The 115,343-nt window shown below is 63.3% G+C and carries 97 protein-coding genes (2 of these 97 cut by a window edge); 26 read left to right on the top strand and 71 right to left on the bottom strand.

Annotated features, from left to right (window positions below; all coding sequences use genetic code 11):
- The 3 genes from EKO19_RS27275 to gltX all read right to left on the bottom strand — a co-directional run.
- Positions 1 to 1,513: the 5' portion of an MOSC and FAD-binding oxidoreductase domain-containing protein gene (locus tag EKO19_RS27275; RefSeq protein ID WP_129780559.1), read on the bottom strand. The gene continues 239 nt to the left of window position 1, outside the view; 1,513 of the gene's 1,752 nt are visible here — the first part of the coding sequence; its start codon is at positions 1,511 to 1,513; the stop codon falls past the left edge of the window.
- A 104-nt stretch (positions 1,514 to 1,617) separates the two neighbouring features.
- A complete protein-coding gene (gene cysS / locus EKO19_RS27270; protein ID WP_129780558.1) occupies positions 1,618 to 3,012 on the bottom strand; it encodes a cysteine--tRNA ligase in 1,395 nt (464 codons plus the stop codon).
- 12 nt (positions 3,013 to 3,024) lie between these two features.
- On the bottom strand, positions 3,025 to 4,467 hold the full coding sequence (gltX, locus tag EKO19_RS27265; RefSeq protein ID WP_217705629.1) for a glutamate--tRNA ligase: 1,443 nt from the start codon (positions 4,465 to 4,467) through the stop codon (positions 3,025 to 3,027).
- A gap of 139 nt (positions 4,468 to 4,606) precedes the next feature.
- Here gltX and EKO19_RS27260 point away from each other — a divergent pair, with 139 nt between their 5' ends.
- Together EKO19_RS27260 and lpxH are read left to right on the top strand one after the other, a co-directional pair.
- A complete protein-coding gene (locus tag EKO19_RS27260; RefSeq protein WP_129780557.1) occupies positions 4,607 to 5,188 on the top strand; it encodes a peptidylprolyl isomerase in 582 nt (193 codons plus the stop codon).
- Complete coding sequence (gene lpxH / locus EKO19_RS27255; RefSeq protein WP_129780556.1) at positions 5,185 to 5,928, top strand: UDP-2,3-diacylglucosamine diphosphatase; 744 nt, start codon at positions 5,185 to 5,187, stop codon at positions 5,926 to 5,928. Before EKO19_RS27260 ends, lpxH begins: the two co-directional genes overlap by 4 nt.
- A 5-nt stretch (positions 5,929 to 5,933) precedes the next feature.
- Here lpxH and miaE read toward each other — a convergent pair whose 3' ends face one another.
- The 13 genes from miaE to prmB form a co-directional block, all read right to left on the bottom strand.
- On the bottom strand, positions 5,934 to 6,638 hold the full coding sequence (miaE, locus tag EKO19_RS27250) for a MiaE family protein (RefSeq protein ID WP_129780555.1): 705 nt from the start codon (positions 6,636 to 6,638) through the stop codon (positions 5,934 to 5,936).
- Positions 6,635 to 7,933: a serine/threonine-protein kinase gene (locus tag EKO19_RS27245; RefSeq protein WP_129780554.1), complete on the bottom strand. Its 1,299-nt coding sequence runs from the start codon at positions 7,931 to 7,933 to the stop codon at positions 6,635 to 6,637. Before EKO19_RS27245 ends, miaE begins: the two co-directional genes overlap by 4 nt.
- Positions 7,934 to 7,963: 30 nt before the next feature.
- Entirely contained in the window at positions 7,964 to 9,469 is a 1,506-nt protein-coding gene (gene purF, locus EKO19_RS27240; protein WP_129780553.1) for an amidophosphoribosyltransferase, read from the bottom strand.
- Between the two features lie 2 nt (positions 9,470 to 9,471).
- On the bottom strand, positions 9,472 to 9,996 hold the full coding sequence (locus EKO19_RS27235; protein WP_129780552.1) for a CvpA family protein: 525 nt from the start codon (positions 9,994 to 9,996) through the stop codon (positions 9,472 to 9,474).
- A gap of 83 nt (positions 9,997 to 10,079) precedes the next feature.
- Positions 10,080 to 10,841, bottom strand: coding sequence for an SPOR domain-containing protein (locus EKO19_RS27230; protein WP_129780551.1), 762 nt, complete (start codon positions 10,839 to 10,841; stop codon positions 10,080 to 10,082).
- Positions 10,842 to 10,897: 56 nt separating this feature from the next.
- The gene (folC, locus tag EKO19_RS27225; protein WP_129780550.1) at positions 10,898 to 12,172 is read right to left on the bottom strand and encodes a bifunctional tetrahydrofolate synthase/dihydrofolate synthase; all 1,275 of its coding nucleotides are present in this window, start codon (positions 12,170 to 12,172) and stop codon (positions 10,898 to 10,900) included.
- Positions 12,173 to 12,388: 216 nt separating this feature from the next.
- Positions 12,389 to 13,264: an acetyl-CoA carboxylase, carboxyltransferase subunit beta gene (gene accD, locus EKO19_RS27220; RefSeq protein ID WP_129780549.1), complete on the bottom strand. Its 876-nt coding sequence runs from the start codon at positions 13,262 to 13,264 to the stop codon at positions 12,389 to 12,391.
- 168 nt (positions 13,265 to 13,432) lie between these two features.
- The gene (truA, locus tag EKO19_RS27215) at positions 13,433 to 14,224 is read right to left on the bottom strand and encodes a tRNA pseudouridine(38-40) synthase TruA (protein ID WP_129780548.1); all 792 of its coding nucleotides are present in this window, start codon (positions 14,222 to 14,224) and stop codon (positions 13,433 to 13,435) included.
- A 100-nt stretch (positions 14,225 to 14,324) separates the two neighbouring features.
- On the bottom strand, positions 14,325 to 17,363 hold the full coding sequence (locus tag EKO19_RS27210; protein WP_129780547.1) for a FimV/HubP family polar landmark protein: 3,039 nt from the start codon (positions 17,361 to 17,363) through the stop codon (positions 14,325 to 14,327).
- A gap of 175 nt (positions 17,364 to 17,538) precedes the next feature.
- Positions 17,539 to 18,561: an aspartate-semialdehyde dehydrogenase gene (locus EKO19_RS27205; protein ID WP_129780546.1), complete on the bottom strand. Its 1,023-nt coding sequence runs from the start codon at positions 18,559 to 18,561 to the stop codon at positions 17,539 to 17,541.
- Positions 18,562 to 18,653: 92 nt separating this feature from the next.
- Entirely contained in the window at positions 18,654 to 19,772 is a 1,119-nt protein-coding gene (gene aroC, locus EKO19_RS27200) for a chorismate synthase (protein ID WP_129780545.1), read from the bottom strand.
- A gap of 98 nt (positions 19,773 to 19,870) precedes the next feature.
- Entirely contained in the window at positions 19,871 to 20,536 is a 666-nt protein-coding gene (locus EKO19_RS27195; RefSeq protein ID WP_129780544.1) for a carboxypeptidase-like regulatory domain-containing protein, read from the bottom strand.
- A gap of 15 nt (positions 20,537 to 20,551) precedes the next feature.
- Positions 20,552 to 21,589, bottom strand: a complete 1,038-nt coding sequence (prmB, locus tag EKO19_RS27190; protein WP_217705628.1) for a 50S ribosomal protein L3 N(5)-glutamine methyltransferase — start codon at positions 21,587 to 21,589, stop codon at positions 20,552 to 20,554.
- A 27-nt stretch (positions 21,590 to 21,616) separates the two neighbouring features.
- Between prmB and EKO19_RS27185 the strand changes: the two genes are divergently transcribed.
- Genes EKO19_RS27185 through epmA form a run of 3 tightly spaced genes read left to right on the top strand, consistent with a single transcriptional unit; the run spans position 21,617 to position 24,086 of the window.
- Positions 21,617 to 22,255 carry an SCO family protein gene (locus EKO19_RS27185; RefSeq protein ID WP_129780543.1) on the top strand — a complete coding sequence of 213 codons (639 nt, stop codon included), beginning with the start codon at positions 21,617 to 21,619 and terminating at the stop codon, positions 22,253 to 22,255.
- Positions 22,252 to 23,133, top strand: coding sequence for an archaetidylserine decarboxylase (gene asd / locus EKO19_RS27180; RefSeq protein WP_129780542.1), 882 nt, complete (start codon positions 22,252 to 22,254; stop codon positions 23,131 to 23,133). Before EKO19_RS27185 ends, asd begins: the two co-directional genes overlap by 4 nt.
- Positions 23,130 to 24,086 carry an EF-P lysine aminoacylase EpmA gene (gene epmA / locus EKO19_RS27175; RefSeq protein WP_129780541.1) on the top strand — a complete coding sequence of 319 codons (957 nt, stop codon included), beginning with the start codon at positions 23,130 to 23,132 and terminating at the stop codon, positions 24,084 to 24,086. The genes asd and epmA overlap by 4 nt, the downstream gene beginning before the upstream one ends.
- A gap of 44 nt (positions 24,087 to 24,130) precedes the next feature.
- On the opposite strand, the gene EKO19_RS27170 is transcribed toward epmA, so the two are convergent.
- Positions 24,131 to 25,114: an aldo/keto reductase gene (locus EKO19_RS27170; RefSeq protein WP_129780540.1), complete on the bottom strand. Its 984-nt coding sequence runs from the start codon at positions 25,112 to 25,114 to the stop codon at positions 24,131 to 24,133.
- Positions 25,115 to 25,246: 132 nt separating this feature from the next.
- Complete coding sequence (locus EKO19_RS27165; RefSeq protein WP_175597212.1) at positions 25,247 to 27,790, bottom strand: serine/threonine-protein kinase; 2,544 nt, start codon at positions 27,788 to 27,790, stop codon at positions 25,247 to 25,249.
- Positions 27,791 to 27,970: 180 nt separating this feature from the next.
- Between EKO19_RS27165 and EKO19_RS27160 the strand changes: the two genes are divergently transcribed.
- Positions 27,971 to 28,450, top strand: coding sequence for a GAF domain-containing protein (locus EKO19_RS27160; RefSeq protein WP_129780538.1), 480 nt, complete (start codon positions 27,971 to 27,973; stop codon positions 28,448 to 28,450).
- A 64-nt stretch (positions 28,451 to 28,514) separates the two neighbouring features.
- Here EKO19_RS27160 and efp read toward each other — a convergent pair whose 3' ends face one another.
- Positions 28,515 to 29,090, bottom strand: coding sequence for an elongation factor P (efp, locus tag EKO19_RS27155; RefSeq protein ID WP_129780537.1), 576 nt, complete (start codon positions 29,088 to 29,090; stop codon positions 28,515 to 28,517).
- Positions 29,091 to 29,163: 73 nt separating this feature from the next.
- Between efp and epmB the strand changes: the two genes are divergently transcribed.
- Together epmB and EKO19_RS27145 are read left to right on the top strand one after the other, a co-directional pair.
- The gene (gene epmB / locus EKO19_RS27150; protein WP_129780536.1) at positions 29,164 to 30,213 is read left to right on the top strand and encodes an EF-P beta-lysylation protein EpmB; all 1,050 of its coding nucleotides are present in this window, start codon (positions 29,164 to 29,166) and stop codon (positions 30,211 to 30,213) included.
- 27 nt (positions 30,214 to 30,240) lie between these two features.
- Positions 30,241 to 32,292 (top strand): EAL domain-containing protein, encoded by a 2,052-nt coding sequence (locus EKO19_RS27145; RefSeq protein ID WP_129780535.1) that lies wholly within the window; start codon positions 30,241 to 30,243, stop codon positions 32,290 to 32,292.
- Between the two features lie 78 nt (positions 32,293 to 32,370).
- On the opposite strand, the gene cofH is transcribed toward EKO19_RS27145, so the two are convergent.
- Genes cofH through EKO19_RS27120 form a run of 5 tightly spaced genes read right to left on the bottom strand, consistent with a single transcriptional unit; the run spans position 32,371 to position 39,369 of the window.
- Positions 32,371 to 34,686: a 5-amino-6-(D-ribitylamino)uracil--L-tyrosine 4-hydroxyphenyl transferase CofH gene (cofH, locus tag EKO19_RS27140; RefSeq protein WP_217705627.1), complete on the bottom strand. Its 2,316-nt coding sequence runs from the start codon at positions 34,684 to 34,686 to the stop codon at positions 32,371 to 32,373.
- A complete protein-coding gene (gene cofC / locus EKO19_RS27135; protein ID WP_129780534.1) occupies positions 34,683 to 35,288 on the bottom strand; it encodes a 2-phospho-L-lactate guanylyltransferase in 606 nt (201 codons plus the stop codon). Before cofC ends, cofH begins: the two co-directional genes overlap by 4 nt.
- A complete protein-coding gene (gene npdG / locus EKO19_RS27130) occupies positions 35,288 to 35,971 on the bottom strand; it encodes an NADPH-dependent F420 reductase (RefSeq protein WP_129780533.1) in 684 nt (227 codons plus the stop codon). The genes cofC and npdG overlap by 1 nt, the downstream gene beginning before the upstream one ends.
- Before the next feature lie 3 nt (positions 35,972 to 35,974).
- Complete coding sequence (locus tag EKO19_RS27125; protein ID WP_129780532.1) at positions 35,975 to 36,973, bottom strand: LLM class flavin-dependent oxidoreductase; 999 nt, start codon at positions 36,971 to 36,973, stop codon at positions 35,975 to 35,977.
- On the bottom strand, positions 36,973 to 39,369 hold the full coding sequence (locus tag EKO19_RS27120) for a TonB-dependent receptor (RefSeq protein WP_217705626.1): 2,397 nt from the start codon (positions 39,367 to 39,369) through the stop codon (positions 36,973 to 36,975). The genes EKO19_RS27125 and EKO19_RS27120 overlap by 1 nt, the downstream gene beginning before the upstream one ends.
- A gap of 283 nt (positions 39,370 to 39,652) precedes the next feature.
- Here EKO19_RS27120 and EKO19_RS27115 point away from each other — a divergent pair, with 283 nt between their 5' ends.
- From EKO19_RS27115 to EKO19_RS27105, 3 genes are all read left to right on the top strand, one after another.
- The gene (locus EKO19_RS27115; protein ID WP_157995458.1) at positions 39,653 to 40,870 is read left to right on the top strand and encodes an MFS transporter; all 1,218 of its coding nucleotides are present in this window, start codon (positions 39,653 to 39,655) and stop codon (positions 40,868 to 40,870) included.
- Positions 40,867 to 41,298, top strand: a complete 432-nt coding sequence (locus EKO19_RS27110) for an ester cyclase (RefSeq protein WP_129780530.1) — start codon at positions 40,867 to 40,869, stop codon at positions 41,296 to 41,298. Before EKO19_RS27115 ends, EKO19_RS27110 begins: the two co-directional genes overlap by 4 nt.
- Before the next feature lie 78 nt (positions 41,299 to 41,376).
- Positions 41,377 to 42,408 (top strand): AraC family transcriptional regulator, encoded by a 1,032-nt coding sequence (locus tag EKO19_RS27105; RefSeq protein WP_129780529.1) that lies wholly within the window; start codon positions 41,377 to 41,379, stop codon positions 42,406 to 42,408.
- Positions 42,409 to 42,424: 16 nt separating this feature from the next.
- On the opposite strand, the gene parC is transcribed toward EKO19_RS27105, so the two are convergent.
- The 5 genes from parC to EKO19_RS27080 all read right to left on the bottom strand — a co-directional run bounded on the left by parC (position 42,425) and on the right by EKO19_RS27080 (position 49,253).
- The gene (gene parC, locus EKO19_RS27100) at positions 42,425 to 44,668 is read right to left on the bottom strand and encodes a DNA topoisomerase IV subunit A (RefSeq protein WP_129780528.1); all 2,244 of its coding nucleotides are present in this window, start codon (positions 44,666 to 44,668) and stop codon (positions 42,425 to 42,427) included.
- Between the two features lie 43 nt (positions 44,669 to 44,711).
- Positions 44,712 to 46,601: a DNA topoisomerase IV subunit B gene (parE, locus tag EKO19_RS27095; protein WP_129780527.1), complete on the bottom strand. Its 1,890-nt coding sequence runs from the start codon at positions 46,599 to 46,601 to the stop codon at positions 44,712 to 44,714.
- 122 nt (positions 46,602 to 46,723) lie between these two features.
- Positions 46,724 to 47,326, bottom strand: coding sequence for a DUF3501 family protein (locus EKO19_RS27090; protein ID WP_129780526.1), 603 nt, complete (start codon positions 47,324 to 47,326; stop codon positions 46,724 to 46,726).
- Complete coding sequence (locus EKO19_RS27085) at positions 47,316 to 48,689, bottom strand: heterodisulfide reductase-related iron-sulfur binding cluster (RefSeq protein WP_217705625.1); 1,374 nt, start codon at positions 48,687 to 48,689, stop codon at positions 47,316 to 47,318. Before EKO19_RS27085 ends, EKO19_RS27090 begins: the two co-directional genes overlap by 11 nt.
- A gap of 147 nt (positions 48,690 to 48,836) precedes the next feature.
- On the bottom strand, positions 48,837 to 49,253 hold the full coding sequence (locus EKO19_RS27080; RefSeq protein ID WP_129780524.1) for a rubrerythrin family protein: 417 nt from the start codon (positions 49,251 to 49,253) through the stop codon (positions 48,837 to 48,839).
- A 172-nt stretch (positions 49,254 to 49,425) separates the two neighbouring features.
- On the opposite strand from EKO19_RS27080, the gene EKO19_RS27075 reads away from it, so the two are divergent.
- The 5 genes from EKO19_RS27075 (at position 49,426) to EKO19_RS27055 (ending at position 54,270) form a co-directional block, all read left to right on the top strand.
- Positions 49,426 to 49,722 carry an exodeoxyribonuclease VII small subunit gene (locus EKO19_RS27075; RefSeq protein ID WP_129780523.1) on the top strand — a complete coding sequence of 99 codons (297 nt, stop codon included), beginning with the start codon at positions 49,426 to 49,428 and terminating at the stop codon, positions 49,720 to 49,722.
- A gap of 4 nt (positions 49,723 to 49,726) precedes the next feature.
- Positions 49,727 to 50,677 carry a polyprenyl synthetase family protein gene (locus tag EKO19_RS27070; protein ID WP_129780522.1) on the top strand — a complete coding sequence of 317 codons (951 nt, stop codon included), beginning with the start codon at positions 49,727 to 49,729 and terminating at the stop codon, positions 50,675 to 50,677.
- Positions 50,678 to 50,759: 82 nt separating this feature from the next.
- Positions 50,760 to 52,649, top strand: a complete 1,890-nt coding sequence (gene dxs, locus EKO19_RS27065; RefSeq protein ID WP_129780521.1) for a 1-deoxy-D-xylulose-5-phosphate synthase — start codon at positions 50,760 to 50,762, stop codon at positions 52,647 to 52,649.
- Between the two features lie 184 nt (positions 52,650 to 52,833).
- Positions 52,834 to 53,664, top strand: coding sequence for a GTP cyclohydrolase FolE2 (folE2, locus tag EKO19_RS27060; RefSeq protein ID WP_129780520.1), 831 nt, complete (start codon positions 52,834 to 52,836; stop codon positions 53,662 to 53,664).
- Positions 53,665 to 53,727: 63 nt separating this feature from the next.
- On the top strand, positions 53,728 to 54,270 hold the full coding sequence (locus EKO19_RS27055) for a hypothetical protein (RefSeq protein WP_129780519.1): 543 nt from the start codon (positions 53,728 to 53,730) through the stop codon (positions 54,268 to 54,270).
- A gap of 72 nt (positions 54,271 to 54,342) precedes the next feature.
- On the opposite strand, the gene EKO19_RS27050 is transcribed toward EKO19_RS27055, so the two are convergent.
- From EKO19_RS27050 to EKO19_RS26970, 17 genes are all read right to left on the bottom strand, one after another.
- Positions 54,343 to 55,656 carry a serine/threonine-protein kinase gene (locus tag EKO19_RS27050; RefSeq protein ID WP_129780518.1) on the bottom strand — a complete coding sequence of 438 codons (1,314 nt, stop codon included), beginning with the start codon at positions 55,654 to 55,656 and terminating at the stop codon, positions 54,343 to 54,345.
- A 20-nt stretch (positions 55,657 to 55,676) separates the two neighbouring features.
- Complete coding sequence (locus EKO19_RS27045) at positions 55,677 to 56,165, bottom strand: phosphatidylglycerophosphatase A family protein (protein WP_217705624.1); 489 nt, start codon at positions 56,163 to 56,165, stop codon at positions 55,677 to 55,679.
- Between the two features lies 1 nt (position 56,166).
- Positions 56,167 to 57,132: a thiamine-phosphate kinase gene (gene thiL / locus EKO19_RS27040; protein ID WP_129780517.1), complete on the bottom strand. Its 966-nt coding sequence runs from the start codon at positions 57,130 to 57,132 to the stop codon at positions 56,167 to 56,169.
- Between the two features lie 79 nt (positions 57,133 to 57,211).
- The gene (nusB, locus tag EKO19_RS27035; protein WP_129780516.1) at positions 57,212 to 57,670 is read right to left on the bottom strand and encodes a transcription antitermination factor NusB; all 459 of its coding nucleotides are present in this window, start codon (positions 57,668 to 57,670) and stop codon (positions 57,212 to 57,214) included.
- On the bottom strand, positions 57,670 to 58,146 hold the full coding sequence (gene ribH, locus EKO19_RS27030) for a 6,7-dimethyl-8-ribityllumazine synthase (RefSeq protein ID WP_129780515.1): 477 nt from the start codon (positions 58,144 to 58,146) through the stop codon (positions 57,670 to 57,672). The genes nusB and ribH overlap by 1 nt, the downstream gene beginning before the upstream one ends.
- A 117-nt stretch (positions 58,147 to 58,263) precedes the next feature.
- Positions 58,264 to 59,370 (bottom strand): bifunctional 3,4-dihydroxy-2-butanone-4-phosphate synthase/GTP cyclohydrolase II, encoded by a 1,107-nt coding sequence (ribBA, locus tag EKO19_RS27025; protein WP_129780514.1) that lies wholly within the window; start codon positions 59,368 to 59,370, stop codon positions 58,264 to 58,266.
- 7 nt (positions 59,371 to 59,377) lie between these two features.
- Entirely contained in the window at positions 59,378 to 59,971 is a 594-nt protein-coding gene (locus tag EKO19_RS27020) for a riboflavin synthase (RefSeq protein ID WP_129780513.1), read from the bottom strand.
- 141 nt (positions 59,972 to 60,112) lie between these two features.
- Entirely contained in the window at positions 60,113 to 61,333 is a 1,221-nt protein-coding gene (ribD, locus tag EKO19_RS27015) for a bifunctional diaminohydroxyphosphoribosylaminopyrimidine deaminase/5-amino-6-(5-phosphoribosylamino)uracil reductase RibD (protein ID WP_246038978.1), read from the bottom strand.
- A 2-nt stretch (positions 61,334 to 61,335) separates the two neighbouring features.
- Positions 61,336 to 61,845 carry a transcriptional regulator NrdR gene (gene nrdR / locus EKO19_RS27010; RefSeq protein ID WP_129780512.1) on the bottom strand — a complete coding sequence of 170 codons (510 nt, stop codon included), beginning with the start codon at positions 61,843 to 61,845 and terminating at the stop codon, positions 61,336 to 61,338.
- Positions 61,846 to 61,989: 144 nt separating this feature from the next.
- Positions 61,990 to 63,246: a serine hydroxymethyltransferase gene (glyA, locus tag EKO19_RS27005; RefSeq protein WP_129780511.1), complete on the bottom strand. Its 1,257-nt coding sequence runs from the start codon at positions 63,244 to 63,246 to the stop codon at positions 61,990 to 61,992.
- Positions 63,247 to 63,336: 90 nt separating this feature from the next.
- On the bottom strand, positions 63,337 to 64,329 hold the full coding sequence (locus tag EKO19_RS27000; RefSeq protein ID WP_129780510.1) for an acetoin utilization protein AcuC: 993 nt from the start codon (positions 64,327 to 64,329) through the stop codon (positions 63,337 to 63,339).
- 76 nt (positions 64,330 to 64,405) lie between these two features.
- Positions 64,406 to 64,723 carry a monovalent cation/H(+) antiporter subunit G gene (mnhG, locus tag EKO19_RS26995; protein WP_129780509.1) on the bottom strand — a complete coding sequence of 106 codons (318 nt, stop codon included), beginning with the start codon at positions 64,721 to 64,723 and terminating at the stop codon, positions 64,406 to 64,408.
- Positions 64,720 to 65,001 carry a K+/H+ antiporter subunit F gene (locus EKO19_RS26990; protein WP_129780508.1) on the bottom strand — a complete coding sequence of 94 codons (282 nt, stop codon included), beginning with the start codon at positions 64,999 to 65,001 and terminating at the stop codon, positions 64,720 to 64,722. The genes mnhG and EKO19_RS26990 overlap by 4 nt, the downstream gene beginning before the upstream one ends.
- Positions 64,998 to 65,480, bottom strand: a complete 483-nt coding sequence (locus tag EKO19_RS26985; protein ID WP_456107276.1) for a Na+/H+ antiporter subunit E — start codon at positions 65,478 to 65,480, stop codon at positions 64,998 to 65,000. The genes EKO19_RS26990 and EKO19_RS26985 overlap by 4 nt, the downstream gene beginning before the upstream one ends.
- Positions 65,480 to 67,105 (bottom strand): monovalent cation/H+ antiporter subunit D, encoded by a 1,626-nt coding sequence (locus EKO19_RS26980; protein ID WP_129780506.1) that lies wholly within the window; start codon positions 67,103 to 67,105, stop codon positions 65,480 to 65,482. The genes EKO19_RS26985 and EKO19_RS26980 overlap by 1 nt, the downstream gene beginning before the upstream one ends.
- Entirely contained in the window at positions 67,102 to 67,446 is a 345-nt protein-coding gene (locus EKO19_RS26975; RefSeq protein WP_129780505.1) for a Na+/H+ antiporter subunit C, read from the bottom strand. The genes EKO19_RS26980 and EKO19_RS26975 overlap by 4 nt, the downstream gene beginning before the upstream one ends.
- Positions 67,446 to 70,346, bottom strand: coding sequence for a monovalent cation/H+ antiporter subunit A (locus EKO19_RS26970; RefSeq protein WP_129780504.1), 2,901 nt, complete (start codon positions 70,344 to 70,346; stop codon positions 67,446 to 67,448). The genes EKO19_RS26975 and EKO19_RS26970 overlap by 1 nt, the downstream gene beginning before the upstream one ends.
- A 206-nt stretch (positions 70,347 to 70,552) precedes the next feature.
- Between EKO19_RS26970 and ettA the strand changes: the two genes are divergently transcribed.
- Both ettA and EKO19_RS26960 read left to right on the top strand, forming a co-directional pair.
- Positions 70,553 to 72,229 carry an energy-dependent translational throttle protein EttA gene (gene ettA, locus EKO19_RS26965; protein WP_129780502.1) on the top strand — a complete coding sequence of 559 codons (1,677 nt, stop codon included), beginning with the start codon at positions 70,553 to 70,555 and terminating at the stop codon, positions 72,227 to 72,229.
- A gap of 39 nt (positions 72,230 to 72,268) precedes the next feature.
- The gene (locus EKO19_RS26960; protein ID WP_129780500.1) at positions 72,269 to 72,922 is read left to right on the top strand and encodes a hypothetical protein; all 654 of its coding nucleotides are present in this window, start codon (positions 72,269 to 72,271) and stop codon (positions 72,920 to 72,922) included.
- A gap of 5 nt (positions 72,923 to 72,927) precedes the next feature.
- On the opposite strand, the gene EKO19_RS26955 is transcribed toward EKO19_RS26960, so the two are convergent.
- From EKO19_RS26955 to EKO19_RS26920, 8 genes are all read right to left on the bottom strand, one after another.
- Positions 72,928 to 73,353, bottom strand: a complete 426-nt coding sequence (locus EKO19_RS26955) for a YidB family protein (RefSeq protein ID WP_129780498.1) — start codon at positions 73,351 to 73,353, stop codon at positions 72,928 to 72,930.
- 129 nt (positions 73,354 to 73,482) lie between these two features.
- Positions 73,483 to 75,192, bottom strand: a complete 1,710-nt coding sequence (gene dld / locus EKO19_RS26950; protein ID WP_246038977.1) for a D-lactate dehydrogenase — start codon at positions 75,190 to 75,192, stop codon at positions 73,483 to 73,485.
- Positions 75,189 to 76,670, bottom strand: a complete 1,482-nt coding sequence (locus tag EKO19_RS26945) for a M81 family metallopeptidase (RefSeq protein ID WP_129780494.1) — start codon at positions 76,668 to 76,670, stop codon at positions 75,189 to 75,191. The genes dld and EKO19_RS26945 overlap by 4 nt, the downstream gene beginning before the upstream one ends.
- Positions 76,667 to 77,746 carry an ABC transporter ATP-binding protein gene (locus EKO19_RS26940; RefSeq protein ID WP_129780492.1) on the bottom strand — a complete coding sequence of 360 codons (1,080 nt, stop codon included), beginning with the start codon at positions 77,744 to 77,746 and terminating at the stop codon, positions 76,667 to 76,669. The genes EKO19_RS26945 and EKO19_RS26940 overlap by 4 nt, the downstream gene beginning before the upstream one ends.
- Positions 77,747 to 77,771: 25 nt before the next feature.
- Positions 77,772 to 78,653, bottom strand: a complete 882-nt coding sequence (locus tag EKO19_RS26935) for a carbohydrate ABC transporter permease (RefSeq protein WP_129780490.1) — start codon at positions 78,651 to 78,653, stop codon at positions 77,772 to 77,774.
- Positions 78,646 to 79,569 carry a carbohydrate ABC transporter permease gene (locus EKO19_RS26930; protein WP_129780488.1) on the bottom strand — a complete coding sequence of 308 codons (924 nt, stop codon included), beginning with the start codon at positions 79,567 to 79,569 and terminating at the stop codon, positions 78,646 to 78,648. Before EKO19_RS26930 ends, EKO19_RS26935 begins: the two co-directional genes overlap by 8 nt.
- Entirely contained in the window at positions 79,566 to 80,858 is a 1,293-nt protein-coding gene (locus tag EKO19_RS26925) for an extracellular solute-binding protein (RefSeq protein WP_129780486.1), read from the bottom strand. The genes EKO19_RS26930 and EKO19_RS26925 overlap by 4 nt, the downstream gene beginning before the upstream one ends.
- Positions 80,858 to 83,203 (bottom strand): TonB-dependent receptor, encoded by a 2,346-nt coding sequence (locus tag EKO19_RS26920; RefSeq protein WP_175597211.1) that lies wholly within the window; start codon positions 83,201 to 83,203, stop codon positions 80,858 to 80,860. Before EKO19_RS26920 ends, EKO19_RS26925 begins: the two co-directional genes overlap by 1 nt.
- A 177-nt stretch (positions 83,204 to 83,380) precedes the next feature.
- On the opposite strand from EKO19_RS26920, the gene EKO19_RS26915 reads away from it, so the two are divergent.
- A complete protein-coding gene (locus EKO19_RS26915) occupies positions 83,381 to 84,793 on the top strand; it encodes a GH39 family glycosyl hydrolase (RefSeq protein ID WP_157995457.1) in 1,413 nt (470 codons plus the stop codon).
- Between the two features lie 18 nt (positions 84,794 to 84,811).
- Positions 84,812 to 85,660, top strand: coding sequence for a fumarylacetoacetate hydrolase family protein (locus EKO19_RS26910; protein ID WP_129780480.1), 849 nt, complete (start codon positions 84,812 to 84,814; stop codon positions 85,658 to 85,660).
- A 13-nt stretch (positions 85,661 to 85,673) separates the two neighbouring features.
- On the opposite strand, the gene EKO19_RS26905 is transcribed toward EKO19_RS26910, so the two are convergent.
- The 6 genes from EKO19_RS26905 to EKO19_RS26880 form a co-directional block, all read right to left on the bottom strand.
- Positions 85,674 to 87,398, bottom strand: a complete 1,725-nt coding sequence (locus EKO19_RS26905; RefSeq protein ID WP_129780478.1) for an IlvD/Edd family dehydratase — start codon at positions 87,396 to 87,398, stop codon at positions 85,674 to 85,676.
- A complete protein-coding gene (locus EKO19_RS26900; protein ID WP_129780476.1) occupies positions 87,398 to 88,159 on the bottom strand; it encodes an SDR family NAD(P)-dependent oxidoreductase in 762 nt (253 codons plus the stop codon). Before EKO19_RS26900 ends, EKO19_RS26905 begins: the two co-directional genes overlap by 1 nt.
- On the bottom strand, positions 88,156 to 89,454 hold the full coding sequence (locus EKO19_RS26895; RefSeq protein WP_217705622.1) for an aspartate aminotransferase family protein: 1,299 nt from the start codon (positions 89,452 to 89,454) through the stop codon (positions 88,156 to 88,158). Before EKO19_RS26895 ends, EKO19_RS26900 begins: the two co-directional genes overlap by 4 nt.
- Before the next feature lie 103 nt (positions 89,455 to 89,557).
- A complete protein-coding gene (locus EKO19_RS26890) occupies positions 89,558 to 90,322 on the bottom strand; it encodes an IclR family transcriptional regulator (RefSeq protein WP_129780472.1) in 765 nt (254 codons plus the stop codon).
- Between the two features lie 73 nt (positions 90,323 to 90,395).
- Positions 90,396 to 94,298: a phosphoribosylformylglycinamidine synthase gene (gene purL, locus EKO19_RS26885; RefSeq protein WP_129780470.1), complete on the bottom strand. Its 3,903-nt coding sequence runs from the start codon at positions 94,296 to 94,298 to the stop codon at positions 90,396 to 90,398.
- A gap of 153 nt (positions 94,299 to 94,451) precedes the next feature.
- A complete protein-coding gene (locus tag EKO19_RS26880) occupies positions 94,452 to 94,781 on the bottom strand; it encodes a DUF1820 family protein (RefSeq protein ID WP_129780468.1) in 330 nt (109 codons plus the stop codon).
- Positions 94,782 to 94,897: 116 nt separating this feature from the next.
- Here EKO19_RS26880 and tagH point away from each other — a divergent pair, with 116 nt between their 5' ends.
- Positions 94,898 to 96,319 carry a type VI secretion system-associated FHA domain protein TagH gene (gene tagH / locus EKO19_RS26875; protein WP_129780466.1) on the top strand — a complete coding sequence of 474 codons (1,422 nt, stop codon included), beginning with the start codon at positions 94,898 to 94,900 and terminating at the stop codon, positions 96,317 to 96,319.
- 71 nt (positions 96,320 to 96,390) lie between these two features.
- Here the strand turns inward: tagH and mltF are convergent, their stop codons facing one another.
- The 11 genes from mltF to EKO19_RS26820 form a co-directional block, all read right to left on the bottom strand.
- Positions 96,391 to 97,821 carry a membrane-bound lytic murein transglycosylase MltF gene (gene mltF, locus EKO19_RS26870; protein WP_157995456.1) on the bottom strand — a complete coding sequence of 477 codons (1,431 nt, stop codon included), beginning with the start codon at positions 97,819 to 97,821 and terminating at the stop codon, positions 96,391 to 96,393.
- Between the two features lie 119 nt (positions 97,822 to 97,940).
- Positions 97,941 to 99,224, bottom strand: coding sequence for an alpha/beta hydrolase-fold protein (locus tag EKO19_RS26865; protein ID WP_129780462.1), 1,284 nt, complete (start codon positions 99,222 to 99,224; stop codon positions 97,941 to 97,943).
- Positions 99,221 to 100,726, bottom strand: coding sequence for a serine hydrolase domain-containing protein (locus tag EKO19_RS26860; RefSeq protein ID WP_129780460.1), 1,506 nt, complete (start codon positions 100,724 to 100,726; stop codon positions 99,221 to 99,223). The genes EKO19_RS26865 and EKO19_RS26860 overlap by 4 nt, the downstream gene beginning before the upstream one ends.
- A gap of 6 nt (positions 100,727 to 100,732) precedes the next feature.
- The gene (locus EKO19_RS26855) at positions 100,733 to 102,520 is read right to left on the bottom strand and encodes an amidohydrolase family protein (protein WP_157995455.1); all 1,788 of its coding nucleotides are present in this window, start codon (positions 102,518 to 102,520) and stop codon (positions 100,733 to 100,735) included.
- 19 nt (positions 102,521 to 102,539) lie between these two features.
- Complete coding sequence (locus tag EKO19_RS26850) at positions 102,540 to 105,071, bottom strand: TonB-dependent siderophore receptor (protein ID WP_129780458.1); 2,532 nt, start codon at positions 105,069 to 105,071, stop codon at positions 102,540 to 102,542.
- A gap of 92 nt (positions 105,072 to 105,163) precedes the next feature.
- Positions 105,164 to 106,126: a FecR family protein gene (locus tag EKO19_RS26845; RefSeq protein ID WP_129780456.1), complete on the bottom strand. Its 963-nt coding sequence runs from the start codon at positions 106,124 to 106,126 to the stop codon at positions 105,164 to 105,166.
- Between the two features lie 3 nt (positions 106,127 to 106,129).
- Complete coding sequence (locus EKO19_RS26840) at positions 106,130 to 106,678, bottom strand: RNA polymerase sigma factor (protein WP_157995454.1); 549 nt, start codon at positions 106,676 to 106,678, stop codon at positions 106,130 to 106,132.
- A 123-nt stretch (positions 106,679 to 106,801) separates the two neighbouring features.
- On the bottom strand, positions 106,802 to 107,866 hold the full coding sequence (locus EKO19_RS26835; RefSeq protein WP_129780452.1) for a DUF2817 domain-containing protein: 1,065 nt from the start codon (positions 107,864 to 107,866) through the stop codon (positions 106,802 to 106,804).
- Positions 107,867 to 107,868: 2 nt separating this feature from the next.
- Complete coding sequence (locus EKO19_RS26830) at positions 107,869 to 108,999, bottom strand: serine hydrolase domain-containing protein (protein ID WP_129780450.1); 1,131 nt, start codon at positions 108,997 to 108,999, stop codon at positions 107,869 to 107,871.
- 75 nt (positions 109,000 to 109,074) lie between these two features.
- Positions 109,075 to 109,869: an SDR family NAD(P)-dependent oxidoreductase gene (locus tag EKO19_RS26825; protein ID WP_129780448.1), complete on the bottom strand. Its 795-nt coding sequence runs from the start codon at positions 109,867 to 109,869 to the stop codon at positions 109,075 to 109,077.
- A gap of 7 nt (positions 109,870 to 109,876) precedes the next feature.
- Entirely contained in the window at positions 109,877 to 110,872 is a 996-nt protein-coding gene (locus tag EKO19_RS26820) for an aromatic ring-hydroxylating oxygenase subunit alpha (RefSeq protein WP_157995453.1), read from the bottom strand.
- 179 nt (positions 110,873 to 111,051) lie between these two features.
- Here EKO19_RS26820 and EKO19_RS26815 point away from each other — a divergent pair, with 179 nt between their 5' ends.
- The 5 genes in view from EKO19_RS26815 to EKO19_RS26795 are tightly spaced (at most 13 nt apart) and all read left to right on the top strand, a layout consistent with a single transcriptional unit that may run on beyond the window.
- Positions 111,052 to 111,609 (top strand): flavin reductase family protein, encoded by a 558-nt coding sequence (locus EKO19_RS26815; RefSeq protein WP_217705621.1) that lies wholly within the window; start codon positions 111,052 to 111,054, stop codon positions 111,607 to 111,609.
- Positions 111,610 to 111,622: 13 nt separating this feature from the next.
- A complete protein-coding gene (locus EKO19_RS26810; protein ID WP_129780442.1) occupies positions 111,623 to 113,125 on the top strand; it encodes a 4-hydroxyphenylacetate 3-hydroxylase family protein in 1,503 nt (500 codons plus the stop codon).
- Complete coding sequence (locus tag EKO19_RS26805) at positions 113,112 to 113,498, top strand: cupin domain-containing protein (RefSeq protein WP_129780440.1); 387 nt, start codon at positions 113,112 to 113,114, stop codon at positions 113,496 to 113,498. The genes EKO19_RS26810 and EKO19_RS26805 overlap by 14 nt, the downstream gene beginning before the upstream one ends.
- Positions 113,495 to 114,199 (top strand): DUF2848 domain-containing protein, encoded by a 705-nt coding sequence (locus tag EKO19_RS26800; RefSeq protein WP_217705620.1) that lies wholly within the window; start codon positions 113,495 to 113,497, stop codon positions 114,197 to 114,199. Before EKO19_RS26805 ends, EKO19_RS26800 begins: the two co-directional genes overlap by 4 nt.
- A gap of 4 nt (positions 114,200 to 114,203) precedes the next feature.
- Positions 114,204 to 115,343, top strand: partial view of an amidase gene (locus EKO19_RS26795; RefSeq protein WP_129780438.1) — the 5' portion only. It continues 207 nt past the right edge of the window; only the first 1,140 of its 1,347 coding nucleotides appear in the window; it begins with the start codon at positions 114,204 to 114,206; its stop codon lies off the right edge, out of view.

The following is a 115,343-nucleotide window of genomic DNA, read 5'->3' as shown; positions in this document are numbered from 1 at the left end:
CGAATGAAACCAACGCCCCCGTCTCAGTATCGTTCGCAGGCCGGTGCGGCACGCGCGGCGCCGAACCGACCACGCCCGGCATCATCGATTCACTGCCGTTGAAAATCTCGACATGCACCTGACTCGGGGAGAATCCCAGGGTCGCGAGTATTTCTTTCATGTCGGCCATGAACGGATTCGGCCCGCACAAATAAACATCGGCATCGCGGGGCAAACCGACGGCGTCCAGCGTGGCGCGGGAGAGGCGACCGGCCCCGTCGAAGTCTTGACCGAGCCGATCGTTGGCACCGGGTCGGCTATAACAAACATAACTGCGCCCCTGACCAAGCGTGAGCATCAGACGGCGAACTTCGGCAGCGAACGGATCGTGCGCGCCATCGCGCGCCGAATGCAGCCACCAGACTCGTCTCTTCGCTTGCGCGGCCGACATGGCGGACAACATCGCCAGCACCGGCGTCGCCCCGATCCCCGCGCTGAGCAGCACAACCGGCCGCTCTCCCGACTGCAGAACGAAGCTACCTCGGGGCGAACTGACATCGACTGTGTCGTGCAACCGCAGCTGCTGCTGCAGATACGCGCCAGCGCGGCCGTTCGGCTCGATCTTCACACTGATTCGGTAACGCTGCGTCGACTGCGGCCCCGAGAGCGAATAACTGCGAAACAGCGGCGCGCCGCCCTGAGCCAGTGGCAGACGAACGACCACGTATTGACCCGGCATCGCCGGCACCAGCGGCTGATCGGTCGTGCTCTGCAGGCTCAGCGAGATCACATCCGTCGACTCTTGATCGATGGCGGTGACCCTCAGAGAACGAAAGCCCGGTGCCGCTGGATGCGCCGCCGCTTCGGGCGCGAGCCCCGCGTTACCGTTGCGTGGGTTCCTCAGTAATGCTTCGAACGACGAGCGCCACCCGGGCGAGAGCGCCTCGATCCGCAGCGCTCGCTCCAGCGATTCGCGTGCGTGGCCTGGGGAGTAGAGAAGCGCGTTGATCTCGGCGACCGTCATGCGCTCGTTCGCTTCGCCCACTTTGACGATCCCATCGCCCGCGCCAACGTCGCCTTCGCGCAGAACACGGCAATAGAATCCGGGCTTGTTGCTCGATGTGAGCAGGGCAGGCATGCGCGGCTCGTTCAAGCGAATGCCGACGCGATAACAAGTGACGCGAGGCTGGGTGACCTCGAACAACGCCCCGCCGATCTGGTAGCGGTCGCCGATGCAGACCTGGTCGTCGGCCAATCCTTCGACCGTAAAGTTCTCACCGAATTGTCCGTAGACGAAGTCGGACCTGAGCAGCCGTTCCTGCCAGTGACGATAGGATTCGATTTGATACACGAAGACGGCGCGCTGCTCGCCCCCGTGCCCAGCCAGGTCGCCTTGACCATCGCCGTCGAGATTCAAGCGACGGGCCTGGCAGCGTCCCGGCACGGCTTGCTTCCAGATGCCCGTGTGCACGGTCCGCCCCTGCCACTGGATATCGCGCGGCAGGCCGACATTCACCGACAACAATCGAGCCATGGCTGTCAATCTCCAGCATCGGCCATCCATCCATGACAGCACGAAGCCAGGAGCGTCTCAACCGCAGGATGGGCATCCTGCCTGCAGCGCCGCTCGCAGGCGCCTCAGCTCCGACGCCAGGTCGTCGTGCCGTCCGGCTTGTCTTCGAGAACGATGCCAGCATCCGACAATTGTTGCCGGACCCGATCCGCCTCTTTGAAATTACGCCCGGCGCGCGCCGCTTTACGCTCACCGATGAGCCGCTCGATATCCGCATCGCTCAGCGACGAAGCGCCAACTCCCTTCTGCAAGAACGCCTCGGGCGAAAGCTTCAACAGCCCCAGCACATCCGCAAGCTTCTTGAGCTCCGCCGCCAGGGCGCCCGCGGCAGCGGTGTCGCCTGCGCTCTTCGCGCGATTGATCTCGGTCGCCAATGTTTGTAGTGCAGCGATCGCATCCGGCGTGTTGAAGTCATCATCCATCGCCGCTTCGAACCGCCGCGTCGCCTCGCCAGGCTCGAAGCTGCTCGACGGCGTCACATCACGAAGCGCCGTGTAGAGCCGCCCCAACGCCGCATCCGCCTGCTCGATCTGAACGAGCGAATAATTGATCGGCCCGCGGTACTGACTCGACACGAGGAAGAACCGCAGCACTTCCGGGTCGCGCAGCTTCCCCGAATCGAGCACATCTCGAATCCGGAAGAAATTGTTCAGCGACTTCGACATCTTCTCGTCGTCGACATTCACGAAGCCGTTGTGCATCCAGACCTGCGCGAATGTATCGTCCGTCGCCGCGCACGACTGCGCGATTTCGTTCTCGTGGTGCGGGAACTTCAGGTCCATGCCGCCGCCGTGGATGTCGAAGCGCGAGCCGAGCAGATCGAGCGACATCGCGGAGCATTCGATGTGCCAGCCCGGCCGGCCATCCCCCCAAGGCGAGGGCCAGAATGGCTCGCCCGGCTTCGCCCGCTTCCACAGCACGAAGTCCGCAGGGTCGTGCTTCGCCTCATCGACCGCCACACGCGCACCGGCACGCATGTCTTCCAGATTCCGGCCCGACAGTTTGCCGTACGGCGCGAACTTCGACACCGAGTACAACACGTCGCCATTGCTCGCGACGTAGGCGTAGCCCTTGTCGATGAGCTGCCGGGTCATCTTGATGATGCCGGCAATGTGCTCGGTGGCCTTGGGCTCGTGGGTCGGGCGCAGGATGCCGAGGCGGTCGTAGTCCTCGTGCATGAATTTGATGAAGCGCTCGGTCAGCGAGTGGATGGACTCGCCGTTCTCGTTGGCCCGATGGATGATCTTGTCGTCGATGTCCGTGATGTTTCGGACGAACACCACTTTGTTACCTCGGTACTCGAGGTATCGACGGACCACGTCGAACGCGACTTTCGAGCGCGCATGACCGATGTGGCAGAAGTCATAAACCGTATCGCCGCACACATACATGCGGACCACGCCGTCCTGCAACGAGCGGAACGCTTCCTTGCGACCGGTCAGTGAATTGAATATCTGCATAAACCGATTGTGTCAGACCGCGAGCCGGCGGGCATGCTCGAGCCGCGCCTGCACCTCGGCGAATGGCAGCAACGCGAGCATGGGCGCCAGTTCCGGCCCGTGGGTAAAGCCGGTCAGCGCGGCGCGCAGAGGCATGAACAACGCCGGGCCTTTCTTGCCCGCGGCCTGCCCCAGCGCCTTCACGGCCTGTTTGAATTCCGAGCCCGGGTGACCGATGACTTTCAGTGCCTCGGTGAAAAAGCCCTCGCCCGCCTCGCGAATCGCCGCGAGCGCCGCAGGCTCGAACTCATCGAGCTTGCCGAACACGACCTTCGCCCAGGCCTTCGCATCGGACGGCAGCTCGATATTCGCGCGCACGACGTTGACGAACTGCACCTGCTGCTGCGGATCGAGACCGGCCGGCAGCCCGGCAGCGATCCATTTCACGAACTGGTCCGTCGACAGATGCGCGACGGCTTCTTTCTGCCAGTGACGCAGCTGCGCTTCGTCGAACTTGGCGGCGGCGCGGCCCAGGCGATTCAAGTCGAACTCCGCGATCAGAGCGGCGTCGTCCAGCCAGCCATCGCTGACGCAAGAGTGACCGAGTCGCACCAAATGATTGCGCAACGCGCCCGGCAAATAACCGCGCTCGCGCAGGTCTCGCAAACTCGTATCGCCATGACGCTTGGACAGCGGCGCGCCGTCCATGCCGAGCAGCAGCGCCACGTGCGCGTACTGAGGAATTCGCAGCCCCAGCGCCTGCAGAATCAGGATCTGACGCGGCGTGTTCGTCATGTGGTCGTCGCCACGCAGGACCAGTGTCACGCCCATCAACGCATCGTCCACCGCATTCGAGAAAAAGAACGCGGTGCTGCCGTCGGTGCGACGGATGATGAAATCGCCGATGTCGCTGCTGTTGAAACGCTGCTCGCCGTGAACCACATCCACGAACGACACGACCTGCCCCTCCGGCACGCGGAATCGCAGAGCCGCGGGCAGGCCGCGAACCAGTCGGTCGGCGCGCTCTTCCGTCGTGAGATTCCGGCAGGTGCCGGCATAGCGCGGCGGCTGACCGGCGGCGAGCTGGCGCTTGCGAGAAATGTTCAGCTCGGCGGGCGTGCAGAAGCAGGGATAGGTCAGCCCCGCCGAGTCCAGGCGCGCCAGCCACTCTTCATAAATGGCGCGGCGCTGCTGCTGGCGGTAGATCCTGTGCGGGCCGCCGATGTCCGGGCCTTCGTCCCAATCGATACCCAGCCATTTCAGGTCCGCGAACAGGGCGGTCATGAAATCGTCGTTGGAGCGCTCCTCGTCGGTGTCCTCGACACGCAGGATGAAGCGCCCGCCGCCCTTGCGGGCGGCGAGGAAACTGAGCAGCGCGGTGCGCGCGTTGCCCAAATGCAGGTACCCGGTGGGGCTGGGGGCAAAGCGCGTAACGAGCGGGGCGGCGGCTTCTGGCGGCATCGAATCTGAGGACATTGAAGGGCTTGCGTCCGTGTAGCCGTGCATTCTATACGGCCGGGGCGGTCGGCGCTGTAAGACCGGGGGCAGACCGGTTGGCGGGCGGTCGGCAGCCCTTTTGATAAGATCGCCGGCCTTATTCCTACGGCGGTCACTCATGCGCATTCCCGGATTCGCTCGCCTCCTCGCCCTGTCGGCGGCCCTGGTGCTCGGTGTCGTGTCGCTGGTCTCGGCCCAGTCGTCGGCGCCCCGCGTTCGGGTGGACACGTCCCTGGGCAGTTTCACCGTTGAGCTGGACCCACAGCGCGCGCCGCTGACCGTCGCCTCGTTTCTCGAATACGCGAAGGCCGGCTTCTACACCGACACCGTGTTCCATCGCGTGATCGGCAACTTCGTGGTCCAGGGCGGCGGCTTCGACACCAAATACGTCGAAAAGCCCACCCGCCCCGCCACGCCCAATGAATCCGGCAACGGCCTGTCGAACCGTCGCGGCACGGTGGGCCTCGCGCGAACCGGCGAGCCTCACAGCGGCACGGCGCAGTTCTATGTGAACCTGGCGGACAACGCCGCGCTCGATCCGCAACCCAGCCGTTGGGGGTACACCGTGTTCGGTCGCGTGATCGAGGGCATGAACGTGGTCGATGACATTGGCGCGGTGGCCACCGGCAATGTCGGTCCGTTCGATCACGACGCGCCGATGCAGCCCATCGTGATCAAGCGGGTCGAAGTGTTGCAATGAGCGAGGGCCGGCCGACGCTGTTCATTTCCGACCTGCACCTGGACGGCGAGCGCCCCGATATCACGGCGCAATTTCTCGAGTTCCTCGACCGCGAGGCCCGGCAGTCCGCCGGGCTCTACATCCTCGGCGATCTGTTTGAAGCCTGGATCGGGGATGACGACCCGGATGCGGACAAGCGGCGTGTGATCGATGCATTGAAGTCGCTGACAAGCAGCGGCGTGCCGGTTTACTTCATTCACGGCAATCGTGACTTTTTGATCGGGCGGCGGTTCGCGAAGGAAACCGGCGTGAAGCTGTTGCCGGATGGAACCTTGATCGAGCTATATGGCCAGCGCGTGCTGCTCATGCATGGCGATACGCTGTGTATCGACGATCCGGATTATCAGCGGTTACGACGCATCGTCCGCAATCCCTTCGTGCAATTCGTTCTGCGACGCCTGTCGCTGGGGCGGCGGCAGAAGCTCGCTGCCCGGATGAGGGCCGGCAGCAAGAAGCATATCGAGTCCAAAGACCGGACCGCGCCGCAGATCATGGATGTGAATCAAGGCGCCGTGTGGCGAACGTTCGAGCAGGAGCATGCGGATGCGATCGTGCATGGTCATACGCATCGACCGGCGGTTCATGACGTGTCCGTCGGCGACCAGGTTTTCAAACGGATCGTGTTAGGCGATTGGTACGAACAAGGCAGCGTGCTCAGATGGGATGAGCGCGGGTTTGAGTTGGCGGGATTGCGGCGCTGAGCTCGTCAGAGCGCGGGTGCGCCGGAGTGGAAGCGGAATTGCGGGTCGGGGCTCGTGGCCAATTCGGCTTCGATCGCGGCGAGCTGCTGCAATCGAGCGCGCCAGTCGATGTCACCGGCTCGCTGCTCGGCCAGGCGCAGATACAAACTTTGATGCCTCGCCTCCGATACGGCGAGGCCGATGTAGAAGCCGCGTAGCGGCTCGGTCAGCAGCGGGCCGAGGCCTTCGAAGCGTTCGCAGGAGCGGGCTTCGATGAGGGCGCCACACAGCATCAAATCCAATACCCTCGCCGGTTCAGAGCGATTGACCGCGCGTCGCAAACCCTCCCCGTACCGGGACGGCTGCATGCGAGTGAAGGGAACGTTCAGCTCCTGCATGAGCTTCTGCACTTGCTCGAAGTGACGCAGCTCCTCGCGGGCGAGACGAGACATCTTGTCGGTCAGCGCCATGTCTTCGGGATAAGAGAAGATCAGGCTCAGCGCAGTGGACGCAGCCTTCTTCTCGCAGTTGGCGTGATCGACCAGTAGCTCGCGCCAGCGCTCGCAAGCAACCTCGAACCAACGCGCGGGCGTCGCGGCGAGCAGCACGCCGGCATAGCGCGACGGCGCGGCAGTGCCGGACGCGCCAGCGTCGACGCGAGCGGCCGCGTCGGGCGTAACGATGTCACCGTGCGAAGTCACAATCTCGTTGTCCCTAGTTGCAGCGTTCATGCGTGCGCCGCCTCGAGCTTCATCGCAGCGGCGACCAACTCACGCGCGGATGTAAATCGATCCGCCGGCTCGATCGCTATCAACTTGCTCAGCAACGGCTGATACACACCCAACTCCGTACTCAACTCCGGCCGCGGCGCGTTGCCGTGGAGATAAATGACGCCCATGGGCGTCGGCGCGAGGAACGGTTTCTTGCCGGTCAGCATCTCGTAGAAAACCACACCCAGACTATACAAATCGCTGCGCTCATCGAGCGACTGGCCGTGCCCCTGCTCCGGGCTCATGTAATACGGAGTACCGAAAATTTCGCCGGCATTCGTCATATCCACATCGACCTCGGTGTGCTTGGCCAGGCCGAAGTCGATGATCGCGAGCGAGCCATCGGCGCGCTCCATGATATTGCCCGGCTTCAAATCCCGATGCAGCACGCCAACTTCGTGCACCACCTGCAACGCCGCCGCCATCTGCACCAGATACTGCAGCGCCTGCGGCGGCTCGATGCCCTTGCTGATCCGGCTGCGCAAATCGCCGCGTTGGAAATATTCCATGGCGATGTAGGCGTGATCGTCGGATATGCCCAGGTCGAAGATGCGCACGACGTTGGGATGACGGATCTTCGAGATCAGCTCGTATTCCTGCAGGAAGCGCGAGAACTGCATGTGCTGATCGCCCGTCTCCGGCGCATCTCGCAGCACCTTCAACACGACCAGATCGCCCGCGCGCTCACTCTCGGCGAGATACACCATCGACGTGCCGCCGATGGCGAGCTCGCGAATGAAACGATGGCCTAGAATGGTGACCGGTCCGAAGCGTGACAGCTGCAGCGCCTGCGCGCTGGTGCGCCACAGGGCCAATTCCTGACGCCGACGCTGAACGGCATCGCGCAATGAATTCGCCAGGCGTCGATGGTCGATGCGCTCACGGACGACGCACTCGATAGCGCCACGCTGCACGGCGCGGGCGGCCAGCGCGGGATCGTCGCCGGGGGCGAGATAGACGATCGGTGGGAAGCTGGCACGATGCAGGAGATTCTCCAGCCACTCCTCGCCGCGGCCGCGCTCGCTGCGATCATCGAGCAGTACAGCGTCGTATCCGACAGCGGCGAATGCGGAATGCAGACGACCGGAAATCATCGGTGCGTGAATCCGGCACTCGGCGTCCGACCAGACGATGGAGATGTGATGTTCGAGAGCCCGCGCCAGCTCCATGTGATCGGTAATGATCAGGATGCGCGGCGCCACGGTGGCGGACACCGCGGCGAGCGGACGGGAAGCGGGGCCGGCAGGCAGAGCCATGGCGTCAGCTCACAGTGCCGGCCATGTCAATCACACCGCGCGGATGGCTTTCAGCGACGGCGACTGACGACGCTTCGCCTTGGCCTGATCCGAACGTTCCTCTTCCAGGCGCTGCAGATACGCCGGCGTGATGTCGCCCGTGACGTACTCGCCCGAGAAGCAGGAGGTGTCGAACTGTTCGATCTGTGAGTCGTGATGCAGGCACGCGCGGACCAGGTCGTCGAGATCCTGATAGATCAGCTTATCCGCGCCGATGGACTTGGCGACTTCCTCTTCGGTCTTGTTGCTGGCGACCAGCTCGGAGGCCGTCGGCATGTCGATGCCGTACACGTTGGCGTGGCGCACCGGCGGCGCGGCCGACGCGAAATACACGCGGCGAGCACCGGCTTCGCGAGCCAGATCGATGATCTGCGCGGAGGTCGTGCCACGCACGATGGAATCGTCGATCAGCAGGACGTTCTTGCCGCGAAACTCGAGGTCGATGACATTCAGCTTGGAGCGCACCGATTTCTTGCGCTGTTCCTGGCCCGGCATGATGAACGTGCGGCCGATGTAGCGGTTCTTCACAAACCCTTCGCGGTACTTCACGCCGAGCAGCTGCGCGACCTGCACAGCCGCCGTGCGGCTCGTATCGGGAATCGGAATGACCACGTCGATGTCATGATCCGCCCACACGCGCTTGATCTTCTCGGCGAGCAGATCGCCCATGCGCAGCCGCGCCTTGTGCACGGAAATGTTGTCCATCTTCGAGTCGGGGCGCGCGAAATAGACATACTCGAAAATGCACGGCGTATGTTTCGCGGCCGGCGCGCACTGCTGCGAGTACAGGCGACCGTGCTCGTCGATGAACACTGCTTCGCCCGGATTCACATCGCGCTCCAGCGTGAAACCGAGCATGTCGAGCGCCACGCTCTCGGACGCCAGCATGTACTCGGAGCCTTGCGCCGACTCGCGCTTACCGAGCACCAGAGGACGAATGCCGTGCGGATCGCGGAAGCCGAGCAGGCCGTGACCGACGATCATCGTGACGACCGCGAAGCCGCCACGCACGCGGCGATAAACGGCGCTCAGCGCGGAGAAGATATCCGCAGCCGACGCACGCGGCGTCCGCACGCGGGACAGCTCGCTCGCCAGCACGTTGAGCAGGACTTCGGAATCGGAGGTGGTGTTCAGGTGACGCAGATCTTCACGCGTCAGCACTTCGGCGAGCTCGGCGGTGTTGGTGAGATTGCCGTTGTGGCCGAGGCAAATACCGTACGGCGAATTTACGAAGAAGGGTTGCGCTTCGGAGGCGCTGTCACAGCCGGCCGTGGGATAGCGCACGTGGCCGATGCCGACGTTGCCCTTCAGCTTCAGCATGTGATTTTCCTGGAAGACGTCGCGCACCAAGCCGGTCTTCTTGCGCATGAACAGCTCGCCGTCCTGGTACGTCATGATGCCGGCGGCATCCTGGCCACGGTGCTGCAAGACCGTGAGCGCGTCGTAGATCTGTTGATTGACCGGACTGTGTCCGACGATGCCAACGATGCCACACATGCTCAGACTCCTGCTTTGCTCAACGCGGATTCGGCCGCCTGCTTCTCGAGCACGCTCATGCCGGTCTCCGCAAACGACTGCAGCCAACCCGCCGCTTCCGAGGCATATGGGATCAGCCGTGAGCCCTTCCACCAGTGAGTTGAGGTGAGCTGCACGAACTGCCCCAACAACACGAACACCGCGACGATCACCGCGCCGCGCACGAAACCGGTGACCAGCCCGAGCAGGCGGTCCACCATGATGCTGAGTCCCGAGTGGCGGAGCATGTAACTGAGGATGCCCGCAACGATCCAGCCGACGATCAACACCGCCAGCACGATCAGCGTGCGCGCGGCCCAGGTGCTTACCGGAGGATCACCGACTCGGCCGGCCAGCAGCGGCTCCACCACGTGAGCATAACGCCAGGCGAGCCACAGTCCGCCCAGCCAGGCGATGACGCCAATGGCTTCTCGGACGAATCCACGGATGAACCCCAACACCATCGAAAGAACCAAGACGCCGAGAATCAGGTAGTCAGCACCATTCATAAGCGCAACAACGATTTACGGCCTCGCGACCTGGGGCGCGCGAATTCTATCAGCGCGGCTCGGTTTGGAAACAACGGAACCGCTCACGGATGCGCCACCACGGCGGCGCTGGGGATGGAGGCCTTCACGACCTTCAGCACGGCTTCGGCACCCGCGCGATCCTTGGTGGGACCAATACGGACGCGGTATAGCGTCTTGCCACCAGCGGTCACCGGCATCACGAAAGCGCTCTGACCTTTACCGCGCCATTCGTTCATGACCCGTTCCGCCGTCGCCTCGCTGGCATAACTTGCCAATTGCACAGCCCAGCCTTTGCCCGTGGGAACCGCGGATTTGGGGGCGGATGGCGCGGAAGCAACCGCTCGCGGCTCGGATTTGGCCGATTCGGGCTTCGATTCAGGTTTCGGCGCAGGCTTCGGCGGCGCCTCTGCGCGCGCCGGCTGCGCGGCGACCTGGCGCGTGGGTTCACTGCGCGGCTCCGGCTTCGGAGTTTCGACCGGCGCCGGTGTGGGGGCTTTCGGTTCAGGGGAAACCTGAGTCGCCGCAGAGGGCTGCTCGGCCGGTGGCGCTGACGTCTCCGGCGGCGGCATTTCTTCCGGCGGTGGCGCGCGATTGTCGGTCTGCTGCTCGACTGGAGTCGGCGGCGCGGAGCCGGGCGCCTTGTTCAGATCGATGGTGTAGGTCTTGATCGCAGCCTCGCCGCTGCCCTCACCGGTGTCAGCCGTCTGCGCCTGTTTCTCCGCGGATTCGCGGCTGGGTCCCGAAAGCATCTCGGGAATCAGGATGATGGCCGCGGCCATCAACACAGCCGCGCCAATCAGGCGTTCTTTAACAGGGCGTTCCACGGCGCGAAGTATAAAAGGCGCGGCGCGCGAACGACACGCGACTTAACGACTGGAACTCAGTTTCCTGCTTGCAGCCATTCGAGCGCCGGCCCGACCGTCAGAAACGAGCCAAACACGACGATACGATCGCCGGCGCGCGCCATCGTCCGCGCGGCTTCGCAGCCGTCCGCGACTGTCGCGGCAGTCTTCGCTATGTGCGCGCCCGTCTTGGCCAGTCTTTCCGACAGAGCGTCGACGGGCACGGCGCGGGCGCTCGGCACGCCCACGATGATCCAGCTGTCGAACGAGTTACGCAGAGCGGTCGCGATGCCTTCGATGTCCTTGTCGCCGAGGATTCCGCACACGGCGAGGGTTCGTCCGCCCGTGGGGCGCGATGCGAGCTGTCCGGCGAGCGCCTGAGCCGCGGCGGGATTGTGCGCGACATCGAGAATCCAATCGACCGCCACGGGTTCAGTCCGGTGCACGACCTGAAAGCGTCCGGGCAGTGTCACATTCCGCAGTCCCGCCTCGATGGCGTCGCGCGTCACCGGCAGTCGAGATGACAGGCATTCCAATGCGCACAGCACGGCCGAGGCATTATCGAACTGCAGTTCGCCGTGAAGCGCGGGCCGTGGGAGGCTGTTGTAGTTCGTGTTCCGTCCGCGCCAGGACCAGCGCTCGCCGTCGCGCTGCCAGTCGAACTCCTCACCGAGTCGGTATAGCGGCGTGCCCAACTGCTGAGCGACCTCGCCGATGGACGCAGGCATGTCGCGCGAGCCGAAAATTGCAGGCTTGCCCGCGCGGAAGATGCCGGCCTTCTCGCGACCGATGGTTTCGACATCGGGGCCGAGCCAGTCGGTGTGATCGAGGGCGATCGAGCTGACGATCGCCACATCGGCATCGACGGCGTTGACGCTGTCGAGACGTCCACCGAGCCCAACTTCGAGCACGATCGCATCGACACCCGCGGTGTCGAACACCAGCAGCGCGGCGATGGTGTTGAACTCGAAGAACGTGAGCGTGTCGTCGCCGCGGGCCGCTTCGATGCGCTCGAACGCCGCGACCAGCGACGCGTCGGACACCTCGCGCCCGTCGATGACGATGCGCTCGTTGTAACGAATCAGATGCGGCGAGGTGAACGTGCCGACGCGGTAACCGGCAGCACGAAGAATTTGTGAGGTGAGCGCGACGGTCGAGCCCTTGCCGTTCGTGCCCGCGACGGTGACGACGGGGCACGACGGTTGCCGCCAGTTCAGCCGCTCCAGCGTGCGACGCATGCGGTCCAGCCCGAGGTCGATGGCGCTCGGGTGCAGCGTTTCCTGCCAGCGCAACCAGTCGGCCAGAGATCTCATAAGGAAACTGTCACTGTGCTAACGGCAGCCATGATCTGCGGCGAGAAATTCTATAGGAACCTGTCACCCGTGTTAGCGAGAGCCAGGACCTGCGGCGAGAAAACTCGATAGGAACCTGTCACCGCGTTAGCGAGAGCCAGGACCTGGGCGCCGAAGGCGCCGCAGGTCGATGCGACTTCAGCGGCGCGTAGTCCGTGCCGCAGTGGCATGTGTCGGTTAAGCCGCGACCTTCGGCTGCGGCGCCGGCTTGTGCGTGAAGATCGTCAGCAGCCCAGCGATGCGCTCGCGCATGTCGCGGCGGTCGACGATCATGTCCAGCGCGCCCTTTTCCAGCAGAAACTCACTGCGCTGGAAGCCCTCGGGCAACGTCTCGCGCACCGTCTGTTGAATGACGCGCGCGCCGGCGAAGCCGATCAGCGCCTTGGGCTCGCCGATATTCACGTCGCCGAGCATCGCCAGACTGGCGGACACGCCACCGGTGGTCGGATCGGTCAGCACTGAGATGTACGGAATACGGGCCTGTGCGAGGCGAGCGAGCGCGGAGCTGGTCTTCGCCATTTGCAGCAGCGACAACAGCGCTTCCTGCATGCGAGCGCCGCCGCTCGCGGAGAAACAAATGAGCGGCTTGCGATGCTCGAGGGCATGCTCGGCCGCGCGCGTGAAGCGCTCGCCCACCGCGGAACCCATCGAACCGCCGAGGAACGAGAACTCGAACGCGCACGACACTACGGGCTCGCCCATCAGCGTGCCGGTCATGACGATCAACGCATCCTTTTCCTGCGTGGTCTTCTGCGCGGCCTGCAGGCGGTCGCGATATTTCTTGGTGTCGCGGAATTTGAGCGGGTCTTCCGGCCCGATGTTGTCGGCCAGCTCCACCTGCCCTTCCGGATCGAGGAACGCTTCCAGGCGGTCGCGCGCGCCGATGCGCATGTGATGACCGCACTTCGGACACACGTGGAGATTGCGCTCCAGCTCGGCGCGGTACAGGACCGCGTCGCAGGCCGAGCACTTCATCCACAGGCCTTCGGGGACGGAGCGCGTGCGGCGCTCGGTCTTGATCCGCGAAGGCATGATCTTTTCGAACCAGGTCATGGTGACAGCCTGAATTGAGAGGGGTGCATCTATACTTGGTCCCGAACCTGCGGGCAAGTTGCCGGAGAACTCGCCGATCGACTGCCAACCCTCCAAGTCGGCAACTTCGTTTGTCGAAGCATCCAACGGCAGCGGTGAACCGGCCGAGGCCAGGGAATTTGAAGGCGCCTAGCTTCCGTAAGCCAAAACAGTGAATTCCGGCTCGCTGGGCAGTTTCAAGGCCGCGGCATAGCGGACGCCCGCGAAGTACAGCCCGCCCGGCACGGCGGTTACGCCGCCCAGCTTCCGATCCTTGTAGCTCAACACCTGCGCGGTCCAGTCCACCGGCCGCTCGCCGGTACCGATCGCGATCAGCACGCCAGCGATATTCCTCACCATATGATGCAGGAAGGCGTTCGCGCAGACCGTCAGGATGACCAGCTCTCCATGCCGCGTCACTGAGATTTCGTGCAGGTCACGGATGGGGGTCCGCGCCTGACACTGCGCGGCGCGAAACGATGAAAAGTCGTGCAGCCCCACCAGATGCTGGGCAGCTTCATTCATGCGCTGCTCGTCCAGATGCTCGCGGACCCAGGCTGTGCGGTGGGCGTTCAGGGCCGGGCGCGGCACGCGATTCAGGATCACATATCTATAGCGGCGCGCAATGGCTGAGAAGCGCGCGTGGAACCCCTCCGGCACCTCGCGCGACCACAGAACGCTGACTTCCTTCGGCATGTTGGACACGGAGCCAAGCAGCCAGGAACGCTCGGTGCGTTCTGCGGTGGTATCGAAGTGAACGACTTGCATGGCCGCGTGCACGCCGGCGTCGGTGCGGCCAGCCGCCACGACTTCCACCGGATGATCGGCAACGACGGACAGGCCCTTCTCCACCACGGACTGGACGCCAGTGGCGTGAAGCTGCGACTGCCAGCCGGCAAAGCCGCTGCCGTCGTATTCAATACCGAGCGCGATTCGGGGCATTCAAGCGAGTAATGTCGGCCGCGAGGGCGGCGGCCAGGGAGAGCAAGGATAACGAATCTTGCACCGACCCCACGAGCGGGGGCCGGCGCCTGAGTTCCGATTAACGAATCGAATCCATGAGCCGCTGAGCTTCCTGCTTCTGGCTCGGATTGCCCTCCGACAGCACCTCGTCGAGGATGCTGCGGGCACCGTCCGGATCGCCCATGTCCATGTAGGCGCGGGCCAGGTCGAGCTTGGTGCCGACCTCGCTCATGGTGACCGGCTCGAGCTCGGACAGCTCCATCTCGGTCGCCATCGCGTGACGCTGCGTCGGCTCGCGATCCTCGTGCGAGGCCAGCGGCTCGCCCACGTCGAGATCGAGACCGCCACCGCGCGGCACTTCCTGCGTGCGATCTTCGCTGCCGAACACGTCGCCCGAGAAAATGTCCTCGTCCTTGCGCGGGTGGCGCACGGTGTCCGAGTTCGGGCGCGCATCGCTCAGATCGTCCAGATCCAGGTCGATGTCGGTCATCGCCAGCGGGCTCTTCATCGACGCGGTCGAGTCCACGTCCGGACGCGGATGCTCGGCCGTGTCGCCGCCGCCGGTCAGGTCGACCTGATCGATATAAATCGTGCCGGTGCTCTCGATGTCGCCATCGAAACGCTCCGCGACGCGCGGCGCTTCCATCGTGCGATCGAAGCTGCTCAGCGACGGCGCGAGCTGGGTCATTTCGTCGTCGCGCAACGGCCGCACGTCTTCGATCGTGTCCTTGTCGAGCGAATGCGTGTCTTCCAGCGCGCGGCCCTGATCGAGCGAGTCGGCGTCGAGGCCGAGGTCGTCGATCGACAGCTCGGCGGTATCGCCGGTGTTGGTGCCCTTGCTGAACAGCGCGTTGTCGATCTTCTCGCGCACCGTCGAGGCGGTGCGGTCGATCATCGGCGATTCGATGGTCGGCGTTTCCTGCGTGCGGGCCAGCGCGTCGATTTCACGCGTGCGCTGTTCCTGCGTGTCGTCGTCATTCGGCTCATCGAGCAGGAAGTCCAGATCGCTCGCGACCTGGGTCGCGTCGTTCGGGCCGCGGTGCTCGCCGCTGGCGAATTCCAGATCGAGGCCCTGGCGCTCTTCGCCCGAGGGCTCGGCGAACAGGTCGACGTCGACGCGGTTTTCGCCGCCTTCGAGGTTCACGTCGACCAGGCCGACATGACTGCCTTCGCCCTGGAACATGTCGTTCTCGGGGGCGATCTGCTTGCCCATGATCAGGACCTTGTCCCACTCGCCCGGCGCGGCATCGTCACGCGTCTCGTACAGATCGCGCGCGGTGTCGAGGAACAGATCCTTGTTGCCCCAGACGAAGTAGATCTCGAGCAGCTTCAGCTTCAGGTCGCGGCGCGACGGCTCGCGATCGATGGCGATCTTCACCAGATCCGCGGCCTGGTCGTACAGACCGTACGCCATGTGGAAATCGGCCTCGGCCAGCGCGTCCTGCTGATCGAAGCGGACCGCCGACTCGCTGCTCATCGTGTCTTCGACGGCGCGCGCAGCGGCCGAAGCCGCGGCTGCCGCGGGTTCGAAGCCACGGGCCGGCTCGCGACGCGTAGTCGGAGCGGGCTGATCGAAATCCAGACCATCGTCCAGATCGGTGTCGAGGTTGGTCTTCACCAGACCGGCGTCATCCTCGCCTTCCACGAGGAACGCATCGGCACGGCCGCCCTTGCTCGACGGCGCGAGCGCGCGAGCCGGACGTTCGGCCGGCGGATCGAACGCCAGCGGTGCCGACAGCGAATCGAGCGAATCGTCCTCGCTCTCGCGACGACGGCGCATGAACAACACACCGACGACCACGGCGAGGCCGAGGCCCACGACCGCCCACCAATAATCAGTGATGCGGTCGATCAGCGACGGCTCAGCGACCGCCGGCGGCGGCGTCTGGGCTCGCGGAGCCTGCGGAGCCGGTTCAGCCGCGGGAGCCGGCTGCTGTTCGGGTTCCGCAGCCGGTTCGCTCGGCGTCGGTGCCTGAGCTTCCGTCGGCGGGGTCTGCTCGACCGGCGGCTGCTCGGCAGGCGTCGGCTCGATGTTTCGTTGAGCCTGCGCCAGGCCGGGGTTCTGGACTTCGAGACGACGATCCGGCGGGGTCGGTGTGCCCGGCGCGGCGGACGTGGACGGCTTCGGCGTTTGAGCCTGCGTCTGCGGAGCCGGAGCGGGCGTCGGCGGAGTCGGCGTTTCCTGCGGCGTCACCAAGCGGAGGCGGTCGGCTTCCGGCGTGGTGTCGGCGACTACGCCGCCCGACCACTCCGCTGCCTGACGTGCCACTTCCGCGGAGGCTTCGTCGTTGGAGATCGCTTCGATCTCGGCCAGATCAGGAATGCGCAGCACGCTGCCAGCGCGCAGACGATTGATGTTGTTGCCGCTGAACGCCTGCGGGTTCGCGCGGAACAACGCGATCATGGTGCGGTTGTTGACGCGACGGTTGCCGGGGTTCGCGGCGGACGCGATCCTCGACAACGTGTCGTTACGCTGAACGGTGTACTCGCTGCCCGGCGAAGCAATGATCAGCTGTTCGTTGTTCGGCGCCGGGCTCTGAGCCACGGGCTCAGGCGTGCGCTCAGGAGCCGGCGCCGGCGCCGGCGCGGTGGCGCGCGGAGCGGGAACAGGAGCCGGAGCGGGTTCAGGAGCAGGCGTCGGACGGCGCTCGATGCGACCTTCCGCGGTCGTTGCCGACTGCGGGGTCGTGACCGGCGCGGGCGCTTCGTTCTGCGACGGCATGAACACCGGCGGATCGAGCAGCACGGTGTACTCGCGGACCAGGCGCCCGCGGGCCCAGGTGGCCTCGACCAGCAACGTCACATACGGCTCGGTCACCGACCGGTTCGAGGTAACCCTGATGGTCGCCTTGCCCTCGCGGTTACGACTGACCGCGAAGTCGAAGTTGCTCAGGTACGCCGGCCGATCGATGCCGTAACGCGAGAACACGTCGTTGCTGGCAAGCGCAACCTTGAGGCTGCCCAGCTCCTCCGGGGTCGGCGACAGCAGCTCGATTTCCGCGTTGAAAGGCTGATTCAGGGCGGAATTCAGGCGAATTTCCCCCAGACCCAGCGCGTACAGCGTCACAGGGGACAGCAGTGCGCCCGTCAGCAGCAGGCGCGGCAGGTGTCTTCTCATCAGCTCTCCCGGTACGTGTCCCGAAGCATCCTTTAGCGATGTGGGGGAGCTTGCCCCTAAGGCGTTATGCAACGACCTTATGGCAAGCGCCCTTGCTACAGATGAACCAGCGCGCTCGCCTGGAAACTCCATGAAAAGTTCATGTGCTTCCTGACTTTAGGCGCGCAACTATAGCTCACAAATACTCTTTCACCAAAATCTCGGCGATTTGGACGCTATTTAACGCTGCTCCCTTGCGAACGTTATCGGACACAATCCACAGATTTAGACCCCGGTCGTGACTGATGTCCTCCCGGATGCGTCCCACGAACACCGGATCGGTGCCGGCAGCCTCGGTGACCGGGGTTGGATACCCCCCCGGCTTGCGCTCGTCCATCAGCACCACCCCAGGCGCCTTGCTCAGCAATTCCCTGGCTTCGCCCTCGGTGAGCTTGCGCCGGGTTTCGATGCTGACGGCCTCGGAATGGCCGACGAACACGCCGACGCGGACCGCGGTCGCGTTCACTTTGATGTTCTTGTCCTCGAAAATCTTCTGGGTCTCCCAGAACATCTTCATCTCTTCCTTGGTGTAGCCGTTGTCCAGGAACACGTCGATCTGCGGCACCACGTTGAAGGCGATCTGTTTGGCGATCACCTTCGGGGTCACCTGACCGCCCTTCAACAAGGTTTCGGTCTGGCCCCGCAGCTCGTCGATGGCCTTCTGGCCGCCGCCCGACACCGACTGATAAGTGGCCACGTTGATGCGCTCGATGCCGGCGGCATCGTGCAACGGCTTCAGCGCCACCAGCATCTGCATGGTCGAGCAGTTCGGGTTGGCGATGATGTTGTGGGTCTTGTAGCCCGCGATCGCGTGCGGATTGACCTCGGTCACCACCAGCGGGATGTCGTCCTGATAACGGAACTGCGAGGTGTTATCGACCACGACGCAGCCGGCCTGACCGGCGCGCACGGCGTGCACCTTCGAGACGCTGGCACCGGCCGAGAACAGACCGACCTGCGCCTTCGTGAAATCGAATGTCTCGACGTCCAGGACTGGAATGTCTTTACCCTTGAAGCGAATGGTCTTGCCGACGGATTTGGCGCTCGCCAGGGGAAACAGCTCGCCCACCGGAAAATTGCGCTGTTCCAGAATCGACAGCATGTTGCCGCCGACCAGACCAGTCGCACCCAGAACCGCCACATTCCAACGCTTGCTCATGACTCCAGACTCAGTTGCTCACCAAAGCGGCCGCTCAGCCCCATGCTGAAGGGCCTGTATTAAGTTCAGTAAATCGGGTCGCGCACACTACCTCAATCACCGCCCGGAAGCAGCGTCTTGAGCGCGAATTTGCCCACTCGGTCGACATTTACGTCAGCATTTTGGCCGCGGTTCCGGAGGTAGTGATCCATCAGCACCAGCGCCAGCATAGCCTCGGCGATCGGCGTGGCGCGCAGTCCTACACAGGGGTCGTGCCGCCCCGTGGTGACCACCTCGACCGGGTTGCCGTCCAGGTCGATCGATCGCCCCGGAATGATGATGCTGGACGTGGGCTTGAGCGCGATGCTCACCACGACATCCTGCCCCGAGGAGATGCCGCCTAACACGCCGCCAGCGTTGTTGGAGAGAAAGCCCTGCGGCGTGATCTCGTCGCGATGCTCGCTGCCCTTCTGGCTCACGCTCGCGAAGCCCGCGCCAATCTCGACGCCCTTCACGGCGTTGATACTCATCATCGCAAAGGCGATGTCCGCGTCCAGGCGATCAAATACCGGCTCGCCGAGCCCCGCCGGCACACCGCTCGCAATCACGTTCACCCGCGCGCCGACGGAATCGCCTTCGCGGCGCAGATTGATCATGTACTCCTCCAGTTCCTCGAGCCGCGACGGGTCGGGACTGAAGAACGGGTTGTCGTAAACCGTGCTCAACGACTTCGGCTCGAGCACCAGCGGACCGAGCTGCGCGAGGTATCCCTGAATGCTCACACCGAGGCGCTCACGCAGATATTTACGAGCAATGGCACCCGCCGCGACGCGCATCACCGTCTCGCGAGCCGAGGAACGCCCGCCGCCGCGATAGTCACGGAAGCCGTATTTCTGGTCGTACGTGTAGTCGGCGTGCCCCGGCCGGAACCGATCTTTGATCTTGTCGTAGTCGCGCGAGCGCTGATCCGTGTTCTCGATCAAGAGGCCGATGGGCGTGCCCGTGGTCCGGCCCTCGAACACTCCGGACAGGATCCTCACCTGATCCGGCTCCTTGCGCTGACTGGTATGCCGCGAAGTCCCGGTGCGGCGCCGCTCCAGCTCCGGCTGAATGTCCGCCTCCGATATCTCCAACCCCGGCGGACAGCCGTCGACGATGCAACCGAGCGCGGGCCCGTGGCTTTCGCCAAAGGTGGTGACGGTAAAGAGCTTGCCTAAGGTGTTGCCGGACATGTCGCTGCGACTGGCTGAAGACCGAGTGTGGTCAAAGAACGAGGGATTCTAACCACTTATTGGCATCGACCGCGCTGTGGACTGGCCCGAATCTGGCGCTATCGCATGCACAACCCGCCGCGCTCGAGCGCGTTCCACGTGTGTACGAGACGGTCGCCCTTGCAGAACAGGCGCTTGGCGCAAGTGCCCGCGGCCATCTGGATTGCGCTACTCACCCAGCCCAAATCGCCCACATAGTTTCGGCGCTGAGCTCGTGCACGCTCTGAGTTAACTGGCGTCAGGCGATGCTCCGCTCTCTCAAGAGATGAAGTGCGCAGGGACAAGAACCCGGATGCGGGTTCCCGCTCGCTGATCCACGACCTTACATTGCTCGCAGATTCCGGGTAGTAGCCGTCAGCCACAAATATGAGCTCCGGCATGCTCGTGTCCGAGCGTGCCAGCGGCGAGAAAGGCAGCAGCGGCAGATGAATCATGACTGCTATTGGAATCCGAAACACGCCATCCTCATCGGTAAGCGCCTCGGCCATCCTTACCGCCCCTGCAGGCGTATGCTCAAAACCGTAAGCATCGAGTTGCCAAAGGGCCACCACTGCCGCTCGCACAACTGGTTTTCCGGTCGCTTCATCGAGAACGCGCCCGCGAATGGGCAACGTGATGGTGATCGACTGAACCGCGACGAGCCCGAGCACCACCAGCAGTATCCAGCGCCAGAGAGGCCATCGCTGCGTCCCTTCACCCAAGCTCGGGTCCGACATCCCGGTCATTAGCTTGCCATCCAGTTATCGTGATTCTTGTAGCTGCGCGCGGGTCAGCAGGAACACCCCGCCGCCGCCGTGCTCGAATTCGAGCCAGGTGAACGGCATTTTGGGGCGGGCTGCGGCCAGCGCGTCCTCGGAATTGCCTACTTCGACGATCAATATTCCGTGGGGCTGCAGATGCGCGGCGGCTTGGTCGATGATCCGGTGCACGATGTCGAGGCCGTCGGGGCCGCCGTGCAGGCCCATCACCGGTTCGCGGCGATATTCCTCGGGCAGGCCCGCCAGCTCTTCGTCGCCGACGTAGGGCGGATTGGAAACGATCACGTCGTAGCGCTCGTCCTTCAATCCGTCGAACACGTCCGACTTCACGGCGCGCACTCGCTCCTGAACGGAATGACGCTCGATGTTCTTGCGCGTCACCGCCAACGCGTCGGGCGACAGATCCGCCGCATCGACCTTTGCTTTCGGAAACGCCAGCGCGCTGGCAATCGCGATACAGCCCGAGCCCGTGCCGATATCGACGATGCGGCGAACCTTGGCGGGATCGATCCACGGGCGAAAGCGCGCGCGGATCAGCTCGGCAATCGGCGAGCGCGGCACCAGCACGCGATCGTCGACGTAGAACTCATGGCCCGCGAACCACATGCGATGCGTGAGATAGGCCGCGGGTATGCGCTCGCGAATCCGCCGCTCAATCAACCCCAGCGCCTTGCTCCGCTGCGCGGCTTTGAGCGTCTGGCCGTACACTTCGTCGGCGTCGTCATGCCGCAGGCCGGCGGCGAAAAACACCAGCTCGGCGGCCTCGTCGACCGCGTTGTCGGTGCCATGCCCGAACCAGAGCTCGGCGTGCGCGAAGCGCTCGGCGGCGAAGCTGATGAGCTGGGCCACTGTTACAGGCTCGGGCGCGCCCGCGATCGGCGATACCGCGGCCACCCGCTCGCGTTTCGCGGCAATTGGCGTCCCGGACTTCTTCGCGCTGGGCTTGGTCGAGGCGGCGCGGCCGGGGACGGCGCGCAGCTTGGCGGTGGACTTCCTGGAGGCGGATTTCTTGGCGGGCATGCGATACTTCGCGCCACGAGGAGACAAATGAATCGAGCAAAAACGATAGGACTCGCGGCGTTGGTCGGTATTGTAGCGATAGCGGCCGGCATGCTGTTATCGCGTGCACTGCTGGATCGCTCCGGCGGCCCGACCCTGGCCAAGGCCACGCTGATCGATCCGGCCCGGCCGCTGCCCCCGATGGCGTTCATCGACGAGCAGGGCAAACCCTTCGGCCAGGAACAGCTGCGCGGCCACTGGAGCATTCTGTTCTTCGGCTTCACGTCCTGCCCGGATGTGTGCCCGACGACGCTCGCGCTGCTGGCGCAGGTGGAGAAGAAGCTCGCCGACATGCCGACCGAACAACGACCGCACATCGTGCTGGTCTCGGTCGACCCCAAGCGCGACACGCCCGAGCGCCTGGCGCAGTACGTGAAATCGTTCAGCCCCACGTTCACCGGCATCACCGGCGAACAGAATGCCATTCATGAGTTCGCGCTGAAGATGGGCGTGCCCGTCGCGATCTCGGAGCAGCCGGGCGGCAACTACACGGTCGATCACTCTGCTGCGATCTTCCTGGTCGATCCGAACGGCGCGCTGCGAGCCCTGTCCTCGACACCACACGAAGTCCCCATCATCGCCGAAGACTATCGCGCCATCGTGGCCGCCTATCCGCCGTCCACATGAGCGAAGTACCCGAGGTCAGTACCGGCGACCGGCTGTTCGCCGCGCTTCAGTACGTCCTGCCAAAGCATTTGATGTCGCGCGTGATCTACTCGATCACGCGCAGCCCGTCCCCGTTCGTCAAGAACACGTTCCTGCGCATCTTCCTGAACCTGTTCGATATCAACATGGCCGAGGCGGCGCAGCCCGATCCGTTTGCGTATCGCACGTTCAATGACTTCTTCACGCGCGCGCTGAAGCCCGGCGTTCGCCCGATCGCCATCGAACAGGAATTCGTCGTCAGCCCGGTCGATGGCACCGTGAGTCAGGTCGGCGATCTGTTGAACGAGTCGATCCTGCAGGCCAAAGGACAGCACTACACGCTGCAGGAACTGCTGGCCGGCGATGAGGAGTCCATCGCGACCTATCGCAACGGCAGCTTTGCGTGCATCTATCTCGCGCCGTACAACTATCACCGCATTCACATGCCGTACGCAGGCACGGCGGTGAAGAACATCTATGTGCCGGGTGAGCTGTTCAGCGTGAACGCGTCGACGGCACGGGCCGTGCCACGAGTGTTTGCACGCAATGAACGTTTGATTTGTGAGTTCACCACGTCGATCGGACGGGTCGCCGTCATTCTGGTGGGCGCGCTGCACGTGGGCAGCATCGAGACTGTCCATTGTGGCGAAGTGAATCCGCCGCCGCGCCGTCGCAAGCAGCCGGAGATCATTGCCAAGGGCGTGGGACGAGGGTTCGACAAGGGCGAGGAGCTGGGCCGCTTCAACATGGGCTCGACCGTGGTGCTGTTGTTCGAGCGCGGCCGCATTCACTGGGATGCGTCGTTGCTGCCGAACTCGACCGTGCAGCTGGGCCGCCCGATCGCGCGGGTCTCGCAATGAGTAACGACTGGCGCCCGACGGCGCCCATCGCGACGCTCGAGATTCGCGCCTCGATGCTGCGAGCCGCGCGCGAATATTTCACCGCCACTCGCGCGCTGGAAGTCGACACGCCGACCATCAGCTCGGCCGCCGTGACGGATGTGCATCTGGCCAGCGTCGCTGCGACCACCATCGGTCGACAAACCTTCCTGCACACCTCGCCCGAGTACGCGATGAAGCGTCTGCTGGCCGCCGGCTGCGGCGACATCTGGCAGGTCTGCAAGGTCTATCGCGACGGCGAGAGTGGCCGCTCCCACAATCCCGAATTCACCATGATCGAGTGGTACCGACTCGGCATGGATCATCACGCATTGATGTCGGACGTCGAACGGTTGATCGGCGCGATGCTGCCGCCCTCACGCGCGTTCGATCGCTCCGAACGACTCACCTATCGGGAAGCCGTGCATCTGCATACAGGCATTGATCCGTTCGACGATCCAATCGCCGTACTGATCGCGCGGCTGGAGAGTGCCGGCATCGAAGTGCCGCGCGATGTGAGAAACGATCGCGACGCGTGCCTGGACCTGATCATGGGCGTCCTGGTCGGCCCGCAGCTCGGTCATGACCGACTGACGTTCATCTACGACTACCCTGCTTCACAAGCCGCGCTTGCGCAAATTCGCGGGCCGGTCGCCTCGCGCTTCGAGGCGTATTTGGACGGGCTCGAGCTGTGCAATGGCTTCCACGAGTTGGCCAATGCCACCGAACAGCGCGCCCGGTTCGAACGCGATCTCGCCGGGCGCGCTGAACGCGGATTGCCGCCCATGCCGATGGATGAACGATTCCTGGCGGCGCTCGACCACGGCTTGCCGGAATGCTCCGGCGTCGCGCTGGGCTTCGACCGCCTCGTGATGTGCGCGACCGGCGCCAAACATATCGACGCCGTACTCGCGTTTCCGTTCGACCGCGCCTGATCGGCGCCCCACTAACTCCGCGAATGCCTCGCCACCACGCCGGATCAGCGATCTACCAGCTTCATGAACGCCTCGCTATAGCGAGGTCCGGACACGTCGCCGGTGCCGATGGCATCGAGCTGCTGCATTTCCTGCGGCGTGAGCGTGACCGACGCGGCGGCCGCATTCTCTTCGAGATACTTGCGACGCTTGGTGCCCGGAATCGGCACGATGTCGTTGCCCTTCTGCAGCACCCATGCGAGCGCAATCTGCGCCGCGGTCGCCCCCTTCTTCTTCGCGACCGCCTTCACTTCCTCGACCAGATGTAGATTGCGATCGTAGTTCTCACCCTGGAAGCGCGGATCGCGACGACGGAAGTCCGCTTCATCCGTCGCATCCAAACGCGGCGCCGCGCCGGTCAGGAACCCTCGACCGAGCGGACAATACGGCACGAGCCCGATGCCCAACTCTCGAAGCAACGGAATGATCTCGGGTTCGAGATTGCGCTCCCACAGCGAATACTCGCTCTGCAGCGCCGAGATCGGATGCACTGCATGCGCGCGCCGAATGTTCGACGCGCCAGCCTCGGACAAGCCGAGATAACGTACCTTGCCCTGCTTCACCAACTCAGCCATCGCGCCAACCGTCTCTTCGATCGGCACCGCCGGATCGACGCGGTGCTGATAAAACAAATCGATGTAGTCGGTATCGAGCCGCTTCAGACTCTCATCGGCGACCTTGAACACATTCTCCGGCCGGCTGTTGACCGCACCGAGACGATCCTTCGAGGTCAGATCGAACCCGAACTTGGTTGCGATGATGGCTTGCTTGCGTTTGCCCTCGAGCGCTTTGCCCAGCAACTCTTCATTGATGTACGGCCCGTAGACTTCGGCCGTATCGAAAAAATTCACGCCGAGCTCGAGGGCGCGATGAATGGTCGCGATGCTCTCGGTATCGTCGCTCTCGCCATAAACCTGCGCCATGCCCATGCAGCCCAGCCCGAGCGCGGACACCGTCAGACCCTGTGTACCCAATTTACGTTGTTGCATGGTGACCTCGATGGTTCAACTGATCGTCACGGCACGCATTGTCGTCGCCAACCGGCGCGAGGCGGTAATCCGAAGCCGCAGAATCATTGCCCAAAGATGCGCTTCGCCGCAGCCCTCGACAAGGGCGCAGAATCAGGGAGCGGTGGCCGCGACTCCCTTGAGGGCACTCAACTGACGTTGCACGGCCGCCAGCGCGGGATGCGTCGCCGGCATGATCTTCTGACGCAATGTCGCCGCTTCATCGAGCAGGGTTCGCGCACCCGACATGTCACCGGCATCGCTACGCAGCTCGGCCAGGTTGCACAGCGCCTCGGCGAGCCGCGCGGGTTCGTCCTGCTTGCGCAAGCTCGCGATGGCGTCTTCGAAATCCCGTTGCGCCTCCGTCGTCTTGCCGGTGACGAAATTCAAACGACCGCGCTCGATGGCGACCATCACATGACGGCGATCCTTCCGATCGAAACGCTGAGCCGCGATCGTCTCCGCTTCCGCCAGCGCGACGTGCGCATCGGCGAACTTGCCCAACTCGCGCAAGGCACCGGCGCGCTCCAGCAATGAGCTCACCAACTGCGGGCTCCCGGGCCCGACCGCTTCCCGCTTCCACGCGATCGCTATATCGGCGTGCTCGAGCGCGTGCGCGAAGTCGCCGGCTTCCCGATACACGCCGGCCAGATTGTGATGTGCGATGGCAAGGTCCAACTGATCCGGCTCGCGGCCCGACTCGTAGATGCGCAATGCTTCGAGCAGCGCCTCCTCCGCGCCTTTGTAATCGGCCTTCGCTCGTAACAGCGTCGCAAGATTGTTCTGCGCGCGGGCAACGAGGAAATGATTCTTGCCGAGCATCTCGGTCTGTCGCGCGACGAAGCGACGAAACAACGGCTCGGCCTCCGCGATCTTGTACTGGCGACGCAGGATGTTGCCCAGCGTGTTCAAGCCATTGCCGTACAGGTCGTGACCTTCGTAAACCGCGCCTTCCAACAACGGCAATGCTTCACGCGCATAGCGTTCGGCATGGACATAGTCGCCGGACTCACCGTACGTGAATGCAAACCCCTGCAATACGTTGCCCAGCGTTGCATGCTCCGATTCCGGCAGCGCCCTCGCGCCCTCCTCGGCTCGCAGGTGATATTTGATCGCGTCCTCGAACCGCTGCTCCGCGCGTAAGTTGGTCGCAATGGCGTGGAGCAAGCGCACCCATTCGGCGTCGTGCTCCAATCCCAATCGAATGCGGATCAACTCCGCTTCACCGAAGACCTGCTCGGCGAGAATGAACTTGGACATCGAGTGATGCACGTGACCGAGCGCTTCCAACGCGCGCGCCAGCTCGACGTCCGTCTCACCGAACAGCGACCGGGCTACACTCACTTGCCGCTCCATCAAGCTCAACGCTTCGGGCATCAATCCCAAACCGCTGTATGACTGCCCCATCTTGCGCATGAGCGCGAGACGCAATCGCGGCTCGTTGCTCAGGTCTCGATCGATACGAGCAGCTGCGGCGTCGAGCGCAGCGCGCGCGGAGACTTCGGCGCCGCGTGTCTCGTTGGGATTGGCGCGACGGAACACGTCGATCATGAACTCGGCAACGGTGTCGGCGGCTTTGCGCTCGCGTTGCGCGATGTCGCGTTCTTCGGAGAGCCGAACGGTATAGAACGAGATGAGCGTCACGATCATCACCACCGACGCCATCACTCCCGCGACCGCCCACGCATTCCGACGCAGGAACTTGCGCGCGCGATACGTGACGGTATCCGGCCGCGCCTGCACCGGTCGGCCATCGAGATAGTTCTGAATGTCCGCCGAAAGCGCCGCTGCGGATGCATACCGACGGTTCGGATCACGATGCATCGCTTTGAGCACGATGTTATCGAGATCGCCGCGCACCGCATTGGCGAGTCCGCGTCGATCCGTTTCAGTGCGGATGCGCGCACTCGGTGGCGCGGGACTGGTGAGGCCGACGATTCGAGTGATCTCACTCAGCGACAGATTCGCGAACTCGAACGGACGCTTGCCGCTCAGCAGCTCATACAGCAGCACGCCAAGCGCGTAGATGTCCGATGTCGTGCCGACCGGTTGGCCGAGCAACTGCTCCGGGCTCGCATGATCCGGCGTCAACACGCGATCGATCTGCTGCGTCAACGAAGGATCGCTGCCGTGATCCGCGCTCAGCAGCTTGGCGACACCGAAGTCCAGCAGCTTCACCACGCCCTGATCCGTCACCAGGATGTTCGACGGCTTCAGATCCCGATGGATCACGAGGTTCTGATGCGCGTACTGCACGCTCGCGCACACTTGCTGCATCAACTTGAGCCTGGCTTCGATACCGAGCCGGCCGAGCTTGCAGTAGTGATCGATGCGCGTGCCGTCGATGTGCTCCATCACCAGGTACGGCGTGCCATCCGACATCTGACCGCCGTCGAGCAGACGCGCGATGTTCTCGTGCGTCAGGCGAGCAAGAATCTGGCGCTCGGCGCGGAAGCGACCGGCGAGATCCGTGACGGCAGGGCACCACTCGACGACCTTCAACGCCACCGACTGTTGATATTCCTCGTCGGCACGTTCGGCGAAATATACCGATCCCATGCCACCGCGCCCGAGCAGGCGCACGATGCGATAGCGGCCGACAATTTCGCCAGGCGGCAGTTCGCGCCGGATCGTCCCTGCAGGGTTTGGATGATCCACGGTGGGATCATGAGCCGCGCTGGGCGCAGGCTCGGGGCTGACTCCCGGCTCCATAGTTCGTCCGCTGAAGTTTGTTACAAGTTGAGCCGTGCGCAGCGTACACGCGCGGCGAGTAATGCTGAAGAAGCAGAATCACACTGGGGAGTACAATGCCCACACTTGTAATGTTCGAGTTGCACCATGCACGAAAGCCACATCGACCCAACCCAACCAAAGTCAGTGCTTTATCGGCAACTAGTCGAAGAGCTGCGTGGTTTGCTTACGGGCGAAACTGATTGGATCGCCAATCTCGCCAACAGCGCCGCGCTGATATATCACTCGCTGCCCGATTTGAACTGGGCGGGTTTTTATTTACTCAAAGACGGCGAGCTGGTCGTCGGCCCGTTTCAGGGCAAACCTGCGTGCGTGCGTATTGCGATGGGCAAGGGCGTGTGTGGAACTGCCGCCGCTCAGCGCAAGACTCAGCTCGTGCGCGACGTGCACGAGTTTCCTGGTCACATCGCCTGTGACGCGGCATCGAATTCGGAAATCGTGGTGCCGATGATCAAGAACGGCGAAGTGATCGGCGTGCTCGACCTCGACAGCCCCAACGTCGCGCGCTTCGACGAAGAGGATAGGAAGGGATTGGAGCAGTTCGTGACCGCGCTGCTGTCAAACTAAGCCGAACGGGTCGGCATGACACCGAGGTGGGATGCCACCTCGGCGTGCGAGAAAGATCGTCTTCTTACGCCGGCGCCTTCGCGCGAGCGATGTACTCGGCGGTGCGGGTGTCGACGCGGATGTATTCACCCTGGTCGATGAACAGCGGGACGCGCACCGTGGCGCCGGTTTCCAGCTTGGCGGGCTTGCCGCCGCCGGTTGCGGTGTCACCGCGCAGGCCCGGGTCGGTCTCGATGACCTTGAGCTCGACGTGCGCCGGCGGCGTGACGTTGAGCGGCTCGCCGTTCCACAGCATGACGGTGCAGTTCATGCCGTCCTTCAACCAGATCGCGCCGTCGCCCAGCGCTTCCTTACCGGCGGTGTACTGCTCGAACGACTCCGGATTCATGAAGGTCCAGAACTCGCCGTCGGTGTACAGATACTGCATCTCGGTCTCGACCACGTCGGCCGCCTCGGCCGTGTCGCCGGACTTGAACGTGCGCTCGGTCACCTTGCCGTTCTTCAGATTGCGCACTTTGACGCGATTGAACGCCTGGCCCTTGCCGGGTTTGACCATCTCGTTTTCGACGATGGAATACGGGGTCCCTTCAAGCAAGATCTTGACGCCCGACTTGAATTCATTAGTGGAGTAACTGGCCATTGGGCACCGAGGGTTAAAGTCTGCGAAAATGGACCGGTCCCGCGGATCCAGCGGGGCCCGGCAAAGGGCGCAGATGATAGCCGCAACCTCCCACGCAAACCAGTTGGCCAGCCAGTTCGACCCCGTTTCCCTCCCATCCGCCCCCGGCTGGCAGCAATTGCTGGCGGACGCGGTGTCCGATCCCCGGGAGCTGTGCACCCTGCTCGACCTCGATCCGGCCCTGGTGCTGCCGGCCGTGGCCGCGGCCAAGGACTTTGCCCTTCGAGTGCCCCGAAGCTATGTGGCTCGCATGCGCAAGGGCGATCCCAACGATCCCCTGCTGCTCCAGGTCTTGCCCGTTGCCGCGGAAACGCAGGTAGTCGAGGGCTTCGTCACCGACCCGGTCGGCGATATGGACGTACGGGCCGCCCAGGGCTTATTGCACAAGTACCACGGCCGCGCGCTGCTCGTGGCCACGGGCGCCTGCGCGGTTCATTGCCGGTACTGCTTTCGCCGGCATTTTCCCTATGGCGAGGAGTCGGCGCTTCAACAGGGCTGGCTCGGCGCCCTGGAGCACCTGCGCGCCGACCCGAGCATCAGCGAGGTGATCCTGAGTGGCGGCGACCCGTGGAGCCTGAGCGATCGACGGCTCAAACAGCTGACCGACGCGCTCCAGGCCATCCCCAACATTCGCCGCCTGCGCGTCCACACCCGCTATCCCATCGTGCTCCCCGAGCGCATCGATTGCGGCTTGCTCGACTGGCTGCAGGGGGTGCAGCTGCAGAAAGTAGTGGTCATGCACGCCAACCATGCCCAGGAAATCGACGAATCGGTGCGCCGGGCCTGCCGGCAGCTGTCGGCGGCCGGCGTCACACTGCTGAACCAGTCGGTGCTGCTCAAAGGGGTCAACGACAGCGTCGCCGCCCTGGCCGAATTAAGTGAAGCGCTATTCGAGACCCACGTCCTTCCTTATTACCTCCATGTATTAGACAAAGTGCGGGGCGCGGCCCATTTCGACCTGCCCGAAGCGCGGGCGCTCGAGCTCCATCGGGAGCTGACCGCCCGACTGCCCGGTTACCTGGTGCCGAAGCTGGTCCGGGAGATCGCCGGCGCCCCCGCCAAGACCGCGGTCGTGGGTCGTTGAGTAACGAAGTTTTGTTGGAGTAGAACGTTGGCCGAATCTAGCGCCGTGCCGATGATTGTCCTGACCCGCCACCAGGACAACGTCGAGGCGATCAACAGCAACCTGCGCAATGCCGGCGTGGCGGTCCGCTGCAACTGGATCAAGGAGCTGACCGACCTCGGCGAAGCCTTGCAGCAGATCAATGCGCACATGCTGGTGGCGTTCGTCGGCCCGGACCCGGCCGACATGACCAAGGTGATGACGGTGGCCAAGCAGTACGGCGCCGACGTGCCGGTGCTGTTCGCGCGCGATCAGGTCGATGAGGAGATCATCGCCAACGCCATGCAACAGGGCGCGCGCGACGTGGTCACGTTGATGAATCCCAATCGCCTGCGCGGCGTCGTCGCCCGCGAGCTCGAAGCGAACCGCCAGGCCCGCGCGCTCAACAGCACCATCAGCTCGGCGCGCGAATATCGAGATCAACTGAAATCCTTCATGGCCGGCTCCGCCGACGCCATCGCCCACGTGCAGGAAGGCATCATCGTCGACGCCAATCCGGCCTGGCTGGATTTGTATGGCTTCACCGACGCGGACGCGCTGGTCGGCACGCCGCTGATGGATGTCTTCGACGCCGACGCTCACGCCGCGCTCAAGGGCGCGCTGGTCGCGTGTCTGCAAGGCAAATGGTCGAATCACGCGCTCAAGGCGAACGCGCTGTTGAACGATGGTTCGAGCGTGCCGCTGGAAATGGAGCTGTCGCGCACCGAGTTCGACGGTGAGCCCGCCGTGCGATTGTGTTTCGCCGCGCGCAAGCGCGAGTCGGGCAATCTCAACGAACAACTGACCGAAGCGCTGGAGCGTGATGCGACCACCGGCGCCCTGCAACGTCGCTTCTTCATCGAACATCTGAAGAAGACACTGGCTCAACCCATCAAGGCCGGCGTGCGCGAGCTGGTCGCGATTCAGCCCGACAAGCTCGAGGCCATCACCGACGACATCGGCCCGCTGGCGCTCGAAGATTTCATTGCCCAATTCGCCGGCTTGATCGGCGAGACGCGTCAGGCGTCCGATCTGTTCGGCCGCTTCGGCGACGGCACATTGCTGCTGTTGATGGAACGCGGCACCGCGCGTGACATCGAAGTTTGGGCGACGAACCTGATCCGCAAAGCGGGCACGCAGGTGTTCCGGCTCAGCGAGAAACAAATCTCCTGCACGTGCAGCGTCGGCATCGGCCTGATCGACCCGCGCCAGCCCAACGCCGGCAACGCCATCGTCGACGCCCTGTCCGCCCGCCGCACCGCCGAGACCGCGGGTGGCGGACGAGTGAACATCGTCGACCACCGCGAAGAATCCACGAAGATGGAAGCGGCCGATGAGTTGTGGGTCAAGCGCATCCGCGCCGCGCTCATGGAAAACCGCTTCCGCCTCATGCAGCAGCCCATCGCGAGCCTGCTCGGCGAAGACAAGGGCATGTTCGACGTGCTGGTGCGCATGGTCGACGAGCAGGGCGAAGAACTGCTGCCCGCTGAATTCATGGCCGCGGCCGAGCGCAACGACCTGATGAAGAACATCGACCGCTGGGTGATCGGCGCGTCCATGACCTTCATCGCCAGCCGCCCGGTGAAACAGTTGTTCGTACGCTTGTCGAAAGATTCGGTGCGCGACAAGTCGCTGCTGCAGTGGCTGTTGAACCAGCTCAAATCGTCTCGTATCGAGCCGGGTCGTCTCGCATTCCAGGTCAGCGAACAGATCGCCACGGAATATCTGGGAGACACCAGCGAGCTGGCCAATGGCCTGCGCAAGATCGGCTTCCGGTTTGCAATCGAGCATTTCGGCACCGGCCGCGACCCGCAACGTCTGATCGCTCACCTGCCCATCGACTACATCAAGGTCGACGGCACCCTGATGCAAGGCCTGGCGGTCGACCAGGGGCTGCAACAGCGCGTGCGTGAGCTGGTCGATCAGGCGAAGGGCCGCAACGTCGCGACCATCGCCGAGCGGGTCGAAGATGCGAACACGATGGCGGTGTTGTGGCAGCTCGGCATCGAGTTCATTCAAGGTTACTTCGTGAATGAGCCGGAGCAGGTGGTGATGGGCTGAAACGGCCACCTGTCGATGCCATCGACAGGTCCGGAGAACATGTCGAAAAACTTTAACATTTCGACATGTCCCGGCCAGCTAGTCCGGTACGTTCCGGTACAGCGTCGTCCGCTGTATCGCTCGCCGCCCGATCTCTCCAGTCAGCCCGGCCATTCGTGCCGCGGCGAATTCCTGCCCATGACCCGCGCCGGCGGCCCGGCTGATGGACTCGTTCATCAACGTACCGCCCAGGTCGTTCGCGCCCGCCTGCAAGCAACGCTGCGCCCACTCCGGCCCGATCTTCACCCACGACACCTGGATGTTACGAATGCTCGACCCGAGCACGAGTCGTGAAACCGCATGCATGAGAACGGTTTCGCGCAACGTGGGGCCGCGACGAGCGCGGCCTTTGAGGTACATCGGTGCCTCCCTATGAACGAATGGCAGTGGCACGAACTCCGTGAAGCCACCTGTTTCCGCCTGCAGCTCCAGCACTCGCTGCAGATGGCGCGCCCAGTGCAGATAGCCATCGACGTGACCGAACATGATGGTCGCGGTGCTTCGGAGATTGAGCCTGTGCGCCGTACGCATCACTTGTAGCCAGCTCTGCGTATCCGGCTTGTCGGGTGCAATCACCCGCCGCACGTCATCATCTAAAATCTCCGCCGCCGTTCCCGGCAGCGATCCCAATCCCACACTTCGCAGTTCAGCTAGAAACTCACTCACGGAGATGTCGAGCGTGCGCGCCCCATGCGTGATTTCCAACGGCGAGAACGCATGCACGTGCATGTCAGGCTGCACTCGCTTCGCGGTTCGGCAGATCTCGAGATAGGTGTTGCCGTCGAAGCTGGGGTGAATGCCACCTTGCATGCAAACTTCAGTGGCTCCTCGCTGCCACGCTTCGTCGACGCGTCGACCGATCTCCTCCATGTCCATGACATACGCCGGTCCTCGCAGCGCTTCGTGCGAGCGCCCTTTCGAAAACGCGCAGAACGTGCAGCGGTACAGACAGATGTTGGTGTAGTTGATGTTTCGATTGACGACGTACGTCACGTCATCCCCCACCTGCTCTCGACGCAACTCGTCCGCCGCCGTCTGAAGGTAAAGAAAGTCCGCGCCCCGCGCGGTGAACAACTCAGCAACCGCCGCCTCGCCTACGCGCCCGCCGCGCGCCAAGACATTCACCGTCGATACGATCGAACTGGTGCGAGAGAAAGTGCTTGCAAGTTCCCGCCGCTCTTCCTCACTTGGCACCTGTGTTGAACCCGGCGACCACGTACCGATCCGCGCCAGCCCCGCGCCATCGCTCCAGCGCAGCACCGGTGCGTGCAGCGATGGATCGATCCATTCATCTCGCCGCTCGATGTACCGCGGATACACAGTCAATCGCTCGACCAAAGTCGAGCCGCGCCGCTCCAGCCTTTCAGCCAACCGATCCACGTGCGGCCACGGCGCCTCGGGGTTCACGTGATCCGGCGTCACCGGCGAAATGCCGCCGCAGTCATTGATGCCCACATCCACCAGCTCAGTGAAATCGCCGGCGTAAAGATTCGGCGGCACTTGGATGCTCATGCCCGGCCCGAACAGCAAACGCGCCACCGCAACCGTCCACGCCAATTCGTCCATCGAAGGCTCGGGGGCATCCGCCATCAGCGTGCCGGGCTTGGCACGGAAATTCTGGATGATGATTTCCTGCAGATGACCGAACTCATCCTGCAGCGACCGCAACGCCAGCAGCGACTCGATACGCTCAACGCGCGTCTCACCAATCCCGATCAAGATGCCGCTCGTCATCGGCACCTTCGCAACCCCCGCCGCGCGCAGACTCGCCAGTCGGCGTTCGGGAAGCTTATCCGGCGACCCGAAGTGCGGCCCGCCGCGTTGTGACAATCGTGTCGAGGTGGACTCCAGCATCAATCCCATCGACGGCGCCACAGGGCGCAACGACCGAAACTCCGCCTCATCCATCACGCCCGGATTCAGATGCGGCAAGAGCCCCGTTTCTGCCCGGACGCGCGCGGCAACCTCTTTCAAATAAGACAGCGTCGATTCATGCCCCAGCTCCGCCAGCGCTCGACGCGCATGCGAATAACGCGTCTCCGGCCGATCCCCGAGCGTAAACAAAGCTTCCTTGCAACCCGCATCCACGCCTGTGCGAGCAATCGCGAGGACATCGTCGGTGCTCGAGTAAGCCCGCGCCAACGAGCGAGGCGTCGTGGCGAACGTGCAGTAGTGACAAACATCCCGGCACAATCGTGTCAGCGGAATGAACACCTTGCGCGAATAGGTGACGAGCGAGCCCCACCCCGCATCTCGACGCTCCGCCGCGGCGGGAGCGAGAGAGCGCCAGTCGGCATCGAGCAGTGTCATCGCCTGCTCCGCCGTCGCCCGCTCACCGATTGCAGCCAGGCTCACGAGTGCAAACTCGGACGAGCCACACCACTGCGGCCGATCAATTCGAGATCCCGCGGATCATCGACATCGAATCCCAGCCCCAGTGTCTTCACGATACGCGGCGTGATCCCCGTAGCTCGAGCGGCCACACAATGACGCTTGAAGCTGTCCTCGCCAAACAGCGGCTCGATCATCCCCGGCGTGCGACACCAAAGCGCATTCGTGCCGCGACCATGACGATCTGGCGCAATGACGATGTCATCTCGATCACGCGACAACAGCTCAACATCCTCCGGCTGCAGAAAAGGCAGATCGCCGTTGATGAGCAACAGCGCCCCTCCCGGCCGATGGATCGCAATCGCCTGCTGATACGCAGCGCGCGTACCGAGATCCACGTAGAGATCAATCGCCGCAGCACCCAACTCGGACGCAAAACGCGCCACTTCGTCACTGGCCGTCGCCACCGCCACCGTCGCAATCGACTCAGTCCGAAGCAGCGTTTTCAGCACATGCCCGGCCATTCGAAAATACAACTCACGTCGCGACTGCGCGGTCAGCTGCGCCGACAGTCGCGACTTCGCTCGATCCGGATGTTTCAACGCGACGATCGCCTGCGTCGCCATCAATGCGCGCCTGTCGGGACGCCCGTGATTCGAATGCCGGCGCTGGGCACTTTGTAACGACGATTGATGGCGATCAGCAGAGACGTGAGACCCTCCGTCACCAGCGAGTTCTTGAGCGGACCGCAGCGCCAGCCCTGCAGACCGGCAGCCTCCGCCAGCTCCACCGCAGTCTGTGCGGCTCGATCGTCGTCGGCGCAGATCAACACGTCGCAGTCGATCGCGTGATCCAGATCGGCAAGGTGATGAGCCGACACATTCTGAAACGCCGACACGACCGCAACCTCCGGCCCGAGCGCCGCCTGCAATCGCTCCACTGCAGATCCGCCTGGCAGTTGCGCAACCTCAACCTTCGGTGGCACCAGCGGCACGGTCACATCGATCAAGACCTTGCCCTCCAGCCCGCTGCGTACCTGCAGAGCGGTTTCGAGCTGAGCGGCGAATGGCACAGCGAGCACGATCACATCCGCTTGCTGAGCGGCCGAGAGATTGAGCGCACCGCTGATTCGAGTCATCGGATCCAGTTTTTCGCGGAGAGTCGTTGCCGTCGTCTCTGCGCGCACCAGGTCCCTACCACCGATGACGACGTGATAGCCCGCACGCGCCCAACGCAGCGCCAGCCCTCTGCCCTCGCGACCGGTGCCACCGAGCACAGCGATTGTCTTGATACGTATCGACGAGTGCACGGGTCAGTTCCGTCGGAAGTGAGGCAGGACCTGCGTGCCGACGAGATGCATGGCACGCGCAGGATCGGGACCGGTAGGCGTGCCGAACGACACATGGTCAGCACCAGCCGCGATCAACTCTTCGACTTGCTCGATCACATCCCGCGGCGTTCCCGTCAACGTGAACGCTCTGATCGCCTTCTGCGGCACGAGTGCTTTTGCACGGACCAAGTCGCCACTGACGTACGCGCGATATGCCGCGTCGATCGCTTCTGGATCGAGACCCGCCTCGGTCGTCATCGGCGCGAGGAACGGTTGAATCAGGGCGAGCATGCCGCGAATGCAATCTTCCGCGCCCGCCCGGTCATCCGCGATCGACGACAACGGGCCGACGATGAGCTTCACACTCGACGGATCGCGGCCCGCTTCGATGGCGCCAGCGAGCATCTCGTTTCGCAGCTTCGACAAGTACGCGCCGCTGCCGATGCAATCCGCCTTGATGCCCGACGCGACGCCGCCTGCCATACGCGCCATCTGCGGCCCCCACGTGCCGATGAAGATCGGGATGCGCCTGGGCGCCGGGAATTGGAACTTCAGATCCGCGGTCGCCTGGAAGAACTCGCCGTCGAAGGGCTCGGTCTTCGCTGCCAGCACGTGTTCCATCAGCAGATATGCTTCCTTCAGCGCGCGCACGGGCTTCACCGCCTTCGCGACACCGAGCATCTGATTGAAACCGCCGCGCCCGAGCCCGCACACCATGCGCCCGTTGCTGAGCTCATCGAGCGCCGCGAGGTTCGCGGCGTGATACACGGGATTCGCCACCTGAGGCGTGACGATGAAGGGCCCCAACTTCACGCGCGCTGTATGCGTGGCCATCAAGGTGAGGATGGGCCACGCCGGTCGCATGATGAGATCGTCGGAAACGTGGATCTCATCGAACCCATACTGCTCGGCTTGCTGCGCGATGGGAACATACTCCCGCATCGGCAGCGAGCCGGTCACGGTCATGCTGAACGTCGTCATTAGAAACCGTACCGCAGGCTGAGATACCACTCGCGCGGTCGCGACACCGCCGCCTGGAAGAATCCCGTGCCGGGATTGGCGACGCCGTTGACCATGTACGCTTCATCAGTGAGGTTCGTGCCGCCCAACGACACTTGCCACTGTGCGCCCGGCGTCACATAGGTGAGCGCCGCGTTCAGCACGCCGTACGCGTCCTGCTTCAGAATCGGACTGTTGGTGAACTCCTTGAACTGCTCGCTGCGATAGCTGTAATCGAGACGCAGCGCGAGTCGACCCGCGACGTTGTCCATGAAGGTCACGGTGCCGCCGATGTTCGCGGTCCATTCCGGCGTGTTCGGCAACTCAGCGGACTCGATCCCGGGATAGTTCGCTCGTGCCAGCGGCGAGAAGTAGGTGTACTCGGCATCGACGTAACCGACGGACGAGTCGACGCGTAACCAATCGGTCGCGGCCAGTGAGGCTTCGATCTCGATGCCCCGGATCTGCGCCGATGCGGCGTTCGACAGCACCGGCACGAAGTTGCCGATCGGCCCGGCGCCATCCGGATCGATGTTGTAAGTGACTTGAATGTCGTCGTAGTCCGTCTGGAAGGCGGCAACGTTCAAGCGCAGCCGGCGCTGGAACCATTCGCTCTTCAAGCCCGCTTCATACGTCACCGCGGTTTCCGGCCCCGCGTAGGAAACGATGTCGTCGGGATCGGTGCCCGCCGCCGGCAACACGGGCGGGAAGTAACGCATCGTGAAGCCGCCGCCCTTGAAGCCCTTTGCATAGGAGACATAGGCCATCGCGTCGTTGGCGAAGACATAGTTGAGCGACGCCATCGGCGTGGTTGAATCGCTCGTGCGCTCGTACCAGCCTGCGGGAAACAGCGGCGTGCCGGGTGCGCCGAATGCGCCGGCGACGGGGTTCACGAACCCGGGAATGCGAGTCGATGAGCCACCGTTATAACCTTGCAGCACCTGCAGGCCTGGATTGAACTCGCGCACCTCGTGCGTATAGCGCAAGCCACCGGTCAACGACAGCTGATCGGTCAGGTCGTAAGTCACCTGACTGAAGGCAGCGTAGCTGTCATTCTCGATGGCGCCACCGGAGAGGAATTGCACCAGCGTGATGTCCACCGGGAAGCGCTGCTCGCCTTCTTCATGCAGGTAGTAGGCACCCGCGACGAGATGTAACCGGTCATCGAGCAGATCGCCCGTGAGCTGCAGCTCCTGACTGAGCTGCTTCGTGCCGATGCTTTGGCCGATGGTGTCGACGTAGTACGCCGATCCTGTCAGCTCCTGCAGGATGTCGACGCTCACCCGGCGGTAGGCGGAGATCGAGCGCACGTTGAATGCATCGAGCGACCAGTCCAACGTCAGCGACGTGCCCCAGATATTGGCCTTCGAGAAGTTCGCGGCATCGTTGTTGTTCGTGGTCTCACGCGACGACAACGAGCGGTCGTACTGGCTGTTGTAACAGAGCGGGTTGGTGAAGCGCGCCGCCCCGGCGCTGGGCAGGCACACGCCACCGGGCACCGCTGCGTTGTACAGCGAAGAGAAGCCGCCGTTCTCGTCCGCCTTCAGCACCATCGCACCGGCGGCTTGTTCATCGATGCGCGAGCCGTCGATTGCAACCGTCGCGAGCAGGTTGTCCGCCAGATCGATCTCGGCAACCAGACGACCCGACAGCTGATCTTTATTGCCTTGTCGCTTGCCGGTGTCCCGACCGGTGACGGGAGACACCCGCTTCACATGACCGTCGCGGCTCTGATAGCTGCCAGTGAAGCGCAGTCGCAGGCTGTCATTGACGGGTGACGACATGCCGGTCTTCACGTCGAAACGGTCGAACGCCCCCGTGACCACTTCACTGTAGAACTCCGGCTCGGTGCCGGGCCGTCGTGACACGAGTTGAATCGCGCCGCCGAGCGTGTTCTTACCGAACAGCGTTCCCTGCGGACCGCGCAGTACTTCCAGTCGTTCGATATCGACCGTGTCGAGCAGCGAGCCGATCGACTTGCCCACATACACGCCGTCGAGATAGATGCCGACGCCCGGTTCGACTGTCAGCACATAGTCCGTCTGACCGATGCCGCGAATCGCGATCTGTGTCGCCGCGCCACCGCCAGACTCGCTCGCGACGCTGTCGAACTGCACGTTCGGCACGTGGCCCGTGACATCGGCCGCCGACTGAATATTCCGTTCCTGCAGCGCGCGCTCACCGAATGCGCTCACCGACAGCGGCGTGGTCTGAACATTCTCCTCGCGTTTGCGAGCAGTGACGGTCAGCTCCTCCAGTACGGTATCGGACACATCCTGCGCCCAGACCGAACCTCCGCAGCCCATTCCCATCGGCACGCAGGCTGCCGCGATCCATCCATGAACCGCGCAGCGGCCCACTGTAGCGAATGTCATCATTGGCTCCATCGTTGATAATCGTGGCCGGTCCTGCGCGTCCCTGCGCTCCCGACATTCGGGCATCCTGCCCAGCACTGGCACGACCGGCGAGATGCATCTTCCCTGCGCGCACTCGCCTGCAGAAAGCCAGTTCCGGCAAGTCAGTACGCTTTCTGCAAGCCACCCGACGCAGTGTGAGTCGCGACACGTTTGGCTTTTCAGCCGCCATCCACTTCACGCAACTTTGTTTGCAACGTCCGGACCGACCACGGCTCGACGCTCTCGCGCCATGTACTCTCGGGCAATGAATCATTCCTACAACGGAACAGGCGCGGCGTTCAGCGTGTACGCCGGCGGATTGATATTGGGCATGACGCTCGTGGGCGTGCCCGCGAGCAGCGCGCTGCTCAAACAATTGCACGGCTTCAGCGATGCGCAATACGGCGCGATCTATCTTCCGCAACTGCTGAGCGCCATTGTCGGCGGCGTGGCGGGCGGCATGCTGACGAATGTATTGGGCGCCAAACGTCTGCTGACGATCGCGCTGCTCTGTTTGTTTGTGGCGCAGTTTGCGTTGGCTGCCAGCGTTACGCTGTCACCTGAACACGCGCTCTCGGCGCTGATGATCACGACCGGCTGCATCGGCTTGGGCATCGGTCTGGGCAGCGGGCCGCTCAACGCGTACCCGGTCGCTTTGTTTCCAGCAGTGAGCAACACGGCGCTCACCGCACTGCATACGATCGTGGGTGTCGGGATGATGCTCGCGCCGATCTACCTGTCGACCTTCGCTCAACACGATAATTGGCTGCTCGGCGTGCTGTTGCTATCGGCGGCAACGCTCATCGTCTTGCTGACGGCGCTGCTCGCCGACTTCCCGCACATCTCAGCGAGCGAGGCAGCAACCGGCGCCACTGAAGTTCGACCAGCACGACACTCGCTGTTCTGGATCTGCGCAGCCATCGCGGTGATCTATTCGGTCGCCGAAGGCATCTTCTCCAACTGGGCCATGCTGTTCATCCAGGAGGAGCGCGGGCTGGATGCCGCGACCGCCTCGCTTGCTCTCACGTGTTTCTGGGGCGCGTTGACCGGCGGCCGGCTGCTCGCTTCGTTCATCGTCATTCGTCTGCCGCCGCTCACGTTCCTGCTGGCGCTGCCACCTCTGATGGCCGCAGCGTTTTTTCTGTTGCCCCTCGCGGACAGCGCGGCCGGCACGATCGGCGCTTTCGCGTTCGCGGGATTCGCCTGTTCGGCCTATTTCCCGATGCTGGTCGCCTATGCCGCCGGCGCATTTCCTCAGCAGGTCGCGTGGATCGCTTCGATGATGATCACGGCACAGATGGTCGGCATCGGACTCGGCACCTATGTGATCGGGCTGATCAAAGGCACGGCATCGATCACGTCGCTCTATTACGCCGCGACCACTCTGCCCGCGGCGACGCTGATCCTCATTGCGATCGGGCGACACCTGGCCGCCGGCAATCCACTGCGTCTGATCAAAGCTTCGAGCGCGAGACTTTCATGAAACAATCCGTCGATGTTCTGTTCGATTCGCTGGCGAGTGCCTGGAACTCACAGAATCTGGACGCGCTGTGCGCGCTGTTCACGCCCGACTGCACCTACATCGACCTGGCATTCAACGTGACGTCGCGCGGTCACGCGGGGCTGCGCGACTTCGCCCGTCACGTCTACGCCACGCTCCCGAATTTTTACCTGCAGTTTCCAGTGCGCTTCGGCTCGGGCAATCAGGCGGCGTCGGAATGGATCATCACCGGCACCTGGCGCGGTGACTTCGAGGGTGCCGACTGCACCGGCCGGGCAACGCGCTTCACCGGCCTGTCGCGCTATGAACTGGTCGATGACAAGATCCGCTTGAACCTGGATTGCTGGGATTTTCTCGCGCTGGCGAAGGTGCTGCGCCCCGGAGCAAAGGTTGCTTTCGAGCCGATGTGAGCCAGTTTTCGCAAGGAATCCGCTACTCATCCGTAAGGGGACTTCTCCCCATGACTACGGCAGTGGTGTAGCGCGATCATGCAGTCACTCTCTCCGACTCTCAGCCGCATGTCGGCCGACGATTACTTCATTGCGCCTCAGGCCGGATCGCCCGAGGGGAAGTCGTCGCGCACCGAATCCATCGACGCGCAAGCCGCGGTGGCGAGCGTCAGCCGCGTCTTCTTTCCCCATCACATTCGCCTGCATCACGAGCGGCAGCTGCTGGACTTTCGTCACAGCGCCGGCCGGCTGTCGCAGGTCTCGTTCAATCAGATCACGTACGGCGGCGAGCTGGACGTGCTGGTCAACGAGCCTCGCCGCAGTCATTTCGTGCTGGTCATCCCGTTGCGCGGGACGATGCAGATGCATTCCCGAGAGCGCAGCTGGGATCTCAGCGCCGGCACCATGATGCTGATGAGCCCGCACGTCGGCTATCGATTCACCCACTACGAGAAAGACGCGCACCTGGCGGTCGGCATTCCCCGCCACCGCATCGAAACCTCGGACGCGACCTGCAACGAGAAACTGGCGCAAGGGCTCGATCCGACCAGCATCGATGAATCCAGCGAGAGCCTGCTCGACTACATCGGCTTCATCTGCAACGAGTTCAATCGCGGCGGAACGCTGATGAGTTCGGAGAACGTGCGCGCCGGCGTGGAGAACACCTTCATCACCATGCTCCGAACCATGCTGTTCCCAGACAAGGTAGCCAACCTCAGCAAGTCCAGCATCGTGCCGGGCTTCGTCCATCGCGCCGAACGTTTCATGCAACAGCACCTGACCGACGACATCCGGCTCGACGACATCGTCAAGGCGGCGGGGGTTCCGGCGCGGACACTGCACTATGGATTCAAACGATTTCGCAGCAGCACGCCGATGCGCTGGCTGCGGGAGAAAAGATTCGAGCAGGCTCGTCAGGACTTATTGGCGGGAGCGCGCGAGGGCGTGCAGGTGATCGAAGTGGCGCATCGCTACTGGATGCATCATGGCGGGCGATTCGCGATCAACTATCAGAAGCTGTTCGGCGAATCGCCCTCGGCGACCTTGCGGTCCGCGCTCAAGCAACGCTGAGCGCGGACGTTTCGCATCAGGCAGGCTCGACGTCCAGCTTGTCGACCTTTCTCCAGCCTCGCGGCAACACGGCGCCGCGCTGAGCGCGCTCGCCCTTGTATTCCTTGAGGTCGGCGTACTTGAGGGTCATCTTGCGATCGCCGGAGCGGACCACGAGATTCTGCTCCGGAGTGATGACGGCGATCGCGGTCATCGTCTCATCCCCCTTGGGCGACACGCCGAAGATCTTGTTGCCCTTGCCCTTCGGCAACTCGGGCAGATCCTTCACCGGGAACACCAGCATCTTGCCTTCGCTGCTGGTCGCGCAGACCAGGGCCTTTTCATGGGCGGGCACCAGCGCCGGCGCGAGCGACTTGCTGCCCTCCGGCACCTTGAGCACGGCCTTGCCCGCTTTGTTACGTGAGTGCAGCTCGCCCAGATTCACGATGAAGCCGTAGCCTGCGTCGGAAGCCAGCACGCACTTTTCTTCGGCCTCGCCGATGAGCACGCCGGAGAACGTCGCGCCTTCCGGCGGATCGAGACGGCCGGACAGCGGCTCGCCGTTACCACGCGCCGACGGCAGCGAATGCGCGATCAATGTGTACGTGCGGCCCGTGCTGTCCAGGAACACGGCCTGCTGCGTGTTCTTGCCCTTCGCCGCGGCAAGGAACGCGTCGCCGGTCTTGTATGAAATCGACGTCGGATCGATTTCGTGGCCCTTCGCCGCGCGTACCCAGCCACGCTCGGACAGAATCACCGTCGTCGGCTCGGTCGTCACCAGCTCGGTCTCGTCGATGGCGACCGCGGCCGCGCGCTCGACGATCTTGGTGCGACGGTCGTCGCCGAATTCCTTCGCATCCGCCTCCAGCTCGTCGCGCACCAGCTTCTTCAGCTTGGCCTTGCTGCCGAGCAGCTTGTCGAGACGGTCCTGTTCCGCCGCCAGCTCGTCCTGCTCGCCGCGGATCTTCATTTCTTCCAGCCTGGCGAGGTGACGCAAACGCGTGTCCAGAATCGCGTCGGCCTGGATCTCGGTGATCTTGAAGCGCTTCATCAAGACCGGCTTCGGCTCGTCCTCGCGCCGAATGATCCGGATCACTTCGTCCAGGTTCAGGAAGGCGACCAGCAAGCCTTCCAAGATGTGCATGCGCGCCTTCACCTTGTCGAGGCGCCACTGCAGCCGGCGCGTGACGGTGTCGATGCGGTACTTGAGCCACTCTTCCAGCAGCTCCTTCAGCCCCATCACTCGCGGCTTGCCGTCGAGACCGATGATGTTCAGGTTGACGCGATAGGTGCGCTCCAGATCGGTGGTGGCGAACAGGTGATTCATCACCTGCACCAGGTCCACCCGATTGTTCTTGGGCACGATCACGATGCGGGTCGGATTCTCGTGGTCGGACTCGTCCTTGATGTTCTCGACCATGGGCAGCTTTTTGTTATTGATCTGCGCCGCCACCTGCTCCTGAATCTTCGCGCCCGACACCTGATACGGCAGCGAGGTGACGACGATCTCGCCGTCCTCCAGCTCGTAGGTGGCGCGCGCACGGAACGTGCCGTTGCCGGTCTCGTAGATCTGTTTGATGTCGGCCTTGGGCGAAATGATCTCGCCGTAGGTCGGGAAGTCCGGGCCCTTCACGTCCTTCATCAGCTCGCGCAGCGGCGTGTCCGGATCTTCGAGCAACTTGATACAGGCGCTGACGACTTCGCGCAGGTTGTGCGGCGGGATGTCGGTCGCCATGCCGACCGCGATACCGGTCGCGCCGTTCAACAGGATGTTCGGCACGCGCGCCGGCAACAGCTTCGGCTCTTCCATCGTGCCGTCGAAGTTCGGCACCCACTCCACCGTGCCCTGGCCCAGCTCGGACAGCAGCAGCTCGGAATACTTCGTCAGACGCGCTTCGGTGTAACGATAGGCGGCGAACGATTTCGGATCGTCGGGATGACCGAAGTTGCCTTGACCGTCGACCAGCGGATACCGGTACGAGAACGGCTGCGCCATCAGCACCATCGCTTCGTAGCACGCCGCGTCGCCGTGCGGATGATATTTACCGATGACGTCGCCGATCGCGCGGGCGGCTTTCTTGTGTTTCGCGGCCTGCCACGAGCCCTGCTCGCTCATGACGTAAACGATGCGCCGTTGCACCGGCTTCAAGCCGTCGCCGATGTGCGGCAGAGCGCGGTCGAGGATGACGTACATCGAATAGTCGAGGTACGCCTTCTCGGTGAAGGTACGGAGCGGTTGCTGCTCGACGCCTTCGAAGTTCAAAGGGGGTTGAGTAGGCATAGATCCAGAAAATGTGGGTTAGATGATGGCGAGGCGCGCGAGCTCAGGGAACGACGTCGGCCAGGTTGCCCTTGGTCTCGAGCCATTCGCGGCGATCGCTCGCCCGCTTCTTCGCCAGCAGCATGTCCATCGTCGCATCGGCCTCGTCCTTGGCTTCGACCGTCAGCTGCACCAGCCGGCGCGTCTCGGGCGCCATGGTCGTCTCGCGCAACTGCAGAGCGCTCATCTCACCGAGACCTTTGAAGCGGGTGACCGTCGGCTTGCCGCGCGGATGCTCCGCCGCGAGCCGGTCGATGACGCCCTGACGCTCGGCGTCATCGAGCGCGTAGAACACCTGCTTGCCCAGATCGATGCGATACAACGGCGGCATCGCGACGTACACGTGACCGGCCAGCACCAGCGGACGGAAGTGACGCAGGAACAGCGCGCACAAGAGCGTGGCGATGTGCTGACCGTCGGAGTCGGCGTCCGCGAGGATACAAACCTTGTGATAGCGCAGACCGTCGAGCTTGTCCGAGCCCGGATCGACGCCGAGCGCGATGGCGATGTGGTGCACTTCCTGAGAAGAAAGCACTTCGCTGGCGTCGACTTCCCAAGTGTTCAGGATCTTGCCGCGCAGGGGCATGACGGCCTGGAACTCGCGATCGCGCGCCTGCTTGGCCGAGCCACCGGCGGAATCACCTTCGACCAGGAACAATTCGCCGCGCTCCGGCTGCTCGGAAGAGCAGTCCGACAGCTTGCCTGGCAGCGCCGGGCCGGAGGTCAGACGCTTGCGAGTGACGGCCTTGGACGCCTTCAACCGGGTCTGCGCGCTCTGGATCGCCAGCTGCGCGAGCTTCTCGCCCGACTCCGGATGCTGGTTCAGCCAATGGCCGAACTGATCCTTGACGATGCCGGACACGAAAGCGGCGGCTTCGCGCGACGACAGACGCTCCTTGGTCTGGCCGGCGAACTGCGCCTCTTTCATCTTCATCGACAGCACGTAGGTGACGCCGTCCCAGACATCTTCGGGCGCCAGCTTCAGGCCCTTGGGCAGCAGGTTGCGAAACTCGCAGAACTCGCGAATGGCGTCGGTGAGACCGACGCGCAAGCCGTTGACGTGCGTGCCACCCTGCTCGGTGGGAATCAGGTTGACGTAGCTTTCCTCGATGCGCGGACCGTCATCGATGCGCCACGCGAGCGCCCAATCGACAGCTTCCTTCTCGCCTTCGATGGCGCCGGTGAACAGCTCCTGAGGCAGCCACTCACCCTGGCCGAGCGACTCGGTCAGGTATTCCTTCAGGCCGCCGGAGTACTGCCACTCTTCCTTCTCGCCGCCTTCGATTTCCAGCGTGACGTGCAGGCCGGGGCACAACACCGCCTTGGCCTTGAGCACATGCTTCAGCTTCGGCACCGAGAACGTCGCCGAGTCGAAATAGCTCGCGTCCGGCCAGAAGCGCACGCGCGTGCCGGTATTGCGGCCACCGACTTCGCCGATGACTTTGAGCTTGGAGGTCGCCTTACCCGAGGCGAAACCGATGTGGTACTCCTTACCGCCACGCTTGACGAAGGTGTCCAGCTTCTTGGACAGCGCGTTCACGACCGACACGCCGACACCGTGCAAGCCGCCGGCGAACTTGTAGTTCTTGTCGTCGAACTTACCGCCGGCATGGAGCTTGGTCAGGATCAGCTCGACGCCGCTGACCTTCTCCTTGGGATGGATATCCACGGGCATGCCGCGACCGTCGTCGGCGACTTCCAGCGAGCCGTCCTTGTACACCTTCACGTCGATACGCTTGGCGTGCCCGGACATGGCCTCATCGACGGAGTTGTCGATGACTTCGTGGGCCAGGTGGTTGGGGCGACTCGTATCCGTGTACATGCCGGGACGCCGGCGCACGGGGTCGAGACCGCTGAGAACTTCAATGTCGGACGCGTTATACGATTGTGCCATCGGGTAACGAGCTGATTTCGTTAGGGGCGGAAATTGAGGCGGCGGATCATAGCATGGGGGTGCGGCTGTACATCCCCCCAGGATTCAGGACCGCCCCCGAACCTCGCCAGGCCCCGACGCCGTCAGCCCAGGTCTTTGGCCAACGAATCCCGCTGCGGCTGCGACAGCTTTACTTCATAGCGGTAGCTCGGATGATCGATGCCAACCGTCACCGCCGCGCCTGACTCGACCTTGGAGGCCATCTCAGGCGTGAGCTCGAAGCGCAGGAAGTGCACCGACGAGGTCTTCTCGTCGTTCTCGCGCTCCAGGTCTTCGTCGGCAATGGCGAACGATCGCTCCTGCCCCTCCACCTGAACCCAGCAGCGATCTTCGACGCCTTTCAGCGCGGCCAGGCGCAGCTTGCGCTCCTCCGGATCCGGAAACTCGATCAGAAAGGTCACTTTCCAGTTCGAGCCGTCCGGAATCAGCGGGTTGTAAGCATCGAGCTCATCCTGAATGCCCGCCGCTTCGAAGATGCGCTCCACTCGCAGCATCTCCTGCACCTGATATTGAATGGTGAGCCGGTCCTCGAACGCCCAAGTCACATTCGGCCCGATCGGAATCAAGCGATTGCGCTTGTGGTCGAGCACCCTGGTGCGAAATTCCTTCCGCGCCGTGGAGTACTGCTCCAAGCTCATCAAATCCGCGCGAGCCAGTTGCCCGCGCTGAACGGAATCAGATCCCATAAGCCCTCCGCAATAGAGTGAGGGGATGCACTGGCGGCGCGGCCGTGCCGGTGTCGGCACCGGGGAGGCCGGACTCGATCTGGTGGCCGGCCATCGGACAGTCGCTGGAGTAGTAGTCGGCGCCCGCGTCGTTGACGCGGCGGATCACCGGCTTGCCGATCTTCATCGACACCTCCCGGTATTCCTTTTTCACCCCATAGGTGCCGTTGTGCCCCGAGCAGCGTTCGATCGCATCGACCTGCGTCTGCGGCACCAGCATCAGCACATCCCTGGTCTTCAAACCCAGATTCTGCACGCGCAAGTGACAGGGCACGTGATAACTGATCTTGCCCAGCCGGTGCGGGAACTCGGTGTTCAGCAGATTCTCCTTGTAGCGCGCCCACAGATATTCGAACGGATCGAACATCGCGTCGCGCACCTTGAGGACCTGCGGATCGTCGGGAAACATCAGCGGCAGTTCCTGCTTGAACATCAGCGTGCAGGAAGGCACCGGGGTGACGATATCCCAGCCCTGGTCCACCAGTTTCGCCAGTTCCGGAATGTTCTCGTTCTTCAGCCGTTCGATGGCCTTCAGATCGCCCAGCTCCAGCTTCGGCATGCCACAGCACTTCTCCTGGCCCGCGATCCGCACCGGGATGCCGTTGTGCTCGAAGATCGCGGTGAGATCTTCGCCGAGCTGCGGCTCGTTGCGATTGCCGTAGCAGGTCGCGAACAGCACCACTTTGCCACGAGTATCGCCGGCGGGTTTCGGGTCGAAGGTCGGATGTTCCCGGCTCGCGTGCCGCTTGCGATAGGTGTTGCTGTGATATTCCGGTATCGGCGCTTTCGGATGCACGCCGAGGGTCTTATCCAGCATCTTGCGACCGAGGTCGGTCTTGTTGATCGCGTTCACCGCTTCGGCGACGACCGGAATGCCGGCGATGCTGCCGACCAGATCGGTGGAACTGAGAATCTTGTCCCGCGTCGTTACCGGCTTCGCGCCCGCGGGAGCGTTGTTGAACTTGTATGCCTTGGCTCGCAGCATCAAGTGCGGGAAGTCGACGTTCCACGGATGCGGCGGCACGTACGGACACTTGGTCATGTAGCACATGTCGCAGAGGTAACAATGGTCGACGACCTCCCAATAGACTTTCTTGTCCACGCCATCCACTTCGCCAGTCGAGGATGCATCGACCGCGTCGAACAGCGTTGGGAATGAGTTGCACAGGCTGAAGCAGCGGCGGCAGCCGTGACAGATGTCGAAAACGCGCTCCAGTTCTTTGAAGAGCGACGCTTCGTTGCCGTAGTCCGGATCCCGCCACGCGATCGGATGCCGGGTCGGCGCCTCGAGACTGCCCTCGCGGGCTATTTTTTGTTCGGACACGCAGTTACCTGGCGAATGGCTGGGACTGAGTGAAAGAAATGAAACGAATGAAACGCGCGATCCCGAAAGCCAACGGCCGGCAGAGATCTCCCTGCCGGCCGGCTTTTCATTGGACCGCATGCGCGCACGCTGCGCGCGAGCGGATGATTACAGCGTGTCGAGCGCCTTCTGGAAGCGATTGGCGTGCGAGCGCTCGGCCTTGGCCAGCGTCTCGAACCAGTCGGCGATTTCCTCGAAGCCCTCGTCGCGAGCCTGCTTGGCCATGCCCGGGTACATGTCGGTGTACTCGTGCGTCTCGCCGGCGATGGCCGCCTTCAGATTCGCTCCGGTAGGACCGATCGGCAGACCCGTCGCCGGATCGCCGACAGCCTCCAGGTATTCCAGATGCCCGTGCGCATGGCCGGTTTCACCCTCGGCCGTCGAACGGAACACCGCGGCGACATCGTTGAAGCCTTCGACGTCCGCCTTGGCTGCGAAATAAAGGTAGCGACGATTGGCTTGGGATTCGCCCGCGAAGGCGTCCTTCAAATTCTTTTCGGTGCTCGACCCTTTCAGACTCTTCATTGCAGCTCACCTCAATTGCCGGCGGGTAGGAAGTGGCAAAAACACTCACCATTAGACATAGTCTAATCGAGCCAGAATCTAGTCCTGGCCGCGCGCGGAGTCAACGCCGATACCGGTGGTTGGCGGCAACTGTCGCTGTCGACCGAGAAGCTATAAGCTTGCCGCGCCGCCAATGACGCCCACGCCCATCGTGACCAGCAAACCCCCTTCCACCGAAACTGCCGAGACGACTGCGGACTTCGAACGCTCGCTGGCCGAGCTCGAAGCCATCGTCGACAAGCTCGAGCATGGCGATCTGTCGCTGGACGACTCGCTGCGCCACTTCGAGCGCGGCGTGCAGTTGACCCGCTCGTGCCAGAGTGCGCTCAAGCAGGCCGAACAGAAAGTAGAGATTCTCCTTCGTCGCAGCGGCGCGGAGGGCGATTTCGCCGCGGCCCCGTTCGACGCCGACACGGACGACGAGCGCTAACCGCATGGCGGTCCAATCCAGCGTCGTCCTGCCCTCGCCCGCCGCGGGCCGGCCCCCGGACTTTGCGGCTCAGCTCAAACAATGGCAGACCCGCATCGAGCGAGAGCTCCTGGCGCGACTGCCGTCTCCCGAGATTCAACCGCAACGCCTGCACGAAGCGATTCGCTACAGCGTGCTCGGCGGCGGTAAACGCGTACGCCCGGCGCTGGTTTATGCAACTGGCGCGGCCATCGGCATCCCCGAATCGATCCTCGACGGCGCGGCGTGCGCGGTCGAGTTGATCCATGCGTATTCGCTGGTCCATGACGACTTGCCGGCGATGGATAACGACGACCTGCGCCGCGGGCTGCCGACCTGTCACAAGAAATTCGATGAAGCGACCGCGATTCTGGTCGGCGACTCGTTGCAGTGTCTGGCGTTCGAACTGCTCGCCGACGGTCCTGGACTGCCGGCCGCGCCGAGCGTGCGACTCAAGCTCGTTCAGTTGCTCGCGATTGCGAGCGGCACGAGCGGCATGGCGGGCGGCCAGGCGCTCGATCTCGCCGCCATCGGCCGCAAACTGTCGTTGGCTGAAGTCGAAGAGATGCATGTTCGCAAGACCGGCGCGCTCATTCATGCGTGCGTGATGATGGCCGCGGCCTGCGCACCGCAACCTTCCGAGAGCGTCACGCGTGTATTGGATGAATATGCTCGCGCCATCGGACTCGCATTTCAGATTCAGGATGACTTGCTGGATGTCGAAGGCGATGTCGCGGTCATCGGCAAAGCCACCGGCGCCGACAAGGCGCTCGATAAACCCACCTATCCTTCCGTCGCCGGCATCGAACCGTCGCGACAGCGCATGCACGAGCTGCATGCACGCGCTCTCGCGGCACTCGCCAAGCTGGATGCGGCCGGTTTCCAGAGCGCGCCCCTGGCCGCGATGTCGGATTGGCTGGTCCTGCGGAAATACTGATCTTGGGCGCCAGAATTCATCCCTGGTCCGCCCCGACTGCGCCAGCAATCGCCCGTCCGGTTTCCTGTAGACTTCGCCGGCCATGAATTCCGCCACGCCTCATCCGTTGTTGGCTGCGATCAACTCCCCCGCCGATCTGCGCAAGCTGTCGGCCGCCGAGTTGCCGCAAGTCACCTCGGAACTGCGCCAGTACCTGATCGACACCGTCAGCCAGATGGGCGGCCACTTCGCCGCCGGCCTCGGCACGGTCGAACTCACGGTCGCCTTGCATTATGTCTTCGATACTCCGCACGACCGGCTGGTGTGGGACGTGGGCCATCAGGCGTATCCGCATAAGGTGCTGACCGGCCGTCGCGATCAGCTGCACACCATCAAACAAAAGGATGGGCTCGCGCCGTTTCCAACGCGCAGCGAAAGCGAATACGACACGTTCGGCGTCGGCCATTCCAGCACTTCGATCAGCGCCGCGCTCGGCATGGCCATTGGCGCCGCCGCCAAGAAGGAAGATCGTCGGGTCGTGGCCGTGATCGGCGATGGCGCGATGAGCGCCGGCATGGCGTTCGAAGCGCTGAATCACGCCGGCAGCCTCGACGTGGACATGCTGGTGATCCTCAACGACAACGACATGTCGATCTCGGAGAACGTCGGCGCGTTCTCGAATTACTTCGCGCGCGTGCTGTCCGGCAAGTTGTATGCAACGCTGCGTGAAGGCAGCAAGAAAGTGCTGAGCCGGATGCCCACCGTGTGGGAACTGGCGCGTCGTTCCGAAGAGCACATGAAAGGCATGGTGTTGCCCGGGACGATCTTCGAGGAAATGGGTTTCAACTACATCGGGCCCATCGACGGCCACGACGTGAATGCGCTGGTCGCGACCTTGCGCAACGTGCGCGATCTGAAAGGCCCGCAGTTCCTGCATGTGATCACGCGCAAGGGCAAGGGCTATGCGCCGGCCGAGGCCGATCCCATCAAATGGCATGGCCCGGGTCCGTTCGATCCCAAGAGCGGCGTGATCTTCAAAGAGAAGGCCAGCGGCCCGAGCTACTCTCAAGTGTTCGGCCAGTGGCTGTGCGACATGGCGGCGGCCGACCCGAAAGTGGTCGCGATCACGCCGGCGATGCGCGAAGGCTCCGGCCTGGTCGAATATTCCAAACGTTTCGCGGATCGTTACTTCGACGTGGCGATTGCCGAACAGCATGCGGTGACGCTGGCTGCCGGCATGGCGTGCGAAGGGTTGCGGCCGGTGGTCGCGATCTATTCGACCTTTCTGCAGCGTGCGTACGATCAATTGATTCACGATGTCGCGATTCAGAATCTGCCCGTGACATTCGCGATCGATCGCGCCGGCCTGGTCGGCGGCGACGGCGCGACTCACCAGGGCAGTTACGACCTGTCGTTCATGCGCTGTATTCCGAATCTGCTGGTGATGGCGCCAGCCGACGAGAACGAGTGCCGTCAGATGCTGTACACCGCCGTGCAGTCCAACCTGCCGGCCGCCGTGCGTTATCCGCGTGGCCAGGGGCCCGGCACGACGATTGAATCGACCATGCGTGCCCTGCCGATCGGCAAGGCGCAGATCCGGCGCGAAGGCCGCTGCGGGCTGGCGATCTTCGCCGTCGGCGCGATGGTCCCGCTGTGCGAACGGATCGCCGAAAAGATCGACGCGACCGTCGTGAACCTGCGTTTCATCAAGCCCCTGGATGAAGAGCTGATCGTGCGCGTGGCGGCCAATCACCGCGCCATCGTGACGGTCGAAGAGAACGTCGTGGCCGGCGGCGCCGGCTCGGCCATTGCCGAGTGCCTGGCCGCCCACGGACATATTCCACCCACCCTGAACTTGGGCATCCCCGACCGCTTCATGGAACACGGCTCCCGCGAGGACTGCCTGGCGGCCGCCGGGCTGGACCTGGCGTCGCTGGAGTCGGCGATTACCCGATGGTGGCAGGGCGAAAAGCGGTTAGCGGTTGGCGGTTAGGGGTTGGTTCAGAGGCTCGGTTGTCTTGACTAACCCCCAGCCGCTAACCGCAAACCGCTTCATTTTTGGCATTTCAGTATTTCCAGGGCGGGCAAACGGCCTCCCGGCCCCTTGATCTATACTGCGCCTGACCAAATCGATGGCAATCTCAGGCCGGCGCTCCGGCCCGGTCCGGAAATCCTGTATGTCGACATTGCCCAAAAGCGTCGCCTCCCCGCCCCCGACCTCCATCGAGGACGTGCAGGCACGCGCCGATTCCCGCCGTATTCCGATCAACAAGGTCGGCATCAAGGACGTGTATCACCCGGTGCGGGTGAAGGACCGTTCCAGCGGCGAACAGCACACCATCGCCAACTTCAACATGTACGTGGCCCTGCCCCACAACTTCAAGGGCACGCACATGTCACGCTTCGTCGAGCTGCTCCATGGCAACGAGCGTGAGATCTCCGTCGAATCGTTCCGCGACATCCTGGCGCAGATGACCGAGAAGCTGAATGCGCAGACCGGTCACATCGAAATGGCGTTTCCGTTCTTCGTGATGAAGCAGGCGCCAGTCTCCAGGGTTGAAAGCTTGATGAACTATCAAGCCTCCTTGATCGGCGAGCTCCACAATGGCGTTTCCGAGCTGTGGCTCAAGGTCGTGGTCGCCGCCACCAGCCTGTGCCCCTGCTCCAAAGACATCTCCAAGTACGGCGCCCACAACCAGCGCTCCCACATCACCATCAAGGCCAAGGTCGATGGCCACATGTGGCTGGAAGAACTGATCGACATCGCCGAGTCCGAAGCCTCCTGCGAGGTCTACGGCATCTTGAAACGCGCCGATGAAAAGCACGTCACCGAACGCGCCTACGAGAACCCGAAGTTCGTCGAAGACATCGTCCGCGACGTGGCCGTCCGCATGAATGACGAAGACCGCGTTCGCGCCTATGTCGTCGAGGCGGAAAACTTCGAGTCCATCCACAATCACTCGGCGTATGCGCTGATTGAGAGGGACAAGGACGAGGTCGTCGGCTGATCGCCCGCCATCGGACCTTGGTGCCTTGTAAGCCGTTTACCGACAGGGCATAAAGAGCCCTGCATGGATATCTCAGCCCTCCAGAGCCGGCTCCCAGCCATCCGCAAGTGGATCGACACCACTGTGGAACAGCATCGCCCGACGGCGAGGCCGCTGAGTTCGTATGGGTTCGCGAGGTTGCGGCACTACTTCGATGCGGAGACGCTGAAGCGGGCGTCGGTGATCGAGGTGGACGTGATACCCAAGCCACCGCTCACGGCGATGGGTCTGCATCAATTCGCCGATTTCGAGCAGCTCAACGGTGCCGGCCTGACCTATGGCGACGTGTACTTCGTCGTCCGGGCACGGGCGAAGGATGAGTCGCTGCACTTCCATGAGCTCGTGCACACGATCCAGTGGCACCACCTGGGCGCCGATCGATTCATCCTGGCCTATGCGCTGGGACATCTCGCCGGCGGCGGCTACGAGAACAATCCCTTGGAAGAGATAGCGCACACGCTCGAGGGAATATTTACGAAGGAGCCCAGGCTGTTTCGGGCCGAGCCTATCGTGAGTCAGCATCTCGAGCGTGTAGTGCCGGCGTTGATGGAAGCCGCCGGGCTGTAAAAGCCATCCTCACTTGCCAACAAAAAAGCCGGGCGAAGCCCGGCTTTTTTGCAATGAACAACGGCTGCGTTATCAGCTGGCGCTCTGCAGTCGGCTGATCAGGCTTCTCAGGAACACCTTGTTGAAGCGCAGCTGACACGCCGCCGAGCTCTGCTCCAGCAACGTCGAGCTGACCTTCATCAAGGTCACACCCGTCAGCGCCTTGATGGTCGCCAGACGCTTCGCGCCGCGCACGTAGCTGGTCTCACCGAAGCAGTCGCCCGCTTCGAGCTGACCGACCACATTGCCAGCACGCATCACCGCGACGTTGCCCGACACGATGACGTAGAAGCGATCATCCATTTCGCCTTCCTTGACGATCTCCTCACCCTGATCGTAATCCTGCCACGTGCTCGCGCGCAGCACTTCGAGAATCTCCGACTGCGAGAAGTCGTGGAAGAACTTGAGCGTGCGCAGGATCGAAAACTGTTCCTGACGATCCAGCTTCGACGTGCCATCGCGCAGCACCTGATGAACGCGGGTGAGATCGGCCGCCAGCTCCAGGCCGTTGCGATAACGCTTGGCCGGATCCTTCTGCAGCGCCTTGGCGATCGCCGCCTCCAGCACTTCCGGAATATCCGGACGGAGCGCATGAATCGGCTGCGCCGTGGCGTAAACGATCTGATGCAACAGTTTGGAAAGATTGCCGCCGCGGAACGGACGGAAGCCCGTCAACATTTCGTACAGCACCGCGCCCAGTGAGTAGAGATCCGACCGATTGGTGATCTCCAACGACTGAACCTGTTCCGGCGACATGTAGGAAGGGCTGCCGGCGATGCCCTCGATCCGGGAAATATCCGAGTCTGCGACCAGCGCGATGCCGAAGTCGATGATGCGCACGTCGTTGGCCTGTGTGAGCATGATGTTCGACGGCTTGATGTCGCGATGGATCACGCCGCGGCTGTGCGCGTAGTGCAGCGCCTTGGCGCACTTGTACATGATCTCCACCACGTCATCGACGGGCAGCAGATTGTCCGGTTTGCAGTACGCCGACAGCGTGCGCGCGCCGTGCACGTGTTCGGTGACGATGTAGTAGTGACCGTTTTCCTCGCCGGCGTCGAAGATGGGCAGAATGTTCGGATGCTGGAGCATGCCGACCATGTGCGCTTCGGAAAGGAACATCTTGCGCGTCACGCGCGCGCGGTCTTCGTCGTGCGACTCGAGGTTGTAGACCTTGATCGCGACGTCCCGTCGATAGTAAGGATCGTGAGAAAGGTAGACGACGCCGGTGCTGCCGCGACCGACTTCCTTGACGATGACATATTTCCCGATCTTCTCGGGAATGCGCTGCTCGCGTGTGGCGTTGCGCTGTGCCATCAGACCGCCCATCTCACTGCTCGGGCTCACTTCGGGCTCACTGTTCGTCGTTACATGATGTATCGAATGCCGAGCAAAATCACTGCCGCGAAAATGCCCGCAATAACGTCATCAAGCATAATTCCCAGTCCGCCGTGGAGACTGTGATCAGCCTCCCGGATCGGCCAGGGCTTCCAGATATCGAACAGCCGGAATAAAGCAAAACCAGCGACCACCGAGGTCGGATTCGCAGGCACCGTCAACATGGTGATGGCGAAGCCGGTGATCTCGTCCCATACGATACCAGGATGATCGTGCACGCCGAGCCGTCTGGCGCTCTCACCGCACACGTAGATACCGAAGATAGCGGCAAACAGGGCGAAAGCTACATGCGCGGCAAAGCCGAACTGCATCACAAAAAGCACGATTGGGATTGCCATCAAGGTGCCAAACGTGCCCGGAGCCCAGGGACTCAGGCCGCTGCCGAAGCCGAAGGCGACCAGATGCACGGGGTCGCGCATCAGTTTCGGGTCGGCGCTCCACCTCATGGCCTTGATCATTCTACTGGCCAGCCGCGAAATGATCGTAGCCGGCGCGTTTGATCCTGAACGGCTGACCGTTCCGCAGGCACACCACATCCGTATCGGCCGTAATGACGCCGATTTGAGTCACTCGCTGCTGAAGCTGCAACGAGCTCACCACCGCGGCAGCACGATCGGCCGGCAAGGTGAACAACAACTCGTAGTCGTCGCCGCCGGCGAGTGCGTACTGCAATCCATCCTCCGCTTCGAACAGCTCGCGCATGGCGGCGGACTCAGGTAACAAATCCACATTCAGCTGCGCGCCGACACCACTCGCCGCGCAGAGCTTCTTGAGATCGGTCAGCAGACCGTCGGAAACATCCATGGCTGCTGTTGCAACCGTTCGCAACTGCCGACCCAACTCGATTCGCGGTCGCGGTCGGAGGAAACGATGCCTGAGAAAGGCGGCGGCCTCGCCGCCCAGAATGCGTCGTTGAATCACCGCGAGACCGGCGGCCGCCTCGCCTGGAATGCCGGAGACGAATAACAAATCGCCCGGTCTGGCGCCCGAACGCGTGAGCCACGCATCGGACTCGACCCAGCCGGCAATCTGTACCGTGATCACCAACGGCCCACGCACCGTATCGCCACCGACGAGCGCGACTTTGTAGTCATCCGCCAGTTCGAACAGCCCGCCCGCAAAACCATTGAGCCATTGCTCGCTCGCGCGCGGCAGCGAAAGAGACAAGGTCATCCAGGCGGGCTCGGCGCCCATCGCAGCGATGTCGCTGAGATTCACGGCGAGGGCGCGATAGCCGATGTCGGCGGCGTCGGTCTCGGGAGGAAAATGAACGCCCTCGACGACGGTGTCCATCGCCACGACCAGCTTGCGGCCGGCGTGCGTATCGAGCACAGCCGCATCGTCGCCGACACCGAGCAACACATCGCTCCGCCCGCTCTTGCGAGCGAAATACCGGGCGATGATGTCGAACTCTCCGAGGCTCATGAAGGAAGAGTAGCTGACAGGTCGGAATGGGGACAGATTTAAAATCTGTCCCCGGGCGGTGGGTGGCGCCGTAGTCGACTTACTGCCGCTCGGCGGCGCGCAGCTCGCGAGCGGCCCGGTCGAGCACGGCGTTGATGTACTTGTGCGCGTCGGTGGCGCCGAAGCGCTTGCACAGATCGACGCCTTCGTTGATCACGACCCGATAGGGAATATCCAGACGGTTCTTCAGCTCGTACATGCCGACCATCAGGATCGCGGCTTCGACCGGGTCGAGCTGCTCGAGCGGACGATCGACGAACGGCTTCAACGCGCTCGTGATCTCCTCGTGACGCTCGATGACCTGCGTGAGCAGCTCGACGAAATGATCCTCGTCGACGCCCGCCGAATCGTCACTCTCCAGATACTGCTGCTTGATCTCGACCGCCGTCTGTTGCGTCAACTGCCATTGATACAACGCCTGCATCGCCAGCTTGCGCGCGAGCGAACGCGCGCGGGAGCCGGTGCCACGGGGGATTTCTTTGGGAGCCTCGTCGGTCATCAAGCTTCGATCTTGCGCAACAGATTGGCGAGCTCGATCGCGGTTACGGCCGCGTCCGCGCCCTTGTTACCCGCCTTGGTGCCGGCACGCTCGACCGCCTGCTCGATGGTGTCCGTCGTCAGCACGCCAAACGAGACCGGAACGCCGGTGTCGTTGGCCACGCGACCGAGGCCGCCGGCGCATTCGCCCGCGACATAATCGAAGTGCGCGGTGGCGCCTTTGATGACCGCGCCGAGCGCGATGATGGCGTCATAACGCTTGCTCAACGCCAGCTTGCGGGCCACGACCGGCAGGTCGAACGCACCCGGCGCGCGCACGATCTCGATCTGCTTGTCGCTGGCGCCATGCCGGCGCAACGAGTCGACCGCGCCCTTCACCAGCTGATCGACGATGAACTCATTGAAGCGCGACGCCAGGATGGCGAAACGCAGCTCGCGACATTGCAGGTCGCCTTCGAGGGTCTTGATGGAATCCATGGGGTCAGGCTGGTAATAGCCGCGGGACGGGGGGCGAAGTATACGGAAATGGGCACCCCGGGCCTAGGATGCCCCTGGCCCCTCTTTCCGAAGCGGTTGGCGGTTAGTGGTTGGTAGTCAGCCGTGGACGTACTCGACCACTTCCAGGTCGAAGCCCGACAGGCCCTGCATCTGCTTGGGCGCCGACAGCACCCGCATCCGGCTCACGCCCAGATCGCGCAGGATCTGGGCTCCAATGCCGTAGGTTCGCAGTACTTCGGGACCGACCTTGCGCGGCGCCTGGCCCGCGCCCGTCTGGCTGATCGCCTGCACGGCGTCCATCAGATCGCGCGGCGTCTCGTCGGGCCGCAGGATCACGATCACGCCATTGCCCTCCTTGGCCACGCGAGCCATGGCCGAGCGCAACGGCCAGCCGAGCGCGGGGTCGTGAATGCCGACCACGTCGCCCAGCGTGTTCTTCAAATGCACCCGCACCAGCGGCGGCCTGTCGTTGGGCAACTCACCCGCCACCAGCGCCAGGTGCACGGTGCGATTCACATGATCTTCGTAGCAGAACATGCGGAACGGACCGAACTCGGTCTGCACCTGCTGCTCTGAAATACGCTCCACCGAGCGTTCCTTGTCCAGGCGATAGCGGATCAGGTCGGCGATGGTGCCGATCTTGAGGTCGTGCTGCTTGGCGAACTTCTCCAGATCGGGCCGACGCGCCATGGTGCCGTCGTCATTCAAGATCTCGACGATGGCGGCGGCGGGTTCCACGCCGGCCAGACGTGTCAAATCGCAACCTGCTTCGGTATGACCGGCACGCGTGAGCACGCCGCCGAGCTGCGCCATGATGGGGAAGATGTGACCCGGCTGACGCAGATCTTCCGGCTTCGCATCCTTACGCACGGCCGCGCGAATCGTCGCGGCACGATCGTGCGCCGAGATGCCAGTCGTCACCCCTTCGGCCGCTTCGATGGACAGCGTGAAATTGGTGCGATGATCGATGTGAGTTTCGCTCACCATCAACGGCAGGCGCAGTTGTTTGCAACGCTCGCGAGTCAGCGTGAGACAGATCAGGCCGCGCGCATAGCGCACCATGAAGTTCACATCCTCGGGACGAACGAACTCGCCGGCCATCACCAAATCGCCTTCGTTCTCACGATCCTCATCGTCCATGATGATGACCATCTTGCCGGCGCGGATGTCGGCGAGGATCTCATCGATAGTGTTCAGCTTCATGCGAGTCTCAGGCGGGGGCGTTCAGGCGTTCGAGGTAGCGCGCGATGATATCCACCTCGAAGTTCACGCGCGTGCCGACGCGGTACTCGTTCAAGGTGGTGACTTCGAGCGTATGGGGAATCAGGTTGACGGAGAATTTCGCGCCGTCGACGTCGTTCACCGTGAGGCTCACGCCGTCGATGCAGACCGAGCCCTTGCGAGCGATGTATTTCGCGAGCGGTGCCGGCACTTCGAACTGCACGCGAATCGACCGCGCGTCGTTGACGCGTTCGGTCACAGTGGCGATGCCGTCGACATGGCCGGTGACATAGTGACCGCCGAGCGGCTGACCGGCGCACAGCGCTTTTTCCAGATTGAGCTTCTGGCCGGCGCACCACTGACCGAGCGTGGTCACGTTCAATGTCTCCAACGAGGCGTCGGCGGCGAAGGCATCGCCTTCGATGCGCGTCACGGTGAGACAGCAACCGCTGCAGCTGATGCTGTCGCCGAGGCCGACCGATTTCAGGTCGAGCCCGGGGGCGCCGATCAGCAATTCGACATCTCCGCCCCGCGACGTCACGGCGCGAACTTCGCCAACAGATTGCACGATGCCAGTAAACATTTCGAGCCTATCGCCGGATGCGAAAACAACCATCGAAAATTACGAACGACCCGGTGTCGCCACTCGCGACTTCGGGCGGGCGCGCGATCATAGACTGGTCAAAGCCGCTGGGCATTGCGAGCAGTCGCTGATTGAAAACGACTATGGCGCCTTGCCGGACTGCCGCAGGGTCAATCGCACGTCGTCACCGATGCGGTCGACGGCGTGCATTGTATAGCGTTGCGCCTGATCCAGCGCCTGCAATGCAGGCAGATTGGCCATGGCGCGCGCGTCGGGGCCGAGCAGCACGGGCGCGACGTAGGCGATTATCTCGTCCGCCAGGCCGAGCTGCAGAATGCGCCCGACCAACGTCGGCCCTGCCTCGACCAGCACGTCGTTGCATAGCCGGCGCCCCAACTCGTCCATCACGAAACCCAGGTCGATGCGACCGTCCGCATCCACCGCCGCTACAGTCACCTCCGCTCCGGCCTCGCGCAGTCGATCAGCGGCGGCATTCGCCGCACCGCCTTCGGCCGCGCCTGCGCTTCGCGCGGCGCTGACTGAAGATGACGCTTGGCCGTTCGGCGTCGCGCCGGCAATCAACCGGCTGCTCGATGCCACATCGGAGCCCGCAGCGGTAAACACCACCGTCTCCCCCGCCAGCTTCAGCATCGCCGCGCCAGGCGGCATGCGCAGTTTGCTGTCGAGCACGACGCGCAGCGGCTGACGACCGAGCATATCAATCGACGGGTTGCGAACATTCAACTGTGGATCATCCGCGAGCACCGTATCGATGCCCGTCAACACCGCGCTCATTCGCGAACGCAGACGCTGCACGTCCGCACGAGCCGCCGCGCCGGTAATCCATTTGCTCTGGCCATTCGCGAGCGCGATGCGTCCATCCAGGCTGATCGCGGTTTTCACGATCACGCGCGGCCGGCCAGTGATCATTCGTTTCTCGAAGCCGAGGTTCAACTCACCACAAGCCTCGGCAAGCAATCCAACCTGCACCTCGATGCCCGCGGCCTCGAGCTGACGCACGCCATCGCCACTGACCTTGGGATTCGCATCGAGCACGCCAATCACGACCCGTCGCACGCCGGCGCGAATCAACGCGTCCGTGCACGGCGGCGTGCGCCCCTGATAGGAATGCGGTTCGAGCGTGACATACACCGTCGAACCTTGGGTCCGCTCGCCCGCCGCCTGCAGAGCCAGAGGCTCAGCGTGCGGCTCGCCCCACTTGCGATGCCAGCCCTCGCCGACGATCTGCTCACCCTGAGTAACGAGACAGCCGACGCAGGGATTGGGCTGAGTGGTGTGACGACCGAGCGCGGCGAGCTCGATCGCCCGCTGCATCATTCGCTCGTCGAACAAAGAAAACACGGCTACTTCTTCTTGGCTTCGCCGCCGTTCCACAGCGGCAGCTGCCCTTCGGTATCGCGAACGCGGGCCCGCATGCGTTCGATCTCCTCGCGGAACGCGTCGACGTCCTGAAAACTTCGATACACGGAAGCGAACCGCACGTACGCGACTTCGTCCAGCGAGTGCAGCTCTTCCATCGCCATCTCGCCGATCTGTCGCGCCGCCACTTCACGCTCGCCCAGCGCACGCAGCTTGTGACAGATGTGCACGACGGCGGCATCCAGCGCCTCGCTCGACACCGGCCGCTTTTCCAGCGCCTTGAGCAAGCTGTTGCGCAGCTTCTGCTCGTCGAAAGGCGCGCGGCTGCCGTCGCTCTTGATGATGCGAGGCATGACCAGCTCGGCGGTCTCGAAGGTCGTGAAGCGCTCGCCGCACTCCAGACATTCGCGGCGGCGGCGAATCTGCTGCCCTTCGCCCGCCAGCCGCGAATCGATGACCTTTGTTTCTTCGTGATTACAAAACGGACAGTGCATGGCTGATTAAAACTCGGGATCGGGCATCCTGCCACGACCCTCGGGCGAGCCGGCAAAAGGCGCGACTTTTGCCTCTCGCTCGCCGCCTGTGGCGGCGGGGTACATCCATGTACCCGGGGTGGCCCGTGTACAGCTCACATCAACCTATCGCGAGTAGACCGGGAACTTGCGGCAGATCTCTTCAACCTTGGCCCGCGTCCGGTTGACCGCGGCCTCGCTGCCATTCTCATCGAGAATGTCGGCGATCCAGTTGGCCACGTCGGTCACTTCCGCTTCCTTGAAGCCGCGAGTGGTCGACGCCGGCGTGCCGATGCGCAGACCGCTGGTGACGAACGGCGAGCGCGGATCGTTCGGCACCGCGTTCTTGTTCACCGTGATGTGAGCACGACCCAACGCTGCGTCCGCATCCTTGCCCGTGATGTCACGGCCGATCAGATCGAGCAGGAACAAATGATTGTCCGTGCCGCCCGACACAACCTTGTAGTTGCGCTTGATGAAAGCGGCAGCCATGGCGCGCGCGTTGGCGACGACCTGCTTCTGATAAGTGACGAAGTCGGGCTGCAGCGCTTCGAGCAGCGCCACCGCCTTGGCGGCGATCACGTGCATCAGCGGGCCGCCCTGCGTGCCCGGGAACACCAGCGAGTTGAGCTTTTTCTGAATCTCTTCGTTCTCACGCGCCAGGATCAGGCCGCCGCGCGGGCCGCGCAGCGTCTTGTGAGTCGTCGTGGTCGTCACGTCGGCGATGCCCACCGGGCTCGGATACACACCCGCGGCGACCAGACCTGCGACATGGGCCATGTCGACCAGGAAATACGCACCGACGCCGTCGGCGATCTTGCGGAAACGTTCCCAATCGACGACGCGCGAGTACGCCGAGAAGCCGGCGATGACCAGACGCGGACGATGTTCCTGCGCCAGACGCTCGGCCTGGTCGTAGTCGATTTCACCGGTCGCCGGATTCAGACCGTACTGCACGGCCTTGAACAGCTTGCCCGAGAAATTCACCTTGGCGCCGTGAGTCAGGTGGCCGCCATGATCCAGGCTCATGCCCATGATGGTGTCGCCCGGGTTGATCAGCGCCAGATAGGCGGCGGCATTGGCCTGCGAGCCGGAGTGCGGCTGGACGTTGGCATAAGCGGCGCCGAACAGTTTCTTGGCGCGGTCGATGGCCAGCTGTTCGGCCACGTCGACGTGCTCGCAACCGCCGTAATACCGCTTGCCCGGATAGCCTTCGGCGTACTTGTTGGTCAGCACCGAGCCCTGGGCTTCGAGCACGCGGGGGCTGGCGTAGTTTTCCGACGCGATCAGCTCGATATGGGCTTCCTGACGGGCACGCTCGGCGTCGAGCGCAACCTGCAACTCCGGATCGAAACCGGCAATGTTGGCGTTGGCGGGGAACATGGATACCTCGGCAGTGGGGGCGCCGATTGTACGGGAAAGCAGGCCCTGCGGGCGGCAACACGTGCAGCGGAGCCGGACAGGTACAGTCGGCTAGGAGGCTTCCAGGTGGACGGCTTCCCGCTGTTCCTCGGCATCCAGGAAGGACTCCACCACCCGGGTCCAGGCCCGGGCCAGATTGCGGCGGTTGTAGCCTCCGCCGCCCATGGCGACCACACGGCCATGGCCGAGCTGGTCGGCGATGGCGCACACGCGGGCCGCCGCATGAGCATGGGCCCCCTCGCTGAAGCGCAGATGGGTTATTGGATCCCCGGCCAGGCTGTCCGCGCCGCATTGGAGCAGGATGAATTCGGGCCGGGCGGCCAGCAGGTACGCTTCGATCCGGGCCCAGGCCTGGTAATACTCGTCGTCCTCCGCGCCCGGCGGCAGCGGAATATTGAGCTTGGTGCCGCGCGCCGGCCCGGCCCCGGTTTCGTTCGCATGGCCGGTGCCGGGATAGAGATACCGGCCATCCTCGTGCATGTCGGCGAACAGCAGATCCGGATCGTCCTCGAACGCATAGAACACGCCATCGCCGTGATGGGCGTCGATGTCCACATAAGCGACGCGCTTGAGCTGATGCCGTCGCCGTAAATAATGGACGGCGACGCCGCAGTCGTTGAACACGCAGAATCCGGCCGCCCGCTCGGGGGCCGCGTGATGCAGACCGGCGATGGGAATGAAGGCCCGCCGTGCTTTGCCGCTCATGACGGCTTCGACCGCCGTCAAAGTGCCGCCGACGACGTGGCTGGCCGCCTCGAAAACGCCGCGGAATGCCGGCGTATCGCTGGCATCGAGATAACCATGGCCGGTGACGGACCGGTCGCGCACCAGGTCCACGTAGGCCGGCGTATGAAACCACTCGAGCTCTTCACGAGTAGCCAGCCGGGCACTGCCACGCAGGACCCGCCCGTCCATGCCGCACTGGTGCAGCTCACGCATGAACGCTTCGTGACGATCGGTCCCGAACGGGTGTCCGTCGCCGAAGCCATAGCGGGCGATTTCGTCGCCGGAGACGAGCAGGACGCTGCGGCTGGACTCAGTCACGGCGAAACTCCCCGAGCGAACATCGATGCCACGCCAAGAAACGGATGCCGCACTGTACCCGGAACGTCGGGGCAAATCACGGCTTCGGCGGCTTGGTCCTGCGAATCGCGGCCTGCATCAGCACGATGGCGGTAATGGGCGCGGTGACCACCACGAACAGGGTGATCAACAGCTCATGAATGACCGGCCGGTGAGCCACCGCCGACGCGATCAGCATCGAAGCCACCAGCACGCAGCCCACGCCCAGCGTGTTGCCCATGGAAACACTGTGGATGCGCATGAAGAAATTCGGCAGCCGTAACAATCCGATGGAGCCCACCAGCGTCAGCAGCCCGCCGACGATCAGCAGGAGAGTGGCCGGCACCGCGACCCAGGTTGGAATATCCGGCATCATGGCTCGATCACCTCGCCCCGATATAGAAACATCGCCAGCGACGCCGAGCCGACGAAACCGAACAGCGCGATCAGCATGGCGACCTCGAAGTGCACCACCGACGTCCAGCGCACGCCGAACAGCAGCAACGTCAACATGCCGTTGATATAGAGCGTGTCGAGCGCGAGCACCCGGTCCTGCGCGGTCGGCCCTCGCATCATGGCGATCGCGGCATTCACCATCGCCAGGGCGAAACACAACTGCGCGAACCACACCGCCCCGTTCAGTACGGCGTTCATTCGAAGATCTCCCGCAGGGGCCGCTCGTAGCGCTGTTTGATCGTGCGAATCCATTCTTCGGGATCCTGCAGATCCAGCACGTGCAGTTTCAGCACCGATGAGTCATCGGTGAGGCCCGACCAGACGGTGCCGGGTGTGGCGGTCACGATCATCGCCAGCACAGCCAACCCGTGCGGATCGCGCATGTCCAATGGAATATCCAGAAAGCCGCTTCGCACTTCGCGACCGCCCGTCATGCCGAGCACGATGCGGCCCACGGCGAAGTTCGATTTGACGATGTCCACCAGCACCTTGAACGCCAGGCCGAACGCCACGCGCACCCGGCCGAGACGCGGCCGGACCGGTCGCAGCTTCTGAAAGCTCAGCACCATGCCGAAACCCACCACCAGGCCCAGCAGGACGTTGCCGAAGGTCAGCGTCTCGGTGAGCACGAGCCACAGCACCGTTAGCCCGAGCGGCAACAACACTGGGATGCGCATCATGGCAGCACCTCCCGCGTCGGCAGCACAGCGCGAATATAGAAGCTGGGCTCATGCAGCCATTCCGCGGCGAGATCGAGATATGACATCACCGGCCCTGCCAGGACCGTCATCGCCACGGACAGCAGGATCAGGAACGCGACCGGCATGGCCTCGATGAAACGCAGCCGGGGCGTCGTCGCTCCCGTCGACCAGAAGCTGCGCATGCCGCGCTTGGTAAAAGCAAACAATCCCGCGAAGCCCGCCGCGAGCAATGAAACAATCAACAGCCACGCATCCATGGAAGATTGATCCATCGCCGCGCCGAGCAGCGCCGAGATCATGGAGAACTTCGCGATGAATCCCACCAGCGGCGGCAGACCGGTGGTGAGAACCGTGCAACTCACGAACGCCATGCCGAGAAACGCCAGCGCCGCGGGAATCGCGACGCCGACTTCGTCGAGCTCGTTGTCGCCGACCTCGTGCGGTTCGCCCGCCATGAAGGCCGTGTATGTCGTCGGCTGCGGCGCCATCGTCTCGGTGACGGCATTGACGCGCAATCGCTCGGTCATGCCGGCAATCAGGAAGAACGCCGTACCCGCGGGCACCGACGCAATCAAATACAACAGCACCGGCGCGATCGCCGACGTGACACCCAGCGCAACCACCGCAAGCAACGTCCCTGAGGAAGCAATCACCGAGAACGCGACCAGACGCGTCAACTGTTTCGCCGCGAGCATGCCGACGATGCCGAACCACATCGTCGCGACCGTGCCATAGAACAGCCAGGGCCCGGCGAACGGCGCCGGCGTTTCAGGAACCGCCAGCAACGAGCCCATGCGCAACAGTGAATAAACGCCGACCTTGGTCATGATCGCGAACATCGCCGCGACCGGCGGGCTCGCGGCGGTATAGGTCGTCGGCAGCCAGAAGTTGAGCGGCCAGATGCCCGCCTTGATCAGAAACGCGATGCCCAGAATGCCGACACCCGCTTCGAACAGACTGCGATCGTTCGGTGCCATGGCGGCCCATTGCACGCCCAGATCCGCCATGTTCAGCGTGCCGGCGACGCCATAGATCAACGCCACGCCGATCAGGAAAATCAGCGAGCCCGTCAGGTTCACCGCCACGTAGTGCAAACCGGCCTTCACGCGCACGGAGTTCGAGCCATGCAACAACAGACCGTAGGACGCCGACAACAGGATCTCGAAAAACACGAACAGGTTGAACAGATCGCCGGTGAGAAACGCGCCGTTCAGCCCCATCAACAGGAACTGCAGCATGGAGTGGTAATGCACGCCGATGCGGTCCCAACTGGCCAGCGAATAGACCAGCACGGGTAACGCGATGGCCGCATTCAACGCCAGCATCAACGCCGACAATCGATCGACGACCAGGACGATACCGTAGGGCGCGATCCACCCGCCCAGCGCGTACACCTCGACACCGTGCTCGAGCAATCCCGGCTGCGGATAGATCAGCCGATACACCAGGTACGCGGCAATCGCCACCTGCGCCAGTGTCGTGAGTAACGCGATCGACGACCGCAACACCGTGCGCGTTTGCGGCAGGAACAGCAGCAGCGCGCCGCTGATGAGCGGCAGCACGATAGGCAAAACCGGCAGGTGTCGAAGCAGCGTGCTCATTCGCCCTTCTCCACGCCGTCGACATGGTCGGTGCCGGTAAAGCCGCGCGAAGCGATCAACATCACCAGGAACAGCGCCGTGGTCGCGAAGCCGATGACGATGGCGGTCAACACCAGCGCCTGCGGAATCGGATCGTCATAGAGCGACGCGTCCGCCACCACGTTGGGATCGATCAGCGGCGGCCGGTCGAGCGTCAGCCGCCCCATCGCGAAAATGAACAAGTTGGTCGCATAGGACAGCAGCGCCAGACCGAGAATCACCTGAAAGGTACGTGGCCGCAGCAGCAACCACACACCGCATGCGAAGAACACTCCGATCGCAAGGGAATAAATCAGTTCCATCAGCGAACCATCCTGACGCTGGTCATGTCCTCGGTCTCCCCCGCGCGGCGATGACTGCGCAGCGACTGATGCGCCAAGGCAATCAACATGAGAGTCGTGGTGCCCACGACGAGCAGATACACACCGAGATCGAATACCAGCACACTCGACAGATGCAGCTTGCCCAACAACGGCAACTTCGGTTCCCAAACGATGGCGGACATGAACGGCAGCGAAGCGAACCACGCGAGACAGCCCGCACCGGCCGCGCACAGCAGGCCGCCGCCTATCCAATATTGCGGATGAATACGCAGCCGGGACTCCACCCACAGCGTGCCGTTGACCAGATACTGCGCGATGAATCCCGTCGCCATCACCAGGCCGCCGACGAATCCGCCGCCGGGCGCGTTGTGACCGCGTAACAGGAAGAAGATCGAGACCACGCCGGCCATCGGCAACAGCAAGCGCCCGATGATCGCCGGCACGAGCATCGCACCCTTCGGTACTGGATCGCGTGGATCGGGCAGCTCGCGCGCTGGATCGCGTTTGTCCGCTGAGTTCGTGACGACCTCCGGCGCCGGCCGGAATCGACGCAACAACTTGTAGATCGTCAGCGCGACGATGCCGAGCACCGTGATCTCGCCGAACGTATCGAAGCCGCGGAAATCGACCAGGATCACGTTGACGATGTTGTGCCCGCCTCCGCCCGGCAGCGTGTTTCTCACGATGAAATCGCGAATGCCCGGCCCAGCCGGTTTGGTGAGCACCACGTAAGCCAGCACCGCCATACCGATGCCTGCAACGACGGCGAGCGTGGCATCGCGAATGCGACGAGCACGCGCGCGCACCGAATCCCGATTCTGCAGCTCCAGCGGCATGCGTTTCGGCATCCAGCGCAAGCCGAGCAGCAACAACACCGTCGTCACGACTTCGACGCTCACTTGGGTCAGCGCCAGATCCGGCGCGGAGAACCATGCAAACGTGAGCGATGTGACCAGGCCGGCGCAGCCGACCATGATCAATGCCGCGAGACGATGGAACTTCGCCTGCAACGCCGCGCCGACCGCGCATGCCGCACCGACCAGCCACAGCAACGCGAAGGCCGGATCGATCTGGGTCAAGGCAGTGCTGGCATCGAAGTTCAATTCTCCCAGCGTCGCGACCATCGCAGCCGCGATGACCGCGACGATGATGAGTGCCAATTGCGTCTGCAGTCGCGACGAAGAGAGGAGACGAACCAATGCGCCCGCGGCGCGGATCATTCGGATCTGCACGATCGTGAATGCTCGCTTGCCATCGAAGCGACGGAACAGCGGCGCCAGCACGCCCTCCGGGTGACCGAGCCGCGTCAGCCAGGCATGAATCGCGAGGCCACCCACGAAGGCGGCCGCGCTCATCAGCAACGGCAAGTTCAAGCCATGCCACACCGCGAGGCTGTACTTGGGCACGCGGCCGTCGCTCAAGATCGCACGGGTCGCAAGATCCAGCACCGGTCCGACCGTGCGTCCAGGCAACATGCCCACCAGCAAACACGCCAGCACCAGCATCGCGCTCGGCAGCAGCATCCAGCGCGTCGGCTCGTGTGGCGTACGGGGCAATTCACCGGGCGCGGTGCCAAAGAACACCTGCCGAATGAAGCGCGCCGAGTACGCGACACTGAACATGCCCGCCAGGGTCGCGGTCGCCGGCAGCGTGATCCGCAACCACAGCTCCTCGCCGGCGAAGATGGTTTCCGCGAAGAACATTTCCTTCGACAGGAACCCGTTCAACAGCGGCACGCCCGCCATGGCCGCAGCAGCGACCAGCGCCAGTGTCGCGGTGATCGGCATCGCGTGATACAGGCCGCCGAGGCGTTTCAAATCCCGCGTGCCGGTCTCGTGATCGACGATGCCCGCGGCCATGAACAGCGACGCCTTGAAGGTCGCGTGATTGAGCATGTGGAACACGGCGGCGACCAGCGCGAGCGTGCTGTTCATGCCCAACAGCAGCGTGATGAGCCCGAGGTGGCTGATGGTGGAATACGCCAGCACGCCCTTCATGTCGCGCTGGAAGGTCGCGGCATATGCGCCGACCAGCAGCGACGCCAGGCCAGCGCTGCACACGATGGCGAACCAAAGATCGGTGCCCGACAGCACCGGCCACAGTCGCGCCAGCAGGAATACACCGGCTTTGACCATGGTCGCCGAGTGCAGATAGGCCGACACCGGCGTCGGCGCCGCCATCGCGCGAGGCAGCCAGAAGTGAAATGGAAACTGCGCGCTCTTGGTGAATGCACCGAGCAACGCCAGCGACAGAATCCACGGGTAAAGCTCGCTCGCGCGGATCGCATCCGCCGCCGCGATCACTTGATCGAGGTCATAGCTGCCCGCGATGTGCCCCATCATCAGCACCGAGGCCAGCAAGCACATGCCACCGGCGGCCGTCACGGTCAGCGCCATGCGCGCGCCGGCTCGTGCGTCGGTGCGGTGATACCAGTAAGCAATCAGCACGAACGAGGTGAAGCTGGTCAGCTCCCAGAACATCACCAGCTGGATCAGATTGCCCGACAGCACCACACCGAGCATCGAGCCCATGAACGCCAGCAGGAACGAGAAGAAGCGCGGCACCGGATCGGCCGGCGACATGTAATAGCGCGCATACACCACCACCAGCGCGCCGATGACGGTCACCATCATGGCGAACATCCAGGCGAACCCGTCGAGGCGCAGCCCGAACGTCAGGCCATATTGGGGCAGCCAGTCGACCGCGACCTTCACGACGCGCCCGGCGACCATGTCCGGGTAGAACGTCGCCAATATCGCCGCGCACGACAGCGCGACCAGGCCCGCGAGCCAGGCTTCCACGTTGCGGGCATTGGCCCGCAGGAGCGCCGCGCCCAGGGCGCCGACGAACGGTAAGATCAATATGAGGTACAGCGTCATCGGGCCCAATGCTGCACGACTCTGCTCGATGTCGGTAGCCACCTGGCGACAGTCATCGCTCGTCCCACACCGATCGGTCAGGATTTACCCGCAATCCGGCGTGGCTCGCGAAGCCGCAAAGCCGCCAATCCGCTGTATCATTCCGGCCCCTTGCGCAATTTGCGCGCCCCGAACACACCGAGCCCGCGAGCGAGCCACTTCAGCTTATGGCCCAATTCATCTACACCATGAACCGCGTCTCCAAGGTGGTGCCGCCCAAGCGCATCATCCTGCGGGACATCTCCCTGTCCTTCTTCCCCGGCGCCAAGATCGGCGTGCTGGGCTTGAACGGCTCGGGTAAATCCTCGCTCCTGCGCATCATGGCCGGCGAGGACAAGGAGATCGACGGCGAGGCCCGCCCGCAGCCCGGCATCAAGATCGGCTTTCTGAAGCAGGAGCCGGGCCTGGATCCGAACAAGGACGTGCGCGGCAACGTGCTCGAAGGCGTGGGCGATGTGCAGTCGCTGATCGACCGCTTCAATGCGGTCAGCGACAAGTTCGCCGATCCGGACCTCGATCCGGACGAAATGAACAAGCTGCTGGAAGAACAGGCCAAGCTGCAGGACGCCATCGACGCCAAGGGTGGCTGGGAGCTGGAGCGCACGCTCGAAGTCGCCGCCGACGCCCTGCGCCTGCCGCCCTGGGACGCGGATGTGACCAAGATCTCCGGCGGCGAGCGCCGTCGCGTCGCGCTGTGCCGTCTGTTGCTGTCGAAGCCCGACATGCTGCTGCTCGACGAGCCCACCAACCACCTCGACGCCGAATCGGTCGCGTGGCTGGAACGTTTTCTCGAAAGCTACCCGGGCACTGTCATCGCGGTGACCCACGACCGTTACTTCCTCGACAACGTCGCCGGCTGGATTCTGGAGCTGGACCGCGGCCACGGCATTCCGTGGCAGGGCAACTATTCCTCCTGGCTCGACCAGAAGGAAAAACGCCTCGCCGTGGAAGAGAAACAGCAGGAAGGCTTGCGCAAGACCCTGCAGCGCGAACTGGAATGGGTGCGCCAGAATCCGAAGGCGCGCCAGGCCAAGAGCAAGGCCCGCATGCAGCGCTACGAAGAGCTGGCCTCGCAGGAATTCCAGAAGCGCAACGAGACCAACGAAATCTACATTCCGCCCGGCCCGCGCCTGGGCGAGCTGGTGATCGAAGCCACCAACCTGAAGAAGGGCTTCGGCGACCGCCTGCTGTTCGACAACCTGAGCTTCAACCTGCCCGCCGGCGGCATCGTCGGTGTGATCGGCCCGAACGGCGCCGGCAAGACCACCCTGTTCCGCATGCTCACCGGCCAGGAGAAACCGGATAGCGGCGAGATCCGAATTGGTTCGTCGGTGCAGGTGGCCTACGTCGATCAATCGCGCCAGTCACTCACCGACAGCAACACCGTGTGGCAGGAGCTCTCGGGCGGTCTGGAGATGATCAAGGTCGGCAACTATGAAACATCGTCGCGCGGCTACGTCGGTCGCTTCAACTTCCGCGGCACTCAGCAGCAGCAGTTGATCGGCGAGCTGTCCGGCGGTGAGCGCAATCGAGTGCATCTCGCGAAAGTGCTCAAGAGCGGCGGCAACGTGCTGATGCTCGACGAACCCACCAACGACCTCGACGTGGAAACGTTGCGCGCGCTGGAAGAAGCATTGCTCAGCTTCCCGGGCTGCGCCATCGTGATCTCGCACGATCGCTGGTTCCTGGATCGTATCGCGACTCACATCCTGGCGTTCGAAGGCAACTCCGAAGTCACCTGGTTCGAAGGCAATTACGCGGAATACGTCGAAGACTTCAAACGTCGCAAGGGCGAGGATGCGGCCACCCCGCATCGCATTCGTTACAAGAAACTGGACGCGTGAGAAGACTGAAACGATGGCAATGACAAGGACGGCGCAAGCGTGATCTCGAACGCAGTCATTCTGATCATTGCCATCTTCGGTTTGTTGCTGCTGATACTGGCGTGTCAGCGGCTGTTCCGCGCCCGCTTCCTCGCCGCCGGCGGCAGCGCTTTCACCGGCTCGCTATTCCTCGCGGTCGCGGCGCTGCTGTTCGTGGTTTCGCTGAATCTGCGCACCTACGCGCAACTGACCCTCGAGCGCCCCGTCGCGGAGATCGTGTTCGAGCAGCGCGGCCCGCAGACGTTCAACGCCACGCTCACGCAAGTGCCGAACGGCGAAATCCAGATGTTCGTTCTGTCCGGCGACGAGTGGCAACTCGACGCGCGCGTGCTGAAGTGGAAAGGCTGGGCCAACCTGTTCGGCCTCGACGCGCAGTATCGACTGGAGCGCGTCAGCGGCCGCTATCGCGACATCGCGCAAGAGCGCACCGCCGAACGCACGGTATATCCACTGGCCGAGAATCCCGGGCTGGACCTGTGGCAGCTCACGCTGGACAAGCCCGATCGCCTGCCCTTCGTCGACGCCGTCTACGGTAACGCCGCGTACATGCCCATGTCCGACGGCGCGCGTTACGAGGTCAAGATCTCACAAACCGGTTTGATCGCCCGGCCGGTGAATACGGCGGCTCAGCAGGCCGCCGGCAGCTGGAAATAAACTGCTCAATGAAACAGTTTGCCCAACGACGAGAGCGCTGAGCCCAGTTCACCCTCGGACGGCACGCTGCCGTTGGGCGTGAGCTTGTCGACCACTTGTGGCAACAGGCCCGCGAGCGCGTTGGACGCCTCCGATTCATTCAGGCCGGCGCGCGCGCCCAGATCCGCGACATTTCCTGTGCCCAGTACCTGCTTCACTTGATCGCCCGAGATGGGCAGGTTCTGGCCGGTGCCGATCCAGGACTGCAGTACGTTGCCGAGCCCTGCGCTCTGAAAACCATTGGCGAGATTGCTGAGCGCGCCGGGCTGACTGAACATGGAAAGCAGGTGCGGCAGCAACGCCGCGCCGCTACCGCCGCCGGCGGCTTGACTACCCGATTGACCCTGTCCGAGCCCACCGAGCGCACCACTGATTTGATCGAGTAAACCCATGGCGAGTTCTCCACGTTGAGACGAGGGAGCGCAGTATATGCCTGCGAACCACAGCAGCGCGGCATACGCACAAGGTGCATGTCCCCACTTCTCGCTCGTCGACGTCCAGGTCTTCTATCGGGATTCGCATCACTCCCAATGGGCGTGCCTGGACGTGTGTCCGACGCCGGGATTGAAACAATTGGCCGGATCGAGCTCGCGGTAGTGCCGGACCAGGGCCGGTTTGGCCGGGTAGCTGTGGCCGACATTGTGCTCGGCCGGATACTCGGCACCGCGTTCATCGAGTTGCTGCAGCATCCATTGTTTCAGCCGATGCACATCCGTCCCCGCGTGCACCAGATAATCCTGATGCAGGACATGACAGAAGAAATGTCCGTAGTACAGCGCGTGACTGATCTGCCCGGCGATCGATTCCGGGAGCTGCTCGAACCACTGCAACTCATTGCGACGAAGCGCGATGTCCAGAGCAATGATGTCCGCAATCTGCTTCCGGTGGAGCGCACGATAGCGGATCGCGGCGCCGGCGGTGACGAAGCGGTGCAGGAACGCCGCCTTGCCCTCCGCTTCGGTGCACTCAAAACAAGAGTCCTGCGCCGACTGGAAGACGGTCGCCAGAATCTCGCGTGTTTCATCGACGCGATCAGCGGCCACCTTCAGCATCAGATGATGACGATAACGATCACGATACTGGCGCAGGCGCGCTGGCAAATGGTTGGGTAACACGCACGCCGCGGCTTGCAGCAGCTTATCGCTGAAGTCGGGCGGCAATATTCGCAGCCGCGCGGCCAGCGAATCGATCCAGCCTTTGAAAGCAAACAACTTCGGCAACCGGGCCGCGCCGAGCCAGCGAATCGCCAGGAAAGTATCCTTGCCATAGCGCACGGCGATATCGAAGGCGGTTCGATGCAGATACTCCGCCTCGATGGGCAACTCCCGGCAGTGTTCGAGCATGTAGCGTCGTAGGGTCGTGAGCTCTTCCGGATCGTCGGTGCCGATGTAAAACACCGTCGTCGCTGGTTCGCTCGAGAACGTATCGAGCCGAACAGCGAACACCATGACCTTGCCCGCGCTGCCGGATGTTTCGAACAGCCGCCGGGCATCCGCATTGAATCTCGCCGGACTCGATGCATCGATGTCGCGCAGCTCTCCGACATAGTCCCGGCATGAAGCGCTGCGCCCGGTGGAATAGTCGACGTCCGCTTCGGTGAACGCATCGCCATCCAGCCGACGCAACATGCTCTCGGGATCGTCGCCCAGGCGCACGCCCAGGTGATTGACGAGTCGAATCTCGCCGTTGGAATCGACCTGCGCATACAGCGCCATTTCAGTATAGGCCGGCCCCCGGCGAATCAATGAGCCACCCGAGCTGTTACATACGCCCCCCACGACCGAAGCGCCGATGCAGGATGAGCCGATCACGGAATGTGGCTCCCGCCCCAACGGCCGTAATATCTTTTCGAGCTGAAACAACGTCGCGCCGGCGTGGCAGATGACCTGCCGTCCCTGATCGATGAGCCGGACACGCGCGATACGCAGCGTATTGACGATCACGATATCGCGGTCATAGCCCTCGCCATCGGGAGTCGAGCCGCCGGTCAGCCCGGTGTTGGCCGCCTGCACGATGACGATCTTGTTGGCACGGACACAGGCCTGCAGCACGCGCCACTGCTCGACCAACGTCCCCGGCCTCACGACGGCCAGCGCCGGACCAGCACCGCAACGCAATCCCGTTCGATACCGCCGCGTCGCCGCCGCACCGGTCAGCACGTGTCGGCGTCCCACGATCTGCTCGAGCAACTCGATGAAGCGGCGCCGTTCGCCGGTGATGATCTCGCTCACTCGGGCAACGAATCCAATGGGTACAGCGGCCGCGTCACCCGGGTGAACGGAATTCGTTTCATATTGGCGCAGGTCGGCCCCGGAGTGTCGGCGATCAAAATGCGCTGTGCCCATTTGCCGAACGAATGACGAAAGCCCCCCGGCGATTTCACGAAGATCAGCGCCGCGGCAGCGGGATCCAGTCCCTGCGACAGATACATGGCCACATCCCATTCGAAGGACGGCAGCGTCCGCACCAGTAACCGGAGCGCACCCACCGCGAGTACCACCGTCCGGCCCATGCCGATCTCCATGTCCTGATCGCGCATGTGATATCGACCATCGGACAGCAGCTGCACCGTGGCACTGATCCGCAACGGAGCACCGTCGCTGCGCGAATAGTAATGGCCGATGTCGACTTCAATACTGGCGCCCACGCCCATTCGCTGGGCCACGGTCACGACGGCTGGATCGCAGATCGAGAGATAGACGAGCCGTTTGCCGCGCTCGGCTCCGGCCGCCAATAGCGCACGCAGTACCGCAGTGCTGTCGGCCGCCGAGCCGCCGCTTGGCGCGTCGCCGGCATCGCTGACGACAGTCAAGCCCTCCGATGACAGACCGATACGAATCGCGTCATCCAGCTCGACCAATTCGGGCGTGAACTGATCTCGCTGATTCCAAGCTGCTTGCGCCAGCTCAGCTGCAACCTGTTCCGCCACGGCCACGTCGCCGTCCGCGCATACCAGCGCCGCGAACCCCAGGTCCGGCACATCGATCCATGGTTGCACCGGAAACAGCGACGCATGTAACACACGCCCGCTCAACTCAGCACGGCGAGCGGCAGCGACCACAGGAACCAACCCTCCGTCCGTGGTGCGAGCACACACCGCACTCACGACCATCGGACACTTCGCGAGGGCCATGACGGGACGTCGCTTGCCATCGAGCGTGTCGACCATCAAGCGCGCGGCACGTTGGCCGGTTTCGTAAATATCGATATGCGGATACTGCTGATAACCGACGTGGAAACAATTGGGCTGCAGCATCTCCGGCGTGATGTGTCCATGCAGATCGAAGGTGATGCCGATGGGAACGTCTGGCGGCAGGATGCGGCGCAGACGGGCGATGATTTCCGCATCACCCCGCCTCGCCCCACCTTCCACCACCAGGGCGCCATGCAAAGCCAACAGCAGTCCATCGACGGGCAGTGCCTCGCGCAACCGCGATTCCATCTCACCGACCAGTGCATCGAATGCCGCTTCGGTCAGCGGGCCACCGGCGAAAGCACCAGCGGCCAGCAACGGTACTGGCGTCACGCCCGCGGCACGCAGCTCCGAGATGAAACCATGAATCTCGATGTGTGCCCGCTCGAACCCGGCACCGAAGATTGCCTCGCCCCGATGCAGGAAGTAGTTTTCGAACGTCGCCACCGTGGTCGCGAGCGGCGAGAACGAATTGGACTCCTGCATCAGCAGGCCGACTGCAACGCGCCGACTCATGCCATCCCCTTCCGATCCGGCCACGCCAGGCCAGTGACCGCGTCGAACAGTTTGATCCCGTCCAGATTGATATGAATGTTTCCTTGCCAGCCGGCGCGAATATCCGTGTCGCGCGTCTCCAGACCGACGATGGGCGGCAGATCGTCCAGCGCGTAGTGAACGATGGCGCCATGCCCCAGATGTTCGACCAGCTTGACCTGCGCGGGCACGCTCACGCACTTCTCGAAACGGCCCAGCTGCACGTCCTCCGGCCGCAGCCCCAACTGCACCGCGCCGCTGCGTCCGGCATGACCGGATAGCGGCAATCTCAGCCCTGCCACGCTGACGACGCCGCTATCGAGCTGCGCCTGCAGGATGTTCATGTGAGGACTGCCGATGAAGCGGGCGACGAACACGTTGGCCGGATTGCGATAGATTTCCAACGGCGTGCCCTGCTGCTGAACCTTGCCGCCGTTGAGCACGATGATGCGATCGCTCAACGTCATCGCCTCCACCTGATCGTGCGTGACGAACATGATCGTCGTACCCATCTTGTTGAACAGCAGCTTGAGCTCGCCGCGCATGCGTACGCGCAGGGCAGCGTCGATGTTGGACAACGGCTCATCGAGTAAACAAATCGCCGGCGAACGAATGATCGCGCGACCGATGGCGACACGCTGGCGCTGGCCACCCGACAACTGCGCAGGTTTGCGATCCAGCAGCCCTCCCAACTCGATGGTCTCGGCAACCGCACGCACGCGCTGAGAGATTTCCGTGCGCGGCAGGCGCTGAATGCGCAGCGGGAACGCCAGATTTTGCGCGACGGTCATGTGCGGATAGAGCGCGTAGCTCTGGAACACCATGGCGACATTGCGATCGCGCGCCGACAGGTCGGTGACATTGCGGCCGCCGATCAGCACGCGACCGTCGGTGGGCCGTTCGAGTCCGGCCGCAATGTTCAGCAGCGTGCTCTTGCCACAACCGCTGGGACCCAGCAGCGTGACGAACTCATGCGGCGCCACGCTGACCGACACGTCGTCGATCACATGTGTCGCACCGAACGTCTTGCTAATTCTATTCAGCTCAATGCCTGCCATGCTGTCGCGCTCACGCCCCCGCTTACTATGATTTGACCGCACCGAACGTCAGACCGCGCACGATGTGTCGCTGCACAGCCAACACCGCGATCATGACCGGCACGAAGGAGATCACGCCGAACGCGCTCATCTGTCCCCAGGCGAGCGCGTTGTCGCCAACGTAGCCCGCGATCGCCACCGGCACGGTCCTCGCCTTGAGCACCGTCAACGTCAGCGCGTACAACAATTCGTTCCAGGCATAGATGAAGACGAAGATGGCGGTGATCACCATGCTGGTCGTGGACATGGGCATGACGACGCGCACGAAACGCTGCCACAGCGTGCAGCCGTCGATCATGGCGGCACGCTCGACTTCTTTCGGCAGATCCTGGAAATAACCGAGCATGGTCCACACCACGAACGGAATCGCCGCCGCGGTGTTGGAGAGAATCAGCGCCGCCAGCGTGTCGATGAGGCCGAGCTCGCGAATCAGCAGGTAGTAGGGAATGGCGAAGCTGATCGGCGGGAACAGTCGGTTCACCAGAATCCAGACCAGCAACACCCTGTTGAGGCGGATCGGCAGACGGATCCGCGCCAGGATGTACGCGGCGGCAGTGCCGACCAGCGTCGCGAGCAAGGTGCTCACCACGGCCACGATCGCCGTATTCAGCAGATAACGGCGATTGAACGGATCGGCGAGCACCGCCTGGTAGTGCTCGGTCGTCAGCTGCGTAGTCAGGAACACCGGCGGCGAGGTGAAGAAATCCGACTGATGTTTCAGCGAGCTCAACAGCAGCCAGTACACTGGAAACAACAGCACGAACAACAATAGCCCGAGGCACAGATACAGGCCCGCGGCGCGCACAGAGTCTCTGAGTTGCCGGCGCCGCCTGAGCGTGTGCTCGCCAGCGTCGATTGCGTCAATCATTCAAGTACGCCTGGTTGCGCGGCACCGCTTTGAGCAGCAGATAGATCGAAGGCGGCAGCAGCATGAGGAGGAAGATCCACGAAGCCGCGGCCGCCGCCGGATATTCCAGAAAGCGGCTGCCCAGGCGCACGATATAGATGTTCAGCGTCTGCGTGCTCACGCCCGGTCCGCCGAAGGTCATGGCGTAGATGAAGTCGAAAGTCTTCAACAGATCCATCAGCCGGATCAAACCGACGATCAGATACAGATGCGCGAGCATGGGCAGTTTGATTTCCAGCAGCACGCGCAGCGGCGAGGCGCCATCCATCTGCGCAGCTCGAATCGGCTCCTGGGGCAGCGCCATCATGCCGCCCATCAGGATCATGGCCACGATCGACGTGTTGGTGAGAATCTCCACCACCAGCACCGCGGCCATGGCGGTGTCCGGCTGGGAAATCCAGGGCTGCGGATTCAACCCGAAGAACCCCAACGCCGCGTTCAGCGGGCCGTACTGAACATTGAACAGCAAGCGCCACAGAATGCCGGTGACCACCGGCGGCACCATGAGCGGCACGAGCAGCACTACGCGCGACAGACCCGTGAGACGTCCGCTCAAGCGCTCGTTGGTCAGCAGCAGCGCCACTAACGTGCCGAGCAGCAGCTCGGCCGGCAGCGCCACCAGCGTGAACACCAGCGAGCGTCCCACCGACGACCAGAACTGCCCGTCGGCGAGCACATCGCGATAGTTGTCCACGCCCGACAGCTCGATCGGCGCGCCCGGCGTGCGAATGTCCCACTCGCAAAAGCTCAGGTACGCCGAATAGATCAGCGGAAACAGATAGGCGACGCAGAGCGCGAGGATGCAGGGCGAGATGAACAGCAGCGCCGCGATCCGATCGTCTCGAAGCCAGGTGCGCAATCGTGCAGTGAGCATCATTGGAGCGCGTCGATATCGGAGTAGTCGTGATTGGCCGGTCCCGGCATGGAATCGAACAGCTTGCTCCACAGCGTGGCCGCCGAACGCGCCGCTTGTTGGGATGTCATCTGTCCGGTCAACGCTTCCGACCAGATGGCGCCGGCCTGCACGAACCAGCCGATACCCTTGGGATGACCTTCGAAACCGGGTCGGAACGACGCGGCTGCCGCGGCCCTGACCGCGTCGATGCCCGGAAAGCGCGTGGCGACTTCCGGATCGGCGAGCACCGAGCTGCGCGTGGCATAGATGCCGTGCTCCACCATCAACCGCTTGGCATTGCGCGCACTGGTGACAAATTCGATCCAGGCCCACGCCGCGTCCTTGTGCTCGGAATATCCGGAGGCCGCGAGATGCCAGCCGGCGTAGCCACCCGGCCCCGGCGGCTGCATCGCGGCCCACTTACCGACGATGCGCGATTTCTTCGGATCGTCGAGATTCGGCTGGATGTAGTCGGGCCATTCCAGCAGGAACGCGGCCTCGCCGTTGAGAAACACCTGATCGGCTTCCGCAATGTCCATTGCGAATACGCCGGGCGGCGCATAGGCAAACAGTTGCTTGAGCCGGTCGAGTGCGCGTGCGCCCTCCTCACCCCCGAACTGCGGCCGACCGTCGGCGCTGAACAGCGAACGACGCTCGCCCGCCTTGTACGCCGAGAAAAAATATTTATTGAGCTGCACGTTGACGCCGGCCGCGACGATGCCGTGAAATTTCTTGGTCGTGACGGCGCGCGCGGCGGCGATCAGCTCGTCCCAGTTGCGCGGTGGCGCAATCCCCGCGGCGGCGAGGACATCGGCACGATAGAACAACACCATCGAACGGCCCGTCAGCGGAATTCCGTAGCGCCGACGCGCGCCGGGATCCAGACCCAGCAAGCCGTTCAAGCCGCGATAGTCGTCGATATCGAATCCGGAACCGGCGACATAGGGATCGAGCGTTTGCAGATAAGCCCGAATATTCGCGTCCCAGGCCTCATCGACATCGAACACGTCGTAGCTGCCGGCCCGGCCGATGAAGTCGCTCATCATCTGATCCTGCATCTGTTCCCAAGGCGTTTCGACGAACAGGACCTGCGCTCCGGTGGCGGCCTGAAACTCCCGCGCGAAGGTTCGATAGCCGGCCAGGCGCTGCGCGGCGCCTGCCTGCACCATGTGGATCAGCGTCACACCCTCGAACCGGCCCGCTGCCTGCAGCGGCGCACTGGCGACCGCTGCAAACAGCAGGCTGAACAGAACGATCAGAGACTTCATCATTACCAGCGATACAACATGCCCATGCCGACGGTACGGGGCCGAACTGTAAAGGTCGAGCCCAGCGCCGAGCCGCCCACGCCCAGCGCGGCCAGGTCATAGAGGAATGGATGATCGTTGAGCGCGTTGTTGACGTACAACGACAGCTCCATACCGTTCACCATCATGCCGGCGCGGAAGTTGAGGATGTTCTGCGACGGGTTCGGCTGGTACAGCGTCGAATAGTTCGGCGTGCCAGGATGATCCAGGCTGGTGAACGGGCCGGGGTTCTTGGGCCGATACTGATCGTCGACGCGCAGGTAGGCCTCGTAGCCGCCGAGCCCGAAGGCATATTCCAGCGACGCGGCGAACAGCCAGGGTGAATGGAACATGTCGAGCTGGTCGCCCTTGTACGCATAGACGATGTTGGTGCCGGGGACGCCGGCGGTCTCGGCCACCTTGGCATCGGTATAGCCGACGTTCAGTCCCAGATGGAAGCTCTCGGTGAGTCGCGCGTTGACCAGCAGGTCGAAGCCTTTCACCTCGGCCTTGCCGACGTTGGCAACGAACGAGGCCAGGCAGTCCGGCACATAGATCGACTGCTGGATGTCCTTCCAGTCGATGTAGTAGGCGCTGCCCTCGATCGCCAGACGGTTACCGAACAGGCGATTCTTCGAGCCGACCTCGTAGCTCCACAGCTCGTCGGAATCGTAAGAGCTCGGCGTGCTGGTCACACCGATCTCCTGCAGCTGCGCGGTACATTGCGGGGTCGGTTGCAATGGCGTATTGGCGCCGCCCATGCGATTGCCCTTGGCAGCGCTCGCGTACAGCAGGTTGCTATCGTTCACCTGATAGTTGATGCCGAACTTCGGCGTCATCGCAGTCTCTTCCTGCTCGCCCGAGCGCGCCGTCGTGCCGCCGTTGACCGGGCCCGCCGCATTGTACGAGTAGCCGCTGCGTTGCCGTGCGACGCGTGTACCCGCAATCAATGTCAGCTTGTCGAGCACGCGATAGTCGAACTGCGCAAATCCGGCGAGCTGACGATCGCGCAGGATATTGGTCGCATCGAACGAACGATCGCCGTTGACCATGTCGGCGCCCCAGGCGTACGGCACCGTCATGCCCCACAGCTCCTGGGTCATCGCCGGCAGCGCCGGACTCACGATCTGCTGGTGGACCTCCTGGCGCAGGTACGAATAGAAGCCGCCGACGGTCCATTTCAACCGCGCGTCCGGATCGGAGGACTGCAGACGCAGCTCCTGACTGTAAACATCCTGATGGTTCGAGTAAGGCACCGGCGAGGCTTCCGAAATGGAGCGTGCCGCCGCCAGACCGAAGAAGCTCGCCACCACGTTTGTATAGTCGAGCGCGTAGTCGTTCTCGCGGCGCATGTAACCGGTCAGCGCGGTCAAGCTCACCGGCCCGAGGTCCGCCTCGATCTTCAGCGACGGCAGATAGAACTTGTCATCGGCCGGCGTCAGCAACGCGTTCTTGTTGACGAAATCGGTGTCGTCCACGTTGGAGGCGCTGGGATCGAAGAAGCCGCTGTCGTTGATGTTCACCTTCTGCAGGAACATCGATGGCGTGATTCGCAGCGACTCGGTCGGCGCGAACGTCAGCGCCCCACGCACCACTGTCGACTCCGACCAGTTGGCGTCCTTCTCGACGGCGCCGCCGGGCAGGAAGCTGTCGTGATCGATGTAACCGCCATCGCGGCGATACCAGGCGCTGACCCGATAGCCCGCCTTGTTCTCCACGATCGGGCCACCCAGCGACACGCCGGCCTCGTAGCCGAGCTCGCCGCCTTCGGTGCTGGAGATATCCGCACGCGAGTAGCCGCTGAAGTCCGTCAAGCTCGGTTGTGCCGTGATGAATCGAACTGCGCCGCCTTGGGCGCTGGCTCCAAACAAAGTGCCCTGCGGGCCGCGCAGGATCTCGACGCGCTCCAGATCGAAGATACGCGGCGTGCCCACGCCGACCAGATTCAAGATGCCGACGCGTACCTGCACGGGCACGTCGTCGATGTAGATTCCGGAGGTGGCCGAGCCGGCCTGTGAGTAGATGCCGCGGATGGTGATGTTCTTCTTGGCGCCGCGGTCGTCGCTGAACTCGATGCCGGGCGTCACCTTTACTACATCGTTGAAGTCCCGCGCACCGATCCGGTCCAGGGTCTCGGCGTCGTAGACGCTCAAGCTGATCGGTACTTTGCTGGAACCCTCGGCCCGCTTCTGCGCGGTGACGATGATCTCTTCGATCTGCGCCGAGCGCTCCTCCGCGGCGCTGGCTGCCCCCATGTAGAGCGATAGCCCGGGCGAAGCCAGAGCCAACGCGGCGATCTTCTGCAATCGACGGTGATGCTGTCGTGACATTCTCGTGTACCCCATATTGACGCTCGATGACGCCTGCCCCTGTGTCAACGAGTGTCAGCGAGCGCTTCCGGGAATACCAGTTCAGCCTGTTTCGCCGCGTGAAATGGCGCCGACTGCCGCGGGCGGGGGCCCGTGATAAGGTCCTCGCGAACCACCTGGCGTCACCAAGGAAACCTCGTGAGATCATTCCGCATCTTAGCTGCCGCGTGCACGCTCGCCGCACTCGCATTCACCGGCGTTGGCAACGCGCAGCAAACCGACGACGAGACGAAACCGATCAACGTCGATCTGCGCAAACAAACCGGGCGCATCCGTCCGCTACACGACGTCCACAGCGGTCCACTCGCCGTGCGTGGCTCGGTGGATCTCACCGAGCAATATCGCGAGCTGGGCTTCCATTACATCCGCACCCACGACACTCCCTGGGTCTACGAAGCCGCCGGCGACATGCACGTGATCTTCCGCGATTTCTCCGCCGATCCGGACGACCCGAAGAACTACGACTTCAGCAAGACCGACCGCTACATCCAGTCGCTGGTGGATCTGAAGGCCGAGATCATTTTCCGCATCGGCGAGAGCGCCGAGCTCACCAAGGTGAAGTACTACAGTCATCCGCCGGCCGACTACGACAAGTGGGCCAAGGTCGCGGTCAACATCGTGCGTCACTACAACGAGGGCTGGGCCGACGGTCACCGCTTCGGCATTCGTTATTGGGAAGTTTGGAATGAGCCGGACGTGCCGAACTTCTGGAGCGGCACGGCCGAGCAGTACTACCGGCTGTACGCCACCACCGCCACCGCGCTCAAACGCTACGACGCCACGCTGAAAGTCGGCGGCCCGGCACTGGCTTCGAACGACCAGTTCCTCAAGGACTTTCTCGCTTATAACAAGCAACGCGGCGTGCCGATCGACTTCGTCTCCTGGCACAACTACGGCACCCGCCCCTTCCTGGTCGCGCGCCGGGCCGACCACATTCGCGCGCTGACGGACAGCGGCGGCTACCCGAAGGCCGAGATTCATCTGAACGAGTGGAACTACTTTCCCGGCGACTGGAATCGGATGCATGTCGAGCCGCTCTATACCCAGCAGATCTTCGAGCGCATTCACGGCCTCGAAGGCGCGGCCTATGCCGGCGCGATGCTCACTTTCCTGCAGGACTCCAAGGTGGACGTCGCCAACTACTACACCGGCACCGCATTTTTCTGGGGCATGTACGACAACCACGGCGTGCCTTACAAGAACTTCTATCCATTCCGCGCCTTTCGCTGGATGCTCGACACGCCGCTACGCGTGCAGGCCGATGGCGCCGAGACGAGTGACGAAGCATCGTTCGCGGTGCTCGCCGGCCTGGCTGAAGATCGCAAATCCGCCTCGGTAATGATCAGCAACCAGGTCTCGAACCATTCGGCGTACACCATCGCGCTGAAGAACGTTCCCTGGAAGGGCGCCACCTCCGCCGCGATCTATCGCATCGATGCGAGCCACAACCTCGAGCAGACCGAGACCCGCTCGCTCAAAGCGGGCGAACTACTCACGATCACCAACGTCGCCGCCCCCTCTGTCACGCTCGTGAAGCTGCGTGCCCAATAAGTTACGGAGATCGATCGAATGAAACTGATCAGATATGGTGTGGCCGGTCAGGAGCGACCGGGCCTGGTCGCCGCCGATGGTTCCTTACGAGATCTATCCGCCGAGATCGGCGACGTCGGCGGCGAGTTCCTCGCACCACGCGTGATGCGCCGGCTGCGCGAACTGGATCCGCAACGGTTGCCGCTGGTCGAGGCCGGCGCACGGCTCGGGCCATGCGTCGCCGGCACCAGCAATTTCCTCGCCATCGGGCTCAACTATCGCGATCATGCCCACGAAATCGGCGCCGCCGTGCCGGGCGAGCCCATCGTATTCAACAAAGCCGTCTCGTGTATCGCCGGGCCGAACGACGATGTGCCGCTGCCCGCGGGCTCCACGGCGACGGACTGGGAGTGCGAGCTCGCGATAGTGATCTCGCAGGATTGTTACGAAATCGAGCCCTCGCAGGCTCGCGAGTTCATCGCTGGCTACTGCGTTTGCCATGACATTTCAGAACGCAAGTTCCAGCTGGAGCACGGCGGCCAATGGGTCAAGGGCAAGAGCTTTCCCGGCTTCGGTCCGCTCGGGCCGTGGCTGGTCGACGTGGATAGCGTGCCCGACGCGACCGCGCTGTCGATGTGGTTGCGAGTGAACGACGAGACCGTGCAGTCGAGCAACACTCGCCAGATGATTTTCACGCCGGATCAGTTGGTCGCGTACCTGTCGCGGCTCATGTTGTTACGTGCCGGCGATATCATCACCACCGGCACGCCCTCCGGCGTGGGCATGAGCCGCAAGCCGCCGCGCTTCCTCCGCAGCGGCGACCGCGTCTCGCTTGGGATCGAAGGGCTCGGCACCCAACAACACCAATTCGTCAGCCGCGCCCGATAGCGCGGCTGACTACTCAGTGGCTTTCGCGAGCCACCTCGACGCCGCGGCAGCCGACCAGGAAATCGAAGTCGACGCCGCGGTCGGCCTGGAGCACGTGATCGACGTAGAGCTGCGCGTAGCCACGCTGCTCGTTACGGGGCGGCTGCCATTGCGCTCTACGTCGCGCCAGTTCGACATCGCTCACATCCAGATGCAGACGACGGCCTGCCAGATCGAGCTCGATCCCATCTCCAGTCCGCACCAACGCAAGCGTGCCTCCCGCCGCAGCCTCAGGCGCTGCGTGCAGAACCACCGTGCCGTACGCCGTGCCGCTCATTCGCGCATCCGAAATGCGCACCATGTCGCGAACGCCACGCTCCAGCAGCTTGCGAGGCAGTCCCATGTTCCCGACTTCGGCCATGCCGGGATAGGCCATCGGTCCGCAGTTCTTCAGCACCAGCACGCTGCTTTCATCGACCGGCAGATCGGGATCGTCGATGCGTTGTTTGTAATCCTCGATGTTCTCGAACACGACAGCGCGGCCCTGATGTTGCAACAGAGCCGGCGTCGCGGCGGCGGGCTTCAGAATGGCGCCGGCTGGAGTGAGATTACCGCGTAACACCGCAATCCCACCTTCTTCGACCAGTGGCTGATGCAAGCGACGGATGACCGCGTCGTTGTGAACAGGCGCGGTCGCGCTGTTGTCCACCAGCGTTCGACCATTGGCGGTCAACGCATCGGGATTCAACAACCCGGCTTCGTGGAGCCGGCGTAACACGCCGGGCAAACCGCCGGCGTAATAGAACTCTTCCATCAACAGTGCGCCGGCCGGCTGCACATCCAGCAGCGTCGGCACTGCGCGCCCCCAGCGATCGAAATCGTCGAGCGTGAGTGGCGTTTCGATCCGGCCGGCGATGGCCAGCAGATGCACGACCGCGTTGGTGGAGCCGGAAATCGCTCCCAAGGTGCGAATCGCATTTTGGAACGCGGCTCGCGTCAGAATTTTGTGCGGCGTGAGCTCCTCGTTCACCATCTCGACGATGCGCCTGCCGGTCAGCCGCGCACTCACATTGCGGCGGGCATCGACAGCAGGAATCGCCGCTGCCCCGGGCAACGTCAAGCCGAGCGCCTCGGCCATGCACGCCATGGTCGAGGCCGTGCCCATGGTGTTGCAGTGGCCGGCCGAGCGCGACATGCCTTCTTCCGCCGCCATGAAATCGCTCATGCTCATCCGGCCCGCGCGCACTTCCTCGCTGAATTCCCAGACCGACGTTCCCGAGCCGAGATCGCAGCCGCGAAACTTGCCGTTCAACATCGGACCGCCGGGCACGACGATCATGGGCAGATTGCAACTGGCCGCGCCCATCAAGGGTCCGACCGCGGTCTTGTCGCAGCCGGTGATCAACACGACGCCGTCGACCGGATTGGCGCGGATGGTCTCCTCCACGTCCATGCTCATCAGATTTCGAAACAACATCGCGGTGGGCCGCACCAGCGCCTCGCCGGTCGACATGACCGGAAACTCCAGCGGAAAGCCGCCGGCATCGTAGACGCCGCGTTTGATGTGTTCGGCGAGCGCCCGAAAATGGCCGTTGCAGGGCGTGAGCTCTGACCAGGTATTGCAGATGCCGATCACCGGCCGCCCGTCGAACAGATCGGACGGGTAGCCCTGGTTCTTCAACCAGCTGCGGTGAATGAAACCATCCTTGCTGTGCGCGCCGAACCAGTGGGTCGAGCGCAGTTTTCGTTGCTTGGTCATCAGCTCCAGCCACCGTCGACGACATAGTTCTGGTTGGTGCAGGCGGCCGCGTCGTCGGCGGCCAGGAACAGCACGATGGGTGCCACATCCGCCGGCACGAGCATCCGTTTGAGACATTGCCCGCGAAGGATGCTCTGCTCCGCGTCCGGCGTGAGCCTCAGCTCGATCTGCCTCCGGGTCATGATGGCGCCAGGCAACACCGAGTTGACGCGGATGTTCGACGAGCCGAGGTCTCGCGCGAACGAGCGCGTCAGCCCGACGATGGCGGCTTTGGCCGTTGCATAACAGGGCAAGCCGCCGCTGCCGAGCTTCCAGATGATCGAGCCCATGTTGACGATCGAACCGCCGCCAGCCTCGGCCATCGCCGGCGCCACTGCCTGAATGGCGAAGAACTGCTGTTTCAAATTGACACCGATCTGCCGATCCCATTCCTCGCTGGTCACGACCTGCCAGTCGCGGCGCTCGTCATTGGCTGCGTTGTTGACCAGCACGGTGACCGGCCCCCATTCGCGCATGGCATCCCGCAATGTCGATTGGAGCGCGGCAACGTCGGTCAGGTCGCAATGTATGTAACGACCTGCGCCGCCTCGTTCCTCGACGCGAGCCAGCGTGGCTCGCGCCCTGTCATCGTCGATGTCGAGAAAGGTGACCCTTGCACCCTGGCGGGCAAATGCCGCCACCAACGCCGCACCAATGCCATCTGCACCGCCAGTGACGACGACGTGACGATTCCTGAGACTGGGATACGAGGCCTCGCTCACGCCACAGCCTTGGCGGCTCCCGACACGGCATCCAGTGTCGCCGCGATCACGCTCTCATCGTGCTCCGATGACAGGAACCACGCGCCGCGCTCCAACGCCCGCACACCTCGCTCGATCAATGCGGTGGTGAATCTGATGTAACGGGCGCGATCGATGTGGAACGTATCGCGAAAGGAAACAATCGGCGTCGTCACACCGAAAGCGACGTGGAAGATGCCAGGGAAGCCCTGGATGCGCGCGGGAATGCCATAGTGCTGCAGGGTCTCTTCGATGCCTGCCATCAAACGTCGGCCGTGCTTCTCGACCGCGGCATAGACGTCACCCTGTGCGAGCGTGCGAAGCGTGGCAACGGTGGCCGCCATGTTGACCGGATGGGCGTTGTACGTGCCACCGTGCATGACGCCGCCGCTGGCAAACAGATCCATCAGGTCCGCGCGCCCCGCGAGCGCCGCGACGGGAAATCCGCTCGCGATCGCCTTACCGAACGTGGCCAGATCCGGTTTGACACCGAACAGGCCTTGCGCACCGCCGGCCGACAGACGAAAGCCGGTGATGACTTCGTCGAAGATCAAGATCGCGCCCGCCTTGCTGCAAGCCGCGCGCACGCCTTCCAGATAACCCGGGTTCGGCGCGATGGCGCTGGTATTGCACATCGCGGGTTCCATGATGACCGCCGCGACATCGCCTCGAGCGAGACGCCGCTCGACGGCACCGAGATCGTTCCAGCCGAGCACGTCTACATTCGTGCCGCACTGGAGGTCCTGCCCCGGCGTGCCGGGCACCTTGTTGGGATGTTCGATCGGACCGCACGCGGCGGCCGACGGCGCGACGCTCCACTGCACATTGTCGAGCCAGCCGTGATAGTGACCTTCGAACTTGACGACAGTCTGCTTGCCGGTCGCGGCACGAGCCAGACGCAGCGCCGCCTGGATCACTTCGGTGCCCGACGAACCGAATCGCACGCGCTCGGCGCACGGCACCAGCTCGCAAACCAGCCGCGCGGCTTCGAACTCCACTTCCGTCTGGCTGGCGAAGATGATGCCGCGATCGAGCTGCGAGCGCGCCGCCTCGATGACCGCCTTGGGAGCATGCCCGAGAATCATCGGGCCCATGCCCAGGTAATAGTCGATCAGATGATGGCCATCGACGTCGACGACATACGGCCCGTAACCGTTGTCGATCACCAGGGGCGTGGGCGAGATGTTGAGGCGGAAGTTGCTGCTGACGCCGCCGGCGAGAAACTTCGCGGCGGCGGCCATCCGTGCCTTGGAGAGATCGAACGAGTTGAGTGACATGAGTGAGTCCATTGGCGAGCGACCTTACGGTGCTGCATAAATGGCTCAAGCCACGGAAAAATACGAGCGGCCGATGTTTCGCGACGTGAAATGCCGCCGGCAATCAGCCAGCTACGAAGCCGAGCTCCGTCGATATGGAACGCGCCTCGGCGATGACATGGGCGGTCATCTCTCGTTTCCAATCGGCCGACGCGCCGACGGTCGGTGCCGAAATGCTCAGCCCCGCGATCACCTCACCCGAGGCATCGAAGACCGGCGCCCCCAGGCACAGCGCGCCGTCTTCGTTCTCGCTGTCGTCCTCGGCATAGCCGAGGCGTTGAATTTTATCGAGCTCCAGAAACAGGCTTTGTCGCTCCAGAATCGTCCGTCGCGTACGTTGACGAAGCACGCGAGGCAAGGCCGCCGCGCGTGCCTCCGACGTCATGTTGGCCAGCATTACTTTTCCGATGGAGGTGGTATGGCTCGGGTGGCGCCCGCCGATTCGCGCCTGCAGCTTGGCGGCCTGCGGCGCCTGCAGGATCTCCAGATAGACGATGTCCGACCCCTCCAGAACCCCGAGGTTGACGGTCTCGCCGCAGAGCCGGCACAGCGTCTGCATGTGCGGCAGACACACGTTGCGCAGCCGCTCCATCTCGCTGCCGAGATTGATCATGCCGATGATGCGGACATCGATCCGGAACCGGTCGCGCTCCGTGTCGTGAACGATCATGCCGGCGGCTTCCAGCGTGCGCAGATATCGAAACACCGTGGTCTTGGGCAGACCGACGCGCAGCGCGATTTCCTTCAAGGACTGCGGTTCGGGCAGCTGCCCGACACATTTCAGCACCTCGATCGCTTTCAACAACGGCTTGACGATATAACGAGACATTGCCGCCGTACTCTAATCGATCCTCCGCGCCGGTGTCAGCGCATCGAGCGACGGCATCTCGCGCAGGCGAAAATCAGCCCACCCAGACTCGCGCGTTACGGAAGATCCGCATCCACGGGCTGTCTTCCGCCCAGCCATCCGGATGCCACGAGTTCTGGAACGTGCGATACACGCGCTCCGGATGCGGCATCGTCAACGTGACGCGACCATCCGGGGTCGTGATGCCCGTCAGGCCGCGAGGCGAGCCGTTCGGGTTCGCGGGATAACGTTCCGTCGCGCTGCCCTGGTTGTCGACGAAGCGTAGCGACATGAGATTCGCGCCGATCAGCGCATCGATATCGCCGCGCCCCGCGAAGTCCGCATAACCCTCGCCGTGCGCGACGGCGATCGGCATACGCGATCCTTCCATGCCGGCAAAGAACAGCGACGGCGACTTCACCACTTCGACGAGACTCAAGCGACCCTCGAACTGCTCCGAGCGATTGCGCACGAACTTCGGCCAGTTCTCCGTGCCCGGAATCAATTCGCGCAGCGCCGCCATCATCTGACAGCCGTTGCAGACACCGAGTGAGAACGTCTCCGGCCGATGGAAGAACTTCGTGAACGAGTCACGCAGCCGCGAGTTGAACAGAATCGACTTCGCCCAGCCCTCGCCGGCGCCGAGCACATCGCCGTATGAGAAGCCGCCGCAGATGACCATGCCGCGGAAATCGTTCAGATCGAAACGACCCGCGACCAGATCGGTCATGTGAACGTCGAACGGCGCGAAGCCGGCGCGATGGAACGCAGCCGCCATCTCCACGTGGCTGTTCACACCCTGCTCACGCAGGATCGCCACCTTGGGGCGCGCGCCCTTGGCGATGAACGGCGCCGCGATGTCCTGATTCAGATCGAAGCTGAGTTTGACGTTCAGACCCGGATTGTTTGGATCGGTGACCGTCTCGAACTGTTCCTGCGCGCCCCGCGGATTATCGCGAAGCTGCGTCATGCGGAAGCTGGTCTCCGACCAGGCGCGATGCAGATCGGTTCGCGACTCATCGAGCAGCGACTCGCCGCCCGTACGAATGCGCACGCGATCTTCGTTCGTGACCTTGCCGATGACACGGCTCATCGTCGCCAGACCGTGACGATCCAGCACGCTCAACACCGACTTCACATCGGCCGTACGAACCTGCAGCACCGCGCCCAGCTCTTCGCTGAACAGCGCCGCGTTCGGGTCGCGCACTTCCACGCCGAGATCGACGTCGACGCCGCAGTGGCCCGCGAACGTCATTTCCGCGAGCGTCGCGAACAGACCGCCGTCCGAGCGGTCGTGATAAGCAACGATCGAACCGGCAGCACGCAGCTCGACGATGGCCGCGAAGAAATTCGCGAGCGCTTTCGGATCGTCACAATCCGGCGCCTCGTGGCCGAGCTTGCCGAACACCTGCGCGAGACAGGAGCCGCCGAGCCGATCGCGACCGGCGCCCAGATCGATCGAGACCAGCGAGCTGTCGAGCTCCGGCCGCAGTTGCGGCGTGAGCGTGCGACGGACATCGCGCACCGGCGCGAACGCCGAAACGATCAAAGACAGCGGCGCGACCATGCGGCGAGGACCTTGCTCGCCCTGCCAGGTCGTCTTCATCGACAACGAATCCTTGCCGACCGGAATGGTGATGCCCAACGCCGGGCAGAATTCCTCACCGACCGCCTGCACCGTCGCATACAGATCCGCATCTTCACCGGGCTCGCCGCAGGCAGCCATCCAGTTCGCGGACAGGCGCACCTGATCGAGCGCGGCAACGTCGGCAGCGGCGATGTTTGTAACCGCCTCGCCCACCGCCATGCGACCGGACGCCGGCGCATTCAACAGCGCGAGCGGCGTACGCTCACCCATCGACATCGCCTCACCCGTCGCCGACGTGTAATCGCTGATCGTCACCGCGACATCGCTGACCGGTACCTGCCACGGGCCCACCATCGGATCGCGGCTGATCATGCCGCCGACCGTCCGGTCGCCGATCGTGATCAGGAATGTTTTATCCGCGATCGCCGGGAAGCGCAGCAGCCGATACGCAGCGTCCCGCACATCCAGATTGGCGGCGGCGAAGTCGTCGCCGAGCGGCGCCAGCTTCTTCACATCGCGCGTCATCTTCGGCGGCTTGCCGAGCATGACGTTGAGCGGCAGATCCACCGGCGGCTCCTTCAGCAACGGATCGCCGACCTTCAGCCAGCCATCGTCGGTGATATCGCCGACCACCGAGAACGGGCAACGCTCGCGCTCGCACAGCTCGGAGAAGCGTTGCACGTCCTTGGCGTCGATCAGCAGCACGTAGCGCTCTTGCGCCTCGTTACACCAGATCTCGACCGGCGACATGCCCGGCTCGACCGAAGGCACCGTGCGCAGATCGATCCGACCGCCGCGACCCTCGGTGTGCGCGATCGACTCGGGAATCGCGTTGGAGATGCCGCCCGCGCCGACGTCGTGAATCAGCAGGATGGGATTGTCCTGGCCCATCGCCCAGCACTGATCGATGACTTCCTGCGCGCGACGTTGAATCTCGGGATTGCCACGCTGCACGGACGCGAAATCCAGATCTTCGGTGCTCGCGCCGCTGCCGACAGACGAAGCCGCGCCACCGCCCAAACCAATGAGCATCGCCGGACCGCCGAGCACGACGATCTTCGCCCCCGGAGGAATGTCCGACTTCTCGACGTGCATGCGACGAACGTTGCCGACGCCGCCCGCGATCATGATGGGCTTGTGATAACCGCGCAGCGTGGCGCGTGCACCCGACTTTTCGGCTTCCAGTTCGAACGTGCGGAAGTAGCCCAGAATGTTGGGTCGACCGAACTCGTTGTTGAACGCCGCGGCACCGAGCGGACCTTCGACCATGATGTCGAGCGCCGACGCGATGCGCCCCGGCTTGCCGAAATCCTGTTCCCACGGCTGTTCGAAGCCGGGAATGCGCAGGTGAGATACCGAGAAGCCCGCGAGCCCCGCTTTCGGCTTGCCGCCGCGACCGGTCGCACCTTCGTCGCGAATCTCACCGCCCGAGCCCGTCGCCGCGCCCGGGAAGGGCGAGATCGCGGTCGGATGATTGTGGGTCTCCACCTTCATCAGGATGTCGATGGGCTCGTCGTTGAACGCGTACGTATGCTGATTCACATCGGCGAACCAGCGACGACCGAGCGGTCCTTCGATCACTGCCGCGTTGTCGCGATACGCGGAAAGCACGCCACGCGAATTCTTCGCGTACGTGTTCTTGATCATGGCGAACAGCGACTTCGGCTGACGCTCGCCGTCGATGATCCAGTCCGCGTTGAAGATCTTGTGCCGGCAGTGCTCGGAGTTCGCCTGCGCGAACATCATCAATTCGACGTCGGTCGGATCGCGGTCGAGCTTTTTGAAGTTGTCGGCGAGATAGTCGATCTCGTCCGCCGACAGCGCCAGGCCGAGCGATTCGTTCGCTTCAGCGAGCGCCTCGCGGCCACGAGCCAGCAGCGGCACCGTGTTCAGGCGACGCGGCGACTGGTGATCGAACAATTGAGCCGCGTCGTCGTAGGAGAACACGGCAGCCTCGGTCATCCGGTCGTGAAGCAGCGGCGCGATGGCTTCGAGATCGGCCTTCGACAGCGGCTGGGAGCCGCGGACGAAATAAGCGATGCCCCGTTCGATGCGCTCGATGGCCTGCAGCCCGCAGACCTGCGCGATGTCGGTGGCCTTGCTCGACCAGGGCGAGATCGTGCCTGGGCGTGGAATGATCACTATGAGCTGGTCGGAGGCCGCGTGCGCGGCGCTCGGTTGTGCCGGCCCGTAGGTCAGGAGGGCCCCGAGCACGCCCCGTTCGTCAGCGGTAAGTACCCGTTGCGCTTGAACAAAATGCGTAAAGCGCGTGGTCAGGGACTGGACCGCGGGGAGGCGCGATCGAAGGGCGGCGAGCAGGCGGGCGGTGCGAAAATCGGACAGTGCAGGCGCGCCAGACAGTGTCAGCATGCGGTGCGGCGGGGGCAGCGGAACGGGCGCGAATCATACCGGAAATACCGCTTGATTTCCGGAGGCCCGATTCCGGCCGCCGGAATGAGACGCCCTCAATCGCCGTATGGCTCGAACAGCTCCGATCCGAGCCGTACGGCGATTGAGGGCCTCTTACTTCTTGTCGCCGGGCGTGTACACCGGCATCGGAAACGGCGTGACGTTGGAGCCTTCGAAGGTGCTGATCTTGCTCACGCCTTGCTGCCGCACCTCATCGATGCGCAACACCGAATGCATGGGCAGATAAGTGCGTTTTACGCCTTCGAATTCGGCTTTTACCTTTTCTTCCGTAGGGTCGACCACTACGGCTGAACGCTCACCGAATACCAGCTCCTCGACCTCCACGAAGCCGAACAACGAGCCGTGACTCACCTTACGGGCATAGATCTCGTAGACCTTGCCCTGGTTGACAAACACGACCTTGAAAATGTGACTGGCTGCCATCTTGCTATCGGGCCTCGTTGGTAGGCTGCGGGTCCAGGCTATGTAACATTACCGTTCATTTTGTCCTGGTATCCCGCGATCGCTACCGCGTCAGCAATCTCCTGAATTCTCGGTCAATGGCACTGAAACTCCGCATCATCAGCGATCACTACAAGGCGCTCGGCAAGCGCAGCTCGCGCCTGTTCGGCGTCACCGGCGGACGGATCGGCCGTGCCGCGGACAACGACTGGATCCTGCCGGACCCGGATCGCTACATCTCCAGCCACCACTGCAAGGTGGAGTTTCGTGCCGGCCAATGGATGCTGGAGGATACCAGCACCAACGGAGTCTTCATCAACGGCTCCGACGTGCCCGCCTCGGTCGACGGCGCATATCCTCTGAAAGACGGGGATCGGCTGCGGCTCGGCGACTATGAAATTATCGTCAGCATCGACGAACGCCAGGATTTCCCCTCGGATGCCAGCGGCCAGCTGCCGGTACCCGCGAAGGTCCCGTCGCGACGCGGCTCACCCGTGCCGGAAATCATGGACCTGGGCGAAGAACTGGACCTCACCGACCTGTTGACCGATGCGGCCATCAAGCCGGCCCCCGCCTCGACCGCCGCCGCTCCGGCCACTGCCGCCGCGATCGGCGCCGGCGGCTTCGATATCAACAAGGCGCTGGGCATCGATCTGCAACCCACGCGTCCGGGTCTTACGAACAACACCGTGCCCGGCAAGCCGGCGCGCAGCGGCTTTGCTTCACTGCTGGATGCGCCGGACGAAGGCGATCAGCGCACCATCGTACCGGGCAGCAAGTCCGACGACTGGCAGATGCAGACCAAGCCGTACGATCGCAAATCGCTGCAGGCGTTGACCAATCCCGCGTCGCTGGCCAAACCGGTCGAGAAGCCGGCACCCGCGCCGACGCCCGCTCGCCGCGCCACCGACAACCCGACCGCGCTCGAGCCGGCCAATGGCGTCGAAGCGTTCTGTCGCGGCGCTGGCATCGATCCTGCCTCGATCCCGCTGGAAACCCAGCACGCGTTGCTCCAGCTCGCCGGTCAGATGACTCGCGAAGTGGTGCTCGGCTTGATGGACGTGCTCAAGAGCCGCTCCGATCAGAAGAACCGCCTGCGCCTGAGCCAGACGACGATTCAGCCGGCCGACAACAATCCGCTGAAGTTCTCGGCGAGCGTCGATGAAGCATTGGTGAAGCTGTTCGACGGCCACAACAACACGCGCTATCTCGGCCCGGTGGACGCGATCCGCGATTCGTTCGCCGATCTGCGCACCCATCAGCAGGCGCTGTCAGGCGCCATCCAGGCCGCGATCGACGAAGTCATGAATCGTATCGAGCCCGGTGAACTGCAGGAACGTTTCGATCGCGGCTTGAAGCGTGGCGCGCTGCTCGGCGCGGCCAACAAGATGAAGTATTGGGATCTCTACACCGAGTTCTATCACGTGCTCAATCAGCGCAACGAGCAGAATCTGCCGACGCTGTTCGCCGAAGAGCTGTCCCGCACCTACGCCGAGAAGGCACAGCAGAAGAAGCGCTGAGGCCAGCCCAGTAAAAGTCGCGTCTTTTGCCGGGCGCATCGCAAGGGCCTCGGCCGCTTTCGATCATCGGATCAGCGCCTCGGCGTCAGCATGCTGTTGGAATTGGTCGTGGGCGCCGTGCTCGTGGTAGTCGCCGCCGGCGCGGCCTCGCGTTGTGCTGCCGGCCCCGTGTCGGTCGCAACCCAATCCAGGATGTCGATGTAACCTCGGATGTTCTCGACGAAGCGCACTGGCTCCCAGCCTCTCGCATAACCGCGCTTCACTCGCGAATACCATTTCTCCTGCGTCAGCAATGGTAAATGCTCACGCACGTCGTTCCATGAGTCCGGATTCTTTCCATGCATCTGCGTCAGGATGCGCGCGTCTTCGAGATGGCCGACGCCGACGTTGTAGGCGGCCAGCGTGAACCAGGTGCGATCCGGCTCCAGAATGCGCTTGGGAATCTGATCGCGCAGCCAGACGAAATATTTCGCACCTCCGAAAATGCTGGCGCGCGGATCGAGCCGGTCGCCGACGTTCAACGCCTGCGCCGTTTCTTCCGTGAGCATCATCAAGCCACGCACGCCGGTATGTGACGTCGCGCCCGGGTCCCAATGCGATTCCTGATAACCCACCGCCGCCAGCAAGCGCCAATCGACTCCGATCGAGCCGGCCGCCTCCTTGAACCAGTGCCGATACTGCGGCAGGCGCGATTCGATGTGCTCCATGAACACGCGCGCCTGAATGTAATCGAAGCGATCGGTGCCGCCGTAATACGTATCCAGAATGGATGCGAGCCGGCCCTCGGCGCGTGCCGATGAGAAGAATGCGGTCACGCGCTTGAGCAAGCTGGGATCGCGTGCATCGACCGCCCACGCCAGCGCCTTGCCGCCCGACAGATCGAATGCGACTCGAATCTCGGGATGGAAGGCGCGACCGATGGCGAACTCGTTCGAATCCGCGACGGTGTAGTCGAACTCGCGTCGGGACAAGCGATACAACAACTCTTCCGTTTCGACGGAAGGGTTTTCGACCCACGACAGATTGCTGTAATAGACGCGCAGCTGCTCCAGCGTGGCGGCGTGCGCACTGCTGGCGACGACTTCGATGTGACCGTCGTAGGTTTGATCGAGCCGTCGCGGTCGCGGATCGCCCTGGCGGAAGATCAGATGCTCGCGCACCTGTTGATACGGCGGACCGAAGCCTGTTTGTCCCGGCAGCCGCAGGCCACGCGTCAAACCCGCCGCGGCGATGTGGGCACGTCGCGATTCGAGCTCGCGCACGACGTCGGCAACGGTAGGCACGGAATAGATGAACAGCTTGACGCCCAGCTCGGCGGCAAAGCGCGCGGCCAGATCGAACTCGGGCCCCTGCGGCCCGTCCGCGCCCAGGTAATAGGCGCTGGGCAGATTGCGAGTCACGACGCGCAGCTCCCCACTGCGCAAGATCTGCTCCATGACACTGGGCGGCTGGGAACACGTCCCCAACAGCAGCATCGCAATGATGGCGAGGGTTATTTTCACCCTGCTTCCTGATGGCAACCCGGCGAGGTCGGGCATTGGACCCGAAACCCCGGCTCGGGGCAATGTCGGCGCCTGGCGCCATTCCCCACCCCTGGCTCGGCAGCGGCCCCTCCGGCCGTCTACGGACGCATCAGGGCAATCAAGCCGTCCGGCAGCGTCGCTCGCCAGTTCAGGAACGTGTGGCCACCTGGATACTCGCCATAACTGACCTGATAGCGCTTGTTTTCCAGTAGATCGCGCAGCGCGCGGCTGTAGCGAAGCATCCGATCAGGGGTCTCCCAGGTCCCCGCCACCACATGAAAGCGCACGGGCAATGCAGGTTGCTCCGCCAGTTCCCGCAACAGCGCGCCATCGGGCTCACCCTTCGGCGCCCATGAAAATGAACCGGACTGCGCCAACACGTTCCCGAAGGTCCGCGGGTGACGAACGGCGATATAACTCGCCGCGAGACCGCCACGACTCGCACCCGCGACGACGGCTTTGCGCGGATCGCGCGTCAAATGCAGCTCTTCCCGCAAGTCTGGCACGAGCTCTTCAGCGATGAAGCGCCCGAATTCAGGCTCACCGGTGAGCTCGCACTGTCGATGCGCGGCGTCGATGTAATCGACCATGATGGCGACCACCGGCGGCAGCACGCCATCGGCTCGCATGTTGTCGAGCTGCGTCGGGATGGCGGCGCTGTATAGATATGAGAGGCCGTCGAACAACACGACGAACGCGTATGGGCCGTTATCTTTGCTGTGGCCGGGCGGTGTGTAGATCGCCACCTCGCGCGTGTTGTTCAGGATGCGACTGGTGATTTCGCGTTCGGAGACTGTGCCGCGCGGGACGCCGGCGCGTGCTTTCAGCCAGCGTTCGGGCTTTGCGTCCGGGCCCTCGAAATAGTCTTCGTCGACGGGTGTCTCGCGGGCGAAGAACACCTCGGGGATTTCGTGACGAGCGCGCGGGTCTCGGAATATTTCTCTCATCCCACCGACGCGCCATTCCTTTCGCAGCGGCTTCTCATCCGTGACGCGCCCTTCCGGCCAGGAGAATGCATACGGCGCTCGCGCGTCCGTCTCCAGCTCGTAGGTGCGATACCAAACATCGCTGTTCGCGAGCCGTGTCAGCACATCGTTCGACTGCCAGGGCGTTTGATTGAAAATGCCGACGACACCGACCTCGGTTGCGTCACGTTGCGCCGTTTGACGCCAAAGGAACGTTACCCACATGCGATCGACTCGACCTGGCATGCGCTCGATCAACGGCGTGCCGGCGGCGTCGATCTCACGCCAGAACGCGTCGGTCGCCTTCGCGCCTTCCGCTTTCAACGACTGCTCCAATCGTTGCATGCGTGGGCTTTCGGCCGCCTGCGCGAGCACCGCGAGTAACGACAGAACGGATGCGATAAAAGCCCGCATCATTTCTGCTTGACCGCTTCGACCGCGTACTCGCCGTAGCGATGAATCAGCCGTTCGATGCCGCCGTCGTAGCCACGGACGAACTCGACTCGCACGTCGACATCTTCGTCGGCGACGAAGTGCGTGCGATCCTCGGCGATCAACTCGATCTGCCCCACTCCACTCGCGTCGCTGATGCGCAGGCGCGTGCCGTCAGCAGACACTTTGTATGCCGCCTCCGCGGCGACACCGTGGCGCGTATTCACGACCCCACCGGCGGGCGCGACCATATAGAGGCCAGTCAACTCCGCGAGTTGCGGCGCTGACAGCGTCACGGCCGGCACTGTAGTCACGCCAGTAAACGGCCATCCCTCTGCAATCGCGATGGCACGACGCAGTTCATTGATCACCCGAAATCCGCGACGGCCGTTGGTGAAGATGACCAGGCCGTCGCCCTTGGCCGGATAGCCTTCGATGTAGGCCTTGTAGGAATCGTTCGAGCCCGAGTGCGCGAACCGACGCGACAGGCCATGACCATCGAGGAACGGACCGAGGCCGGCGCGACTGGGGCCGACTTCCGTCATCATCTGCACGGCCAGCTCCTGAGTGAGGAATGAGTTCGCGTCGCCCTGATAGGAATCCATCAGTGCGATCATCAACTTTGCGTAATCGCTCGGCGTCGTCCACAGGCCTGAGGCGGCCAGTTCCGGCATCGTCTCCCAACCGCGCGGCAAGGCGGTGGGCTTGCCGTCGCGATCGTGGGCTTTGGCGATGTTTCCATGCGAGGCTGGCAGCGGGTTCTGATATGTGCTCCGTTTCATGCCGAGCGGATCGAATACATGACGTCGCGCGGCGGCCGGGAAATCCAGGCCCGTGCGCTCCTCGATGATCAATTGCTCGATGGTGGTGCCGCCGCCCGAGTACACCAGCTTCGTGCCTGGAAGATGCGTAACTTGCACCGGCTCCGTCACGGCGGGCGCTTTGCCTTGCAATGTTTCGAGGATCGTTGGCACCGGCGCGTCCGGCTTGAAGTCCGGGAAGCCGTGTACGTTCAAACCGGCAGTGTGCGAAAGAATGCCGCGTAATGTTACCGGGCGTGCGGAAGAGAAGGAGTTGGGCGGGATCTTCCAGCGGGTCAGGTACTCGTTCACATCGCGATCAAGATCGAGCTGGCCGGCGTCGACCAGCCGTAACGTCACGGCGGCGGCTCCGACTTTGCTGACTGAACCGACAGAGAAGACCGTGTCTGTATCGATCTTGTCGGTCGTGCCCGCCTGCTTCAATCCATAGCCCTTGGCCCACGCAACTTTGCCATCGCGAATCACCGCGACGCTGACGCCCGGCACACCCCAATGTTTCATCCGATCCGCAATCGTCCACCGCTCCTGCACCCCGTCCTGCACCTCCACCGCATCCCGCAGACCGGTCTCTGCGGCGCGTATGCGAGCATCCGCTGCGAACAGAGGCTGCATCGGCAGCAGTAGAGCAATCGCGACGAGGACTGAATGCTTCTCGAAATTTGTCATGTGAGTTCAGTGTTCAACGGAAGGAGCAACGTTGGCCTTGGCCTGCTCTACATATCGCTCGGCATCGCGCAGGAACCCGTCGAGCTGGGCTCGCTCGTACCATCGGCCGCCAACGATCACGGCGGCGATCTCCCGCGTGTTGCGAATATCGTGGAGCGGGTTCGCGTTCAGCAGGACCAGATCGGCTGTCCAGCCTTCGCGGACCGCGCCGTATTGACGCTGCAGGCCGAGGTACTCGGCGGCATTTGTCGTCGCTGTTCGCAAGACTTCCATCGGCGATAAACCTGCCTTGTGAAGCAGAGCGAACTCATCGTGCAAACTCGCGCCGGGGAAGATCATCGTGTCGAATGCATCGGTCCCCGCCAGGATCTTCACGCCCGCGGCGTGCGCCATTCCGGTGACCCGCAGGCCCAGTTCGTGGAAACGCTGGTACAGCTCGCGAACCTCCGCCGACTTCGACGCCGCCGAGTTCAAGTTGGATTCCCAGTACTCACGCCACTTCGGAATCACATACTTCAAGCGCGGATCGTTGCGATAAGCGGCGTCACTGGCGCGCGCATCCGATTCGCGCGTGAGATGAGTTGGCGTGTAGTACACACCTCGCTTTGCCAGATCGGAAAGAATCGCCTCGCAACGCTGCGCATCGAACTCATTCACCGTGCGTCGCATTCGTTCGGTGGAGTCAGGTGTGTTCGCATTCGGTACGCCCGATGCGACGGCGGCCATCGCGGCTCGATACTCGGGGCCGTAGTCGCTGCAGTCATAGAGAATACTGCGCGCGTGCTCTATGGTTTTATGGCCGTGAGCCGCAGCTTCGGAAGTGGATACGCCAAGCGGCACGTGGCCCGACACTTCGATGCCCAACTCGCGCGCGCGGTCTGCCAAGGCGAAGTAGGCGGCGGGCGGAATGCCGTTATAAGTTTTGATGAAATCGACGCTGCGAGCTTGCCAATGTTCCGCGACCAGGCGGCCTTCTTCGGCGGTAGCCGGATATAGATACTTCGGCATCGTCCCCGGCAGGCTGGAACGCAGCTCCGGCCCGTGGACAAAATCGCTCGAGGCCCACAACACTCGCGGGCCGGGCTCTGTACCAGCACTGACGCGCGAGTTCAGCTGCCGAACGTCGTCGATGCAGAAAGCGGCAGGGGCTTTTGGATCGGGACAGTCGCCGCTCATGTCACGAATGCCGGTGACACCAAAGGCGATATGCATCGGCAATGCATACTCGACGTAATCGCGAAGATGACTGTGCATGTCCCACAGCCCCGGAATCAGGAACTTTCCAGCGCCGTCCAATACCGTGGCTGCATCGGAGTTGCGTTCTGCATCGACTAATAACGCAGCAGCATGATTGTTTTGAGTCCCGCCGCCCTGGCCCGGACCGGAAGGACCCGCGCTTGCATTCCGCCCCGCGCCCTTCCGTACCCGCGCCGGCTCGACCTCGATCCCATCGGCTGCGATCGAACCCGAGGCATTCCGTACCAGCACCGGCTCAACCTCGATCCCATCGGCTGCAATCGAACCCGAGGCATTCCGTACCAGCGCCGGCTCAACCTCGATCCCATCGGCTGCGATCGAACCCGAGGCATTCCGTACCAGCGCCGGCTCGATCTTGATTATCTTCCCGGCCGCGATATGAACCGACCGGTGATCCAGCATCTGCCCGCTGGACGGGTCGATGACAGTCACATCTCGAATAATCAGCTCAGTCGGCAAGGGCGCGGCCGCGCCGAGGCCTGCGCCGCTCCATAGAGCGATGCAGGCCATCGCGATCACTCGCATTCGACGCGGCACGCGAATCATCACGCCGCCATCAGAACTTCCATTTCACACCCGCCCGATACTCGCGGCCCGGGTTGGTGTGCATGTTCAAGCCAAGGTTCAAATTCGACGCCGCCACGTACTGCTCGTCGAGCACATTGGTCGCCAACAGATAGAAGTTCATGTTCTGCCAGTTGTAGAACACACGCGCATCCATCTCCGTGACATCGCCCACTTCGTACACATATACGACGCCATTCCGCCGCAGCGTGGTGTCCGGAGCGACCAGGTCCGTCTTGTAGGTCACACCCAAGCTCACCCCCAACCCACGCAGCAGCTTGCTCTCCAGAAACTCATAGCTCGCGAACGCGCTGGTGCTGAAGCGCGGCGTGTTGTTCGGGCGGATGCCCTTCAGGTCGCCCTTATAAAAGGTATCGAGATAGCTCGCCGCCAGGAACGCATTGATCGCCGGCGTGAGGCGGCCTTGAATCACACCCTCCACGCCCTGTGCGACCTGCTCGCCGATCGGCAACGAGCACGCACCGGCGCCGCAGGTGTGAGTCAGATCCGGATCGGACTGCGAAATATTGGTCCGACGCGTGTCGAACAACGCGACGCGAAGGCCCCAGCCCGCGTTGAAGTCGGCCTTGAAGCCCACTTCATAGTTGCGGCTGAGCTCCGCGCCGATCAGCTCGCCGCTCGGATCGTTCGGCACCCAGCGCCGGTTGGTCACCGGCGAGAAGCCTTGTCCGTACGAGGCGTAGAGATTCATGTGATCGGCCACTTCGAACGTCGCGCCGATCTGATGCACGAAATCGTCGAAGTCCGTCAGCGTCGCATCGGCGGCGGCAAACGCCGCCTTGGCCGCCTGCAGACCGATCGCGCGCCCCGTGCGGGTCTTGACCGTGTCATACGAGTAGCGACCGCCGAGGCTCAACGTCAATCGATCGATGGGTTTCAACATCACCTGCGCCGTGATGCCCAGGTACTTGTCGTTGCTCTCGGTGAAGTTCAGTGGCTGCGTCGCCATGAACGCGTCGGCCTGAGCCTGCGTCGTCAAACCATAGTCCGGCGTGAACGCATTGAAGCGCGTGGTCCCGTAGTTGAGCGCGGTGTACGCGAGCAGATTCACGGCCGGGTCCGTGTTCTGCGCGCCGTAATCGATACCGATGAACGCCGTGTGCTCGCGACCGAACGCCTGGAACGGACCATACAGATTCACTTCGCCACTGTACGACTTCGAGGTCGAATACAGATCCTGCACGTACTCATAGGCAGCACGGCCATCGGAAGCGAACGGACCGCCGACGGCGTACAGCGAGGTATCGCGGCCTTCCCGGCTGTACTGCAGATTGCCGCGCACGGTCCAGCGATTGTCGAACGTGTGATCGAGCTGAGTCTGCGCGGTCAGGATGTCTTCGTTCTGAAAGCCCCACGGCATGCCGAGAAAGCGCGAGTTCGGCACCTTCAACGAAACGATTTCAGCACCGGCCGCAATAGCCTGCGCGGGCGTCAGCGCGCCGGGCACTGCGCGGTCGAACTGCAGATACGAGCTGCGAAACTGCGTCGCCTCGCGTTCCTGATAAACGAAACGCGCGATGAAATTGGTGTTCTCGTCCTGGTAGCGCACCGACGGCGACACGATCCAGCGATCGTCCTCGACCTGATCCCAATGCGTGCCGTAGCTCTGGTAGTTGCCGAGCAGCCGATACGACCACTTGTCGCTGCCCAGCAGCGGACCGGTCACGTCGCCATCGACGTCGTAGAACTCGTTGCTGCCGCCTTCCAGGCCGACTTCGGCCTTGAAGGTCGGCTGCGGAATCTTCGACACCGCGTTCACCATGCCGGCCGGCGTGTTCTGGCCGTACATGGTCGAGGTCGCGCCCTGAATCACTTCGATGCGCTCGAACAGCGCCGGATTCAGCTGGTTTTCGCTGTCGAAACGAAAACCGTCGATACGCAGCCCGGTGTCCAGGTCGACCTGGAAGCCGCGAAAATAGAAATTCTGGTTGCCGACGAAGTCGAAAGTGCGCGAGGAGCCGGGCAACACCCGATTGATGTCGTCGAGCGTGTTGACGTTCATCAGCTCCATCATGTCTTCGGTGATCACCGTCACCGTCTGCGGCGTATCGAGGATGCTCAGGCCCATCTTGGTGGCGCCGAACGCGTCGTTCTGCACGAACAGCAGCGTGCTCTGCACGACCACTTCTTCGATCTGTTCGCTCTCGGCGGCCGCGTTGTTGCCGGCGGCGGCGACCTTGACCGGCATGATGCGCACCGAACGATTGGTGATTTCCTGGAACTGCAGCGAATGTTCGCGCAACAGCAGCTGCAACGCCTCGCGGCCCGAGTGCTTGCCGGACAGGCCGGCGCTGGTCAGCTCGCCAAGCTGGTCGGCATTGCTCACCACTTGCACGTCGGCCTGGTTGGAAAACTGAATCAGCGCCGTGGACAGCGGCTGGGCTGGAATGTTGAACGACGCTACGCCGTTGAGATCCGCCCACGCTGCCGCGCCTTGCAAGGCCAGAGCGACCGCGACGGCGACGCGTGTGACCGGCAGATGCCGGGTACCGACTGAACGCATGAGACTCCCCGTGTTATTCGGCCCACCCGTTGTTTGCCGGGCCGTGTGTGCTAAGACGCGCGGGGTCGTTCCAGCGGAACGCAAGGGCTGAACTATTTGCTGGCGGCCAAGATCCGCTCGCCGCCTCGCTCTTCGATGCGCACCGGGAACACGCCCGGCAGCGAGGCCAACCACACATCCAGGGAATCGGTAAACACTGTGCCGGTATAACGCATCTCACGTACCTCGGCGTCATCGATACGCAGTTTCGACGTCGAGTAACGATTGATGTCGGCGATCACGGAGCTCAGCGGCTCGCCGTCGTAATGCAACTTGCCCTGCTGGAAGCTCACGGCGTCCGCGCTCGGCGCGAGCGTCGACGTTCGCACCTTGCCTTCATTCCACGCCAGCCTGCGGCCGGCAGTCACCATCACCGGCGCGCTCTTTCCTGAAGCGCCGGGCAAGTCGACGCGCACTTTGCCTTCGGTGACGCTGACGACGAGTCGCTCAGGATCGGCATTCACCACGAACGCAGTTCCGATCGCAGTGACCGTGCCCGCCGGCGTCGTCACGGAAAACGGGCGCTCCGGCGCGTGCGCCACTTCGAAATACGCCTCGCCGCCTTCCAGCTGCAATGAGCGCTGGTTCTCGGAGAACTGCACTTCCATGCGCGTCTCGGGCCCGAGCGAAACCCGGGAGCCATCTTCCAACTGCATGGAGCGCGTCTCGGCAGTCACGGTCGCGATGGTCTGCGATTGCGACTGCCAGACCGTGACAGCCACTCCGATCACGCCGAACAACGCGACGGCGGCCACCGCCCAACGATGCTGGAACCGCGTGGCCCGAGACTCGGCCGGCGGCGCAATCGCAATCACCTCATCGGCGTTCTGGATCGGCGCATGAGCCACCGCGCCCGCGCGCCGCCACGTTTCCTGCAGGCGCTGGAAAGCATCGGCATGCGCTGGATTCTGATTCATCCATGCCTGCCAGTCCGCAAAGTCGGCCTCGGTGGCGGCGGGATCGTTCAAAGTCACGATCCATTCGGCTGCCTCGGCCTGGATGTGTTCACGCTTCATGCGCTATGACTGTAGCTGGTCGAAACGCGCCTGCAGATGCAATAGTGCCCGGGCCAGATATTTACGAACAGCCCGATCCGTGACGCCGAGCCGCTGCGCGATCTCCATGCTCGACAGGCCATCGATCCGGCTCAGCAGGAACGCCGAACGGCACGCCGCCGGCAATTCGGCCAGCGCTTCCAGCGTCACGCGAGCGTCCTGCGCCTCCGCGACCGTGGCTTCCGGCGACGGCTGCAAATCGAAGTCGAACAAGTAATGACCGCGCTGCTCGACGGTACGCTTGCGGCGCACGCGATCGATGGCCAGGTTCGCGGCCGTCTTGAATAGAAAGGCCTTGAGGAAGCCCACCGCCTCCGGGCGGTCCAGCTGCAGCAGTTTGACATAGGCTTCCTGGGCCACTTCGCGCGCGTCCTGCTCGGAAGTGAGGCGGCCCATCAGGAAGCGCAACAGGCGGTGGTTGTGCTCCTGGAAGATTTCGCCGATCCGTCGGGAATGCACCTTCCGCTCACTCTCCTCGGCGGGCTCGGGTGAAGACTCGATGTGTGCAAGCATGACGGCACCGATCATATCGCTCGGAAGCAATCCGAGGGCGGATCGGTGCCAGTGTAAGACGGGCGGCCGGGCCGGAATTAGCACTCCGGCCGTCGAGTTTGCAGTTAGCTCCGCGTGGTGCGATTACGTCAACAGGCCGGCCAGCGCCCGGCCGCAAACCCGGGCAGCATGCTCGACCACCTCATCCTGCCAGGGGCGGTCACGGCCGACGAACGACTCCTCCATCAGCGCCTTGATCTTGCGCCATTGCTTCGAACTCCGTTGGCCGCGCGCGTGCAGCCAGTTGTCCGCTCGCAAGGCCAGCAGGATCTGATCGAACGACACCGTGCCGATCTCGGCGACGACCAGCGCGCTGGCCACCTCGGGCAGTGTCTCGACCAGCGACGAGCCCATGTAACCAGCTGCCGCTGGCGCGGTCGATGTGAGCCCGGGGAACACGATGCCGTCGCCAAACCATGTGTTCGCCAGTCGATGCTCCTGGGAATTCGCGGTGGCGCCCGAGATCAGCTCGCAGGCGCCGCGACGTCCCAGCCCCGAATGAAAATCGACGACCGCGAGCGACTGCGCCTGAGCGGCGTACTTCTGCAACAAGCGACGCCACAATCCATTGGACCAACTCGGCGCGCGGCCGCCGTAAAACAATCCGTCGCTGAACGTGTATTGGCCGCGACTGATGGCGGCCTGGAGCGCGCTGGCACCTCGAATGCGCACAAACTCCTCGATGCGCGCATCCGCTTCACGCCGCGCGCTGCCGTCCCAGTCGGCGGGCACGAGCATCGGATGAACTTCGGCGTACGCGGCATCGTCCGGGTAGGCGCATGAGTGATCGATGAAGTTGCGGTTCAAATCGACGTTGTCTTCGTTCGTCCGTCGCAGTTCCAGGAAGCCGTGCGGATTCAGCGCATGCACGAATACGATGCGAGCCTGCTGAGGAATGCGATTGCAGAACCCACGTTGAAGCAGGCCCAGCTGCATGCCCGATCCGCACAGCCCTTCGACCCCATGCGTGCCGCAGACGATCATCAACACTTGCGAGGCGCTCGCCGCGCCGAACGACGCCACGTCAGTCGCCACCACGTCGCCATCAGCGCCGCGCAGCGGATGCTCGTGCGATTCCATCTTGCCGCCCGCTTGCCGGCAGGCATCGAAGAAGGCGTTGCGACTGGCGCGATAGTCGGCGGGGAACATGCTCAGGCCAACTCCAGCGCATCGATCGCCGAGTGCGCGCACGACGCCATGAAGCTCATGTAGTCGTGAGCCTGCAGATCGATGAAACGCATGAAGCTGCCCGCCGTGCACATCGTGAGAAACATGCTGAACGCCACGCCCGAGAGGGGATCAACGAACGTGCCCGAGTGGTAGCCGAAGAAGGAGCCGCGATGTCCCCAGAATGGCCGCCCGCCCCACACCCAGGACTCGACACCGCGCGCATAGGTGCGAGGCATGAACCAGCTGGGCGAGCCAAGCCCCGCGTCGGCAACGTTACTGGTGAAGTCCGCGAACCCCAGCGGAAACTTCGGCTCCGTTCCAAGGAGACAGCGCGACCAGATCGTCATGTCATGCAGCGACGACACGATGTTTCCAGCCGCGGATGCAATCGAGTAATCCGCCAGCGTGGTCACATCGATTGGTGGACCATCGTAGCCTTGACCGGGGATGTAGTAACCGCGCGCCATGCGCTCGCGAGGCCATTCATCGCCGGCGGCGACAAATGTTTCGTTCATGCCAAGGGGTCGCAGAATGCGCTCGCTCAGCAATCGGTCGAAGCGCTGACCGGACACGTTCTCGCACAGCTTGGCCAGAACGACGACGTCGGTATTGTTGTAATCGAGCCGTGCGCCGGCGCGGAACTGGCGGCCGTGCATCCGTGCGAGCGCCATCAGGTCGTCGTAGGACATGCGCGGCCAGGGATGGGGCAACACTGTCATCGCGTGAATGAAGTTGCCAATGCCGCTGGTGTGATTGAGGAGCTGATCGATGGTCGCATCGGCATCCACGGCCGGCACGTTAGGCACGTACTCCGCGACAGGATCGGACAGTTTGATGGCCCCATCACGCGCCAGCAGTTGCACGCACGCGGCGGTGAACATCTTCGATTGGCTGGCAATAGCGAACAGTTCATCGCCGCCAAGCGCGCGCGAACGCTCCATGTCCGCCGCGCCCGACGCGATAGCGACCTGATCGCCGGACGGAAATGTGATGCGAGCGGCGACGCCGATCAGGCCGCGATTGACCATCTCGTCGGCGGCCACGGTCAGACGCTTCTGAATAGCGCTGCCGCGCTCGGTCAGCTTGGCAATGGAGGCTGTTGTTGCTGACATCGTGCTTACTTCACTTGAACAGAACCGACGCGTTCAGCCAATTTGGAACCGAGGTTGTTGCTGCTGAGATCGTGCTCACTTCATCGCCATCCCGTGATCGACGTTGAGGCTCTGGCCCGTGATCTCCGCGCCAGCCGGCGATGCGAGGAACAAATACGCCTGCGCCAGCCGCGCCGGATCAATCGGCGTGAAATGAATGGCCTGCGAGGTGTTGAGCTGCTTGATCATGTCCGCTTCATTCACCTCGGCGCCGCTGCCAATCTGCGCCGAGAACAACTTGCGAATCGCGCCCAGCGTCAGCTCGGTCGTCACCATGCCCGGCGCCACGGCGTTCACATTGATACCGCTCGGCCCCAGCTCGCGGGCGAACGATCGCATCATGGCTTCGAGCCCACCCTTCGACGCCGCGTAGCCGCTCATGTTGGGAGGTGCGATCGACTGACCATGCACAGAAGTCGTGAAGATGATTCGCGATCCGGCACGCAGCAGCGGCAGCGACGCGCGCACTGTGTTGAAAGCGCCGATGAGATTGATACGAATGATCCGTTCGAACAGATCGTCGATCTCGTCCTCCGGCCCCGACAGGCTGGTGATGTCGCCCGTGCCCGCGTTCGCGACCAGCACATCGAGCGAGCCCAACTCACTGAGCGCCGCCCGCAAGCGCTTCCGGTTCGTGATGTCGCACAGGAGCGCGCCAACGGGCCTGCGATGCTTGTCAGAAAGCGCACGAGCTGAAGCGTGCACCTCTTCCGACTCAGCCAGGACGACCACCTCCGCACCGGCGGCGAGAAAGGCATCCGCTACCGAGAGACCGATACCGCGACTGCCGCCCGTGACCAGCACCCGCTTACCCTTGAAGTCGTGGCTCATGCGCGCCTCAGTTGATGAAGTCTTTGGAGGGATGCGCGCGCGGAAACCTGCGCAACTGTTCGAGGTAGCGCGCCAGCGCGCGATCTGATTTGGTCAGCGCGCCCGGCTTGAAATGAATCGTGTCCCAGATCGGTGAGTCTTCGGCCGCCATCCGCTTGGAGATCGCGACGTAGTCCTGCAGACGCGCAGTAGCCGCCTCCTCGCTCGGATCCTCGGTGCGATCGACCATCGTTGTGATGAAGAAATCGCACAAGCCAGGACGCGGCAGCCCCAACGACGCCGCGACTCCGAACCACTGACCGCCGATCGAGCCTTCGATCAGCACCAGATTGGTCCCGCGCACCGTCACTTCGAAATCGATCTGCGGCCCTTCGCCGAACTCCAGTTGCGCCTGGAACGTGCGCCGCACGCCGAACTCCTCGAACCGCAGCGTCTCGTGCTGTCCCTCGGACTCGAAGCCGAAGCGGTGCACGGTAGCGAAGTGCGACCAGTCGGGCGTGTTACAGCAGACGATCCACGGATCGGTCTTCAACTGAAACGCCGGGGCCGTGGACCAGACCAGGTTGTTCCAAGGCCGACTCGGCTCGACCAGCTCGAACAACGGTTGCTCGCCGTTGAACGCCCACACCACGCCGAAGCGCTCCACGGTGGGGAACTTGAACACGCGTGCGTGCGGTGGGGTCGGATCGCCGGTGCCGGTGCGCTGACAACGTCCATCCGGACCGAACTCCCAGTGATGGAAAGCACAACGCAACGAGTTGCCCGTCACGCAGCCGACGCTGAGGTCCGCGCCGAGGTGTGGACAGTAGGCGCTCACGACCTGCGCCTGACCGTCGGCGCCGCGAAATATCGCGACCCGTCCGTCGAGGAAATCCCGGCCGAGCACGCTGCCGGCCGGCAAGTCGCTGGAGCGACACAGCGCGTACCAGGTCTGGCGGAATAACCCATCGTCGCCTTCGTGAGGCACGGGAGTGAATGGACGGCGCGTTGAATTGTTGTTCACGAGTGGATTCGCGATGAAAGCTCGAATTCAGCATGTCACACCGGCGCCGCGCGGTTTTTGCGACACCGGCTGGATCTCTTGTTCGCCCGTCCAGAACCGCTGGCGAGGTCTCACGCACGGTGACCGCCCGACTTATTCTGCTTTCAACAGTAGAAGAGCCGAACGAGCCGCACCCCACCGTGAGCCAAGCCATTTCCGCCAGCGTCCAGGACGAAGCGCGCCGCCTGCGCGATGCGTTGGGAACATTCGCGACGGGTGTCGTCATCGTCACCGCGTGGGATGAGGAAGCGGGCGCGCTGGGCATGACGATGAACTCTTTTTCTTCGGTGTCGCTCGATCCACCGCTGGTGCTGTTCAGTGTCGATCGCCGTTCGATGGGCTTGCCCGCCTGGCAACGCACCGCCGGCTATTGCATCAACGTGCTGTCGAGCGACCAGGAACGTCTGTCGAATCAGTTCGCCCGCGCGCGTGGCGACAAATGGAACGGCGTCTCCTTCCGCATCGGCCTGCATGGCGCGCCGATCCTGAGCGACACGCTCGCGAGCTTCGAGTGCGACGCGCATCAAATGCTGGATGGTGGCGATCACGTGGTCTTCCTGGCGTGCGTGCAACGCTTCCGACGCAGCGATTCCGGCAGTCCCTTGTTGTTCCATCGCGGCCGTTACGCGTCGTTGCTGCCGCAAGCCGGCGCCGAGCACGCGCTGCCCTTCGAGTGGCCGCTGTCCATTCACTATTGATCTGGAGTTTTCCGTGCTCAAGAACGCCGCCCAACACCGACGCTCCCTGCAGGACGGCCGGGAGGTTTACATCGAGGGCACCCGTGTCTGCGATGTGACGACTCATTCATCGTTCACACGCTCCGTCACATCGGCCTGCGAGCTCTATGACTTCCAGTGCGCGCCCGAGAATGTCGAGCTCATGACCTATCAGCCGGCAGACAGCTCGGCTCGCGCACACCGCATGTGGCAATTGCCTGGCGGCTACGAGGAGTTGAAGCAGCGGCGGGCATCGCTCGCGGCGTGGTCGTCGTTGCATGCGGGGTTTTTCGGCCGATCGCCCGACCACGTGGCGTCCTGCATTTCCGGCATGTACATGGGCCGTGAGGTCTTCGCTCAGTACGACAAGCGAGCCGCGGGTGCGCTCGAGGACTACTACCGATACGCACGCGACAACGATCTGTATCTGACCTACGTCATCATCAACCCACAGGCGGATCGATCGAAGTCGGCCTCGCAACAGACCGATCCGTTCCTGACGGCAGGCATCGTCGATCGCGACGAGCGAGGCCTGACGATTCGCGGCGCGAAGATGCTCGGCACCGCGGCCATCATGGCGAACGAAGTGTTCGTCACGTGCATTCAGCCGCTGCAGCCCGGCGACGAGCGTTACGCAGTGTCGTTCGCCATCCCCATCGCGACCGAAGGATTGAAGATCCTGTCCCGCCGCTCGTATGAGGCAGCGGCGCGCAGCACCTTCGATCACCCATTCTCCAGTCGTTACGACGAGAACGACGCGTTGCTGTACTTCGACGACGTGCACGTGCCGTGGGAGCGCGTCTTCGTCGCGGGCGACATCGCGATGTGCCAGAAGCAATTCTTCGCGACACCGGCGCACGTGTATCAGAACTATCAGGCGCAGGTCCGCCTGGCCGTGAAACTGAAGTTTCTCGCGGGCATCGCGCATCGGATCGCCACGCTGAATGCAGTCATCGCATTTCCCCAGGTGCGCGAGACTTTGGGACAACTCGCCGCCGACGCCGCCATGGTCGAAGGACTCGTGCATGCGATGGAAGCGCGCGGGCAGATGGCTGGCGAGTACTTCGTGCCCGACCGACACACGCTGTACGCCGCGCAAGTGCTGACTCAACAGTTGTATCCGAGATTCGTCGATGCCATTCGCGATCTCGCCGGCGGCGGCATGATCATGCTGCCCTCTTCCATCGCCGACTTCGCCGATCCGCGGCTGCGCGCGCTGATCGAGAAGACCCAGCAGAGCCCGGCGGCCGACGCGCAACAGCGCGTCAAGTTCTACAAGCTGGCCTGGGATCTGATCGGTTCGGAGTTCGGCTCCCGCCACACCCAATATGAAATGTTCTATGCCGGCGCCACGTTCGTCACCAAAGGCCATTCGTTCCGCAGTTATGACTGGGCCGGCTCCACGGCCATGGTGGATCGCGCGCTGTCCCGTTACTCACTCGAAGATTCTCTGGCCGATCACCTCGCCCGCACGGAGACCGTTCATGCCGATCGATAAGCCGCATCAGGAATTCACGCGTCTGGACATGTCGCAAGGCTGGGAGGTGCCGCCGGGCTACCCGCCGGGCATTCAACAGAAGATTTTGAGCGGCTCGATCGATGAGGCCGGCAAACAAGGGTTCCGCACGCGGCTGCTGCGCTTCGAGCCCGGCGAGTACACGACGGCGCCGTTCGTCCACGAGCATTGGGAAGAAGTGTTTCTGGTCAGCGGCGATTTGATCGTCGGTAACGACGAGCACGGCCGCGGCGGCGAATCGTTCACCGGCTACACCTACGCGTGCCGCCCGCCCGGCGCGTTCCATGGTCCGTTCAAGTCCGAGCGCGGCTGTCTGCTGCTCGAACTGCACTACTACGAGGAGCCGCGCTCGTGAGCGTGGTGTGTGAATTCACGTGCGTCACCGGCGCACGCACCCGATCGATGGATCTGGCGGTTCACTCGCTCGTCATTGCCGGCTGGACCGGGCGCAACGCGGCAGCGGTCGAGCATCACATTCGCGAGCTCGAAGCCATCGGTGTGCGGCGTCCGAAGAACGTCCCGACGTTCTATCGAGCCGCCGTCGGCAATCTCACGTCCGCCCCTCATATCCAGGTCGCGGGTCGTCACGCCACCGGTGAGGCGGAGTTTGCCCTCGTGAGCATGGCGGATGGACTGTGGATCGGACTCGGCTCCGATCACACCGATCGCGAGCTGGAACGTCATTCGGTGTCGCTCTCCAAACAGGTCTGCGCGAAGCCCATCGGCGCCAGCCTGTGGAGATACGAGGACGTGGCGGATCATTGGGACGAGCTGGAGCTGCATTCGTACGCTCATATCGGTGGCACGCGGCGGCCGTATCAGCAGGGCAAGGTCACGTCGCTGCGTCAGCCGGTCGATCTGATCCAGGCCTACTGCCAATCCGCCAACCTCACCCCGACCCGCCTGCCTGCCGGCACGGTCATGTTCTGCGGCACTCTGCCCGTTCAGGGAGCGATGGAATTTGCCGACCGCTTCGAGCTGGAGCTGCGGGACCCGCGACTGGGCCGGTCGCTGCATCATGCCTACACCATCGAGGCGCTTCCTCTGGCAGACTGAGTGCATGCAAACCCTAGACGCGCTTTCGCAGGCACTCACCAGCGGCAACCTCCGGGCACGAACCCTGATCGATCAGGCCATGGACCGTATCGTCGATCCGGGCGGCGAGGGTTCGCGTGCCTTCGTGAGCATCAACCAATCGGCGCGCGCCCAAGCGGACGAAATCGATCGCCGCCGGGCGAAGGGCGATGCCTTGCCGCCTTTCGCGGGCATCCCGCTGGGGTTGAAGGATTTGTTCGATGTGGCCGGCGAAATCACCAGCGCCGGCTCGCGCATCTTCGCACATGAAGCGCCCGCACTTCGGGACGCGCCGACGGTTGCGCGACTGCGCGCCGCCGGTTTCGTGTTCATGGGCCGTAACAACATGACGGAATTTGCGTTCTCGGGCCTCGGCCTGAACCCGCACTACGGCACGCCGGCCAGCCCATTCGATCGCACGACCCGTCGCATTCCCGGCGGTTCCACCTCGGGCGGCGCCGTCGCAGTGGCGGACGGCATGACTGTGGCGAGCCTCGGTACTGATACCGGCGGCTCATGTCGTATTCCGGCCGCGTTCTGCGGGATCGTCGGCTTCAAGCCGACCGCAAATCGCGTCCCTCGCGACGGCGCGACGCCCCTGGCCCATTCGTTGGACTCGATCGGTCCGCTCGCGAACAGCGTGGACTGCTGCGCGACGCTCGATGCGATCCTGCGAGGCGTGACACCGCGGCCGCTGGCAGACGTTTCGCTCGGGGAGATTCGTTTGCTCCTGCCGACATCGCTGGTCCTCGATGGCAGGGATGAACACGTCGCGAAGGCCTTCGAACGCGCCATCGACACGCTGACGCGCTCCGGCACCACGATCTCACGACAGCCGCTAACAGAACTGCTGCGCATTCCAGAAATCAACTCGCGCGGCGGCATTGCGGCCGCGGAAGCATACGCATGGCATAAGCCGCTGCTGGAAAGCCACCGCGCTCAATACGATCAGCGCGTCGCCAATCGCATCCTCAAAGGCGGCGAACTCACGGCGCAGGACGTGCGCGAACTATACGACGCGCGTGCCGACGTGATCGATGCCGTCGCGAAAGTCACGAACGAATTTGACGCGCTCGTGATGCCAACCACGCCAATCATTCCGCCGCCGATGTCGGCGTTCGGTCAG

The organism is Peristeroidobacter soli (assembly GCF_004138485.1).
Taxonomy (GTDB): Bacteria; Pseudomonadota; Gammaproteobacteria; order Steroidobacterales; family Steroidobacteraceae; genus Steroidobacter; species Steroidobacter soli.
The sequence above is the reverse complement of the archived record's forward strand: the minus strand, read 5'-3'. Positions and strand labels throughout refer to the sequence as shown.

What these genes read in the sequence shown, in the direction of transcription:
- cysS (WP_129780558.1), bottom strand. Translation starts at nt 3,012, where the DNA reads ATGCAGATATTCAATTCACTGACCGGTCGCAAGGAAGCGTTCCGCTCG.
- gltX (WP_217705629.1), bottom strand. Translation starts at nt 4,467, where the DNA reads ATGTCCTCAGATTCGATGCCGCCAGAAGCCGCCGCCCCGCTCGTTACG.
- EKO19_RS27260 (WP_129780557.1), top strand. Translation starts at nt 4,607, where the DNA reads ATGCGCATTCCCGGATTCGCTCGCCTCCTCGCCCTGTCGGCGGCCCTG.
- lpxH (WP_129780556.1), top strand. Translation starts at nt 5,185, where the DNA reads ATGAGCGAGGGCCGGCCGACGCTGTTCATTTCCGACCTGCACCTGGAC.
- miaE (WP_129780555.1), bottom strand. Translation starts at nt 6,638, where the DNA reads ATGAACGCTGCAACTAGGGACAACGAGATTGTGACTTCGCACGGTGAC.
- EKO19_RS27245 (WP_129780554.1), bottom strand. Translation starts at nt 7,933, where the DNA reads ATGGCTCTGCCTGCCGGCCCCGCTTCCCGTCCGCTCGCCGCGGTGTCC.
- purF (WP_129780553.1), bottom strand. Translation starts at nt 9,469, where the DNA reads ATGTGTGGCATCGTTGGCATCGTCGGACACAGTCCGGTCAATCAACAG.
- EKO19_RS27235 (WP_129780552.1), bottom strand. Translation starts at nt 9,996, where the DNA reads ATGAATGGTGCTGACTACCTGATTCTCGGCGTCTTGGTTCTTTCGATG.
- folC (WP_129780550.1), bottom strand. Translation starts at nt 12,172, where the DNA reads ATGAGATCTCTGGCCGACTGGTTGCGCTGGCAGGAAACGCTGCACCCG.
- accD (WP_129780549.1), bottom strand. Translation starts at nt 13,264, where the DNA reads ATGACCTGGTTCGAAAAGATCATGCCTTCGCGGATCAAGACCGAGCGC.
- truA (WP_129780548.1), bottom strand. Translation starts at nt 14,224, where the DNA reads ATGCCCCGAATCGCGCTCGGTATTGAATACGACGGCAGCGGCTTTGCC.
- EKO19_RS27210 (WP_129780547.1), bottom strand. Translation starts at nt 17,363, where the DNA reads ATGAGAAGACACCTGCCGCGCCTGCTGCTGACGGGCGCACTGCTGTCC.
- EKO19_RS27205 (WP_129780546.1), bottom strand. Translation starts at nt 18,561, where the DNA reads ATGAGCAAGCGTTGGAATGTGGCGGTTCTGGGTGCGACTGGTCTGGTC.
- aroC (WP_129780545.1), bottom strand. Translation starts at nt 19,772, where the DNA reads ATGTCCGGCAACACCTTAGGCAAGCTCTTTACCGTCACCACCTTTGGC.
- EKO19_RS27195 (WP_129780544.1), bottom strand. Translation starts at nt 20,536, where the DNA reads ATGACCGGGATGTCGGACCCGAGCTTGGGTGAAGGGACGCAGCGATGG.
- prmB (WP_217705628.1), bottom strand. Translation starts at nt 21,589, where the DNA reads ATGCCCGCCAAGAAATCCGCCTCCAGGAAGTCCACCGCCAAGCTGCGC.
- EKO19_RS27185 (WP_129780543.1), top strand. Translation starts at nt 21,617, where the DNA reads ATGAATCGAGCAAAAACGATAGGACTCGCGGCGTTGGTCGGTATTGTA.
- asd (WP_129780542.1), top strand. Translation starts at nt 22,252, where the DNA reads ATGAGCGAAGTACCCGAGGTCAGTACCGGCGACCGGCTGTTCGCCGCG.
- epmA (WP_129780541.1), top strand. Translation starts at nt 23,130, where the DNA reads ATGAGTAACGACTGGCGCCCGACGGCGCCCATCGCGACGCTCGAGATT.
- EKO19_RS27170 (WP_129780540.1), bottom strand. Translation starts at nt 25,114, where the DNA reads ATGCAACAACGTAAATTGGGTACACAGGGTCTGACGGTGTCCGCGCTC.
- EKO19_RS27160 (WP_129780538.1), top strand. Translation starts at nt 27,971, where the DNA reads ATGCACGAAAGCCACATCGACCCAACCCAACCAAAGTCAGTGCTTTAT.
- efp (WP_129780537.1), bottom strand. Translation starts at nt 29,090, where the DNA reads ATGGCCAGTTACTCCACTAATGAATTCAAGTCGGGCGTCAAGATCTTG.
- epmB (WP_129780536.1), top strand. Translation starts at nt 29,164, where the DNA reads ATGATAGCCGCAACCTCCCACGCAAACCAGTTGGCCAGCCAGTTCGAC.
- cofC (WP_129780534.1), bottom strand. Translation starts at nt 35,288, where the DNA reads ATGGCGACGCAGGCGATCGTCGCGTTGAAACATCCGGATCGAGCGAAG.
- EKO19_RS27125 (WP_129780532.1), bottom strand. Translation starts at nt 36,973, where the DNA reads ATGACGACGTTCAGCATGACCGTGACCGGCTCGCTGCCGATGCGGGAG.
- EKO19_RS27120 (WP_217705626.1), bottom strand. Translation starts at nt 39,369, where the DNA reads ATGATGACATTCGCTACAGTGGGCCGCTGCGCGGTTCATGGATGGATC.
- EKO19_RS27115 (WP_157995458.1), top strand. Translation starts at nt 39,653, where the DNA reads ATGAATCATTCCTACAACGGAACAGGCGCGGCGTTCAGCGTGTACGCC.
- EKO19_RS27110 (WP_129780530.1), top strand. Translation starts at nt 40,867, where the DNA reads ATGAAACAATCCGTCGATGTTCTGTTCGATTCGCTGGCGAGTGCCTGG.
- EKO19_RS27105 (WP_129780529.1), top strand. Translation starts at nt 41,377, where the DNA reads ATGCAGTCACTCTCTCCGACTCTCAGCCGCATGTCGGCCGACGATTAC.
- parC (WP_129780528.1), bottom strand. Translation starts at nt 44,668, where the DNA reads ATGCCTACTCAACCCCCTTTGAACTTCGAAGGCGTCGAGCAGCAACCG.
- parE (WP_129780527.1), bottom strand. Translation starts at nt 46,601, where the DNA reads ATGGCACAATCGTATAACGCGTCCGACATTGAAGTTCTCAGCGGTCTC.
- EKO19_RS27090 (WP_129780526.1), bottom strand. Translation starts at nt 47,326, where the DNA reads ATGGGATCTGATTCCGTTCAGCGCGGGCAACTGGCTCGCGCGGATTTG.
- EKO19_RS27080 (WP_129780524.1), bottom strand. Translation starts at nt 49,253, where the DNA reads ATGAAGAGTCTGAAAGGGTCGAGCACCGAAAAGAATTTGAAGGACGCC.
- EKO19_RS27075 (WP_129780523.1), top strand. Translation starts at nt 49,426, where the DNA reads ATGACGCCCACGCCCATCGTGACCAGCAAACCCCCTTCCACCGAAACT.
- EKO19_RS27070 (WP_129780522.1), top strand. Translation starts at nt 49,727, where the DNA reads ATGGCGGTCCAATCCAGCGTCGTCCTGCCCTCGCCCGCCGCGGGCCGG.
- dxs (WP_129780521.1), top strand. Translation starts at nt 50,760, where the DNA reads ATGAATTCCGCCACGCCTCATCCGTTGTTGGCTGCGATCAACTCCCCC.
- folE2 (WP_129780520.1), top strand. Translation starts at nt 52,834, where the DNA reads ATGTCGACATTGCCCAAAAGCGTCGCCTCCCCGCCCCCGACCTCCATC.
- EKO19_RS27055 (WP_129780519.1), top strand. Translation starts at nt 53,728, where the DNA reads ATGGATATCTCAGCCCTCCAGAGCCGGCTCCCAGCCATCCGCAAGTGG.
- EKO19_RS27045 (WP_217705624.1), bottom strand. Translation starts at nt 56,165, where the DNA reads ATGATCAAGGCCATGAGGTGGAGCGCCGACCCGAAACTGATGCGCGAC.
- thiL (WP_129780517.1), bottom strand. Translation starts at nt 57,132, where the DNA reads ATGAGCCTCGGAGAGTTCGACATCATCGCCCGGTATTTCGCTCGCAAG.
- nusB (WP_129780516.1), bottom strand. Translation starts at nt 57,670, where the DNA reads ATGACCGACGAGGCTCCCAAAGAAATCCCCCGTGGCACCGGCTCCCGC.
- ribH (WP_129780515.1), bottom strand. Translation starts at nt 58,146, where the DNA reads ATGGATTCCATCAAGACCCTCGAAGGCGACCTGCAATGTCGCGAGCTG.
- ribBA (WP_129780514.1), bottom strand. Translation starts at nt 59,370, where the DNA reads ATGAAGCTGAACACTATCGATGAGATCCTCGCCGACATCCGCGCCGGC.
- EKO19_RS27020 (WP_129780513.1), bottom strand. Translation starts at nt 59,971, where the DNA reads ATGTTTACTGGCATCGTGCAATCTGTTGGCGAAGTTCGCGCCGTGACG.
- nrdR (WP_129780512.1), bottom strand. Translation starts at nt 61,845, where the DNA reads ATGCACTGTCCGTTTTGTAATCACGAAGAAACAAAGGTCATCGATTCG.
- glyA (WP_129780511.1), bottom strand. Translation starts at nt 63,246, where the DNA reads ATGTTCCCCGCCAACGCCAACATTGCCGGTTTCGATCCGGAGTTGCAG.
- mnhG (WP_129780509.1), bottom strand. Translation starts at nt 64,723, where the DNA reads ATGATGCCGGATATTCCAACCTGGGTCGCGGTGCCGGCCACTCTCCTG.
- EKO19_RS26990 (WP_129780508.1), bottom strand. Translation starts at nt 65,001, where the DNA reads ATGAACGCCGTACTGAACGGGGCGGTGTGGTTCGCGCAGTTGTGTTTC.
- EKO19_RS26985 (WP_456107276.1), bottom strand. Translation starts at nt 65,480, where the DNA reads ATGCGCATCCCAGTGTTGTTGCCGCTCGGGCTAACGGTGCTGTGGCTC.
- EKO19_RS26980 (WP_129780506.1), bottom strand. Translation starts at nt 67,105, where the DNA reads ATGAGCACGCTGCTTCGACACCTGCCGGTTTTGCCTATCGTGCTGCCG.
- EKO19_RS26975 (WP_129780505.1), bottom strand. Translation starts at nt 67,446, where the DNA reads ATGGAACTGATTTATTCCCTTGCGATCGGAGTGTTCTTCGCATGCGGT.
- EKO19_RS26970 (WP_129780504.1), bottom strand. Translation starts at nt 70,346, where the DNA reads ATGACGCTGTACCTCATATTGATCTTACCGTTCGTCGGCGCCCTGGGC.
- ettA (WP_129780502.1), top strand. Translation starts at nt 70,553, where the DNA reads ATGGCCCAATTCATCTACACCATGAACCGCGTCTCCAAGGTGGTGCCG.
- EKO19_RS26955 (WP_129780498.1), bottom strand. Translation starts at nt 73,353, where the DNA reads ATGGGTTTACTCGATCAAATCAGTGGTGCGCTCGGTGGGCTCGGACAG.
- EKO19_RS26945 (WP_129780494.1), bottom strand. Translation starts at nt 76,670, where the DNA reads ATGAGTCGGCGCGTTGCAGTCGGCCTGCTGATGCAGGAGTCCAATTCG.
- EKO19_RS26940 (WP_129780492.1), bottom strand. Translation starts at nt 77,746, where the DNA reads ATGGCAGGCATTGAGCTGAATAGAATTAGCAAGACGTTCGGTGCGACA.
- EKO19_RS26935 (WP_129780490.1), bottom strand. Translation starts at nt 78,653, where the DNA reads ATGATTGACGCAATCGACGCTGGCGAGCACACGCTCAGGCGGCGCCGG.
- EKO19_RS26930 (WP_129780488.1), bottom strand. Translation starts at nt 79,569, where the DNA reads ATGATGCTCACTGCACGATTGCGCACCTGGCTTCGAGACGATCGGATC.
- EKO19_RS26925 (WP_129780486.1), bottom strand. Translation starts at nt 80,858, where the DNA reads ATGATGAAGTCTCTGATCGTTCTGTTCAGCCTGCTGTTTGCAGCGGTC.
- EKO19_RS26920 (WP_175597211.1), bottom strand. Translation starts at nt 83,203, where the DNA reads ATGTCACGACAGCATCACCGTCGATTGCAGAAGATCGCCGCGTTGGCT.
- EKO19_RS26910 (WP_129780480.1), top strand. Translation starts at nt 84,812, where the DNA reads ATGAAACTGATCAGATATGGTGTGGCCGGTCAGGAGCGACCGGGCCTG.
- EKO19_RS26905 (WP_129780478.1), bottom strand. Translation starts at nt 87,398, where the DNA reads ATGACCAAGCAACGAAAACTGCGCTCGACCCACTGGTTCGGCGCGCAC.
- EKO19_RS26895 (WP_217705622.1), bottom strand. Translation starts at nt 89,454, where the DNA reads ATGTCACTCAACTCGTTCGATCTCTCCAAGGCACGGATGGCCGCCGCC.
- EKO19_RS26890 (WP_129780472.1), bottom strand. Translation starts at nt 90,322, where the DNA reads ATGTCTCGTTATATCGTCAAGCCGTTGTTGAAAGCGATCGAGGTGCTG.
- purL (WP_129780470.1), bottom strand. Translation starts at nt 94,298, where the DNA reads ATGCTGACACTGTCTGGCGCGCCTGCACTGTCCGATTTTCGCACCGCC.
- EKO19_RS26880 (WP_129780468.1), bottom strand. Translation starts at nt 94,781, where the DNA reads ATGGCAGCCAGTCACATTTTCAAGGTCGTGTTTGTCAACCAGGGCAAG.
- tagH (WP_129780466.1), top strand. Translation starts at nt 94,898, where the DNA reads ATGGCACTGAAACTCCGCATCATCAGCGATCACTACAAGGCGCTCGGC.
- EKO19_RS26865 (WP_129780462.1), bottom strand. Translation starts at nt 99,224, where the DNA reads ATGATGCGGGCTTTTATCGCATCCGTTCTGTCGTTACTCGCGGTGCTC.
- EKO19_RS26860 (WP_129780460.1), bottom strand. Translation starts at nt 100,726, where the DNA reads ATGACAAATTTCGAGAAGCATTCAGTCCTCGTCGCGATTGCTCTACTG.
- EKO19_RS26850 (WP_129780458.1), bottom strand. Translation starts at nt 105,071, where the DNA reads ATGCGTTCAGTCGGTACCCGGCATCTGCCGGTCACACGCGTCGCCGTC.
- EKO19_RS26845 (WP_129780456.1), bottom strand. Translation starts at nt 106,126, where the DNA reads ATGAAGCGTGAACACATCCAGGCCGAGGCAGCCGAATGGATCGTGACT.
- EKO19_RS26840 (WP_157995454.1), bottom strand. Translation starts at nt 106,678, where the DNA reads ATGCTTGCACACATCGAGTCTTCACCCGAGCCCGCCGAGGAGAGTGAG.
- EKO19_RS26835 (WP_129780452.1), bottom strand. Translation starts at nt 107,866, where the DNA reads ATGTTCCCCGCCGACTATCGCGCCAGTCGCAACGCCTTCTTCGATGCC.
- EKO19_RS26830 (WP_129780450.1), bottom strand. Translation starts at nt 108,999, where the DNA reads ATGTCAGCAACAACAGCCTCCATTGCCAAGCTGACCGAGCGCGGCAGC.
- EKO19_RS26825 (WP_129780448.1), bottom strand. Translation starts at nt 109,869, where the DNA reads ATGAGCCACGACTTCAAGGGTAAGCGGGTGCTGGTCACGGGCGGCAGT.
- EKO19_RS26805 (WP_129780440.1), top strand. Translation starts at nt 113,112, where the DNA reads ATGCCGATCGATAAGCCGCATCAGGAATTCACGCGTCTGGACATGTCG.